The sequence below is a fragment of the Clostridium sp. AM46-21 genome, from assembly GCF_003480025.1.
GTDB classification, from domain to species: domain Bacteria; phylum Bacillota; class Clostridia; order Lachnospirales; family Lachnospiraceae; genus Coprococcus; species Coprococcus ammoniilyticus.
Genome location: NZ_QUIB01000013.1, coordinates 1 through 108709 on the forward strand (window position 1 = coordinate 1; position 108709 = coordinate 108709).

Annotated in this window: 92 protein-coding genes, 1 tRNA gene and 5 pseudogenes; 12 read left to right on the plus strand and 86 right to left on the minus strand. The window is 41.3% G+C overall.

All coding sequences use genetic code 11. The features are described 5' to 3' along the window. Positions 1 to 573: 573 nt before the first annotated feature. Positions 574 to 765 (plus strand): helix-turn-helix transcriptional regulator, encoded by a 192-nt coding sequence (locus DW959_RS09660; protein ID WP_279221003.1) that lies wholly within the window; start codon positions 574 to 576, stop codon positions 763 to 765. Between the two features lie 67 nt (positions 766 to 832). On the opposite strand, the gene DW959_RS09665 is transcribed toward DW959_RS09660, so the two are convergent. From DW959_RS09665 to DW959_RS09760, 20 genes are all read right to left on the minus strand, one after another. Next, positions 833 to 1393: an NUDIX hydrolase gene (locus DW959_RS09665; protein WP_118615990.1), complete on the minus strand. Its 561-nt coding sequence runs from the start codon at positions 1391 to 1393 to the stop codon at positions 833 to 835. Between the two features lie 94 nt (positions 1394 to 1487). After that, positions 1488 to 2222, minus strand: a complete 735-nt coding sequence (locus DW959_RS09670) for a GntR family transcriptional regulator (RefSeq protein WP_118615992.1) — start codon at positions 2220 to 2222, stop codon at positions 1488 to 1490. After that, positions 2212 to 2973, minus strand: a complete 762-nt coding sequence (locus tag DW959_RS09675) for a GntR family transcriptional regulator (protein WP_118484678.1) — start codon at positions 2971 to 2973, stop codon at positions 2212 to 2214. Before DW959_RS09675 ends, DW959_RS09670 begins: the two co-directional genes overlap by 11 nt. A 123-nt stretch (positions 2974 to 3096) precedes the next feature. Next, positions 3097 to 4716: a phosphoenolpyruvate--protein phosphotransferase gene (ptsP, locus tag DW959_RS09680; protein ID WP_021943615.1), complete on the minus strand. Its 1620-nt coding sequence runs from the start codon at positions 4714 to 4716 to the stop codon at positions 3097 to 3099. Positions 4717 to 4744: 28 nt separating this feature from the next. Then, positions 4745 to 5002: an HPr family phosphocarrier protein gene (locus DW959_RS09685; protein ID WP_117785315.1), complete on the minus strand. Its 258-nt coding sequence runs from the start codon at positions 5000 to 5002 to the stop codon at positions 4745 to 4747. A gap of 18 nt (positions 5003 to 5020) precedes the next feature. Next, positions 5021 to 6034, minus strand: coding sequence for an SIS domain-containing protein (locus tag DW959_RS09690; RefSeq protein ID WP_117822927.1), 1014 nt, complete (start codon positions 6032 to 6034; stop codon positions 5021 to 5023). A 27-nt stretch (positions 6035 to 6061) separates the two neighbouring features. After that, positions 6062 to 6493: a secondary thiamine-phosphate synthase enzyme YjbQ gene (locus DW959_RS09695; RefSeq protein WP_117822929.1), complete on the minus strand. Its 432-nt coding sequence runs from the start codon at positions 6491 to 6493 to the stop codon at positions 6062 to 6064. Further along, complete coding sequence (locus DW959_RS09700) at positions 6490 to 7350, minus strand: amidohydrolase family protein (protein ID WP_330599193.1); 861 nt, start codon at positions 7348 to 7350, stop codon at positions 6490 to 6492. Before DW959_RS09700 ends, DW959_RS09695 begins: the two co-directional genes overlap by 4 nt. A gap of 18 nt (positions 7351 to 7368) precedes the next feature. Beyond that, a complete protein-coding gene (locus DW959_RS09705; protein ID WP_117808702.1) occupies positions 7369 to 8199 on the minus strand; it encodes a PTS system mannose/fructose/sorbose family transporter subunit IID in 831 nt (276 codons plus the stop codon). Continuing rightward, positions 8189 to 8983: a PTS sugar transporter subunit IIC gene (locus DW959_RS09710; RefSeq protein WP_173783667.1), complete on the minus strand. Its 795-nt coding sequence runs from the start codon at positions 8981 to 8983 to the stop codon at positions 8189 to 8191. Before DW959_RS09710 ends, DW959_RS09705 begins: the two co-directional genes overlap by 11 nt. A gap of 22 nt (positions 8984 to 9005) precedes the next feature. Beyond that, positions 9006 to 9473, minus strand: a complete 468-nt coding sequence (locus DW959_RS09715; protein WP_008401131.1) for a PTS sugar transporter subunit IIB — start codon at positions 9471 to 9473, stop codon at positions 9006 to 9008. A 36-nt stretch (positions 9474 to 9509) separates the two neighbouring features. Beyond that, positions 9510 to 9920 carry a PTS mannose transporter subunit IIC gene (locus DW959_RS09720; RefSeq protein ID WP_118615996.1) on the minus strand — a complete coding sequence of 137 codons (411 nt, stop codon included), beginning with the start codon at positions 9918 to 9920 and terminating at the stop codon, positions 9510 to 9512. Next, a complete protein-coding gene (locus DW959_RS09725) occupies positions 9917 to 11044 on the minus strand; it encodes an SIS domain-containing protein (RefSeq protein WP_118615998.1) in 1128 nt (375 codons plus the stop codon). The genes DW959_RS09720 and DW959_RS09725 overlap by 4 nt, the downstream gene beginning before the upstream one ends. A gap of 210 nt (positions 11045 to 11254) precedes the next feature. Further along, complete coding sequence (locus tag DW959_RS09730) at positions 11255 to 12358, minus strand: GGDEF domain-containing protein (protein WP_117808706.1); 1104 nt, start codon at positions 12356 to 12358, stop codon at positions 11255 to 11257. 323 nt (positions 12359 to 12681) lie between these two features. Then, complete coding sequence (locus DW959_RS09735; RefSeq protein ID WP_117808707.1) at positions 12682 to 13251, minus strand: indolepyruvate oxidoreductase subunit beta; 570 nt, start codon at positions 13249 to 13251, stop codon at positions 12682 to 12684. After that, entirely contained in the window at positions 13251 to 14990 is a 1740-nt protein-coding gene (gene iorA / locus DW959_RS09740) for an indolepyruvate ferredoxin oxidoreductase subunit alpha (RefSeq protein WP_021943606.1), read from the minus strand. Before iorA ends, DW959_RS09735 begins: the two co-directional genes overlap by 1 nt. A 189-nt stretch (positions 14991 to 15179) precedes the next feature. After that, a complete protein-coding gene (locus DW959_RS09745; protein ID WP_243013964.1) occupies positions 15180 to 17015 on the minus strand; it encodes a VWA domain-containing protein in 1836 nt (611 codons plus the stop codon). 176 nt (positions 17016 to 17191) lie between these two features. Then, positions 17192 to 18007 (minus strand): hypothetical protein, encoded by an 816-nt coding sequence (locus tag DW959_RS09750; protein ID WP_118616000.1) that lies wholly within the window; start codon positions 18005 to 18007, stop codon positions 17192 to 17194. Further along, positions 18004 to 18522 (minus strand): RNA polymerase sigma factor, encoded by a 519-nt coding sequence (locus DW959_RS09755; protein WP_118616002.1) that lies wholly within the window; start codon positions 18520 to 18522, stop codon positions 18004 to 18006. Before DW959_RS09755 ends, DW959_RS09750 begins: the two co-directional genes overlap by 4 nt. 130 nt (positions 18523 to 18652) lie before the next feature. Next, positions 18653 to 19501 (minus strand): hypothetical protein, encoded by an 849-nt coding sequence (locus DW959_RS09760; RefSeq protein ID WP_118616004.1) that lies wholly within the window; start codon positions 19499 to 19501, stop codon positions 18653 to 18655. A 340-nt stretch (positions 19502 to 19841) separates the two neighbouring features. Between DW959_RS09760 and DW959_RS09765 the strand changes: the two genes are divergently transcribed. Then, positions 19842 to 20582 carry a GTP pyrophosphokinase family protein gene (locus DW959_RS09765; protein ID WP_330584342.1) on the plus strand — a complete coding sequence of 247 codons (741 nt, stop codon included), beginning with the start codon at positions 19842 to 19844 and terminating at the stop codon, positions 20580 to 20582. A gap of 69 nt (positions 20583 to 20651) precedes the next feature. Then, positions 20652 to 20725, plus strand: a tRNA-Arg gene (locus tag DW959_RS09770). A gap of 195 nt (positions 20726 to 20920) precedes the next feature. On the opposite strand, the gene DW959_RS09775 is transcribed toward DW959_RS09770, so the two are convergent. From DW959_RS09775 to DW959_RS09790, 4 genes and pseudogenes are all read right to left on the minus strand, one after another. Next, the gene (locus tag DW959_RS09775) at positions 20921 to 24733 is read right to left on the minus strand and encodes an EAL domain-containing protein (protein WP_118616006.1); all 3813 of its coding nucleotides are present in this window, start codon (positions 24731 to 24733) and stop codon (positions 20921 to 20923) included. A 237-nt stretch (positions 24734 to 24970) separates the two neighbouring features. Continuing rightward, positions 24971 to 26809 carry an ABC transporter ATP-binding protein gene (locus DW959_RS09780; protein ID WP_117808713.1) on the minus strand — a complete coding sequence of 613 codons (1839 nt, stop codon included), beginning with the start codon at positions 26807 to 26809 and terminating at the stop codon, positions 24971 to 24973. Between the two features lie 38 nt (positions 26810 to 26847). Continuing rightward, positions 26848 to 29007: pseudogene (locus DW959_RS09785) on the minus strand (ABC transporter ATP-binding protein); the annotation flags it as partial. 157 nt (positions 29008 to 29164) lie between these two features. After that, complete coding sequence (locus DW959_RS09790) at positions 29165 to 33661, minus strand: chitobiase/beta-hexosaminidase C-terminal domain-containing protein (RefSeq protein WP_118616008.1); 4497 nt, start codon at positions 33659 to 33661, stop codon at positions 29165 to 29167. A 420-nt stretch (positions 33662 to 34081) separates the two neighbouring features. Here DW959_RS09790 and DW959_RS09795 point away from each other — a divergent pair, with 420 nt between their 5' ends. Then, on the plus strand, positions 34082 to 34336 hold the full coding sequence (locus DW959_RS09795) for a helix-turn-helix transcriptional regulator (RefSeq protein WP_118616010.1): 255 nt from the start codon (positions 34082 to 34084) through the stop codon (positions 34334 to 34336). A gap of 74 nt (positions 34337 to 34410) precedes the next feature. Here DW959_RS09795 and DW959_RS09800 read toward each other — a convergent pair whose 3' ends face one another. From DW959_RS09800 to DW959_RS09865, 14 genes and pseudogenes are all read right to left on the minus strand, one after another. Further along, on the minus strand, positions 34411 to 35442 hold the full coding sequence (locus tag DW959_RS09800) for a branched-chain amino acid aminotransferase (RefSeq protein WP_117808716.1): 1032 nt from the start codon (positions 35440 to 35442) through the stop codon (positions 34411 to 34413). Positions 35443 to 35542: 100 nt separating this feature from the next. After that, on the minus strand, positions 35543 to 37336 hold the full coding sequence (locus DW959_RS09805) for a glycerophosphodiester phosphodiesterase family protein (RefSeq protein WP_117808717.1): 1794 nt from the start codon (positions 37334 to 37336) through the stop codon (positions 35543 to 35545). A 475-nt stretch (positions 37337 to 37811) separates the two neighbouring features. Beyond that, entirely contained in the window at positions 37812 to 39137 is a 1326-nt protein-coding gene (locus DW959_RS09810; protein WP_118616012.1) for a phenylacetate--CoA ligase, read from the minus strand. Between the two features lie 216 nt (positions 39138 to 39353). Further along, positions 39354 to 40045, minus strand: a pseudogene (gene rplA / locus DW959_RS09815) (50S ribosomal protein L1). A 59-nt stretch (positions 40046 to 40104) separates the two neighbouring features. After that, entirely contained in the window at positions 40105 to 40530 is a 426-nt protein-coding gene (gene rplK / locus DW959_RS09820; protein ID WP_117808718.1) for a 50S ribosomal protein L11, read from the minus strand. Between the two features lie 57 nt (positions 40531 to 40587). Next, on the minus strand, positions 40588 to 41112 hold the full coding sequence (gene nusG, locus DW959_RS09825) for a transcription termination/antitermination protein NusG (protein WP_008401095.1): 525 nt from the start codon (positions 41110 to 41112) through the stop codon (positions 40588 to 40590). 22 nt (positions 41113 to 41134) lie between these two features. Beyond that, complete coding sequence (gene secE / locus DW959_RS09830; protein WP_117808719.1) at positions 41135 to 41338, minus strand: preprotein translocase subunit SecE; 204 nt, start codon at positions 41336 to 41338, stop codon at positions 41135 to 41137. A 29-nt stretch (positions 41339 to 41367) separates the two neighbouring features. Beyond that, positions 41368 to 41517 (minus strand): 50S ribosomal protein L33, encoded by a 150-nt coding sequence (gene rpmG, locus DW959_RS09835; protein WP_008401093.1) that lies wholly within the window; start codon positions 41515 to 41517, stop codon positions 41368 to 41370. Positions 41518 to 41693: 176 nt separating this feature from the next. After that, the gene (locus tag DW959_RS09840; RefSeq protein ID WP_021943590.1) at positions 41694 to 41924 is read right to left on the minus strand and encodes a hypothetical protein; all 231 of its coding nucleotides are present in this window, start codon (positions 41922 to 41924) and stop codon (positions 41694 to 41696) included. 89 nt (positions 41925 to 42013) lie between these two features. Continuing rightward, entirely contained in the window at positions 42014 to 42490 is a 477-nt protein-coding gene (locus tag DW959_RS09845) for a small multi-drug export protein (protein WP_117808720.1), read from the minus strand. Continuing rightward, positions 42483 to 43301, minus strand: coding sequence for an enhanced serine sensitivity protein SseB (locus tag DW959_RS09850; protein ID WP_118616014.1), 819 nt, complete (start codon positions 43299 to 43301; stop codon positions 42483 to 42485). Before DW959_RS09850 ends, DW959_RS09845 begins: the two co-directional genes overlap by 8 nt. Before the next feature lie 2 nt (positions 43302 to 43303). After that, the gene (locus tag DW959_RS09855; protein ID WP_226801033.1) at positions 43304 to 44125 is read right to left on the minus strand and encodes a zinc ribbon domain-containing protein; all 822 of its coding nucleotides are present in this window, start codon (positions 44123 to 44125) and stop codon (positions 43304 to 43306) included. Between the two features lie 96 nt (positions 44126 to 44221). Continuing rightward, positions 44222 to 45504: pseudogene (locus DW959_RS09860) on the minus strand (O-acetylhomoserine aminocarboxypropyltransferase/cysteine synthase family protein). 201 nt (positions 45505 to 45705) lie between these two features. Beyond that, positions 45706 to 46170, minus strand: a complete 465-nt coding sequence (locus tag DW959_RS09865) for an HD domain-containing protein (protein ID WP_117785384.1) — start codon at positions 46168 to 46170, stop codon at positions 45706 to 45708. A 391-nt stretch (positions 46171 to 46561) separates the two neighbouring features. On the opposite strand from DW959_RS09865, the gene murI reads away from it, so the two are divergent. Continuing rightward, entirely contained in the window at positions 46562 to 47341 is a 780-nt protein-coding gene (gene murI / locus DW959_RS09870) for a glutamate racemase (protein WP_118616016.1), read from the plus strand. A gap of 281 nt (positions 47342 to 47622) precedes the next feature. Here the strand turns inward: murI and DW959_RS09875 are convergent, their stop codons facing one another. The 13 genes and pseudogenes from DW959_RS09875 to DW959_RS09930 all read right to left on the minus strand — a co-directional run bounded on the left by DW959_RS09875 (position 47623) and on the right by DW959_RS09930 (position 61810). Beyond that, complete coding sequence (locus tag DW959_RS09875; protein WP_182430075.1) at positions 47623 to 48789, minus strand: DUF3810 domain-containing protein; 1167 nt, start codon at positions 48787 to 48789, stop codon at positions 47623 to 47625. 249 nt (positions 48790 to 49038) lie between these two features. Further along, positions 49039 to 49260, minus strand: a complete 222-nt coding sequence (locus DW959_RS09880) for a phosphopantetheine-binding protein (protein WP_008401081.1) — start codon at positions 49258 to 49260, stop codon at positions 49039 to 49041. Positions 49261 to 49264: 4 nt separating this feature from the next. After that, positions 49265 to 50740 (minus strand): class I adenylate-forming enzyme family protein, encoded by a 1476-nt coding sequence (locus DW959_RS09885; RefSeq protein WP_118616020.1) that lies wholly within the window; start codon positions 50738 to 50740, stop codon positions 49265 to 49267. 10 nt (positions 50741 to 50750) lie between these two features. Further along, positions 50751 to 51056, minus strand: a complete 306-nt coding sequence (locus tag DW959_RS09890; protein ID WP_118616022.1) for a hypothetical protein — start codon at positions 51054 to 51056, stop codon at positions 50751 to 50753. Then, positions 51011 to 51856 (minus strand): hypothetical protein, encoded by an 846-nt coding sequence (locus tag DW959_RS09895; protein WP_118616024.1) that lies wholly within the window; start codon positions 51854 to 51856, stop codon positions 51011 to 51013. The genes DW959_RS09890 and DW959_RS09895 overlap by 46 nt, the downstream gene beginning before the upstream one ends. 16 nt (positions 51857 to 51872) lie before the next feature. Then, positions 51873 to 53414, minus strand: coding sequence for an MBOAT family O-acyltransferase (locus DW959_RS09900; RefSeq protein WP_226801032.1), 1542 nt, complete (start codon positions 53412 to 53414; stop codon positions 51873 to 51875). 102 nt (positions 53415 to 53516) lie between these two features. After that, entirely contained in the window at positions 53517 to 54938 is a 1422-nt protein-coding gene (locus DW959_RS09905) for an SLC13 family permease (protein WP_118616028.1), read from the minus strand. Between the two features lie 125 nt (positions 54939 to 55063). Beyond that, positions 55064 to 56152: a HAMP domain-containing sensor histidine kinase gene (locus tag DW959_RS09910; RefSeq protein WP_243023377.1), complete on the minus strand. Its 1089-nt coding sequence runs from the start codon at positions 56150 to 56152 to the stop codon at positions 55064 to 55066. Further along, entirely contained in the window at positions 56095 to 56451 is a 357-nt protein-coding gene (locus tag DW959_RS14620; protein ID WP_243023378.1) for a hypothetical protein, read from the minus strand. The genes DW959_RS09910 and DW959_RS14620 overlap by 58 nt, the downstream gene beginning before the upstream one ends. Continuing rightward, complete coding sequence (locus DW959_RS09915) at positions 56445 to 57113, minus strand: response regulator transcription factor (protein ID WP_021943577.1); 669 nt, start codon at positions 57111 to 57113, stop codon at positions 56445 to 56447. The genes DW959_RS14620 and DW959_RS09915 overlap by 7 nt, the downstream gene beginning before the upstream one ends. A gap of 148 nt (positions 57114 to 57261) precedes the next feature. Continuing rightward, positions 57262 to 59837, minus strand: a pseudogene (gene clpB, locus DW959_RS09920) (ATP-dependent chaperone ClpB). Between the two features lie 147 nt (positions 59838 to 59984). Next, complete coding sequence (locus DW959_RS09925) at positions 59985 to 61133, minus strand: HAMP domain-containing sensor histidine kinase (RefSeq protein ID WP_118616030.1); 1149 nt, start codon at positions 61131 to 61133, stop codon at positions 59985 to 59987. After that, positions 61130 to 61810 (minus strand): response regulator transcription factor, encoded by a 681-nt coding sequence (locus tag DW959_RS09930; RefSeq protein ID WP_117808733.1) that lies wholly within the window; start codon positions 61808 to 61810, stop codon positions 61130 to 61132. The genes DW959_RS09925 and DW959_RS09930 overlap by 4 nt, the downstream gene beginning before the upstream one ends. A 98-nt stretch (positions 61811 to 61908) precedes the next feature. On the opposite strand from DW959_RS09930, the gene DW959_RS09935 reads away from it, so the two are divergent. From DW959_RS09935 to DW959_RS09945, 3 genes are read left to right on the plus strand one after another with little or no spacing between them, the layout of a single operon-like run. After that, on the plus strand, positions 61909 to 62052 hold the full coding sequence (locus tag DW959_RS09935; RefSeq protein ID WP_117785383.1) for a CD1871A family CXXC motif-containing protein: 144 nt from the start codon (positions 61909 to 61911) through the stop codon (positions 62050 to 62052). Next, positions 62045 to 62950 (plus strand): 4Fe-4S binding protein, encoded by a 906-nt coding sequence (locus tag DW959_RS09940; protein ID WP_118483389.1) that lies wholly within the window; start codon positions 62045 to 62047, stop codon positions 62948 to 62950. Before DW959_RS09935 ends, DW959_RS09940 begins: the two co-directional genes overlap by 8 nt. Before the next feature lie 52 nt (positions 62951 to 63002). Continuing rightward, complete coding sequence (locus tag DW959_RS09945) at positions 63003 to 63902, plus strand: TlpA disulfide reductase family protein (RefSeq protein WP_118616032.1); 900 nt, start codon at positions 63003 to 63005, stop codon at positions 63900 to 63902. A 90-nt stretch (positions 63903 to 63992) separates the two neighbouring features. On the opposite strand, the gene DW959_RS09950 is transcribed toward DW959_RS09945, so the two are convergent. The 13 genes from DW959_RS09950 to DW959_RS09990 all read right to left on the minus strand — a co-directional run bounded on the left by DW959_RS09950 (position 63993) and on the right by DW959_RS09990 (position 79380). Further along, positions 63993 to 67847: an InlB B-repeat-containing protein gene (locus tag DW959_RS09950; protein WP_118616034.1), complete on the minus strand. Its 3855-nt coding sequence runs from the start codon at positions 67845 to 67847 to the stop codon at positions 63993 to 63995. Positions 67848 to 67928: 81 nt separating this feature from the next. Further along, entirely contained in the window at positions 67929 to 69800 is a 1872-nt protein-coding gene (locus DW959_RS09955; protein ID WP_173783658.1) for a leucine-rich repeat domain-containing protein, read from the minus strand. Between the two features lie 59 nt (positions 69801 to 69859). Further along, positions 69860 to 70510, minus strand: coding sequence for a TetR/AcrR family transcriptional regulator (locus DW959_RS09960; protein WP_118616038.1), 651 nt, complete (start codon positions 70508 to 70510; stop codon positions 69860 to 69862). 151 nt (positions 70511 to 70661) lie between these two features. Next, on the minus strand, positions 70662 to 72167 hold the full coding sequence (locus tag DW959_RS15115; protein WP_347475349.1) for an HAD-IC family P-type ATPase: 1506 nt from the start codon (positions 72165 to 72167) through the stop codon (positions 70662 to 70664). Next, positions 72131 to 72709 carry a hypothetical protein gene (locus DW959_RS15120; protein ID WP_347475352.1) on the minus strand — a complete coding sequence of 193 codons (579 nt, stop codon included), beginning with the start codon at positions 72707 to 72709 and terminating at the stop codon, positions 72131 to 72133. Before DW959_RS15120 ends, DW959_RS15115 begins: the two co-directional genes overlap by 37 nt. Next, positions 72703 to 73077 (minus strand): hydrolase, encoded by a 375-nt coding sequence (locus DW959_RS15125; protein WP_347475350.1) that lies wholly within the window; start codon positions 73075 to 73077, stop codon positions 72703 to 72705. The genes DW959_RS15120 and DW959_RS15125 overlap by 7 nt, the downstream gene beginning before the upstream one ends. A gap of 143 nt (positions 73078 to 73220) precedes the next feature. Beyond that, positions 73221 to 73364, minus strand: a complete 144-nt coding sequence (locus tag DW959_RS15130; protein WP_347475351.1) for a phosphatase PAP2 family protein — start codon at positions 73362 to 73364, stop codon at positions 73221 to 73223. Further along, the gene (locus tag DW959_RS09970; protein ID WP_347475353.1) at positions 73358 to 73747 is read right to left on the minus strand and encodes a phosphatase PAP2 family protein; all 390 of its coding nucleotides are present in this window, start codon (positions 73745 to 73747) and stop codon (positions 73358 to 73360) included. Before DW959_RS09970 ends, DW959_RS15130 begins: the two co-directional genes overlap by 7 nt. 117 nt (positions 73748 to 73864) lie before the next feature. Further along, positions 73865 to 74839, minus strand: a complete 975-nt coding sequence (locus tag DW959_RS09975) for a hypothetical protein (RefSeq protein ID WP_118616040.1) — start codon at positions 74837 to 74839, stop codon at positions 73865 to 73867. A gap of 218 nt (positions 74840 to 75057) precedes the next feature. Next, on the minus strand, positions 75058 to 75183 hold the full coding sequence (locus DW959_RS14890) for a hypothetical protein (protein WP_021943566.1): 126 nt from the start codon (positions 75181 to 75183) through the stop codon (positions 75058 to 75060). An 83-nt stretch (positions 75184 to 75266) separates the two neighbouring features. Further along, positions 75267 to 75731, minus strand: coding sequence for an Hsp20/alpha crystallin family protein (locus DW959_RS09980; RefSeq protein ID WP_021943565.1), 465 nt, complete (start codon positions 75729 to 75731; stop codon positions 75267 to 75269). Between the two features lie 346 nt (positions 75732 to 76077). Further along, the gene (locus DW959_RS09985) at positions 76078 to 77871 is read right to left on the minus strand and encodes an ammonium transporter (protein ID WP_182430076.1); all 1794 of its coding nucleotides are present in this window, start codon (positions 77869 to 77871) and stop codon (positions 76078 to 76080) included. Positions 77872 to 78207: 336 nt separating this feature from the next. Further along, positions 78208 to 79380, minus strand: a complete 1173-nt coding sequence (locus tag DW959_RS09990) for a sugar transporter (RefSeq protein ID WP_118616042.1) — start codon at positions 79378 to 79380, stop codon at positions 78208 to 78210. A gap of 475 nt (positions 79381 to 79855) precedes the next feature. On the opposite strand from DW959_RS09990, the pseudogene DW959_RS09995 reads away from it, so the two are divergent. Further along, positions 79856 to 81276, plus strand: a pseudogene (locus tag DW959_RS09995) (alanine/glycine:cation symporter family protein). Between the two features lie 609 nt (positions 81277 to 81885). Here the strand turns inward: DW959_RS09995 and DW959_RS10000 are convergent. The 17 genes from DW959_RS10000 to DW959_RS14635 all read right to left on the minus strand — a co-directional run bounded on the left by DW959_RS10000 (position 81886) and on the right by DW959_RS14635 (position 101053). After that, positions 81886 to 82824, minus strand: coding sequence for a D-2-hydroxyacid dehydrogenase (locus DW959_RS10000; RefSeq protein WP_118616062.1), 939 nt, complete (start codon positions 82822 to 82824; stop codon positions 81886 to 81888). A gap of 287 nt (positions 82825 to 83111) precedes the next feature. Continuing rightward, complete coding sequence (locus tag DW959_RS10005) at positions 83112 to 84698, minus strand: glycerophosphodiester phosphodiesterase family protein (protein WP_118616044.1); 1587 nt, start codon at positions 84696 to 84698, stop codon at positions 83112 to 83114. A gap of 17 nt (positions 84699 to 84715) precedes the next feature. Next, positions 84716 to 85105, minus strand: coding sequence for a glycerol-3-phosphate cytidylyltransferase (tagD, locus tag DW959_RS10010; RefSeq protein ID WP_021943559.1), 390 nt, complete (start codon positions 85103 to 85105; stop codon positions 84716 to 84718). 1 nt (position 85106) lies between these two features. Beyond that, positions 85107 to 87149, minus strand: a complete 2043-nt coding sequence (locus tag DW959_RS10015; protein WP_118616046.1) for a CDP-glycerol glycerophosphotransferase family protein — start codon at positions 87147 to 87149, stop codon at positions 85107 to 85109. Between the two features lie 120 nt (positions 87150 to 87269). Then, entirely contained in the window at positions 87270 to 89456 is a 2187-nt protein-coding gene (gene ppk1 / locus DW959_RS10020; protein ID WP_309295074.1) for a polyphosphate kinase 1, read from the minus strand. 70 nt (positions 89457 to 89526) lie between these two features. Continuing rightward, entirely contained in the window at positions 89527 to 90186 is a 660-nt protein-coding gene (locus DW959_RS10025) for an HD domain-containing protein (RefSeq protein WP_118616050.1), read from the minus strand. Positions 90187 to 90600: 414 nt separating this feature from the next. Then, complete coding sequence (locus DW959_RS10030; protein WP_347465503.1) at positions 90601 to 91938, minus strand: citrate/2-methylcitrate synthase; 1338 nt, start codon at positions 91936 to 91938, stop codon at positions 90601 to 90603. Then, the gene (locus DW959_RS10035; RefSeq protein ID WP_117808847.1) at positions 91916 to 92437 is read right to left on the minus strand and encodes a MarR family winged helix-turn-helix transcriptional regulator; all 522 of its coding nucleotides are present in this window, start codon (positions 92435 to 92437) and stop codon (positions 91916 to 91918) included. Before DW959_RS10035 ends, DW959_RS10030 begins: the two co-directional genes overlap by 23 nt. A 943-nt stretch (positions 92438 to 93380) precedes the next feature. Continuing rightward, a complete protein-coding gene (locus DW959_RS10040) occupies positions 93381 to 94319 on the minus strand; it encodes a transketolase family protein (protein WP_117822981.1) in 939 nt (312 codons plus the stop codon). Beyond that, a complete protein-coding gene (locus DW959_RS10045; protein ID WP_117808845.1) occupies positions 94307 to 95143 on the minus strand; it encodes a transketolase in 837 nt (278 codons plus the stop codon). Before DW959_RS10045 ends, DW959_RS10040 begins: the two co-directional genes overlap by 13 nt. A 30-nt stretch (positions 95144 to 95173) precedes the next feature. Further along, complete coding sequence (locus tag DW959_RS10050; protein WP_117808855.1) at positions 95174 to 95890, minus strand: NAD-dependent protein deacylase; 717 nt, start codon at positions 95888 to 95890, stop codon at positions 95174 to 95176. A 223-nt stretch (positions 95891 to 96113) separates the two neighbouring features. Next, positions 96114 to 97214, minus strand: coding sequence for a CdaR family protein (locus DW959_RS10055; protein WP_118616052.1), 1101 nt, complete (start codon positions 97212 to 97214; stop codon positions 96114 to 96116). After that, positions 97204 to 98148, minus strand: a complete 945-nt coding sequence (gene cdaA / locus DW959_RS10060; protein WP_118616054.1) for a diadenylate cyclase CdaA — start codon at positions 98146 to 98148, stop codon at positions 97204 to 97206. The genes DW959_RS10055 and cdaA overlap by 11 nt, the downstream gene beginning before the upstream one ends. Before the next feature lie 115 nt (positions 98149 to 98263). Then, positions 98264 to 99241 carry a hypothetical protein gene (locus DW959_RS10065; RefSeq protein ID WP_117808842.1) on the minus strand — a complete coding sequence of 326 codons (978 nt, stop codon included), beginning with the start codon at positions 99239 to 99241 and terminating at the stop codon, positions 98264 to 98266. Between the two features lie 169 nt (positions 99242 to 99410). Further along, positions 99411 to 99662, minus strand: coding sequence for a hypothetical protein (locus DW959_RS14625; RefSeq protein ID WP_243013720.1), 252 nt, complete (start codon positions 99660 to 99662; stop codon positions 99411 to 99413). 360 nt (positions 99663 to 100022) lie between these two features. Beyond that, positions 100023 to 100415 (minus strand): hypothetical protein, encoded by a 393-nt coding sequence (locus DW959_RS14630; protein ID WP_243015404.1) that lies wholly within the window; start codon positions 100413 to 100415, stop codon positions 100023 to 100025. Then, positions 100409 to 101053: a cellulase family glycosylhydrolase gene (locus tag DW959_RS14635; protein ID WP_243015405.1), complete on the minus strand. Its 645-nt coding sequence runs from the start codon at positions 101051 to 101053 to the stop codon at positions 100409 to 100411. Before DW959_RS14635 ends, DW959_RS14630 begins: the two co-directional genes overlap by 7 nt. 232 nt (positions 101054 to 101285) lie before the next feature. Here DW959_RS14635 and DW959_RS10080 point away from each other — a divergent pair, with 232 nt between their 5' ends. Further along, positions 101286 to 102029: an AraC family transcriptional regulator gene (locus DW959_RS10080; protein ID WP_173783654.1), complete on the plus strand. Its 744-nt coding sequence runs from the start codon at positions 101286 to 101288 to the stop codon at positions 102027 to 102029. On the opposite strand, the gene DW959_RS10085 is transcribed toward DW959_RS10080, so the two are convergent. Genes DW959_RS10085 through DW959_RS10095 form a run of 3 tightly spaced genes read right to left on the minus strand, consistent with a single transcriptional unit; the run spans position 102003 to position 103716 of the window. After that, positions 102003 to 102320, minus strand: coding sequence for a hypothetical protein (locus DW959_RS10085; protein WP_117822987.1), 318 nt, complete (start codon positions 102318 to 102320; stop codon positions 102003 to 102005). The genes DW959_RS10080 and DW959_RS10085 overlap by 27 nt on opposite strands. Further along, entirely contained in the window at positions 102304 to 103116 is an 813-nt protein-coding gene (locus DW959_RS10090) for an alpha-amylase family glycosyl hydrolase (RefSeq protein ID WP_118616056.1), read from the minus strand. The genes DW959_RS10085 and DW959_RS10090 overlap by 17 nt, the downstream gene beginning before the upstream one ends. 48 nt (positions 103117 to 103164) lie before the next feature. Next, the gene (locus DW959_RS10095) at positions 103165 to 103716 is read right to left on the minus strand and encodes a PTS sugar transporter subunit IIC (RefSeq protein ID WP_330584345.1); all 552 of its coding nucleotides are present in this window, start codon (positions 103714 to 103716) and stop codon (positions 103165 to 103167) included. Positions 103717 to 104398: 682 nt separating this feature from the next. Between DW959_RS10095 and DW959_RS10100 the strand changes: the two genes are divergently transcribed. After that, on the plus strand, positions 104399 to 105274 hold the full coding sequence (locus DW959_RS10100; protein WP_147353081.1) for a hypothetical protein: 876 nt from the start codon (positions 104399 to 104401) through the stop codon (positions 105272 to 105274). Positions 105275 to 106151: 877 nt separating this feature from the next. On the opposite strand, the gene DW959_RS10105 is transcribed toward DW959_RS10100, so the two are convergent. Further along, complete coding sequence (locus tag DW959_RS10105; protein WP_117808832.1) at positions 106152 to 106367, minus strand: AzlD domain-containing protein; 216 nt, start codon at positions 106365 to 106367, stop codon at positions 106152 to 106154. A 249-nt stretch (positions 106368 to 106616) separates the two neighbouring features. On the opposite strand from DW959_RS10105, the gene DW959_RS10110 reads away from it, so the two are divergent. Further along, the gene (locus DW959_RS10110; RefSeq protein WP_117808831.1) at positions 106617 to 107675 is read left to right on the plus strand and encodes a PD-(D/E)XK nuclease family transposase; all 1059 of its coding nucleotides are present in this window, start codon (positions 106617 to 106619) and stop codon (positions 107673 to 107675) included. 134 nt (positions 107676 to 107809) lie between these two features. Here the strand turns inward: DW959_RS10110 and DW959_RS14215 are convergent, their stop codons facing one another. Next, positions 107810 to 108601 carry a hypothetical protein gene (locus DW959_RS14215; RefSeq protein ID WP_173783652.1) on the minus strand — a complete coding sequence of 264 codons (792 nt, stop codon included), beginning with the start codon at positions 108599 to 108601 and terminating at the stop codon, positions 107810 to 107812. Positions 108602 to 108709 lie beyond the last annotated feature (108 nt).

A 108709-nucleotide genomic window follows, 5' to 3' on the forward strand; every position in this document is an offset into this window, starting at 1 on the left:
TACATATTTATATGTAAATCCTGATACTTCATTTACACTTTTTTCATACGTAACCTTTATATTATTTGAACTAATAGTCATAGTTACATAATCATCTATCTTTATAGTACCTAGATCCTCAACTTGCTTATTAAATGAAAATTTATATTTATCTGTTCGTAACATACTGGTAATTGTTGAATAATTTGTATATATGTATATTGTTCCCTCGCCCTGCAATTTTACAGTTCCATCATTCTGTGGTACACATCTTATCTGAATTGATCCATTACTATAATGAATATTACCGAAATGATGGCTATAACCATTATCGTTGCTTTTTTATTATATTTTTTCTGTTTTCACCACATTTCGGACAATATACAGCATTATCCATTACTTCTGCACCACATTTTTTACATATCACTTTTATTTCACCTCCGAATCAATCTGCTCTGTATCGTCTTCCAATGTTATATCTTCAATTTTAATCTCATAGTTTTCAGCTAACGCTTTTATTATCTTGTCCAACTGATCTGTTAAACCAGCATAGTCTATATTTAACTGTGTATAGTCTGAGCTAAATGTATATCGATTAATACTACTGTTAATAAATTAGCAACTAGAAGTGGCTTAACCCAAAGTACTGTTGAAAATATAATGTCTGGCAAAACAAAAAATCCTAAACTAAAAAATCTCCATAGACTAGCGATAGGTCTTGATATGACTGTTTCTGAATTATTAGATTTTCCTGAAATGAATAACACAGCGTTTGAAGATGAATAAATATAATAGCGAGGCAGTACATTTTATATATAAAAACATACTGCCTCGCTATTATATTTTTTATTCTCTATTCTCTGCTCCACACATAGCAGTATGCCTGTGTTCTCGCTGCAAATTTCGCTTTCTTAAGAAGTTCTCTGACTTCTGCCTTTGTATACCAGCCGGCTTCGATCTCTTCTAATGTAGAGGTACTCTTATGGAACTCTCCCCGTGCCTTTCCAACAACGCAGACATTTGTTTCATTTGAAAAACCGACCGCACTGTAGCTGGTTCCGATGAAATCATCGATCTCATATAATTCCAGCCCTGTCTCCTCACGAAGCTCACGCTTCGCACTCTCCTGCGGTGTCTCACCCGGATCGATCAGACCTGCCGGGAAGTTATATACCCATTCTCCCGGAGCAAGACGGAATTCCTTATCGATCAGGATCTTCTCGCCGGTCTCATCCGTAGCAATGATCACAACTGCATCTGCCATTTTGCCATGCAGTCCTTCAAAATCCGTAATGTCACCATTCCGGCTGATCATCTCATATACCTTCTTCTGATGATCCACTGTCTCATATGATATATCATAGCGGGTAATAAATTTACCTTCGCATTTCTTTTCTACTTTTTTGAATTGCATTTTCAAATAACACCTTTCGAGTACTAATATTATAAACCGAAGCCGGCATAACAAGATCCATATGATCCGTAACAGAAACGCTTATGTCTTTCCTTTAAGAAACCTCAACATCAAATCGGAATTTTGTATAAGCAGGATTCAGATAACTCATGGTAAACTCTACAATATTATAATCTGCATCCGCACCCTGATAATCGATCTTATAAATCGCAGTTCCACGTTCCACCTGCAGCAGCTCTGCGAGCCGTTCATTTGCCTCACATATGACCAGCTTCTGTCCAAAATGGCATGGCATATGTCCTTTTGCTTCCATATAATCATATAAAGACACTTTGGCGAAATCAAATTCATCCAGATCATCAAAATATTTTGCCGGTACATATGTATACTCCACTGCAAATGGTATATCACCCTCTGATCGTACCCGGTAAATTCCATATATCATCTCATCATCCGAAATTCCAAGCTTATATCCCAGATATTTACTTCCTGTGATCTCACCGGTCCCGAGAAGGCGGTTTTTTACCTCCATTCCACCCTTACGGAGCGTCGCTGTGATGCCGGTATTTCCTGCTTCATTTGAATTATCCAGATCGATCTTTTTCTTATCTCTTTGTGCAACATACGTTCCGGAACCCGGTTTACAAACCAGATATCCTTCTTCTACAAGCTTACTGACCGCACGTTTTACGGTCATACGGTTCACACCATAGGCTTCCGCCATTTTTCTCTCACTTGGTATTGCTTCACCCGGCAGATATTTTTTTTCATCTATTTTCTTGATAATAGAATCCTGTAATTGAATATATAATGGCATTCTATAATCCATGGAGCACCTCCTCCATCTTTTGCTTAATGACAGGATCTTCTTTTTCAAATGCGACCCATTCTTTATTGATCACCGATTGCAGATATTCCATAACCTCACCTTTCTCGTCATATGTGATTCCCTCTTTTTTTACAAGAGCAGTCAGCTTGTCAACATTCAAGGCTTTGGCTTCATTTTCATCAGCATATACAATTCCGACTGTTAATTCCTGTTTTTTGGGAATATGATGATATTCCTGAATCAAAATATCAAATAACGAATTATCTTCCAGATCAAACCGCATCAGCTTGGGAGCCTTGCTTTCCGGTATATATGAATATTCTATGGTGATCGGAACAGCCCTGTCTTCTTCTACGACCATACGGATACGGGTAATTTTGAATAACGGAGTTCCTAACGGAAGCTTAATACTTTTATTCAGTTCCTTATCTACTTCCACACGCTCAAACGCCAACAATCTGCTTCTTGTTTGTGCCCCCATCTTTTCCAGCTTTTCACTGAATGATCGGATTCGGTCAAGATTAGATATCATTCTTCTGTGGGCTATGTAGTTGCCGCTCCGTTCCCTGCATTCTATGATCCCTTCATCCTCTAATAATTTATATGCAGATCTGACGGTAGCTCTCTGTACCCCAAACTGTTCAGCCAGATCCCGTTCAGATGGGAGTTTTTCTCCTTCTTTCAGTTTATTTTTCATAAAGTAAAATTTTAATTCATACGCAATAAACTCATCTTTATTCATCAATTTCATGGCAAACTCCCTCCTGTACTTTATTAAGTATAGCAACTTTTCCAAACGCAAACAAGCAGGAAATGTCAGTTTATAAGACCAAAAACAGACCCGTACATGTGCGGATCTGTCTCTGTATACTTTTTATAACTCTCTTATTTTTTTCCTTAACGGAAGTATCATACCCGGTGCAACTGATAACTCATCAATGTTCATCTGTAAAAACCTTTCTGTCAGACTTAGATCGGCTGCAAGTTCACCGCATATTCCAATCCACTTTCCTTCTGCATGAGCATTCTCTGCTGCCATTTGGATCATAGATAACACCGCCGGATGGTGTGAATCATAGAAGGAATCCAGATTCCGGTTCTGGCGATCAATTGCCAGAGTGTACTGCGTCAGATCATTTGTTCCGACACTAAAGAAATCCACTTCCTTTGCCAGCTCTCTGCTGATCATAACCGCAGCCGGAGTCTCAATCATTATACCGGTTTCAATCTGATCGGAAAATGCTATTCCATCTGCACGAAGTCCGGTCTTCACCTCGTCCATTATCTCTTTAATACGACGAACCTCTGATACCGAAATGATCATCGGAAACATGATCGCAATTTGGCCATACGCGGATGCTCTGAAAATAGCTCTAAGCTGGGTCTTAAATAATTCGGGTCTGGTCAGACATATCCTGATCGCACGGAACCCCATTGCCGGATTATCCTCTTTTTCCAGATTAAAATATCCAACCTGTTTATCTGCTCCGATATCCAACGTACGGATGATCACCCTTTTTCCGGCCATCATTTCCGCTACCTGTCTATAAGCTGCAAACTGCTGTTCCTCTGTTGGATAAGTTTCATTTTCCAGATATAAGAATTCGCTTCTGAATAACCCGATACCACCGGCGTCATTTCGGAGTGCCGCTCCTACATCTGATACATTGGCAATATTGGCATAAAGGTTAATCTTCTGCCCGGATCTGGTTACATTTTCTTTGCCCTTCAATGTCTCCAGAAGCTCACGCTGTTCCTGTTCGACAGCTTGCTTTTTTCTCATGGCAACAAGGATTTCTTCATCCGGATCAATATAGATCTTTCCTTCCTGACCGTCTACGATTGCAAGTCTTCCGTCATATTTCGGTGTTAATGTATCACCGATTCCTATAACAGCCGGAATATTCATGGTTCTGGCAAGAATCGCTGTATGGGAATTTGCCGAGCCTTCCACTGTAATAAATGACAGCACCTTATCTTTATCAAGCTGAACAGTCTCGCTTGGTGCCAGATCATCTGCCGCGATGATTACCTGCTCTGTCATTTCAAATGAAGCATTCTGTTTTTTTGCAAACTGGGAAAGGAGCCTGTTCGATACATCCTTTACATCTGCTGCCCTTCCCTGCATATAGGCATCATCCATCGCTTCAAAGATTGCTGCATAATTATCAGATGTGACACCTATTGCATATTCAGCATTTACCTTTTGTGTATTTATAATATTCTCTACAGAATCATTATAATCCGGATCCTCAAGCATTAACTGATGTGCTTCAAAGATCATGGCATTTGCTTCTCCCACATCAGTAAGTGCCTTGTCATATAACTGCTGCAATTCAGAAAGTGCTTTTTCCTTTGCAGTCCGGAAGCGGCGTATTTCCGCCTCCGGATCATCGACATGACGTCGTTTTATCTGGATTTCGTCCCTTTTAAAGAATTGTATCTTCCCGATAGCAACTCCGCCAAATACACTTTTACCCTGTAATATTACCATATTGTCACCTCTTTAAAATCCGATCCTTTTACAGATGTTCCTGAACGAACGCTTTCAGGTTTGCTGCATCTTCTGCCTCGTTTTCACCTTCTACTTTTATCAGGATCTCCTGACCTTTTTTTGCTCCCAGACTCATAACTGCCATAACTCCTTTTGCGTTTACGGTTCTGGATCCAAATGTTACGGATACTGTGCTCTTACATTTTGCAGCAGCCATAACAAACTGTGAAGCCGGTCTGGCATGAAGTCCCTGCTCATCTGTAATTACATATGTGAATTCAACCATAATAACCGCCTGACCTTTTTAATATTCAAACTGACGATAGTAACGTCTGAATTCCAGACTATGTCCTGTATTCTGCTCATAATGAATAGCAAGTCGTTCTGTTAATATCGCGGTAATAATCATCGGAGAGCAGATTACACGGAACTCATCATCGATACCATCCAGAATGTAATCCTTGGTATCAATAATAACAGCTTTCTTTGTATGTTCTTTTACAAATCGTTCTACTCTTTCATCTAATGGTCGATATTCGTCCTCACCTTTTATTACAAATACCGGAACTCTGTCATCAACTAACTCCAATGGCCCATGGAAGAAATCAGCAGATGAAACAGTCTTTGTACGAACCCACTGCATCTCCTCTAAGATACACATTGTAAAGAGATAGGTCTCACCCCAAAGGACACCGGAGCCTGTAAACATTGTATATGGTTCATGTGCATATGTCTTTGCAATCTCGATCGCTCTTGGCTCAAATTTTTCTCTTGCCGCAAGGAGATCCTTAAACAGATTTTCCATCTGATCTGCCCATCTGTCATAATGTGGAAATTCTCCTCTGTTCTTTAAGATACGGAGCATTACAAAATAGTATAATAAGTAAGAATGCTCACAGTCACCACATGCATTATAAATCGGGTCTGTCAACAGATTTGCTAAAGGAGTTGTCTCATCCTTTGTAAATCCATATACATTGATTCCCTGATCCTTACAATATTTTACTGCCTTCAAGATCTCCATAGTATTGCCTGATGCAGAAGAGGTAAATACAAGAGTCTTATCTGTAATATGTTTTTTATTTTTTACCAGAAATTCACCTGCATTTTCAAGATAGATCGGAAGATCTGTATATTTCTTGGCTACTTCTACAACCGGATACCATTCTGCCCATGTTCCACCGATACCAAGCATACATACGCTGTCATATTCCTTTGCCGTGATCCGGTCAATCAATGCCTCAACCTCTCCTCTTAATGAGTATGTCTTTGCTCCGTCCTTTAAATATTTCTCTGCGTCAAATTTTTTTAATGCCATAGTTCTTTCCTCCTATTATTTTATTTTTTATTCTCCTATGATTGTTATATAAATTGTTCTATATTGCGGTCCATCATATTCACACAGATATATGTCCTGTGCACTTCCGCTTTTCAGCTTTCCATCTATAACCGGGAATACACAATGATTTCCGGTCAGATGGGCCTTTAAATGTCCGGTCGGATTGCCTGCCATCGCACCGTAGGAATCTAATAACCTCCCATGTGCATATTCTCCATCCTCAGGAACAAGTCTTTCCATCAGATGCCCAATATCATATTCCAGGCACTCCAGTCCTTCATTAACTGCAATTCCTGTTGTCGTATGTGCTGTTATAACATATACAACTCCATTTCTGATTTTGCTTTTTTCTACAACCTGCCTGATATCATCTGTAATTTTCACCAGACAGTTATATTCTTTTGTCAGCACCTCTATACTGCCATGTGTTACCATCATACCTCCAATCCCAGAAACTCAATCGCGTTCTGTCCAAATATCAGATCCTTGGTAGATTCTCTTATATCCATAGCTTCTATAGCCTTTTTCATTCTCCGCATCTCTAACCGCGGATCATCAGAGCCAAACATGATCTGATGTCTGAAGCTTCGATCGATCCAGTGCGGTCCCATATCCACTTCGAATACCTTGTGATAAAACTCCGGGGCTGTATCAAAATACAGGAATGCTGTATCCGCATAAACATTTCTGTATTTGAGCATCAGCATACAGGTTTCCTGCACCCATGGCCATCCGCAATGTGCAAGACAGATTCGAAGCTTTGGATGTCTGTATGCTGTTTCTTCAAACTCAACCGGCCTCGCATATTTAGATAAGGTATCCGGCTCTACCGACATTCCGCAATGAAACACGATCGGTTTATTATACTTCTCGCATATCTGATATATCGGCTCCATGTATTCATCTCCCGGATAGAACTTCTGCTTTGACGGATGAAGCTTCAGGCCTGCCAGATGATACTCTGCAAATGCTGTTTCAAGTATCTCTGTCGCATCCGGCCTGTGAGGATCTACACTGGCAAATCCGATAAAACGATCCGGATATGTTGCTGTCAATTCCTTTACCTGGTCATTTGTTCCTAGTATGCCTCCATATTCCGTAGTCAGATCCAGTGGAAGCAAAACCGCTTTATCCACTCCGGAACAATCCATCAAGGTTAACAGTGCATCAACCGGGATCTGATCCGTCTTGTATAAGCCATACATCTTTTTTGCAAATTCATTCTGATATTCCGTTTTGCATACCGGCTCTAAAAATGCAGGATGTACATGCATATCAATTACTATTTTTTTCACCTTACTACTACCTCCTTTTTAACCAAGGAAGCCAAAGAATGCTCCTGCTATTCCAAGTACAAGCATGATCAACATAATAAGCAACGGATTAACCTTCTTCTTCAATAACCAGTAAGTAACTCCAAATAGCAACAGCACCGGAAGGCCCGGGACAATGCCATTTAACAGATCCTGAATTGTACTTGCTTCTTCGCCGCTTCCAATCTGCGTTATAAAATTAATCGACGTCATATCCATCGTCATGCCGCCAACTACCATGATACCCATGATAGAGGCTACTTCCATAACTACCTTCATCAAACCGGATTCAACAATCTTTGCCATGGATTCACGACCCATTTTATATCCAAGGAATACTCCAAACCATCTGCAGAGATATGCCGGAATGTTAAAGATCAAAAGGAAGAGAATAGGTCCGAGAATGTTCCCCTGCAAGGCAAGTGAACATCCGATTCCTGTTGCGATTACCTTGATCGTGCCCCAGAACAGAGAATCGCCGATTCCTGCTATAGGTCCCATTAATGCTGTTTTTACTGCGCCAATCGAATCTGTATCAAAATCTGCATCCTGTGCATTTTCCTCTTCCATTGCGGCTGTGATACCCATCTGAAATGTTGCAAGATAATGGCTGGTCTGATATAACGTCAGATGACGCTTCATAGCAGCTGCCAGATCCTTCTTATCCGGATACAGTTTCTTTAAAACCGGATACATGGAAAAACAAAATCCTACATTTCCCATTCGTTCATAATTCCATGTATGTTCATATGTGATCTCTCTTAAAAACACCTTTGTGAGATCTTTTTTCGTAACTACCTTATCGTAGTCTGCATGTATCTTAGAACTCATCAAAATCACCTCCGTTATCTGCGGTTTCAACTACCGGTACCGCCCCCTGTTGCTTGTCTCCGAATATGCCAAATGTTACTCCGATTATCACAATAAGTACGGCAAAAATCGCAACTCCTGTTGTGGATATTCCAAGGTATGATACCAGGAAAAAGCCAAGGAAGAAAAATGGTGCAACCTTGCGATTCATCATCTGCTGTGCAAGCATTGCAAAACCAAGTGCAGGAAGCAGTGCTGCTGTTATATCCATACCGGACTGAACAAATTCAGGTATTTTACCAAGAAGTGCTGTTACTGCATCACTGCCAAAATAAAATGCAAGTGGGATGCAGACAATACCAAAAAGATTCTGAAGATATCCTGCGATCAGATAATCTCTGTTAAATGCCCGTATATTACCTTTTTCAGCATCACGGTCACATTTGTGGATCATAACAAGCATCAACGGCTGGCAGATACCGGTATTTGCCGCAAGCATTACGGTTGCGATCGGAATACCAAGTACTAAAGCTGTTTCCGCTCCGCCTCCTGACTGAATCGCAAGTGAAACACCGAGCACAGTGCCTGCGATCAGATCCGGCGGATTATATGCACCGATCGATACGGCTCCTACAAGTGCAAGTTCCATAGTTGCCCCCATAATAATACCGGCCGGAAGATTTCCCATTACCAGACCTACTAACGGTCCAAGAACGATCGGTCGCTGCAGGCAGCTTGTACCAAGCAGCCATTCTGAATAACCAAGCAGGCCGATCAGAAAAATAAGTATTGTTTTTAATATCATAATCTGTCCCTCCATTCATCCGTTAAAACAGCGATTTGCATTTAATTACTTTATCAGCCGGGATCATCTGAATAAATACATCAACGCCATCATCAACCATCTCTTTTACCAGAGCCAGCTCGGCTGCATCCATATATGCGCTTCTACCATATAATTTTGCATTTTCATGGTATGCAATGTTGCCGATATTTAATGTCTTTTCTCCTGTAGCTTCAATGATTGCTTTGGCTATTTCTACCGTTTCACAGATGATAAATAATTTATATTTATCAGTTACCCCGCTTTTCAATGCCTCTACAGCTTCCGCTGTATTTTTTACTACAACCTTTGTTCCGGATGGTTTCGCCATCTTTAGTGCGTTTAATCTCAGTGGATCATTTTTAACCGTGTCACTGACCAGAAGCAGGCAATCTGCCCCTAATGATGCTGTCCATGACACTGCTACCTGTCCATGTAAGAGACGATAATCAACACGAATTGATTTAATCATATAAACCTTCTCCTTTCTTTTCTGTCAATACACAGATTAAAAATCATCATCATCATACGTTGCATTTACTGTATTACAATAAACCATCATATCTTTAGCCTCTGCAACCGCACTTTCAATTACAGATGCCGTATCCTGATCCTCTGCACTCAACAGGATACCGATCACTGCAGCCAGATTCACACCGGCAACAACATGTATCCTTGGATCAGACAATAATGCGGATGCATTATTATTCACACTTCCGCCTAAAAGATCTGTCATTATCACAATCTCTGCCTCTGAATCCGCTTCAACAATTCTCTTTAATTCCGGAAGCGGATCCGGGCATTCATCTGTATAAGCATTGATACAGGTCAGATTTTCCTGTGCACCTGCCAGCATTTCAATCGTTGTCAACATTCCTTCGGCCATCTTTCCGTGTGTTGCTAAAACATATTTTCTCATCCGTTCTCCTCCCTTCTGCTCCTTTCAAGCTTTTCTTTCATAATCCTGTCATAGTCTTCTGTTTTTGGCGAAACAGCCTGTTCCATCCGGGAAAACAGCGGATGACAAGTAAAATTATTTTTTTCCTTTGTTACATGAGCCGCTATATATTGAAACAATGCAGCTGTATATAACGGTGTGATCTCTGCCGGAAGCCGGCATGGTATCCGAATCTGTCCATCTCGTTTATCGTGAACCTGATCCGTAATCATATAGCAGTGCTCCGTGATCAACAATGTTGCTTTATAAATATCATACAGTCGATCAGAGGTTTTACCACAATCTATAAAGAAAACCGAATAATCCGGAGTAAGCTGCATATCCGGTCCATGTATAAATTCTTCGCTTTCATAATATACCGTCGGAACTTTCAGAGTTTCCTGAAATTTCAACGCTCCCTCTCTGACCGTTGCCAGATTGGCTCCATCGCCGACCAGTATTGCTTTTTCCATACACAACAGATCCTGATATCGTTTTTGTACCAATTCTTTCGCCTGCATCAGGCAAAGCTCCTGCATTTCACAAGCATTCCGGATCTGGCTTACTGCAGTTTCATATTCCTGATCACTAATTTCTCTTTTTTGAAAACCTATCTCCAGTATCATAAGCATCAGGAACTCGATCAAAGTAGAATATCCAAGCGTTACATAATCAATGGTTTCATTTCCAACTCCATACTCCACAAGGTGATCCGTGTATCTGCTTGCACTGCCATTTTCATTCCCGGTTAACAAAACAAATGGTTGATGCTCTTTATCCAGCTCCTTCATAATTTCTATTATGTTTGTACTGCAGCCACTCTGGGATATTAAAATCGTAAACCGGTTCTTTTCTCTCTCCCGGTAAACATCCAGATATTCCACTGTACTTAATACACTGATATCGAATTTACTGTATTTTAAAAGAAACGGTCGAGCTGCATATGCTGCATTCAGGGACGATCCGGATGCGATCAGACATATATCTTCTTTGTCCTGATCCAGATACCAGTCGCATATCTTTTTGGTAAGAGACTTTCTCTTATCAAGATTATCTTTCATAATACGACCGGAAACCTGAATATAATATTCCATATCCTTCTTCATTTTCCATCTCCTTTTGTGGTTCTTTTTGTGAACCACTTTGTAAATATAATATACCACCTATCAACTGGTTTTGCAATACCAATTTTATATTTTTTTATACCAACTTGAAAATTCGCAAAAAAATAGAGAAACCGGTATACTTATAGTACCAATTTCTCTGTTTTTTTGATATCATTTTTTTAAATTACGGATTGCATCTTTTTAATTATCTTATTCACTTACAACCGTACGGTTACGTCCGGCTTCCTTCGCCTGATACAGCGAATTATCTGCCCGATTGAACCATGCCTTTGCACTCTCTCCTTTGGAATATTCCGCAACACCACAGCTACAGGTGATTCCACTGTTATTCATGAACTGGAAGTAGTAGCATCGGAATTCTGTTCTTACATCCTCTACGACATTGATCACCTTTGGCAGTTCAATGTTGCTGAACAATATAACAAATTCCTCTCCACCGTAACGGAATGCAAGACCATAGTCTTTTGATTTCTCCTTCAGCATCTTACAAAGAGCCTTGATAACCACATCACCATTGCTGTGTCCGTATGTATCATTTACATTCTTGAAATGGTCGATATCAAAGATCGCAATATATGCTTTCTCACCGGTCTCCTCGGTCTGCAGGATTTCTTTCTCCAGACTCTCCTCAAAGGAACGTCTGTTATATAATCCTGTCAGCGGATCTTTACGAAGCTCTGTCATAAGACTCATCTGACGAACTGTGAAATTGCCGATGGATTCCATCAGTTCCTTCGTATGCATATTCAGTAAGCACGTTACAAAGGTCAGTATAAATACCAATACAAATGATGTAACAACATATCCACTGAACCGCATCTGTGTCCAGTCATATAAATGATGCAGATGAATCTCATTGATGATAAGACTTGCCGATGCAAGAAGTGCGATCACGATCGTAATATTCTGATTCGCAAAGATAGCCGTGATCACGATAGCGATCGTTGGCATCAGCACCAGAATGATCGAATTGTAATGTTCAAATGCAGGTACTGCCAACACTGTAAACATCATCAGGGAAACCAGCCAGTCTGCACCATTATCGGTTAATTTATTCTTCTTTAAAGCGACCAGCGTTCCTGTCAATGCTGCTGCATATATCAGAAATGGCACTACAACATATAATGTAATATATGCTCCACCGGACATCCCGAGATCTGCCTTATCATTTCCTATATTCGTCATACACATGATCAATTCAACAACCATGAATATACACGCTAACGTCAGAAATACCTTCCATAACAACATCTGCCATTTTTTGCTGATATTAACAGTGATTGTATCGTTCATCACGAATTCTCCTTAAATAGCCCTCAGTTTTCCTTTCCCATGTGAAAACACTCACATAGATGATTTTACACTATATCCTCTGTATCGTCCACTCTTTTTTGTCAAAAATACCTAAAAAAACACATTTTACAGATGAAAACCTATACATAATGTAACATTTACCAATTTTGACGTTGGATTTTTCTCATTAATCAGGTTGATTTTCGTATCTTCCGGTTAAAGTAGTCAGCGACATTTACTATACAAACGCCAGCTGACACAAAGATACCTCCTGTCTTTTGAACAGGAGGCATCCTTGGTTTGATCTGTATCTATATTTTTTATTATAATGCATAACCAACTTCAAATGCTTTCAGATTCATCTCAACAGTCTTTGGAGGAACTGTTGCCTTGATGACCTCAACCCATTTGTCATGGTCAAAATCCATATGCTTTGCGGCAACACCGATTATGATCGTATTGAATACCTTTGGATTGCCCAGCTTCTTTGCCTCTGCCATCGCATCGATCGAGATCACCTTATGCTTCTCTGATAATGTCTCTAAGATGTGATCCGGATATTCTGCCTGACCGGTTACAACCGTGATCGGATCGATTCTCTGATCATTTGCAATAATTACGCCATCCTTCTTCAGAAAATGAGCATAACGCATAGCTTCCAGCTTCTCAAATGCGATCAGAACATCTGCATGACCTTCTTCTACAATCGGTTCCGCAACCTTCTCACCATATCTTACATATGTAACAACACTACCGCCTCTCTGGCTCATACCATGAACCTCGGAGAGCTTTACATCATAACCTGCTGCTGTCGTGATACCACCGAGGATACGGCTTGTAAGAAGAGTTCCCTGTCCACCGACACCAACTATCATAATATTCTTTACAGCCATTAGAATTCCTCCTTTTCGATCGCATCAAACTTACAACGCTTCATACACAGTCCGCAACCATTACACATGGTCTCATCGATCTGGATCGTTCCATCCGGCTGCTTGATAACTGCCGGACATCCCGGCTTTAAGCACATACCGCACTTCTTACATTTCTCCGGGATAGCTCTGCATACACCTGTTACCTTGGTTGTCTTTAAAAGAACACAAGGAGACTTGGTGATAATAACAGAGATCTCATCCTTTGCAACTTCCTCTTTGATCAGCTTCTTTAAACCGTCAATGTCAAATGCATTGATCTCATGTACACTGTCAATACCGATCGCCTTACACAATTTATAAATGTTGATCGCATATGTAGGTTCACCCTGCAAGGTCTTACCGGTCGCTGCATGATCCTGATGTCCTGTCATACCGGTTGTTGAGTTATCAAGGATGATAACGGTTCCTGTACCCTTGTTGTAAACCATGTTCATCAGAGAGTTTACACCTGTATGCATGAATGTGGAATCACCGATAACCGCAACCCAGTTCTTGATATAATCTTTTCCTTTTGCTTTTTCCATACCATGTAATGTAGAAATGGAAGATCCCATACATACGGTTGTATCAATTACGCTAAGCGGCGCAACTGCTCCCAGTGTATAGCATCCGATATCTCCTGCTGCATGGATCTTCAGTTCGTTTAATACTGAAAATACACTTCTATGCGGACATCCCGGACAAAGGATAGGTGGTCTAGGCGCAACCTTTGCAGGTTCTTCCTGCTCAACCTTCTCGCCGAGGATCTTCTCTCTTAACATATTTGCACTGTATTCACCCTGAACGGTCAGAAGCTCCTTACCTACTGCATCGATGCCCCAGGCTCTTACCTGTGTCTCGATATGAGGCTCTAACTCCTCAATAACATACAGCTTATCAACCTTTGCCGCAAAGTCTTCGATCAACTTTCTAGGAAGCGGATTTACCATACCAAGCTTTAATACGGAGGCATTTGGCATTGCTTCCTTTACGTACTGATATGGAATACCGCTGGTGATAACACCAACGCTGGTATCATTCATCTCTACACGATTGATCGGCATATCCGCACCGTCTGCTGCCATGTCCTTTAATCTCTGTTCTACAAATACATGACGAGGGATCGCATTACCCGGCATCATAACCATCTTCTTAATGTCTCTCTCGTATGGCTTATCCTCTACTTCTACTCTGTCATTTAATTCAACAACGCCCTGTGAATGTGCCAGTCTGGTTGTTGTACGGAGCATGATCGGAGTATCGTACTTCTCGCTGCATTCAAATGCATACTTTGTGAACTCCTTTGCTTCCATACTGTCAGATGGTTCAAACACCGGAATCATCGCTGTCCTTGCTACCAGTCTGGAATCCTGTTCATTCTGTGATGAATACATACCCGGATCATCGGCTGCTACTAAAACCATACCACCCTTTACACCGGTATATGCTGCTGTAAATAATGGATCTGAAGCTACGTTCACACCTACATGCTTCATTGACACGATTGAACGGACACCGGCAAATGATGCTCCGATCGCAACCTCTGTTGCAACTTTTTCATTTGGAGACCATTCTGCATATATCTCAGGATATTTTACAATATTCTCACTGATCTCTGTACTTGGAGTACCCGGATATGCTGCTGATACCTTTACACCGGCTTCATATGCGCCTCTGGCGATCGCTGCATTACCGAGCATTATCTTTTTTTCACCCATTCATTTTATCCTTCCTGTCTTTTCTCATATTTGCCTTTTGGCAACTCTAATGCTTTATTATACAAGAATTATCAATAAAAGGGAAGTGCTTCTATACGTTTAAAATAAAAAAGCATATATCAGAGAAAAAAAACACCTTTTATGGCTTATATTTATTATGAATTTCGAGTATAAATAACCGGTCGTCTGTTAATCGCACTGCCACATCTGTGCCTCAGGTTCACGTTGAGATAACTTCTCCGTCTTCCGCACCAGTTCAAGGAATTGGCTCCGGTATAACTGATCGTTGCTTGCCTGAGCCATGTCCCTTTCATTTATCTCAACCGTGATTCCTGCTTCCGCAAGTTCTTCCGCCATCTTATACGTCGCTGTTCCTTTATATGTGCTGTCCGTAAGCAGCATTCCATATGCCGCAACCGCCGATGCAAAGCTCAGGTCATGAGACATTCCCTTTTGACCGCTTTCTGCCTTTATAACGGCTGTTTCCAGTGTGCTCTTATCTCCATCCGGCTCTTTGTAACGGATATTCACGGTTGCCAGTTCGCCGGAATAATCTGTACTCTGCTTTTTCGATGTATATTTTGTCTCTGTCTCCGGCACGTCAAATTCCGAATCGACTGGAACCACCTCATAGAGTGCAGTCACCACATGACCGGCTCCGACCTCGCCGCCATCCACCATATCATCTGCAAAATCTTCTGCAGAAAGCGTCCGGTTCTCATATCCGATCTGCCGATAACCTTTCACCTGCTCCGGATTGAATTCAATCTGTAATTTGACATCCTTTGCAACCGTATATAAGGTTCCACCCATTTCATCAACCAGAACCTTCTTTGCTTCATAGACTGAATCCAGATACGAGTAATTACCGTTTCCGTGATCTGCCAATGCTTCTAACTTGTTATCTTTCAGATTATCAGAGCCAAATCCCAGAACACTCAAGAATATACCGCTGTCCTTCTCCTCAGTGATCAATCCTACCAGATCACTCTCGCTTGTCAGCCCGACATTCAGATCCCCGTCCGTCGCAAGGATCACCCGATTATTTCCGTCTTTTATAAACTGCTGCTCTGCGATCTCATATGCCGTGATCAGTCCCGCACTTCCATTTGTGCTGCCGGATGCTTCCAGCGAATCCAGTGCCTCGCATATCGTATAGGCCTCCGAACCTGCCACGCCATTTAAAACAATCGTATCTGAACCCGCATATGTAACAATACTGATCCTGTCATTTTCATCCAGATTCTCCGCCAGCATCTTAAATGCTTTCTGTGCCAGCGGCAGTTTATTTTCCTCATACATAGAACCGGATGTATCGATCAGGAATACCAGATTGGATGCTTTCTTCTCACTCATATCGATCGCGGCCGTATTCAGTCCTACCATCATCAGCTTTGTATCTTTATTCCATGGACAATCCGCATATTCCGTATATACTGCAAACTTCTTCCCAGCCTCCGGGTCTGATACATAGTCATAATCAAAATAATTGATCATTTCTTCGACCCGGACTGCTCCTGTCGGCGGCAGCGTTCCTTCTTCGATATAACTTCTGATATTGCTGTAGGATGCTGTATCACAGTCTGCCGCAAATGTTGAAAGCGGTGAATCTTTAGTAGACACAAACCGATGTTCTTCCTGATAGTCATACTCTCTGGTATCATAACCGGATTCTCCATATCCGATTTTTACATATTCAGAATTTGATGCACTATCCATTACCGAGTTATATGTATCGGCAGCCGAAACCACACTATCACAAGCCTCTTCTTCTATACATTCCGGCACAGCCATATTTTGCTGTGACTGTCCGGATTCCGCTATATTTTCTTCAAATTCCTCTTTTATGGCTTTCTGTCTGTATCTTTCTGCGATGCTCTCCCGCTCCGTACCCGACCGGCTTTCCGTTCCCTGTCGTTCTCCATGCGTGCCTCCTGTTTCTCTCCCACTTCCGCAGCCTGCAAGGCAGCCCGCCATCATGCAGGAGATTATAACCACACTTACCATCCGTCTGATTTTTCTCATAAAAAATACCCTCCTTATCTTAGTCACTATCCGATAGCTGCATAATTTCTGCTCTGATCACCTCTGACGTTAGCAATTGTCGAATGTAAAAACGAAATTTTACAGCTATCTGTTCTATTTATGACTAAGATACGGATGGGTATCCTCTTTTTATGGATTTTTTTCTTACAGATCAACTACTGTCTGTTTAAGATCCATGCCTGTCGTTCAGAATCATATCGGAGAAGTGTACCTGTTACTTCTTCCCCTACTGAAAATGTCTCTGCTTCTTCCGGCTGCAATACGATGTCCTGACCGGTTATTAATTCCCCGGATGCATCAGATACCTGCAAGAGTTTTGCGGCATATTTTTGTACCGCATCCGGCTCTGCTGTTACAATCTCTGTGATCTGAAGTGTAACTGCTATATTACTCATTTCCTGCCATGCATCCATATCAGCTGATTCCGACACCTGAAGATCTGTACATCCCGCATTTTCCTGTGCATCTGTCTGACTCTTTGTATGGCCTGCTTCCGCCTGAACATCGGACGAATCCCCACCGGCTCCATTCATCAGTATAGCTTCTGTTGTATTCTGTGTCGGTCTGTTGGCAGTTTCATTCTGTACTGTCTCCGGTATGGAATCCGCTGTTTCATCCACATAATCTTCCGCCCGATCGGATATATTTGAATTCTCTGCTGCATCCAGCCCATCATTTGAAACATCCGTTGTCCTGCCTGCATTTATTTCTTTCGAATGTCGCTTAGAATCAGACAGCAACGGTGTCGCGATCACTGCGGCCAGAAGAACCGCTGCGATCGCAAGAACCGGAATTACATATTTTACCTTTGAGGTTTTCTTTTGTTTTTCTTCTACATCCTTTGCTTCACGGTCAAGCCCTGCTTCGATCCGATCCCACAGATCCGGTGCATCTGCATCGATCCGGTTCAGATAAGCTTCTATGAATCTGTCTTCTTCCGTCTGTCTGTTCTTATTCTGTTCATCTCTCACAGCCTGCACCTCCTTAATTTTTGTATTGCCTGATTATAGATCCATGTGATCGTTCCGATCGGTCGCCCTTTCATTTCCGCGATCTCTTTAAATGTAAATCCTCCGACTACCTTCAGATCCAGAATCTCCTGCTCCTCCGGCTTTAACGTGGCAACTGCCTGCTTCAATGTCAGGCTCTCCACTACCTGACTCTCCATCGTCTTTCCTTCGTTTCGCTCCGGCATTTCATCCACCAGCATTTCACGATCGATCTTTCGTATCCGGTCGATCGCCATATTCTTTGCGATCGTCAAAAGCCATCTCTTATGACCGGTTCCCTTCTTATAACTGTCTGCGATCCGATAAAGCTTGATGAAGAACTCCGATGTAACATCCTCCGCTTCCTCTCTCTGCCGGATCGTATCATAGACCACCGCAAAGATCAGCTTCAGATATTCGTCATACACTGCCCGAAGGCTCTCCCTGTCTCCCTGTGCGATCGCAGACATATATTTTCCAAATTCTCTGTCTGTCATTTGTCTCTCCCTATAACCGCTATACGTTTTTACCCCTGTTTTTTATGGAATTTTTCCGATTTTCTATTACTGTTCATTCCACTTCAATTTGCTAATATTCTGTCCGGCTTCGTATAGACCCAATTCTCTATTATTCAAGAGGCTGTACTGCCAGCAATTCCATCACATACCCCTTCTTTCGCTCCTTCCATGCAAATGGCCAGAACAACCGCCGCTCCGCTTCAATCCGGATATCAAAATCCTTATGCATTCCGATGTCATGACGAAGCTGCAATGCTCCTTCAATTTCTTCAGGGACAAGATTCTCCCACTGATCCATAGCGGATTCATTTACAACTGCCCATTCTAACCCGAACACCATTAATTTCTCCGTCAGCATATAGATCACATCATTTGTCCGGGTAACCGCAGCTTCGTTTAATGCACGGATCGCATTCTCGATCATCTGCAATTCTTCCTCATCATAATTCTCCCGATACATATATAACAGGCCTGCAAATCTCGCATTCAACTGGCTGTGAAGTCCTACGCAGACGCTGTAGTCAAACCTTCGTCCAATCTCCGGCAATACCCTGTGGCTGTTGTCAAATGCAACCTGTTTCAAATGCTCGATCACGATCTCTGCTTCTTCCCCCTCTGCAAGCAATGCTTCAAACATTTCATAAGTCTCCAGCTCCACATTCCAGAATGGAAGATCCACGCAAATAGCATCTGTTGCCTCCAATCCATAGGTCTTACACGCCTGTGCAAGTCCCTCTGCATCCCGGTCGATCAAAACCAGCTTAAATCTCTCTGTAAGTCTTGCCAGATCGATGTCATTTGACCGTCCTGCTCCCCATATAGCAAGAACAGGCTTACACCCTCCTTCGGCCACACAATTTTCTTCTATAAAGTCTGTCAGCTTCTGTCGGTATCCCCGCCACTCTTTATAAGCATTCGGAAGAACCTCTGATGCAATCAGCCGATCCAAATATCTCATATAATTCACTTCTTTCTCGCATTATGCCGGTATGTGCAAGCACATCCGTTGCAATGCTCATTTTATCATGTCACCTGTCTATGTTTTTTTCGCATTATGCCGGCTTGTGCAAGCACATCCGTTGCAATGCTCATTTTATCATATCGCCTGTCGGCTCTATGTTTTTTTCGCATTATGCCGGCTTGTGCAAGCACATTCCGTCGCAATGCTCATTTTATCATGTTTTTATAGTATACTCTACCTTTAAAATGTAGTAGAATAATATGAACAATGATTTTTTGTCTATTCATGCAAAGTGATAAAATAAAGATTGCCTAAAACAGAAACGGAGATTATGAATATGTCTGCTAAAGATAATAATACAAATACAAATATATACAGAAGCTATATTGACGCTCTTCTATATCCGGAACAGAATCCTTTTATAGAAGACATGAAACGATTTGAGGAGCTTATGATGATGTACTCCTGTGCGATCAAGGAAGTTCAGACCAAGCTGGATGTATTAAATACAGATTTCAGCGTCCGCTATAACCGAAATCCAATTGAATTCATCCAGTCCCGAATCAAGAAACCGGTCAGCATCGCAACAAAGCTGTCGTCAAGAGGATGTCAGGTATCCGTGGAAAATATCGTATATAATTTGAATGATGTTGCGGGGCTTCGTGTTATCTGCTCCTTTATCGATGACATCTACGCCGTTGCAGAGAAGCTCATCAGTCAGAATGACATTACTCTGATTGAAGCAAAAGACTATATCAGCCATCCAAAGCCAAATGGTTACCGTAGTCTTCATCTGATCATAGAAGTTCCTGTCTTCTTTGCCGACCATACGAGAAATATGCGGGTAGAAGTTCAGATCCGTACCATCGCGATGGACTTCTGGGCAAGTCTTGACCACCAGCTCCGTTATAAAAAGGATGTCGCCGATCCCGAACTTATCTCCGGCCGCTTAAAACATTGTGCTGATGTTATCTCTCAAACAGACCTCGAAATGCAGGAGATTAAAAATATGATCTACGGAGATGGTGCTCAGCCACAGATCAAATTGTGTCTTGAAAAAAATACAGAAAATTTTTAAGAAAATCTTAGATTTTGTTTGACAAATTTATAGAACTGGTATAGAATACTATCTGTTGTTGAACAACGTGTGTATGTAGCTCAGCTGGATAGAGCACTTGGCTACGGACCAAGGTGTCGGGGGTTCGAATCCTCTCATGCACGTAAACTGAAACAGGTTTGCTTCAAAAAAGCAAACCTGTTTTTTTATTCCAACACCGTCACCTACGAACAGCCTTTTTATAATTCAAAAAGTCCCGGCAAACATTTCCTGACAAATGGAACTGCCTACAACGAAATCTTAATCGTCATTTGTAGTGAGGCACTTCCATCTGTCAGAAAAAGTCTGCCGGGAATTATTTATAACCTTGCCGCAAGAATCTGACGTTTGACCTCCTGTCCATTCAGGATAAACTCTGCACGACCGTTCTCCAGTTGTATATTCTTTTCAAGTGCTCCGATATCCGAATTGAACTCTGTAACGGCATTCGTTCCAACATCAGCATTGGAACAGTACAGCTTGGCAGACATGACCGAATTACCAAAGGCAACCGCTGACTTGCCCTGTACCACGCTTTTAACTGCTGCATATCCGATATAGATATTCGTTCTTCCTGCACGGCATCCGATGCCATAACATTCCTTTGCACGGATATTCGACGAGATATTTACATTTTCCAGACGAACCATACAGCTGTTACCGGCAATCGTTCCGATACCGGTTATGATATTACCTGCTCCCTGAAGCTTTGCCGATATATTCTCAAGCTTAATATCTGCATCACCATTTACAGATCCAATGATCGTACCGTTTGATATACCGGAATAAATATCCATGTCGCAGTATTCTATAAACAATTCGGAATCACCATTTACAGATCCGATACAGGCTCCTTCCTGACCTTTCATATCAAACTCATAATGCCCGCGTTTGATATTGATAACACCGCCAAGTCCGGAACCAATACCAATGCCCTTCATACCATTTGCATTAATGATGATTCCACCATCCTGATAGAAGTTGAGTTCGCCATGATACTCATCCAATGAATTACCAATGCCAAAGTATTTTCCCGAATTCAGATTGATCGTCAGATTACCGTCTCCTACAACCGTAAGCACTGAACTATCCGGAACTCTGATACCTCCTGTACGTAGTTCGTTTTCTCCGGCAATCTGAAGATTTACATTACACTTCTTACCGATATCAATACACGGAATTCCGCGTTCTCCCGCAAGACTGACATTCTCAAGTATGATGGTACCACGGAATCCATCTTCTACAGACATCAGTATATTCGGCTGGAAGCCGACAGAACCTTTGATTATGATCTTTTTATTGATTCCCCGTGCTTTCTTAACCTTAATGCTTGTATATTTATTAGCGGCAAGCTGAACCATGGAAACCGTATCATTATAATCCGTCTCATATTCTTTCTTATACATTCTGGCATTCAGACTCTGATTATATTGAACAATTTCATTCATCACACGTTCATCGATCGAACGCACAACATACGGCTGCGGCCTTGATGTATAATAACCCTGAATCAGATCAACGCCCAGCTTAATAACCTCCCGCAGCTCCTGCGTCAATTCAATTCCCTCTGCCAACGTCAGAATATCATTATCATGCGCAAATTCTATAATATCCTTTACAAAATGCTGTTTCTGGATATCTTTGTGTATATCTGTCATGAGCATACGATCGATTTTTACAAACCGAGGCATATACCGAAGCAGATTATTTACATTGGAATAACCGGAACCGTAATCATCAATAGCAGTTTCAATATTCATCTTTGCAAAGGAGTTCTTCAGCTCCTTTAACTGATCATCCCCCATCTCTGTTTCTTCTGTAAATTCAACAACAAGCTCTCCTGCGTGCTGTTCCATAATCTCTGTTAATTTCTTCTTATCCTTACCTGTCAGCTGATACCCCGGAATACTGTTAATAAATACTTTCTTGCCCTCAAAATCCTGAGAGTGTTCCTCTATGTAATCAACCACATTAAAAAATGTCGCTTTTTCTATATCATATAAACGATTCAGACGATCTGCACTTTCCAACATATCAAGCGGCGAAATCCTACGCTCTGTGTCTGCACGCATCAGGGCCTCATATGCATAAACATCTCCTGTTCTGGCATTGATAATTGGTTGGAAATGATAAACAAACCGGTTATTATCCAGAATAAATTCCATCAGATGGTCATCCGCTTTCTGTTTATCCGTCAGAACACCTGCCCTTTCCTCTTTTCCCTGCTCTATGGCTTTCTTATTGTTCTTCACATTGATAGTTTCATTGATCAGATGATCCAGGGCTTCCGAACCGGAGATCATATCGCAGCGGATACCCGTGCAGATTTCAAGCTCATATGCCTCTTTACGCAATTCATTATACTGCTTTATCTTATCCGACAGACGTTTGATAAACGCCTCTCCACATGTTTCATCGGATGCTTCAACCGGGAACGCAACAACAAATTCATCATTACTGATACGGGCACATATAGCATCATCATCCTGACTTTCCGATATCAGCTGTGCCAATTTCAAAATAGCAGCATCCCCTGCTTTTCTTCCATAGCTTGCATTGATATTCTTTAATTTATTAATATCAATCGCGATCACTGCTATTGATTTACCATCAAATGTCGCATTCTCGCAAAGTTCATTTCCCTTCTGTAAGAAGCCCTTATAATTATACAAACCGGTCATTGCATCACGAATCTGTGTTGCTTCCATCTGGCACAGCAACTCCCGCAGACCATTCTGACGATAAAATGCTTCCATACTCTGCATAATACTCTTTAACCAGTTTCTGTAAACCTCTGTAAACTGTGCTTCTATATCTGTAAAACCAATAACTGCATAACCAAAGCTTCGGTTATCAAAATACAATGGTGTAAAGAAAAATGTCTCCGGATATTCTCTTTGCTCAGATAGTTCCGGTATCATCTCTTTCATTTCAAATATATCATCAAAGCTGATACGATTGTCTGTGTGTTCACTCGGTCCACATTTTATGATACGATATATCTTATCCGTATAGCCGTTAGAGCGCAGTGCGTCCTCACTGGTCATAACCTCCGATGAATTCCAGTAATCATTCATGCATATACTAAGCGAATGGAATGGCCGCACCTGATATACATGCTGAAATATCGTATTGAAAAAACCTCTGTGATCCCGTTCAGATAACAAATCCTCCATAAACTTGTTATAATAAGAAGAGTATCCCGTCTTCGCATGATCCGTATTCCAGAAATTCTCTTTTTCATCAAAATGTTTTTCCGACTGTATTTTTCCTTCGCATCCGCAGCTTGTCCCCTGAAAGATCACAGATTCTGATTCAAATTCCGGTATCGGTTCTTTCTCAAAGGATGCATGGATATATTTCGCACAATATCTGCCGCATTCTCTGGCCGGAATATCAGCGGATGTTAACTTGCATTTCAGGTTTTTCCCTTCTTCGGTAGAATCGTAACCGATCACTGCTACCTGCTCCGGTACATGAATATGATTACTGAATAATTCCGCCGCTACCCCGATCGCCATACAGTCATTTGCACATGCGATCGCCTCCGGAAGTTTCTCTCTGGAATCCAATATCAGCTTCACAACCTCTTTGCCGGAATCATACCAGTAATTGCCATAATAAATATTATTCGGATCAACCGGAATTCCATGCTCCGTCAGACTGTCTCTATATGCCTGCTCTCTCTGTATAGAATGAACATGATTCTTCCACCCGTCTAAAAACATAATATCGGAATAATGATGAACCTCGATCAAATGATCGATCAATTTCTTATATGGTTTATAATGATTTATCTTTACAGTCGGGAAATAACGACTATCCTTATCTACGAAAAGAACAACCCCTGAGAATACCTCGTGAATTTTGTCTTCTAACCGGGTTGCTATATCAGTTGCCTGAATGGTATCCGGAAGAACAATGATCGCATCAAATGCATCCCATTGAATCAGATTATAAATATTCGAATCCCCAATCTGTCTATACAGCGTATCCTGAAATCTTAAGTACATGGAAAATACACATATATCATATCCATAGACATATGCCTCCTCCATTAATCCTTTCATAAACAGACTCTGTGAATTCTCTTCTGCCTGTGCGATAATAACTCCAATTTTTCTGCGCTCCATATATGCTCCCCTCTAAAATACAAAATCCTTTTTCAGTTTAGCATAATTAAGCAGAAAAGTATATAAAAATGACTAAAAAAAGTTTACACCGCGTTATTTTCTGTGCATTTTATACAATTTCGACATAGTATCACATAAAAAAATATTATTTGTCATATTATAAATAACAGTCCTGTAAAGAAAAACAGGACTGTTCTGTACTTGTTCATATTCTGTTTTTATATCTTATATACTGCACTAAGATACCTGTTCAAACTGTGAATTATATAGCTCTGCATAAAATCCGTTCTGTGCCATCAGTTCCTCATGGTTACCCTGTTCAATGATATCGCCATCCTTCATGACCAGGATGATATCTGCATTTTTGATCGTTGATAATCGGTGCGCAATAACAAAGCTTGTTCTGCCCTTCATCAGATTATCCATTGCACGCTGAATGCTGTGTTCTGTTCTGGTATCAACGGAAGAGGTCGCTTCATCCAGGATCAGAACCGGATTATTTGCAAGGATTGCTCTTGCAATCGTAAGAAGCTGTTTCTGTCCCTGTGAAATATTCGTCACTTCTTCATTTAACTCCATCTGATAACCACCCGGAAGTGCCGAGATAAATCGATGTGCATGAGCTGCCTTTGCTGCCGCAATTACTTCCTCATCCGTCGCATCCAGTCTTCCATAACGAATATTCTCCATGATCGTCCCCTTAAACAGCCATGTTTCCTGAAGAACCATACCGAGAGCATCACGAAGCTCTCTTCGATTATATTCTTTAACATTGTGACCATCTAACAGGATGGCTCCTTCATTTACATCATAGAACCGCATCAGCAGCTTAACCATAGTGGTCTTACCTGCTCCGGTCGGACCAACGATCGCTACCTGTTTGCCCGGGTCAACATGAACACTGAAATCATGAATAATGATCTTCTCAGGATCGTATCCGAACTTTACATGACGGAAATCTACTTCACCCTTTATATCCTCGACAGAAGCAGGATGCTCAACAACCTGAACCTCCTCTTCTTCCTCTAACAGTTCAAATACACGTTCCGCCGCTGCTGCCATCTGCTGCATCATATTTGTAACCTGTGCTACCTGCTGGATCGGCTGTGTAAAATTCTTTACATACTGGATAAATGCCTGAATATCACCGATCGTGATCGTGCCACGAATGGCAAGCGCCGCACCCGAAATAGCTACGCCTACATATCCGAGGTTGCCGACAAACATCATAACCGGCTGCATCAGACCGGAAAAGAACTGGGCTTTCCATGCGGATTTGTATAAGACTTCATTTGTCTCATGGAATTCCTTTAAGGTTGTTTCCTCTTTGTTAAATGCTTTGATTACCGTATGCCCGCCATAAACTTCTTCAACCTGTCCATTGATATGTCCGACATACTCCTGCTGCTGTTTGAAGAAACGCTGTGACTTCTTAATGATAATACCCATTAATGCCACACTGATCGGCAGGATAATAATTGCGATCATCGTCATAAGCGGGCTGATCGTAAGCATCATGATAAATACACCGATAACAGTCGATACCGAAGTAATAAGCTGTGTGATACTCTGATTTAATCCGTTTCCCATCGTATCAATATCATTTGTAATACGGGATAATACCTCACCATAGGTTCTGGATTCAAAATACTTAAGTGGCATACGGTTGATCTTCTCAGATACATCCTTACGCATCTTATAACATAACTTCTGGGTCACACCTGTCATGATGATACCCTGTGTAAAGTTAAATAATACACTTAACAGATACAGTCCCAGACAGAACAGGAGAATCTTACCGATATAGGTGAAATCGATTCCGCCGATTCCATTTATCTTCCGCATAATGCCTTCTGATAACGCTGTCGTTGCCTTACCAAGTACCTTCGGGCAGACAACATTGAATACTGTACTGAACACCGCAATGACCATGACCACGATCACTGCCGGCAGATATTTTCTTGAATAACGAACCAGCTTCGATATGGTTCCTTTAAAATCCTTTGCTTTCTCGCCGCCTCCCATTCCAGGAGGTCCCATATGTCGTCCACCACGTCTTGGTCTGTTTTCTTCCATGTCTGTTGCCTTCCTTTCCTGAGTTCTTACGCTATGCTCGCCGCAATCTCTTTTTCAGATAACTGCGAACGGGCGATCTGTTCATATACCGGACAATTCTCCATCAGTTCTTTGTGTGTACCCTTGCCTACGATCTTTCCCTCATCCAGTACCAGTATCTGGTCTGCATGCAAGATCGTGCTGACACGCTGGGCAACGATAAATACCGTACTGTCTGTCATGTCTTCACGAAGTGCTTTTCTGACTGCCACATCCGTCTTGAAATCAAGAGCGGAGAAGCTGTCATCAAATATATAGATCTTTGCATTCCGGGCTACTGCTCTGGCAATCGCCAGTCTCTGCTTCTGACCGCCGGAAACATTTGTACCACCCTGCGAAATGCTGCTGTCATACTGTTTATCCTTTTCCTCGATGAAATCTGTTGCCTGTGCGATCGCTGCCGCTTTCTTCATCTGTTCATCGCTTGCATCCTCTGCACCAAACCGGATATTAGATGCGATCGTGCCGGAGAACAGCACACCCTTCTGCGGCACATAACCGATATTCTCCCGAAGACTCTCAATTGATACATCCCGGATATCCGTTCCGTCGATCGTGATCTTACCACCTGTGACATCATAGAATCTTGGCATAAGCTGCACCAGGGAAGATTTACCACAGCCGGTACTTCCTATGATCGCTGTCGTCTCGCCCGGTCTTGCTTCAAAATCAAGATCTGTCAGAACATCTTCATCCGCTCCCGGATATGCGAAGCTTACATGTTCGTAACGGACAACACCCTTTACAGCTTCTAACTTCTTACAATCCGGCTTGTCACAGATCGTACTCTCTGTATCAATAACTTCCTTGATTCGGTCTGCTGCCACGCCTGCCCTTGGAAGCATAACGGATAACATACCGATCATTAAGAAGGACATAATGATCATCATCGTATAAGTAATAAACGCTGTCATGGATCCAACCTGAAGCTCACCCGAATCGATTCTGTGAGCCGCAACCCACTCGATCAGGATCGTAACCGCATACATAATAAACATCAGAACCGGCATCATAAATGTCATTACACGGTTTACAAATAATGATGTCTTTGTCAGATCCTTATTCGCCTTATCAAAACGTTCTTCTTCGAACTTCTCTCTGCCAAATGCCCGGATAACCGGAATACCGGTCAGGATCTCTCTGGACACAAGATTAACACGGTCAACCAGATCCTGCATGATCTTGAACTTTGGAAGTGCAATCGCCATTAACACTCCGAGAACAACCAGGATGCCTGCTACCGCAACTACGATCACCCATCCCATGCTGGCGCCGCTCTCTACAACCTTTATGATACCGCCAACTGCCAGAACCGGTGCATATAAAACCATACGGAGCAGCATAACCGTAACCATCTGGATCTGTTGAACGTCATTTGTCGAACGCGTGATCAGGGATGCAGTCGAGAACCGGTTGATCTCTGCATCCGAGAATGAAATAACCCGTTTGAAAATGCTTTCTCGCAGATCACAGCCCACACCTGCAGCTACTCTTGCGGCTACCAGACCGGTAAGTATCGCCGATGCAACCATTAACAATGTCATAAGAATCATCTCTACACCGACACGTTTCAGATAGGACATCTGGATATCCTTATAATTATAATCCATACTGTCATAACAGGTTCTTGTACAGGTAATGGCAGATGACATCATCATATCATCCCCCATACTGTCACGCATGGAATCGATCATCTGCTTCATCTGCGTTCCCATCTGACTCCACATCTCAGGCGGCAGCTCGTCCAATGTCATACCGCTTGCTGCAAGCATCTGCTTTAACTGATTATCTTCATCCGAATCCACCATCGTATATGGATAATAATACATCATCATCGGCTCCATACACGCCTGATCGATCTCATCTATATGATCCTTGCCGTCATCTGTCATATGGTATATGCCATCATCCGACTGCTCATAATACTTTTCCCACACCGTCACATCATCTTCATCCATAAACCCTTTAATAATGGTATACGCTTTTTCCGGGATCTGCAACGGACTACAATGATCAATGCCGTAATTCTGGATACCGGTATCGATCAGCTTCGACGTATAATCCGGCAATGCCAGATCACAATATGCCTGAACGATCAATAACAGAACAATGATCAGAACCGATTTCCAATATGGCTTCAAATTCTTAATTATCTGCATACTTTCACCTCTCTATAATTTTCGCATGTAGAGGTATTCTATCACTACATATATAAAAGTCAATTAAATTCCCATAAAAAATGAATGAAAAAAGACCCGTCTGCCAACTTGGACAGACGAGTCTCCTTGTATATTTAATACATAATATATTGGGGCTTTATTTTACTGTAATCTTCAGTTTCTTACGGGCACCATTCTGAGCAAGTGCATATACATAACATGTACCTTTCTTCTTACCCTTGATTCTGCCTCCCTGTGAAACAGTTGCGATCTTGCTATTTGTTGAGATCCAACGAACCTTCTCACAGTGAACTTTCAGTTTCTTATTCTTAGCCATCTTGACTGTTGCATCAAGATAAACGGATTTGCGCTTTTTAACTGTAACCTTTGAAACCGTCTTACCCTTTGTGTTCTTTACAGTAACACCGATCGGGTTGTTGTACTTGTATTTCTTTGTTGCAGTTATTGTATGTAACTGGAAGGACTTGCCGATCATTCTCTTTTCTATCTTTCCAGTCTTGGAATTTCTTACATTCTTATAAGCAATAACCTTAAATTTATAGAATGTATTCTTCTTGAACTTCTTACCGCCTGCAAGCTTTGTAAGTGTATAGCTAATGTTCTTCTTACCCTTTAACTTACTTGCAGAAACAGTCTTGATCTTCTTATATTTGTAAATCTTATTCTTCTTATTGCAATAGTTACCGTAGATGATGTATCCATCAGCCTCTTTCAGACGTTCCCAACGTAAGGTCACCTTGCTTGTTGTAGCAGAAGCTCTGCCTGTAAGCTGTCCCTTGGTATACTTGTCTACCTTGTCGCTTGAAATCCACTTATCGGCTTCTTTTGTACCTGGCTTTGGTCCCGGCTGTGTTACTTCTTCTTTACTAACGGTTACTTTTCCATCTGAAAGACGGATTACAACAAACTGTACTGCATCACTGTCTTCCATACCATTCTTAACTGCGATCGCTGTGATCGTAGTTGTGGAATTCTTCTTAATTGTAAGTGGCTTTGTATACTTTGTACCATACTTGGTTGTTGGGTAACTTCCATTTGTTGTATAGTAGATCGTTGCACCTGCTGTCTTTGTTGCAAGGGTAAATGTATTGTTATCCTTAGAACGTGTTCCTGTTGGTGCTGCAACTTGTTCCTTAACAGGATTTACAGGTGTAGACGGAATCAGTTTGCTTACTTCTGCTGATACCACATCACTGTTTAACTTACCCGGAAGAGATGCAATTGCCTTAATTGTCTTACCGGCAACAGAAGCTGCATCAATCGGGCCTGTATACTTCTTGCCATTCTTCTTGCTTGGTGTGCTTCCATCTGTTGTGTAGTAGATCGTTGCACCCTTTACTGCTGAAACAGTAATTGTCTTTTTGTCACTGCTTGCTGCGATCGTTGGCTTCTGGGTCTTCAGATCTGCTACCTTGACAGTTGCAATATCACTGTCCTTCATGTTATCTTTTACACCAATAACCTTAATCGTATCAATCGTCTTTCCATTCTTATCTGTTGCAGGAATTGACCCTGTATATTTGGTTCCGTTCTTCTTGCTTGGTGTTGATCCATCTGTTGTATAGTAAATATCTGCATCCTTCGGATCTGCTGTGATGATCAGTGATGTGCCATCATCGGAAACCTTAACGGATGGCTTACCAACCTGAGCTTCATCCCCTCCAAATGGTTTGCCAGGCTCCAATGATTCTACCGCATATTCCCGAACATCACTGTCTTTCATGTTAGCCTTAACACCAACCGCCTTTACTGTTTTAATCTGCTTACCATCTGCTCCTAGTACAGAAAATGGTCCTATATATTTCTTACCGTGTGTCTTGCTTGGAGTTGTTCCGTCTGTTGTATAATAGATATCTGCACCCTCTGTAGTTGTAGAAAGGATTACTGCACTCTTATCATCTGTCAGTTTTGCAGTTGGCTTATCAACCTGTTTGATTACGATCACTGGTGGATCCAGCTGCTCCTTCACTGTGAAGTACGCAATATAGCTGTCCTTCATTCCAGATTTTACAGCGATCATGGTAATCTTCTTTCCTACATTATCCTTAACTGACAATGCTCCTGTATACTTGGTTCCATTCTTGCTGCCTGGATCACTTCCATCTGTTGTGTAATAAATGGTTGCACCTGCTGTCTTTGTAGCAAGAGTAAATGTCTTCTTGTCCGATGACACTGTTACGGTCGGTGTTTCTACACGTTTCAGATTTTCATCGGATGTATTAACAGGCTTTGAAACAGATGTCGGCTCACTTGCATAATTTGTGTATAAACCTTCATCAATACCCACCGTTGTAAGATCATCCACATTGATTTTTTCTGCAACAATATAAACTTTATATTTGTCAAAAATATTTTCTGTTGTTATTCCAGCCTTGCCAATCTTGTTAACAACTGCTGCAAGATTAAGTTTTGTTGTGCCTGACAATGTAGCTGCTGCTACATCCTCCAGCTTTCCATATGCCAAGATATTTGCATTCTTTGCATTATAATTCTTATCTGTTACAAGATATGAAAGCTGATTTACACTCTTCTTATTGGTTCCACTGATCTTATACGGAATTGTAACCACATTACCGGACATGGAAGGAGTCTCTGTAACTGCTGTTGTCATTCCATCATCTAAAAGTGTCAGCTTATATTCTGCACCATAAGTTCCAGCCTTGCCTGCTACAAGATTCGTAAACAGAACTGCATCCTTGTTGATGTTCATAGCCGGTGATGTTCTACATTGAAAATCGTATACATTGTCCAATTGTCCATCTGATGTAACATAACTTCCCACTATATGATAATTAGGCGGAGTATAAGTACTTCTTAAATTATAACCGGTTCCCTTTACTCTCTGCATAGAAGCCTGGATCGTATCCGGATATCCATAGCTGGTATTCGTAGCCTCTCCCACACTCAATGCAAAAACCTTGGTATCCTTCAACTGTGTTTTATCTGATAATTTACCGGCAAGTCCTGCACCATCTGTTGCAGATACGCCTGTCTTTGTACTGGATGCAATTGTGCTCTTTTCTACCGATGTAAATGTCTCCAGGAAACCGGTACTGTCATCATTCATCCATTCATTCTTAAATACATTATTATTTGTATCTTCACTATTATATTTGTGGTTAATGGTTGAATCATATTCAAGCAGATAACTGTTGCCAGTATTAAAATCTGCTCCGGAATCTGTATCAAGTACACGGAACTTTAATGGTTCGCCCTTATAAGAACCAAACCAGACATAATTTCCTTTCCATTTTTCTGTTGGATCTGGCTTTGGATCCGGATCAATGATCGGACCGTCTGGATCTACATCTGGTTCATTTTCCGCTTTTGGAATAGATACCTGAACAGGCTTACTTGCATAATCTGTAAACAGGCTCTCATCAATATCAGATGTCGATGCTATATCCTTTCTTATTGTTTCAACAACCAGATAAATTTTATAATTGTTTACTAAACGATCAACGGTACAGCTATTTCCAATCTTCGCTGCTATAGATGCAAGATTTAATCTTACATCTCCTGCCATAGATGCTGTTGCTGCTTTTCCATATGCAAGCACTTTTACACCTGATGCATTATATGCTTTGTCTGTTACCAGATATGATATCTGATTTCCCGCTTCTCCTGCCACGGAATATGGCACTGTTACAACATTACCGGTTCGATCAACAGAACCTCCTACAGAAAGCTCCATTGACGGATCCAGTATTGTAAACTTATATGCTGCTCCATATTGACCGGCTGTACCGGATACCAGTGATGTAAATAATACATTATTTTTATTCAAGTTAAACGCCGGTGTAGATGCCAGTGGTCCCTGGAAGCAAAGTTCAACACCATCTTTTACCTGAACACCCATTGCACCTGAGCGTCCGGAATTCTTAGCAGTAGATCTTATAAAATATCCATACAGTGTTTTATTCACATTCTGTTCTCTCTGCTTTGCCTTGTTCGCTGTATCAGGATATCCATAATGTGTATTTCTGTATTCGGAAGCATCAAGCGCAAACACCTTGTCCTTATTTAACGGTGTATATATATATTCAGAACCGCCTGCAGCAAAATTTAAGCCGCCATCACTGCTGTTTTTTGATGCTTTTGTACTTGCCAGGATTCCATTCAATTCAACTGAAGAAAATTCATTTAAAAAATAAGGCATCTCTTTATTTGTAATGGAACAGGTCATTTTTTTATAACCGGTTTCATTCATCCATTTAACTAATGAACTGTCAGCATAGGAATACTGCTCTGTAGATGTCGTCTTACCTGCAAAAGTATAGGAGTATACCTGCGGTCCGACCACTTTATCTGTCTGAAGCAGCATACTGGAAGCACCAGTAGAAAATGAATACCGGCTTTCTGTATCTAATACACGATACTTGATCGGTTCCCCATCATACTTACCATAGTACACATAACTTCCCTTCCAGGAAGCTGTTGTACTCAACTTGTCACCATTATGAGATCCATATGGATTCCCAATTCCTGAAACGCCGATACCTAAAATCGTTTTTCCGGTTTCAGTTGTCGCAGCGTCAACTTTTGAAAGTGGGCTTATGACCGGCAATAAACTAATCGCCATTGCCGCACTTAGCGCCAATGCTGTTCCACGTTTGAAAAAATCCTTTTTCATAGTTTACCTCCATTCTTCATTCTGAACTGTTCATTCCTTTTTTTACAGTTCATTTTCCGGATACCATCCCTTATGGCATCCTTTTTCTTTGTTATTTATTTTGTGACATTTCACAATATAGAAGTATATATTGTCGTATATTAAATATCAAGATTAAAAGCAATTTTCAGGTCATTTTCGTATAAATGTATATAAAACATACGCATTTTATTGTTTTTAAGGGCATTTTTGTACCATATAGCTAATTACAAACTTAATATTTATGTAAATTTCCGTCTTTATCCAGCTTAATAATTAATCTGAAAACGGAAACCGAATATTTTCAAATGACATATATCGTATAACTAATATCATATGTAATATTACGTCTAATTTATATTTTATAAAAATTTACATAAAATACATAGTTGAGGTGATTATATGAGCAAACACGCTGAAGTGACTCATAATAATAAGCGATATATAGAATTGGGGTATAATATTTCGTATTATCGCAAGCATAAGGGATATACTCAGGAACAGCTTGCAGAAAAACTAGACATTTCAAGACAACATCTGGGAGCCGTCGAAGCCCCCAACATCGTCCGATCCATTTCGCTGGATCTGCTGTTTAATATTGCAGATGCGCTTGAAATAGATGTTCGTAAGCTTCTGGATTTTCATGGAAATGCCTAAAAAAAGATATGACGCAAATCCCACCAGAGAAATTTACGCCATATCTTTTTTCTTTATAGAAACTATTTTAATAATTAGTCTACTTTGATCTCTTTGATCCATCCTTCCGGAGCTTCGATTCTGCCCATCTGGATACCTGTTAATGTATCATAGAGCTTCTGGATAACCGGTCCCATCTTCTCCATTCCACTTGGGAAGCAGATTTCTTTGCCATGATCAACAATCTTACCTACCGGTGAGATAACGGCTGCTGTACCACACAGACCACACTCTGCAAAATCTTTTACCTCATCGAAGTATACTTCTCTGTGCTCTACTTTCAGTCCGAGGTACTTCTCAGCAACTACCATAAGTGAACGTCTTGTGATTGATGGAAGGATACTGTTTGACTTAGGGGTTACAACTGTTCCATCCTTTGTTACGAAGATGAAGTTTGCTCCACCTGTCTCTTCTACCTTTGTTCTGGTTGCTGCATCTAAGTACATGTTCTCATCATAACCTTCCTGATGAGCTGTAACAATTGCATGAAGGCTCATTGCATAGTTCAAACCAGCCTTGATATGACCCGTTCCATGAGGTGCTGCACGGTCAAAATCTGAAACCTTGATCGTAATTGGCTTTGCACCGCCCTTAAAGTAAGGACCTACTGGTGTACAGAACATTCTGAACTGATACTCATCTGCCGGCTTAACACCGATTACAGGATTTGAACCAAACATATATGGTCTGATGTAAAGAGTTGCACCTGAACCATAAGGTGGAACATAAGCAGCATTTGCTCTTACTGTCTCTTCTACTGCCTTTACAAATCTATCTTCCGGGAATGCAGGCATCTCAAGTCTCTTTGCTGAATCTGCCATTCTGCTTGCGTTCAGATCAGGACGGAAACATACGATTCTGCCATCTTCTGTTGTATATGCCTTTAATCCTTCAAATACTGTCTGGGCATACTGAAGAACACCTGCACACTCACTTAATACAATGTTTGCATCATCTGTTAATGTTCCTTCATCCCATGCACCATTCTTATAATTTGATACATATCTTTTATCCGTTTTGATATAACCAAAACCGATACTTGACCAGTCAATATTTTTCTTCTCCATAACTATTCATCCTTTCAGTTTCTATTTCGCAAAAAAATAATATTCATAGTTTCTGTTATAGCACATTCTTTTCTCAATTTCCATAGTATTGATAATTTTTTTACTGCTCAAATATATATTTTACCATATCTGATACGGCATTACTGTCCTTATGCTTTAAGGTTCTCTTTGCAAGCGGCACGCGATCCGTGATGATATTATCCACGCCAATTGCCATCATACGACGCATCTCGCTGCTGGTATTTACCGTCCATGCGCAGACCATAATACCTTTTTTATGTGCTCCGGTTACCACCTGCCTGGTCAGGTATCTGGCATCAATGCTTAACACATCCATTGCTTCATAATTTGTCCGGTTGCTGTATCCGAAGCTGTATATATAGCCCGTCACGATATCCGGATCATCTTTCTTGATCCGTACAAGAGACCGCTGCTTAAAGGATGTGACAATACATTGCTCTTCCATGTTATTCTCTTTGAGCATCTGCGCAACCTTTGCTTCCAGTTCCCCGTCGTTCCGAACCGTTTTCAATTCTATGTTCATCATGACCTTGCCTTTACAGGTATCGATTGCTTCCTGTAAGGTTGGAATCTTTGTTCCGGCATATTCATCCGAAAATTCTGCTCCGGCATCCAATTGCTGCAGCTCCTCATAAGTAGTATCACATACCAGCTTATCAACGCCTGTCGTCCGCTTAGTCGATGGGTCATGCATCAGCACAAGTACCCCATCTGAAGTCAGTCGTACATCCATCTCCACATAATCTGCTCCTTCTTCGATTGCCTTTTCAAATGCAGGGATCGTATTCTCCGGAGCTTCACTGCTGGAACCTCTGTGTGCAGTAATCAACGTTGCCCCAAGGGAAGCGTATGTCGGTGTCGTACCTGCAGACAAAAATCTGATATTCAAATATATTGCCAGCACACAGGCAACAGCAACCATACTGACCAGTACATAATGGGTCTGCTTGTTAAGATCAGCATTATCTACATAATACATAAGCATCTTTGGTCGTGCGAGCTGTAATGCTGCAGAAATGTTGAACATACCACAGATAAAAAGCAGCAGCCCTCCGACAACGATGTTTATACGATTATACACTTCATAAAACAGTATCAGAACATTGTCGCCATCAGATTTTGCCTTGATAACAAGAACACTTACCAGAATAAATACTGCATATAGTACCGCACAGAATAAAGCAATAAACAATTCCCATAACATCTGGAACATAAAATGATGAAATCTTTCCCGTCGTGTCAGCCGGGTCTGCTCTTTTGCTTTCGATGCATCGACATTTCCAAGGATCAGCAACCGGATATATGGAATCTTTACGGACATAACCCAGATACATATCAGATAGATCACTGCAAATCCGATCCAAAATGCTTTCTTTCCGGTTCCCCGAATACACAATTTCAACAGGTATTTTGTGACCGTATTATTATTTAACGCCATCAGAAACGGTGGCATGTATACTGCAAACGCAAATGGAAGCATGTAGAAAATACGCACAATTTTCCTTTTTCCAAAGAAACGGAAGAAATGCTTCTCGACCTGTACCAGATATTCAATCAAGCCATGTCTGCTGTGCCGGAGTGATGCATCAAACAATACAATATACATCGTAAGGTTCAACAACATGAACACCATGAGCAGCACAATAAGAAGCAATATATAAATAATAGATCCCGGCTTAATCAGGACATCCAGAAAGTTCTCTTTCGTGATCGAACTGTATCCGGACAATTTGATCGCCAGATAGAATCCACGAAATACAACCGGAACCAGAATAAACGACGAAACCAGTAGAAAAGCAAGCTGACATAGTACCACCCTTATTTTATTATGTGCCAGAAAATATCTGATCCGGAGCATATATTCCGCTTTCATATCTGTCTGCCTCCTGGTTGTCTGTTCAAAACAGGCATTGCAGAATATTCTATGCTTTCTGCAATTGCCTGTTTCATCTCATAGTCTATATTATAGGCACAACCGAAGCTATCTGCAAGCACTCTCTGTCACAATAATCTGACAACCGAACACATCCGGCTTCTGGCGATATATAAAAACCGGGGAAATGTTCTACACAATTAATCGTACTTACCGTAACGCACTATACAAAAAGGCACCCACAATAAATTTTAATATCTCAGGATATTATTTGCGCTATAACATGACATTCGCAAGGATTTCGTTATGAATTGCACATTGTCAGTAAATACGGGTGCCTGTCTGAGCCAAAGGCGAGTTGGCACAGGAGTATTTACGAATCCGACATGTGCAACGAATAGAAATCCCCGCGAGTCATTTATAGTGTAAATAATATTCAAGATATAAAATTTATCGTGGATGCCGCCACATTCGTTTAGAAGCCGGTGTTTCGGTTATCGGTAATACGCTTTGCCTTGCCCTCGGAACGAGCAATAGACTTCGGCGGAAGCAGTTCTACCTTGGCACTGATCAGCAGAGTCTGCTTGATCTGTGTCTTGATATATGCAGCCAGCTTCTCAAGCTTATCCGCATCGTTTATATCAACATCATCCTTTAATTCCACCTGAACAGTAAGCTTATCCTGTGAATTCACACGATCAACTACCAGCATATAATGTGCAGATGCTTCTTTCACACCCATCAGTACAGCTTCAATCTGACTTGGGAATACATTGACGCCACGAACAACAAGCATATCATCGGTACGTCCTGTGATACGGCTCATCTTAACTGTTGTTCTTCCACAAGCACATGTTCCGTGATGTAAAGTACAGATATCATGCGTTCTGTAACGGATCATAGGCGCACCTGTCTTGGTCAGTGTAGTAAATACCAGTTCACCCGGTGTATCATCCGGAAGCGGTTCTTCTGTTACCGGATCGATGATCTCTGCAAGCACATGATCTTCATTGATATGCATACCATGCTTTTCCATGCATTCAAATGCAACACCGGGACCACCAATCTCCGTAAGTCCATAGATATCGAGTGCATCAAAATCAAGCAGATCTTCCAGATGCTGTCTCATTTCTTCCGTCCATGGCTCTGCACCAAAGTAGCCGGATTTCAACTTTAATTCTTCCGGCTTGATTCCCATTTCACGGATGGTCTCTGCCAGATATGTTGCATAAGACGGTGTACAACAGAGCATCGTAGCACCAAGCTCTTTCATCATTATGATCTGTCTCTGTGTATTACCGGATGACATTGGAATTACTGTAGCCCCAATCTCTGTTGCACCCTGATGTGCCCCCAGTCCTCCGGTAAACAAACCATAACCATAAGCAATCTGAATGATATCATCCTTTGTACCGCCTGCAGCAGTCAGTGCTCTGGCAACCATCTCTGTCCATACCTCAATATCATTTTCCGTATATCCTGATACGATCGGCTTTCCGGTTGTTCCTGAAGAACCCTGAATACGTACAATATCTTTAAGATCTGCAGCAAATAGTCCATATGGGAAATTATCTCTCAAATCGGTTTTCTGCATAAATGGAAGCTTTACGATATCTTCAATTCCATTAATATCTTCCGGTTTTACTCCGGCTTCATCCATTCTCTTTCTGTAAGCAGGAACATTATTATATTCCAACTCTACGGTAGCTCTCAGTCTCTCTCCCTGAAGCTTTTTTCTTTCATCAAAATCCATACATTCCATTGCATCGTTATAGATGTAATGAATCTTCTTCTGTCTCATATGTGACTATCCTCCATGTCTGATCTTGGCTTTGCTTTTTCGCTTTTATGTTTTTCCACACTAAAGCGTTCATCCATAAAAATTTTAGCTGAGCAGCCTGTATATGTCAAGGAAGTTTTTACCTTCCCTTAAAGATTTTCCATATAGCACAAAACGACCACCACACAGGCGCGTCCTGCATGATGGTCGTTCTGTCAATATATTGGTATATAAGATTTACGCAAATCTTGTTGTGTTAATCTTAACACCAGGACCCATTGTTGAAGCAATTACAACGCTCTTAAGGTACTGTCCCTTAGCAGCTGATGGCTTTGCTTTTACAATAGCATCCATTAAGGTCTGGAAGTTTTCGTCTAACTGTTCCTCTGTAAAGGAAGCTTTTCCCACTGGCACATGGATAATATTGGCTTTATCAAGTCTGTACTCTATCTTACCAGCTTTGATATCATTAACTGCTTTTGTTACGTCCATTGTAACTGTACCAGCCTTAGGGTTTGGCATTAAGCCTTAGGTCCAAGTACACGACCAAGACGTCCAACAACACCCATCATATCAGGTGTAGCTACAACAACATCGAAATCTAACCATCCGTCTTTCTGGATCTTTGGAACTAACTCCTCACCACCTGCATAATCAGCACCTGCAGCAAGAGCTTCGTCTACCTTATCTCCCTTAGCAAATACGAGAACCTTAACTGTTTTACCTGTTCCATGAGGTAATACAACAGCACCACGTACCTGCTGATCTGCGTGACGTCCATCAACACCCAGTCTTAAGTGAGCTTCGATTGTCTCGTCAAATTTAGCTGTAGCCATTTTCTTTACCAAAGCAACTGCCTCTTCAAACTCGTAAACGGCTGTTTTGTCATAGAGCTTGCTTGCATCTATATATTTCTTACTCTTCTTCATTATAAACCTCCTGTGGTCTTATCGGGAGCGACCTCCCACCAAAATGTTTTTATTCTTAATTACTCTTCAACTGTAACGCCCATTGAACGAGCTGTTCCGGCGATCATGCTCATAGCAGCTTCAAGGCTTGCAGCATTTAAATCTTTCATCTTAAGTTCGGCAATTTCCTGAACCTTAGCCTTTGAGATAGTTGCAACCTTTGTCTTCTTTGAGTTAGCTGAACCGGATTTGATATTACAAGCCTTCTTGATCAGAAGTGCTGCAGGAGGAGTCTTAGTGATAAAGCTAAAGCTCTTATCCTGATAAACTGTAATAACAACAGGAATGATCATATCTCCTTCGTTAGCAGTTCTAGCATTGAATTCTTTTGTAAATGCAACGATATTAACACCATGCTGACCAAGAGCCGGTCCAACAGGTGGTGCAGGTGTTGCCTTTCCTGCAGGGATCTGTAATTTGATATATCCTTCTACTTTCTTCGCCATCTTAGCGCACCTCCAAAAATATTGTGGTAATAACGGGGGATACCCTTCCACTCACTCTTACAATTTCTTGATATCAGCGAATGCAATCTCTACAGATGTTGCACGGCCAAATATTTCTACATCGATGGTAATGGTCTGTTTACTTGGGTTAATTGCCTTAATACTACCCACGGTACCTTCCCAGGCACCTGCTGTAACCTCAACCATATCGCCTACTTCCGCATCGATCACGATTGTCTCCTTGTTGATTCCAAGGTACTTCATCTCATCATCTGATAACGGAACCGGTTTTGATCCTGGTCCTACGAATCCTGTAACACCTCTTGTATTACGGACTACATACCATGTGGCATCGTTCATAATCATATTGAGCAGAACATAGCCAGGGAACAGTTTTCTGGTAACAGCTTTCTGTACACCGTTCTTAACCTCAATGGATTCTTCTACGGGTACAGATACTTCTAATATCTGGTCCTGTAATTTTCTGTTTTCAATTGTTTTCTCAATATCAGCTTTAACCTTATTTTCATAACCTGAGTAGGTATGGACTACATACCATTTTGCGCTTTCTGCATCTGCCATATAATTCACCAACCTTTACTCATTATATTATGAAATTCAAGCCTATTTGTATAAGCCAGTCAACAACTGCAATAATAGCTCCGAGGATTACTGTTGAAACGATTACTACGGCTGACTGCTTAAGCAGGGTTGTTCTGTCAAGCCATGTGATTTTCTTGAATTCACCCTTTAGTTCCTGGGTCCAGCTTTTCTTGAGAGCTGTTGATTTTTCTTCACTTTTTGCCATTAAACCAATCCTCCTTCACTGGTCCGGAACTATTTTGTTTCCTTGTGTACTGTATGCTTCTTGCAGAATCTGCAGTACTTCTTTGTTTCCATTCTGTCTGGATGCGTTTTCTTATCCTTTGTCATATTGTAATTACGCTGTTTACAATCCTGACATGCCAATGTTATTTTAACGCGCACTTCCATCTACCTCCATTACTTATTTTAAGGCATAAAAAAAAAGACCTCTTTCATCGCACGTTTAACAATAACACAAGTATACAGTGCAAGTCAAGAAATCTTTTTCTGTTTTTAGACATATTCTCTATTTTTTAATTTTATAAAGAAATATGCCGCATTTATTGGATTGTCTGTATTTACCCCTTCAGATCCTTTAAGGTATGGAATAATTCCATATCCGATTCTGTCAGTTTTACATTTGTACAGATCTGCTTTCCCTCCGGATCCGTGATCTTTACTTCTATAATATAGTCTTCTTTGATCCCGCTTGCCATCGCAGCCTGTAAAAACATCGGAAACTTCGGATGATTGGATGCAAATTTCTCCCATGCGGATTTTATCTTAAAAATTGATGCCGGATTTACCATATCTATCTCCTTATACGCCTGCAAGTTTTGCAGCTTCTCTCGTCCTGCAGACATATCTCTTATTAAAATATTATTCCATATTTATGATATCAGAATAATGCTGCAATCGCGCCAAGCAGTCCGTAGCTTACAACTCCCACGATCAGTCCTGCAAGTACAACACCACCCATAACGGCAAGTGCACTCTTCTTCCAGTCAAGATCTAAGAAGCTGGCTGCCAGAGTACCCGTCCAGGCTCCTGTACCCGGAAGTGGAACCCCGACAAACAACATCAATGCGATATAGACTCCGCCGCCTGTTTTCTCAAGCAGCTTCTGTCCGCCTTTTTCGCCCTTCTGAATACACCATGTAAAAAATTTCCCTATATATTTCTTATCTTTCCCCCACATCAGAACCCGTCTGGCGAACCAGTAGATCACCGGAACCGGAAGCATGTTGCCGATCATACAGATGATCAGTGCACGAAATGTCGGTATTCCGAATACCGCTGCATATGGAATCGCACCTCGCAGTTCCACGATTGGAACCATAGATATCAGAAACATGATCAGATATTTTTTAAACATTATTATCTCCTACAATTTCTTTTTTATAGAATGGCTCTGTATTCTCTGTAACCTTTTTTCCAAGTCCGTTATCTGTTCCTGTAAGTGCGATTGGAATACCAAACGCAAGCGGTTTTATCTTTGGAAGAAGGGAATCAAATAAATCTTCTTCATCACCTTCAAAATCAATTGTGATCAGATACTCTTCATCTGAATTTTCTTTTTCCATCATCTGGATATAAGCTGCCTTTACATTTGGACGTTCAGTCAGGAATTTCTTTGCTTCATCCAACATATCAACCGGCATATATTTCGGACTTCTTAAACGGATCTTTGTATTTGCCGGAATTGTATGCTTCTTGATATTCGTATTCTTATGCTCCTCAAGCACACTCTTTCTGCTTTCATCCACTGTCTTTATAAGTGCATCCGGAACCTGCATACCAACTGTGTAGGGATCGATCACGATTCCCTGGATCTGACCATTGGAATTCAGAACCAGTGGGGCAACCTCTTTATAAGTAAGTGCCATCTTCTCAACTTCTACTTCCTTGATCGCATGCTCAAATTCTTCGTCATTTGTAAAACATGGGAAGAAGTTCTTTCCTGTATTATCTGTGATAACACGGAAATTTACTCTGAATTTTCCATCTCCCATGATCCTTCCCTGATCATCTTTTACCGGTTTTGGATCCAATGTTGCAGGCAGGATAAATCTCGCCTGTAACAGCTTCTCGATGAAATTCTTCAGATTCTGCTGATTGTTCTCTGCTTTAAATATTTCAATCGCCTCTAACAACGCTTCATTCTTTATCTTATTGCCATTTTCCATGCTTATTTTGCACCTTTCTCCTTTAAACTATCCTTATATTCTTTATATGCAGCTTCTGCTTTCTTACTTTCTTCGCTTCGCTTGGATGCTACCATCTCCGGCATAACATCGACCATTGGTTCCCCAATATACTCTGTCAGCTTCTTAAGGAATTCTCTTCCTCCTTTATAGGTTGCTACCGGAATTGCAACAACTCCCTGCGATGTCATCATTACATACCCTCTTACCACATGATAAAATGGTTTATGCTCATTCGCCTGCTCTCTGATATCTGCAATTGCATAACGCTTCCACCTTCCCGGTATCTTGCAGCAATACAGATATTCCTTATCCAGCTTTGCCGCTGATCCAACAATGCATCTGCACATCATACCGATCAATAATCCCAGAGCAATTGCTGCCAGAAGCAAAATCCTTCCGGTTCCCTTGAATACACTGTCAAATCCCAGAAGTGCTACAACAATAAATAATACGATAGCTGTACCAACAATAAATGCCAGATACCCAACTGTAGTGTATGCCTGATACTGTCCATTCTTATTTTTTTTGCATTTCGAATAATAACTGAACGGTGAATCAATAAGACCAAGGTCAGCTCCACACAACGGACAGTATTTCTGATTCAGTGTCGCATTTGCAGGAATTGACTTCCCACAGTGCGGGCAACGGAAAAACATCTGATTGATAATACCAGACAACAGCAGCATGATAACAAACAGTCCCCATCCGTATATGATCTTTCCAACAAATGTAAATATAAACAGTCCCAGAGTACCGATCATGGGCATAATTACAATACAACCCTTGGCAATTCTTAACTTCATTTCTTCCTCCATCCACAGCAGGATATTTCCTTTGCTATTTTCTATAACAGTTCTGCTGTGGCTATCTTCTTTCTATATTTCAGACCGGTTCAGATCCTAGATCTGCGCAAATGCCTGTTCCAGATCTGCGATCAGATCTTCCGCATCTTCCAGTCCACATGAATAACGGACAAGATCAGGATATACACCGCATGCTGTCAGTTCTTCATCATTCATCTGCCTGTGTGTTGCACTTGCCGGATGCAGACAACAGGTTCTCGCATCCGCTACATGTGTCTCAATCGAACCGAGTTTTAAGTGCTTCATGAATTCTTCCGCTGCTTTTCTTCCACCCTTTACACCGAGCTTACAACGCCACAGGAGCCGTTTGGCAGATATTTTTCTGCAAGTGCATGATATTTGTCATTTTCCAGCCCGCAGTAATTCACATAAGTAACCTTATCATTCTGTTCCAGATATTTTGCAACTGCGAGTGCATTCTCACAATGACGCTTTACTCTGACATGCAGACTCTCCAGTCCGAGATTCAGGATAAATGCACTCTGCGGAGACTGTACAGAACCGAAATCACGCATCAGCTGTGCAGTTGCCTTTGTGATAAATGCGCCCTCTTTTCCGAACTTCTCTGCATATGTAATTCCATGATAACTGTCATCCGGTGTGGTAAGTCCCGGGAATTTGTCTGCGTATTTCATCCAGTCGAACTTTCCGGCATCTACGATGCATCCACCGACAGCTGCTCCATGTCCGTCCATGTATTTGGTTGTGGAATGAGTTACGATATCTGCTCCCCATTCGATCGGACGACAGTTGATCGGAGTCGGGAATGTATTATCTACAATAAGCGGTACTCCCTGCTCATGCGCTACCTTTGCAAACTTCTCAATATCTAATACTGTCAGAGCCGGATTTGCAATAATCTCACCAAATAATGCCTTGGTATTCGGACGGAACGCTGCACGGATCTCATCTTCAGATGCGTCCGGATCAACAAATGTGAAATCGATTCCCATCTTCTTCATCGTTACCGCAAATAAGTTATAGGTTCCACCATAGATGGAATTTGATGCTACAACATGGTCACCACAATTTGCAATATTAAATACTGCATAGAAGTTTGCTGACTGACCGGAACCGGTAAGCATCGCCGCTGCACCGCCCTCTAACTGACAGATCTTCTTTGCGACCAGATCATTTGTCGGATTCTGAAGTCTGGAATAAAAATATCCATCTGCCTCCAGATCGAATAATTTACCCATATCTTCACTTGTTGCATATTTGAATGTTGTACTCTGATAGATTGGAACCTGACGTGGTTCTCCGTTTCCCGGTTCATAACCTCCCTGTACACATGTTGTATTAATCTTGTATTTACTCATTACATCCTCCTGATAACTATATCTTCTGTGTTTTATGATCTATTCCAAGTTTCTGTATTCATATCCATTATTATTTCCAGTATAAATACCTGTCTTTTCATGTACCATTTAGCACATCAATTCATTATATAAAATTTATCCCGTTCCTGCAAGCACATGTACTCCTACAAAAATTAAAAATCCGTTAAGATTTCCTTATTTTTACGAAAGTGCAAAAATCTCCTTACATAGCTTTCTTCCCGACTGTGTCCGGAAGATCTTCTCATAAGCAGACCGGACTGCTTTGATATGCTCTTTATCCTCATACAGGTTCACAAGGAAATCTGCCTCTACCAGTATCTGATAATCCATTCCGTCAATATTGGAATAGGTATGGTGATGTCCGACCAGATAACATACCCGCTCAATAAAGGCGGCATCATCTGTCAATGGAATAAGCAGTTTTTCTGCTTCCGGCGGGCCTTCCTTTTCCTGTGTCTTTCCTGTATTATATCCATATTTCTTTTCTGAGTTCTTTATGCCTATATCATGCACAAGTGCAGCGACTTCCAGGATCTCCAGTTCTTCTCCTGTGACTCCTTCCATCTCCCCAATCAACTTGGCAAAAGAATGAACCTTCAGAAAATGATGGATCCGTCTGGCATCTCCCGCATAATATTCGATCATCTTCTCTTTTACCCGAGATTTCAGCTCCCGGCTTGCAGGAATCGTATCTTCTACATTCTGCTGCAATCTCTCACTCTGCTCTGCTTCTGTACTCTGTTTCTGCTCGGTTTCCATTTCTTTCCTCCTGACTGTCTGCCGACCGTTTTAGTATATTTATTTAACCTGATCTATTTCTGTCTTATTTTCTTTTGTTTTTATCTGTACTCACATCCCCGATTATATATGGTTGCTACAGAATACGCAACTTTTTTCCTGTACGCCCTGTTTATCCAATATTTATGTCTTATCGTCTTCTGCAGATTGTTTTGTATTGTTTTCACTTATAGGTTGTCTTTTCTTTTCATATAGTAGTATAATTTTCAAGTGCAGGTTTTTTTAGGAGGTTTTACAAATGAAAGATAATTCCCGTCCAATCGGCGTATTTGATTCCGGTATTGGCGGTATCAGTGTTTTAAAAGAAATCGTTTCACTGATGCCGGAGGAAAATTATATATATTATGGTGATTCCGCGAATGCTCCATATGGCACACGCCAAATCACTGACATTCAGCATCTAAGCCGGAACTGTGTGGAATTCCTGCTTGAACATGGCGCGAAAGCGATTGTGATCGCATGCAATACTGCAACCAGTGCTGCTGCTGCCATGCTTCGTGCAGACTATCCGGACATCCCTGTGATCGGCATTGAGCCGGCATTAAAACCAGCCGTTCTCTGGAAGGAACATGACCGGATCGCAGTTATGGCTACCCCTATGACATTAAAACAGGATAAGTTTCTATCGCTTATGCATACATACGAAGACCGATCCGTAATCTACCGTGTACCATGTCCAAAGCTGGTTGGCTTTGTGGAAAACGGAGATCTGGACAGTCCGGAGCTTCATGATTATCTGCAGGAGGTTCTATCGCCTTATCTGGAAAAGGGAATCGATGCGATCGTGCTTGGCTGTACGCACTATCCGTTTGTGGAAAAAATGATCCGAACCGTTGTCGGTCCGGATATCAAGATTTTTGTCGGGAGCCACGGAACTGCCGTAGAACTGCGTCGCCGCCTGATTGCCGCAGGCTTAAAGTCAGAATCTGCCGAACAGGGTACAGTCGAGATTTATAACAGTTGTACGACCGATGGGAACGCACATGTTGCCCTCTGCAGGAAGCTGCTGGCATTATAATGTACCGTACGGAAGAAGCTGGAGGCTATCATTCATTTCGCAAATCACTTTCGTTCTATTTCGCAAAAAGATTAACAGGTATCCGGTTTTATATACCCTTTATTTCACAGAACGCTCGCGCTCTATTTTTCACGTAACGGTACTAACCTCACTGCCTTTAGCAGTTCGCTAAGGACCGACGTGAAAAAAGGTCTGTTACATAAAGGTATATAAAGCCGGATACCTGTTAATCTTTTTCTATGATCCTGTTAGAGATTGCCGAATTTTTATGAACATACCATTTAATACAACTCTTCATCGTAGTATCGTAATAACAATCCGGTTACGCGGTCATAGGCTGCGAAACCGTCTGAGACACCGTTCAGGTTCAGGCTTGTTTCAGTGAAGGTATTGGATGCCTGATTGACGGTATCCGTCGATAGAATGGCCTTATCCTCTACCTTTTCCCAAGTCTCCGGGAGCAGAAAGATGTCGTCGGAAAGCACCTGTTCGGAAATCCTCTCATTTGCCAGATATAGCTCCGCATCCTCCCCGATAGCCTCATAATAGGCATTATCTACATAGGACAATACACTCAGATACCCGGAATAAATAAAGAATGGATCTTCGCTGTCGATACAGGCAAGATAAGATATAAAGTTTGCCTCATCCTCATAGATATACCCATGCAGATGCGCCAGCTCATGGCAATAGGTTGCAGGATAATTTGTGATATACATATTTGTATTACAGTTTGCTTCCATCGAAAACGGGAAATAATACCCCGCCATATAACTCTGGCTCATCAGCCCGGAAAACATCATATGCTTGACATCCGGATAGTAGCCAGACAACCGTGGATACCGGCCGGACAGTTTCCGAAGAGCATTTCGTGCCTGTTCCTGCATATCTCCATCATATGTTATGTATCCGTTTTCATCCCGCTCTACTTTAGTGCTGTATTCGTTACACTGCTTTACGATATAATTGCGAAGTGCCTGCAATTCTTCTACCTTATACTGCCGTTCCTCTGTTTCCTCATTTACAGGAAGCGAGGAACAGTGATAATAGATCGTACAGTTTCCGGTCATAATAAGACAGATCGCAACCGTTATATATGCAATAACAAGGTCATAGATCCTGCAAAATCTCCGATATCCCTTATGCTTTCTTAAAAAGATCAACAGAATATTCAGGATCAGAAATGCAAGGATCAGCAGGATTGCCGTAACGATCATAAACTCCCCGATTGAAAAGGAAAACAGATTGCCAAATCTTGCAAATACTGCAACGATAACCGGATTCACATGTTCGGCATACCAGTCGCACCAGTTTTCCCATCCCGCCTTTTCACTGATCCACGGAGCAACCCACGCTGCTGCATTTATCACTATGACCAGAATTATCCCTATAAAAAGAAGGGGTCTGTGAATATGCCTTTTTTTCTTGTTCTTTTCTACCTTATTCATAATCTTATTCTTTCTGCCAGATAATGTATTTTCTGATATGCGTCCTGTCGGATTCTCATACATACAACATCCTTTTCTACCTGTTCAGTATATCATCCTGCTCTGCTTTTTACGACACACTTCACAGATTTATAACAAAAACGCCCTCAAAGTTTGACATCTTCTCTGTCTGACGGCAGACCTGTCATTCTTTGAGGGCATTCTGTTTCCTGTTATACTTTTTACTATTGGCACATATTTACGATAAAATTATTTCAGATCTTCTACCAGTTCGTACAAAGCTTCTGCGGAATTGAAATTATCAGATGTGATCTCATCACTTGGAATGATAACATCGTATTTGTCCGCAATCTCTGCAATGATCGTTATGATATCCAGAGATTCCAGTATTCCATCATCTACCAGTGCATCTTCATTTTCAAAATCAACATTCGGTTTGATCTTCTTTAACATTGCAATAAAATCATTCATAGTTTTATTCTCCTTTATTCTTTAATTCTGCTATCTTTTTTATTTCTTTTCGAAGAAGCGAGCCTTTAAATGTCTTCGGAACTTTCTCGATATAGAATATCTTCTGCGGTAACTTATAGCTTTCAACCTGTTGCTGCATATAGCTCTGGAATGCAGTTTCGTCAAATCCATCCTCTTGCACGATCAGCATAACCGGCAATTCTCCGGTGATCGGATCCTGAACGGAACTGTAAGCACAATCTGCCACACCCGGATACCGGATCGCAACAGTCTCGACCTCTGCCGGCGAGATCTTGCTTCCACCATAGTTGATAACATCATCTGCCCGTCCAACCAGAATAATACTGCCATCTTCATCCATATAGCCAAGATCATTTGTCATAACATATCCATCCACTACCGTTTTCGCAGTAAGCTCCGGATCATTGTAATAGCCCTCCATAACAATCGGACCACCCCAGGCCAGTAAAGCAGGCTGTTTCTCAGATCCATTCTCTATAATATTCCCTTCTTCATCTATAAACCGCACTAGAGAATTGACGGTCGGATATCCGATACAACCATTCTTATTCTGACGGCTGAATTCCAGAATACAGGAGCAGCCAGCTTCCGACGATCCATAAAAATTATAAAGTCTTGTACGTGGAAGATACCGGAGCAGCTTTTCCTTGTCCGTTTCCGGAAGCGGGGCTGATCCCACCTGTATATAATCGATCTGATCGGCATATCCTGCAATCCTGTCATCTGACAAATGAAAGATCATTCCAAGTGTTGCAGGAGAAATTGCCATCGATGTTGCATGGTACTGCTCAAGCATCTTCCAGAGATTTCCTATCATAGCCATACCATTCATCAGACAGACAGTTCCGCCACTTATCATATCCGACTGATACCGTCTTATACCAAAGGAATGATTGAGTGGCATCGGTATGATCTCCACATTTCCTGGTTTCATCTGTGTTCCCTTCATAACATTCCCAGCAATTGCCACATCATTCTTATGATGCATGACAACACCCTTTGAGCTGCCGGTCGTACCCGTTGTGAACAACAGCATCGAACGTGAATCTGCATTTGGAAGCGGAACATCCAGTTCTTCTGTATTCTCCATCTGTTCCATCAGCTTCTTCGGGGATAACCAGCGCAGTCCATCTGACTCTTTGTTTGAGATCAGCCATTCTGCATCCACCTTATCCCTGATTTCCTGCATGCGCTCAGGTGAAGTAGATCGCTCAACAGGAATCACAAGCGCCTGCATATACTGCAAGGCTGAAAACAAAACCATATATTCAATGTTCTGTGTGCATCGTAAAATAACATGTGCGTTCTTTTTTATACCATTCTGAAGCAGGACATTTGCCATCTTTCTGATTGCCGTCCAATACTCCGCATATGTCAGATGTTTTTTTAACTCACAGACAGCCAGCGTATCCGGTTGTGTCTCTGCATATTTTTTTATATAATGAAGCACGGTTTCCATATCGATCCTGTTATTTCTCCTTTTTCTTTGTAATCTTTTTTACATTTTTCTTCCATTTTTTCATAAATTTCCGGTCTTCCTCATCCCATACCTTACAGGCATCTTCCCAGCTTACCTTCTGATCCTCAGTCAGAGTTTCCTGCAACTGATACTTTTCCTTCAGATATGCTCCAAGAAAGCTTGTCACCTTTTTTGCTCCTGCTATATTCGTATGCTTTGGATTATAGAAATCCGTTTTAAAATCAATATCCATCTCATCAACATACTGATTTAGATCCAGGCAGTCATAGCCCTGTTTCTCACAATAGGCATCCACAGCCAGATGCTCCCGGATCTGACTCTCATCCGTACATACGGTGTCGCTATAAACAGCACCTTTTTTCCCAGTTCATTTGCCTTTTTCTCGATTGCATCCAGAGTATCCTTAGATGCCTGTGACAGTTCAAGACTCTGATCCGTTGTATAATCCGGTTTCTTGTTTTTGAGATTTGTGATCGTTGATTTTGGTCTTGCAAATTTATCATCACTGGACGGATTGTTCAGACGATTGATCATAAATTCCCGGTCAAATTCCATCAGGTTATTATGATATTTTAATATCTGAAACATCATTTCTGCTTTCTTCACAAAGCTTCCACCATGTATAGACTGAATTGCCTGCAACCTTGTTATGGATGGATTCATGCCGGATATAAGCAATTCAAACCAATAGTCCCGTTCTTCCTGGCTGTGATCATCATTTGTATTTCTGGCGATCATGGTTCTGACCTCGATAACAAACACGTCCACATTCTGACTTTTTACCGCTTCTTCCATAATATATGGTGCCATATTCAGATCCTGGATCGAGCTAGCCAGCATAGCCGAGGTAAAATCCTGTTCCTCATATGCCTGTGGCGGATTCCAATAACGGAATATCGCACTGGATCCGATCATCAATGCATTGACCGTATCCTTTTCTTCCGCGTAATACTCTGCCCATGCCTCTGCGTCACTCTCATCCGGTCTGGCAAACTGTCCGACCTTCGATATAGAATATAACAATATGACAAAAAACAGTAGGATTGAAATTACTTTTTTTATTATTGCCAAAACCTTTTTCTTTCCTGTTTTCATGTTTTGTTCTCCTACCCTAAAACTGTTCATAGATGAATGCGATATGACTGCCGGAACCATATACACCAAACGTCAATACACATAAAATTCCAACGATCAGAACCAGCCAGCGCAGCCAGAGATTCTGACGTAGCAGCCAGCTTCTGATATCCTCTTTGATCCCCATCTGTTCCCGGATCTCCTGTGCAACTGATACACATAACAGGATCAGACAACCAATCAGGATCAGTCCCCATTCCCGCTGGGACAGAGCAAATGTATTTATAATGTCATAAAATGTACCACGGTCAACCACACAGGAAGCTATCATATGGAAGGACGCACGGATTCCACTTCCCATAAAAATGATACGTCCGATCACGCACAATAAAAATGTCCGAAGCATCCGGAATATATTCCAGCTTATACAGTTTGTCCGTATATTCAGTTTCTCTGTTAATTTAGCGACCGGCTGCTCAAATAATGTCGATAAGCAGATCAGGATTCCGTGAAACAGTCCCCAGCCGATATAGTTCCACTTTGCCCCATGCCAGAGTCCGGTCAGAATCCATACGCACAGGATCGGTACACAAGAAGCAAATCCAGTTCCTATGGCATTTCCCAGATATTTCCGCACCTTGGTATTCCATTTCAACAGGATCTTTGAAGTCGATACCGGATAGAATACATATTCTCTGAAGAACGCTCCGAGTGAAATATGCCATCTTCTCCAGAACTCCGGCAACGTCTGAGAAAAATATGGCCGCCTGAAATTTTCTCCAAGCGTAATGCCAAAGCACTCCGACGCACCACGTACGATATCCATGCATCCGGAGAAATCACAGTAAATCTGGATGGAATACATAACCGCCGCCAGAAAGAAGATCATACCTTCATACTGATCAGAATGTTTAAATACTTCTGTCACAAATGGACTGATACGGTCTGCCATCACCATTTTCTTAAGTGCTCCCCACAGAATCAACCATGTACCTTTTATCACCGTATCATAATCAAACTTATGCTTTTCCCATAGTTGATGCGCAACCAGTTCATATCGCGCAATCGGTCCCTGCGTAATATGTGGAAAATATAATACATACGACAGATATTTCAGAAAATTCTTCTGTGCATGGATCCTTCCGTTATAGACATCAACCAGATAAGAGATCATCATAAAGGAATAAAAAGAAACTCCAAGCGGTGCAGGGAAATGCCAGTCCGGAATCCGCTGTATCGCTTCGTATGGAAGAAAACGTTTGATGTTCTCGATGGCAAATCCTGTCACCTTGAATACAATAAGCGCACCTATTACGATCAGCAATGCCAGCACCAGATATTTCTTTCGTTTCTTTTTCTGTGCTGTTTTTATCTTTCTTGCAGTTCTCTTATCTGCATCCAGAAGCAGCCGGTCCTGTTCCTCCAGATTTTTCTCCATCAACATTGTCAACGGATATACCAGAAATGCAGTTCCAACTACAATCAGCAGATCATCAATCCCACTATAAGCATAGAAGACCGCACTTGCGGCAAGGAGCACCCACCACTGGATTTTCTTTGGTACTATATAATATATCAAAACTGTAACTGCTAAGAATACTATAAATATGTATGATACGACAGACATGCCTTCTCTCCATTTCTTTCTCTTTGTTTCACGCCCGTTTCTGTATGGCTTTTTTTACACCGTACTGAATGTGCTCCAGTATTTTAACAGCAATGTGCAAATGATCGACATTACAAGAATAATGATAAGGGAAATCTTCCAGCCTTCCCGGAACATATACTTTGGTTCCAGTCCATATCCCACCGGAATCGCACGGATCGACGTTGGCAGCATATAAGACAGGTTCACACCAATGGATGCTACGTATATATACGGAATCGGATTCAGCCCACATCCCTGTGTGATTGAGATCACAAGTGGAATCGCAACCGCTGCCGTAGCTGTATTTGAGGTCACATCCGACAACAGTAGTGTTGCAGTCAGAATGATCAGGATCGTTACAAAACCACCCTTCATATCAAAGGAAGAAATCACTTCTCCAAGTGCTTTTGCAACACCTGTTGCATTGATCAGGCTTCCAAGTGCCAGACCTCCGGCAAATATATACATCAGATCCCAGACGATCTTTCCCTGCACCTGTTTCCAGACCATGATCCGTTTTCCCTCTTTATTTGTAAAAAGAAAGGCGATGATCGCACAGATGATAAATACATATGCAGGCTTTAATCCCGGCAATATATCCTGATAAAGCTGTCTGGTAAATGCCAGACCTGTTGCCACTACAAACAGCACAAGTGCGGATTTTTCTTCAAAGCTCATCTTTGGAAGCTTCCGGTACTGTTCCGCAAAATATTCACTGGAACCACCTAACAGATCTGTCTTCTTTACATCACGAAGAATAAATACTACATTGATCAGCATTAAAATCAGCATAACCGGAAGGAACCGGATAACCCAGGAGGAATACATATATTCTTTTCCGGTCAACTGCTGGATATATTCCACCGTTACCAGATTCATAGCCCCACCAAGTGGAGATGCCAGACCACCAAGTCCTGTCGCATAAGCGATCGTCAGCAGGATCTTCGATGCCGTCTTGCTGTTTTTCACGTCATCCATTCCAATATATTTCAGCATAGAAACTGCGATCGGCGTGATCGTTGCGCATACTACTGCATTCGGAAGCACCGCAGATAATACCATTGACAACGCAAACCAGAACACAAGCTGCATTCTAAGACTGTTTCCGATCAGACGCAGAAACGTGATTGCAATTCGTTTGTCCAGTCCTGTATTTTCCCATAATACTGTTATGATCGAAGCTCCAAGCAATAGCAGAATCGTTTCGTCCGCATAATTCGATATTATGGCCTTCATCTCCGCCATAGGAACTACTGCATTGATCGCAATCGGCAAAAACGCCGTTACTGCATAATCTACCGGACCTGTTACCCACCAGTATGCCATCCAGAGTACCGTTCCAACTGCTGCCCGTTCTGCAAATGTCGGCAGAACTGCATGCGGTAAAAGAAAGCATGCCAACAGGAATAGAACCGGTCCAAGTAACAAATGAATCAATCGTTTATAATTTCTCATATAATCCTCCAAGCAAGTCCTACTCGATATATTGTTCTTTCTACATAAAAAAAGAACCCTAATATCGGATTATAAAAATCCAATATTAAAGCTCTATTAAAAATTCGACATTCTTCTATTTATTTTTAAGGTTTTGGAATAAAAAATGTGAAAATACTTCCTTTATTCTTTGTACTTTCAACATAAATCCCTCCCCCATATAACTCAGCAATCTTCATTGCCTGTGAAAGTCCCAGACCAAAACCTTCCGCATTACGATCTTTTTCTTCCCGATAAAAGCTTTCAAATATTTTGGATATATTTTCTTTCTCTATTCCACAGCCTTCATCCTGAATACGAATATACGACTTTCCGTCTTTCTCTCCACAGGACACATAGATTTTAGTTCCTTCATTACTATACTTTACAGCATTTGAAAGCAAGTTATTTATAACAATATAGATAAGATTCATATTTGCATGTATGATCGTCGGCTGAAAGGAATATTCAAATGTAATCTGTTTCGTATCAATATATGCTATATCATCACATGCAGATTCAATTACATCCCGAACATCAATATCTTCCATACTGAATGTTGTCCCCTTTCTATCTATTGCAGTCATTTGAAGCAATTGATCAACCAGATTCTTCATACGGTTTGTCTGTCGCTCAAATACCTCTATACTTTTTATTGCTTCTTTATCCTGCTTCTTTTCTGCCACCTCTCTCGACACCTGGCATTGTGCATGCATAACAGCAATAGGCGTACGAAGTTCATGGGATACATTCGCATTAAATTCTTCCTGACGTTCCAACTCCTGCTGCACTCTCTGGTACAAATGATTATTTGCATCTGTTAACATCTGAAGTTCTTTAAAACATCCTTTGTATTCCAGACTATCCGTAAAATCCAGATTCTCCCCGCTCTTTTTTATCGATTCATTCAACTGTCTCATTGGTACAGCGATCAGATATCTTAATAAAAGGGCAAATAAAATAAAAAATACGCCAACAACTCCTATCACCAAATATGACTGATGCCACAGTCCGCGATAATTTTCTTTCACCGCCTGTTCCGACATCATAGCACATACCAGATAAAAACTGTCATCCTCCGTTCCATTCTTCCTTTTTCCTCGTCTGGTTGCTACGTAATAACGCTCTCCCTGAAAGGTTACTTTTGTAAGACTCTGTAATCCGATATCAAGCCCGGTTCTGGAATCATCCGGCATTCTGCCATCAAGAAAACTTCCGTCTCTTGACTGTAAAACACATATACATTTTCGTTATAAGTATCTTTCTCTTCCAGATCGTAAAAATCGCTTTTTATATACGGATTCTCATTCTCATCAAATCCTATATTTTTTTTTGCACGTTTCACTTCCTGCGCCAGTTCTGTATAAGCCAGATATTTAGTATCCTCTTTGATCAGATTCTTCTGCATCAACAAAAGACATATCGTTCCTGCTGCAATGATAAGTCCACAAACAATAACAGTAAAATTAATAAATGAGATTTTCCTTTTTAACATTCCAGTCTATAACCTACTCCCCGGATCGTATGTATCAGTTTTTCTTCAAAAGGATCATCGATTTTTCTGCGAAGATATCGAATATATACATCAACTACATTTGAATTGATATCATCATCAATGCTCCATATATTTGCACGGATCTGCTCTCTTGTGACAACAATGTTCCTGTTACGCACCAGATATTCCAGAATTGCATATTCCCGGACTGTAAGATCGACAGTCACACCATCCCGGACAACCCGGTGATTATTTGTATCAATCTGTAATGACCCATAATTCAAAATGCTGTCATTACTTATATGTACAGTACGAAGCATTACCCTTAACCTTGCGAGCAATTCCGAAAACTCAAACGGTTTTGTCATATAGTCACTGGCTCCTGCATCCAGTCCCCTGACAATATCCTGCGTTTCGGACTTTGCAGTCAAAAAAAGCACCGGAACCTGTATTCCTTCTGCCCGGATTGTTTTTAAAACCGACATACCATCTTTCTTCGGAATCATAATATCCATTATAGCTCCATCGTAACTTGCCGTCTCCAGATAATCAAGTGCTGCCTGCCCGTCAAAACAGGCATCTACATTGTATCCTTCTTTTGTCAGTTTATTACATATTATATGATTCAGATCCAATTCATCTTCAACAACCAAAATGCGCATGGACACAACCTCCCTATCTTAATATACAATGGCATACCATCATTAAAATAAGATTAAAGGGACTGACACCGAAAAATATTTTCAATGCCAATCCCTTTTATCATGCTTATTTTAGTTGTCACCAGGCATTTACTACCTGTTTATATTACTACTTCTCATTTCTCGCTGTCAATTTCTGACCGTCATAGTCAATGATGATCGCTGACTGGGTGGATACTTCACCTGCAAGGATCATACGGGCAACCAGTGTCTCAACATTCTTCTGAATAAAACGCTTCAATGGTCTTGCACCATAGACCGGATCATAGCCCTGATCGATGATCGCACTCTTAGCCTCATCCGTAAGCTTGATCGTGATCTCCTGTCCAGCCAGACGTTTGTTCAGATCCTTGACCATAAGATCAACGATACTGCCAATATTCTCTTTGCTTAATGACTTGAAGATGATCGTCTCATCGATACGGTTCAGGAACTCCGGACGGAAGTGCTGTTTCAGTTTGTTCATAACTGTCTCCCGTATCTCATCCGTGATCTCGCCACCGCCTTCTGCGATATCCACACCACCGATATTCGATGTCATGATGATGATCGTATTCTTAAAGTCTACCGTTCTGCCCTGTGAGTCCGTGATACGTCCATCATCCAATACCTGTAATAATACATTGAATACATCCGGGTGTGCCTTCTCTACTTCGTCGAACAAGACAACCGAATATGGTTCCTACGGACTGCCTCGGTAAGCTGTCCGCCTTCATCGTAGCCTACATATCCAGGAGGCGCTCCGATCAGTCTGGATACACTGTATTTCTCCATATATTCACTCATATCGATACGAACCATGTTCTGTTCATTATCAAATAAAGCTTCTGCCAGTGTCTTTGCAAGCTCTGTCTTACCTACACCGGTTGGTCCAAGGAACAGGAATGAGCCGATCGGCTTGCTTGGATCCTTGATTCCTGCTTTGGAACGGATAATCGCATCGCTGACATATTCAACAGCTTCATCCTGACCGACAACCCTCTTATGAAGTTCATCTGCAAGATTCAGTGTCTTACTCTTTTCACTCGCCGTCAGTTTGGCTACCGGAATACCGGTCCACTTGGATACAATCTCCGAAATTTCTTCTTCTGATACGACCTCATGTACCAGCTTTCGTTCTTTCTCCGATGCAGACTGCTCTGCCAGTTCCAGCTCTTTCTGAGCTGCCGGAAGTTTGCCATACTGCAATTCGGCTGCTTTGTTCAGATCGTAATTTCTCTGGGCAACCTGAATATCATTTTTGATCTTCTCGATCTCCTCTTTCAGGTTACGGATCTTCTCAACGCCTGCCTTTTCATTCTCCCATTTGGCTTTCAGGTTATTTGCTTTATCCTTTAATTCTGCAAGCTCTGACTGTATATCCGCCAGTCTCTGCTTGCTCAGGTGGTCTTCTTCTTTCTTCAGTGCGGCTTCCTCGATCTCAAGCTGCATGATCTTTCTTGTGATCTCATCGACTTCGGTCGGCATGGAATCCAGCTCCGTCTTGATCATCGCACAGGCTTCATCGACAAGGTCGATCGCTTTATCCGGAAGGAAACGATCTGTAATGTACCGATTGGAAAGTACCGCTGCACTTACCAATGCGCCATCCGAGATTTTAACTCCATGGAACACCTCATATCTTTCCTTGATACCACGAAGAATGGAGATCGTATCTTCTACCGTCGGCTCATCGATCTGTACCGGTTGGAAACGACGTTCCAGAGCGGCATCCTTTTCAATGTACTGTCTGTATTCGTCAAGTGTCGTCGCACCGATACAATGCAGTTCGCCACGGGCAAGCATAGGCTTTAACATATTGCCTGCATCCATTGCGCCATCTGTCTTACCGGCTCCAACGATCGTATGCAGCTCATCAATAAAGAGGATTATCTCACCTTCTGATTTCTTTACTTCATCCAGAACTGTCTTCAGACGTTCCTCAAATTCACCACGATACTTGGCACCGGCAACCAGCGCACCCATATCCAGTGCGAATATCTTCTTATTCTTCAAGCCTTCCGGCACATCACCTCTGACAATACGCTGTGCCAGACCTTCTGCAACCGCTGTCTTACCTACACCAGGTTCACCGATCAGAACCGGGTTATTCTTGGTCTTACGGGAAAGGATCCGGATCACGTTTCGTATCTCAGCATCTCGTCCGATAACCGGATCGATCTTCTGCTCTCTTGCCCGTTCCACCAGATCGTATCCGAACTTCTCCATTGCTTCATAGGAATCTTCCGGGTTCTCACTGTCTACCTTTTTATTTCCTCTGATATCTGCCAGAGCCTTTAAAAATGTGTTCCGATCGATCGCCCATGTTTTAAGCAATGGCTTCACATCGGAATCGGCTTTTTCGATCAGTCCAAGGAACAGATGCTCAACCGATACAAAGCTGTCTCCCATCTGCTTTGCTTCCTTTTCAGCCTGAATGAGCGCCTTTGAAAAATTATTTCCGGCATACAGATTTCCGCCACTTACTTTTGGCAGTGATGCAAGCTTATCTTCCACCCTATTTACCGCTGCTGTTACATCTATATCGAGTTTTTCAAAAATCTTCGAAATAAGGCTTTCGTCTATCTCAAGCAATCCTGCAAGTAAATGAATCTGTGCAAGCTCCTGATTATCATATTCCAGGGCTTTATCTTTCGCTTTTTCTATTACTTCAAGCGACTTTCTTGTATATTTGTCCATATCCATAATCATTTACCTCCTGACATATAAAAACTACTGTAATTCAAGATACACTTTCATTACAGTAGTTAACATAACATTTTTTGTTAGCACTGTCAAGAGGTGAGTGCTAATTATTTTTATTTTATTTTTTCACACACATTTCAGGAATGATCACTGGGTAAAACTCACATCAAAAATCGTACCTCCGGATGGATTAGACCGGACTGTAATTGTCCCATCATGCGCACTTACGATTTCATGAACAAGCGCAAGTCCAAGTCCGACACCACCAAGTTCCCGGCTTCTGGATTTGTCCACACGAAAGAACGGTTCAAACACACGCTGCCTGAGTTCCTCCGGGATTCCATTTCCGGTATCCTCTATTGACAGGTAAATATGTTTGTCCTTTTGATATGCGGTCACTGTAACCCGTCCCCCAGAATGATTATATTTTATAGCATTCTCAACAAGATTGTATACCATCCTGTAAATAAGGATATCACTTCCGATCATCCTTATATCCGCGCATTTTCCAATAAGTTTTATATTTTTTTCCTGTGCAAGCGGTTCCAGATCCACCAATACTTCATCAACAAGAGCATTGACCATTATTACATCGTCTCTCCCCACAGTTTGAAGCTCGCTCATATCCAGAAGGGTTTTTACCATTTTACCGAGTCTGTCATTCTGTTCCGTAACCATCTTTATCGTTTGCTCGGTATCTGCATCATTGCCCGGATGCGGATTGGAATTATATGAATCAAGCTGTATCTGCATTAAAGATAATGGGGTTCGAAGCTCATGTGCCGCATTTGCGGTAAATTGTCTCTGTATATCAAATGCATCCGAGAGACGTTCAAGCATCTTGTTATACGAAACACTCAGTTGGTTCAGTTCTTTAACATTGTTTTCTTCTATTCGTGAATCTGCCAGATTTTGTGCCTGTACCTCTTCAATCTTATCAGAAAACTTACCAATCGGCTTTAGGGCATGTCCACTGATAAAATACGTGGCCACACCACCCAGAAGCGCCAGCAAGGCTGAAATTATCAGGCTGTTTTTTTTGTAGTCTGCCTTGTTATTGTACACCTGAACGGAAAAATCATTTGCAAAATCATCCCAGTTATCCTCCGGAATGCTGATATATATTTCATCCGAAGAGCTTCCGTTATCATCTCCCCTGGCATCAACAGTCTCTTGCAGAGAATCAATATAGTACACACCATTTTTATAAATAAGCATAGTCAGACATCCACATATAAGCGCAATATATAATATAATTATACATGTAAGTCTCCACTGTAGCGATATTCTTTTCATCTGTCGGCCTCCTCTCGTATTTTATACCCTTCTCCCACCTTGTTCAAAATCGGATCATATCCGAGCACTGCCTTAAGCTTTCTTCTAAGCGAAGACATATGTACTCTGATTGCTCCACTAAAGCTGTCCACGGATGCATCCCAGACATGCTCCATCAATTCTTCCTGACTTACCGGTCTTCCCAGATTGAGAAGCAGATATTCTAAAATACCATTTTCTTTTCTTGTAAGGGAAACCTTTTCCCCTTTTGCATATGCCTCACGTTTTATCGTATCAAAGCTTATCCCGCCGCTTTCCAGACATACATCCTTCTGCACAAATTTTCTTCTTGTCAGACTTCTGATACGTGCTTCAAGTTCCTTTATATGAAATGGTTTTTCCATATAATCATTTGCACCTGCATCCAGTCCCTCAACCTTATCCGCGATCTGTCCTCTTGCAGATAATATAATAACCTTTGTCTCCTCATTTTCCCGTCTGAGTTCTCTTAAGATTTCCATTCCATCCATACCGGGCAGATTCAGATCCAAAACGATCAGATCATAATCCTCCGTAAGGATACATTCAAGAGCCTCTTCCCCATCATAACAGGTATCCACTTCATACCCAACACCATACAGGCTTTTCGCAACCATATCACATATTTGTTTCTCATCTTCAACTATTAATAATCTCAAAAATCTTTCACCTGTTTCTTAACAAAAATTTTACAACATCTATTGTATAATACCCAGGTCAGCTGGTCAACAAACACAATCAAGAAAGGAGCTGCAATATCTTGAAGTACAGGAAAATATCTCAGATCGTTTTACTCATCACAGGTATAGCAATGATCAGCTATGGTGTAGTCAGAGGTGAAGCGGCTGCCGTGCTCAGCAAAGCAATAAAATTATGTCTGGAGTGTGTAGGAATTGGATAAGAACAAATCAATATCAAAAAAAACAGCCAGAATACGCGGATGGATACAGGCAGCTGCCACGCTGCTTACTAATATTCACATCCCCAATTTATTTAAAGGCAAGATCTATCAGGGCAAAGCCAAAACAGTATGCGTACCGGGATTAAACTGTTACTCCTGTCCCGCTGCAACAGGAGCGTGTCCGATTGGGGCATTCCAAGCGGTTGTCGGCTCATTCAAATTTAAGTTTTCATACTACATAACCGGTTTTTTCATTTTGCTCGGTGTGATCCTCGGAAGATTTATATGTGGTTTTTTGTGCCCATTTGGATGGTTTCAGGATCTGCTTCATAAAATACCGGGGAAAAAATTTTCCACAGCCAGACTGAAACCGTTAAGATACCTGAAATATATCATCCTGATTGTTTTCGTTATACTTCTGCCGATGCTTGTAACGAACTCCATAGGAATGGGAGACCCGTTCTTCTGTAAGTATATTTGTCCACAAGGTGTTCTGGAGGGGGCTATACCACTTTCACTTGGAAATGCAGCTATACGCTCTGCACTTGGAAAACTGTTTTCTTTTAAGTGCCTTATTTTAATTACGGTTATTATACTGAGTATTTTGTTCTACAGGCCTTTCTGCAAATGGATTTGTCCTCTTGGAGCAATCTATTCATTATTTAACAAGGTCAGCCTTATGAATATCAAGGTTGAAAGCAGCAAATGTGTCGGATGCGGTAAGTGTTCAAAGGCATGCAAAATGGATGTAGATGTATGCAAAACACCAAATCATCCGGAATGCATACGATGCGGAGCATGTATAAAGGCCTGTCCAAAAGACGCGATCTGCTATCAGTTTATGGGGAGACCATGTTCCCAAAAGGGACATAAGCAATCTTCCAAAACCAACGTGTAACAATCAGCCACACTAATATTATCTAAATTATTATTTAAAGGAGCAATTATCTATGAAGACAAAAAAAACATTAATACCTATTATCACTCTCTGTGCAGCATTATCTCTCACGGCATGTAGCGGATCAGGATCGGCCACAACTGAGAGTTCACAAAAAAACCAGACAGAAGCCACCACTGAAGCTGCGGACAATTCCAACACGAAGCTGGATGATTTATATCAGCAGGAGAACCAGATTTTTGCAGATCATGCGGATGTATGGAACAAGGTATTTGGCATGATGAATAAAAGCAGCGCTGATCCAAGCGGAGATTATGCCGATTATCTGGCCGGCGCCGTGGAATCAAACAAGGAATCCTTTACAGATGATGAACTGAAAACACTTAACGATGATATTGAAACCATCAGACAGATTGAAAAGCAGATATCCGAAATCGAAAATAATAATACAGGATCAGAAAGCGCCGACCAGAACGACAGTTCCGAAGAAATCACACCTTTCAAGAGTTTCTCCGGTAAGGATTTCGATGGTAATTCTGTTGACGAAAGCCTGTTTTCCAATAATGCGGTAACGGTCGTTAATTTCTGGTTTACCGGCTGCAAACCTTGTGTCGCAGAATTATCCAAGCTTAATGAATTAAACGATGCCATCAAATCGATGGGAGGCGAGGTAGTAGGTATCAACACAGAGACCTTTGACGGAAACGAAGATGCTATCAAGGAGGCCGCAGCCATTCTTGACAGTCAGGGTGCCAAATACCGCAATATTTCCATTGACTCTGATTCAAACATAGGTAAATATGCCTCCGACATCATGGCATTTCCTACAACCATACTTGTCGATAGGAATGGTAATATCGTCGGAGATCCTATGCTCGGCGGTATCGATGACCAGAATAACTATGACACTCTTATGAAACAGATCCAATCAGTAATCGATGCTGATAAATAGAATAAATAATCAGATTCAGGGGCAGGATAAAAAGCAAACTTTTTATCCTGCCCCTGATTACATTCTTAATCATGCTCCTTTGTCTTAATCTTATTTTGTTATCTTGACTTTCTTTACTTTACTGTATTTACCATATACTTTCCTGCCTGTAGAATCCTTCTTATATGCACGGACCCGTACATAATAGGTCTTTCCTTTTTTCAGCTTCTTTATGGTCTTCGTTCTCTTCGTTGTATTGACAACCTTCTTGCCCTTGGTGAACTTAGAATTGGTCGCGTATGTGATCTGATATCCCTTTGCTCCGGATACCTTTGAATACTTCACAACCAGATTCCTGCCATTCGTATTCGTAACCTTAAGTCCGGTTGTCTTCTTCACCTTTATCTTCGACCACTTCGCATATACGGTATAATTCTTCTTTGAGCCTTTCTTGATCGAGGTTATCTTCTTCGTATAATTACTATTTGTATACCATCCCTTGAATGCATATCCCTTCCGGGTCGGTTTCTTTAATACAACCTTCTTCGCTGATGTATAGGTCTTCGGATTCTTCCTGTTATTCTTACCCTTATTTAACTTATAAGTAATCGTATATTTTTTCTGGCTTAACTTGCTGACCTGACGTTTCTCAACCTTCTTACATACAGAGCAGGTTCTGCTTTCTTCCCCTGCATTTGAGGTAGTCGGCTTCACTGTCACTGTCCATGCAGTCCAGGTATGACCCTTTGCTGCTATACTGACATTTGTCTGCACTGTCTTCCCACAGGTATCACAAACATAATGTCCACTTCCTGCCGCCGTACAGGTTGCTTTCTTATCTGTTACCAGACGCTTTGATACATGCTTGCAGATAAGCTGTGCCAGCTCTCTTCTCTCAACCGCTCCACATACAGAACAGGTTCTTGTTTCTTCTCCTGCCGTATCATAAGTAGCAGGTGTAACAACCTTCCATTCTCCACAGGTATGTTGATCCGCAAATTCAACCACGATCTTCTGTGGTTTTGTCACATTTTTGATCGTATACTTTCCATCTGCAAATTCTATCCTTGTGCCATTTGCAGATACAAGCACACACCGACCGGCTGCAGCCTTAACTGTAAAGGAATAGTCCTCGCCATAACTGATCGTTTCTCCCTCTTTCTCCGGAAGGATCGTATAATCATCCCCACCGGATGGGATCGTAACCTCATACCGGTTCGGGACCACATCTTCTGCTTTCACATCTATGATGTAGTCTTTTCCAATGTTCTTAATGGTATAGCATCTTCCATCTGTCTTAAGTGTCTCTGCCACTTCATCAGACAGTTTATAATAGTTACCATCAAATCCCCTCACCGCTTCGTATACATAGACAACCGCATGGGCATTGCTGTATCTATCTCTTGCCGATAATGTATAGTCTGAATCTTCAACTACGTCGCCACCTGTTTCTTCCAGATAGCCCTGCGCATTCTCTGTAAGTGTAACTCTGTAATACTCGATGCATCCGTCAGGTTTCGTATTTGTCGCTCTGTTCATCGAAAGCTTAAGATCCCGACCGGTTACATCCGATCCCTCTAATCTGACACCAGCGGTTTCACTCTCTGCCTTCCAGTTATTCTCATAATACTTTATGGCTGCTAACTGATATTCTGCCTCTTCTAATTTCTCGAACCGATAAGAGCCATCTTCTGCTGATGTCGTCTTTTTTGTATCACCGTTTCCTTTTAATTTAACTGTTACACCCGGTACAGGATTGCCTTCGGGATCGCGAACAGTTCCGGAGATCGCATAAGTCTCTATATTCTTTTCAAAGATTGCGGTGTAGGTCTCGCCCTCAAAAACACCGTTTACCGCAGTTGGATAGAGTCCGGTTATGGAATAGGACGGACTACCCTCCTTGCTGTCAACCCACTTCACGAAATGCCAGCCAAGATCTGCCACCGGAAGAACTCCCTTTGGTGTTCCGCTTACTGCCTTGATCGTCTCTGTCAATTCACCGGAACCGGTCTTGTCACCTACCCATTTTACTGTTCCATGCTCGCCGGCCTTGTAGGTAAATGTAACTTCTGTTTCCTTTGTTGTAATCTCTACCGTATGATTTGCTGAGATATCGGATATCGTATAATTGCCATCCTCATCCGGCTTCAGTGTCTTTCCATCCAAGCTTACCCCTTCTAATATGCATCCTGTATCCGGTGTTACTGTAAATACAACAGTCTCACCGGTCTCGGTGATAAGCTCTGTCACTTTCTTCTTATCAACGCTTGCCGATGCATAACTACCTTCCGTCAATTTAAATTCCAGAGTATACAGGTCATATGCTTCTGCATATACATCCTTATCTGTAGTTAATACATGCGTGAAATCATACAAGGTCGTATGTTCCTTATCTTCATACCAGTCGAATGTATGAATCGCATCATTCTTTCCTGTTACAGTCGGTGCCTGGGTCTCGGTAACTGCATGGTTGTAATTCGTATATCCATATCCTGCAAGATCTTTACCACCGGTCGTATAATGGAAGGTCATCTGCATAACGCTTCTGCTTGTTTCTTCCTCTGTTAAATCAAGATACGGATATCGTTCGATTTCTGCTCCGCTTATTATCTGTTTCCATACAAATAACTGCTTTCCTCCGGAAGCCTTCAGATCTTCATTGATACCATTCTGCAGTTTCCAGGCAGCCTTACCGGATTCAAAATCTTCCGCTGTCATAGCTTCATTATCAGTAAATGTCACCTTATGTCCCTTCAAATCCATGGAATATCCGTAAGCTTCCACATCAATATCTCCCACATAACAGCAGGCAGATACCACTGCATTTCCCAAATAAGATGAAACACAACCTGCAATAGGCGCTGCAAATGCATGCGGTTCATTATTCTGGAAGCTGGTTGCAACATTTGTTGTCTTTATATTCGTGGAATAATTATAGCAGTCTCTTATCAGAGCATTCTCTACCCCTCCTACAATTCCTCCGGTATGGGAACCACCTTCAACATCTCCTGTATTATAACAGCCGTAGATCGTACCCTTACTACATATTGCATAAGCAGCAATACCTCCGGCGCAACTGTCCGAAGCTGTAACAGCTCCTGTATTATAACAATAATAGATTCCATACTGTGACAGAGAAACCGGAACCAATTCCTCCGCTTCCGTAGAACCGCTTTCCGAATCATCTGAAGATCCGCCGGATGTATCTTCCCACCCCCCAATAGATGGATTTACGATTATTACATCACCGCCTTCTGCCACACCGGTTCCTGCTGCAATACCTCCGACATATGTTCCTGTAAGTGCTCCTTTATTATAGCAGTTAGCAACATATCCCTTGTTATCTCTTACAATACCGGCTGCCTGACCGGTTGATGTAATTGGCGCTTCATTATAACAGTTCAGGATCTTGCCCTTATTCCAATCACAAATTCCTCCCACATCTCCGCTAATGCGTCCTCCGGTATTATTGATTGCTCCACGATTGACACAGTTTTTTACAATGCCATAATTCATATCTACTATGCCAAAGCAATTTTCACGCTGTTTATCGATCCATTCTACATCTGCTGTATTCACACAGGCATCCATAATTCCATAATTCTTATATACAAAAACAGCACCGCCATGCCCACAATATTTTGTGCGCAGTCTTCCGGCTGTACAGTTCGTAACGGACCCATTATTGAAACCTGCAAATACTGCACATGCAGTTACATAAGACTTCTCTATCGTCAGATTCTTTAAAGCTCCCGATCTGCCGATATATCCGATCAGTCCGCCCTGATTATCATATCCCGGATTTTTCCGATACAAGCCCCGGATCGTCTTATGATTTCCGTCAAAAACTCCCTGATATATAATGTTATATTTCGTAAAATTAACATTATAAGATCCGAGAGATGGCCAGTTGATCACATTTGTCGTTTCATCTGTCCATACATCCCATTCACTTGTATCATTCATCTCAATATCATTGCAAAGAACGACATTCTCCGACAGATGTGCCGTAGCATCATCTCCGTTTCCATTTACATAATCAGCAAATCAGTATAACTGTCCGGCATTGCTTACTGCATAGTATCCTATGTAATTTTCGTCTAATCCAAATGCCTTACAATTCTCCGCCGTGACCTGCTCAGCCGGCTGATAGGAACCATCCACCGTTGCAAATCCATTTTCATCATAGGTCAAGCTCTTGCTGACTTCTCCACATGTACTACATTCTGCCGTATAGGTATATATGCCATCCTTTACACCGGTCAACTTCCAGCCCACCTTTTCCTCATGGAAAGTGATGTGATCTCTTGGCACACCAAAGGTCTCCGTCAGGCATCTGTAAATCTCAAATGAATGTACCATATAGTACATGCTCTTTAAACTATTCGCTATCGTCTCTTTTGATTTATCTCCATAATCTGTTAAAGTTAACTGCAAAGAATCCTTATCTTTGTGCGGAATCTCTACCATCGTTCGGTTCCATGAACCACAAAATACATTCATATTTAACTCTTTTAAAGAAAGAGGCAGCTTAATCTCACGTTGTTCTTTCAGATTTGTATTATTTTCTTTATATGTAGAAAATAAGCCTTCCGGCAAGGTATTCAAGGCACATCCGTCTTCAAATGTTATGTACTTGATTTTTGCATTTCCGCCACCATCCAATGAAGTCGCTGTAAAATCCGTCAAGCATTTTGGATATTCAAGGCTTCGCAGATTACTGATGCTAAATGCCCGGGTTCCAATGGTAGTCACGTTCTGCATATACGGCAGCTCGGTTATATATATATAACGGAACGCTTCATCTTTAATTGTCTTAACACTGTCCGGAATCCGAAGTGATGATACCTTTGAGCATCCCATGAAAGCCTGCTCTTCAATCATCTCTAACTGGCTAGGAAGTTGTATATCGGTAACATTCCCGCAATATGCAAATGCTGCTTTTCCAATTGATATCACGGAATCCGGAATTGCGATCTCCTGTAATCCGTCACAATCATAAAATGCACATATACCGATCGTTGTGACTGTACCAGGAATCACAAGCTTCTCCATCTGATCCAGATTTCGGAATGCTGATTCTCCGATCGTTGTAAGTCCTTCCGCTAATTCAACATCTTTCAAAGCGTAACAGGCATAAAAAGCTTCCTTTCCTATGCTTTCAACCTTTGAGCCTTTTTCGAACCGGATCGTCTCAAGATACTGTGAATTATAAAAGCACCTCTCCGGTATCGTTTCAATGGAAGCCGGAACCGTAAATTCTTTTAAAGACTTACAACCGTAAAGTAAATATTGAACATTCTTTCCAAATGAAGTAAGCTTGCATCCTTCCTCAAATGTAATCTTCTCCAGTGACTCATCCATATAGAACATGCCATGATTGAACGAACCTGAATTGAATTCTGTAACAGATGCCGGAATCGTGATCTCCTTCAGCTTCTTCTGTTGCTGCACCAGTGCTGTTGTTAATTTCTGCATCGTACTTGGAAGATAGATATATTCATACTGGAGATTTTCTGGTGGACTATATACATTAAAATATGTCAGTCCTTCTCCAACTTCTACCTGCACGATATTGTACTTGGCAAATACATCTTCATAATCTGAAAATAATCCAAACTGACCGGAATAGTTTGTATCTTCGCCTCCATATGTGATCGTTGCAATATACTTTTTTTCTTCTGTAGAAGCATAGATACGCCATATATTTTTATAGCTGTCTACCTGCTCTACCAATGCCTCTCCGGTCTTCTGATAATGATATCCGATTCCCTCATCGACTTCTACCTCTGCTGCATCCTCCGTCTGTGCATACGTTGTCATTGACCCATAAAGCGTTATGGGCGTCGCAATCGCAAGCATGGCAAGCATGGCGGCTGTCAGATAATGCTTTTTTCTCTTTGTTTTTAATTTACTCATATTTACCTCCCTTTCATTCATGCACGTATCCCTTATATCCCTAGTACCCCTGCATCCTGTTATACGGATGCTGTCGCATAGTTTATGATCATTTCCTTTAAACGTATCAACTCCGGCATATAATCCCTGTTATCCTCTGCGCCCCATATAAAGCCTCCCGCGTAGTAGGTACATGCTGCCATCATCGTATGTACGGTCACACGCATAAATTCATCCTCCGGTATATCCGTGCGAAGGGTATGATCTTCCTTTGCTTTCTCATACATCATATGCAATCGAGTATCAGCCGAATACACCGACGCATGAAGCTTCTCAAGCTGTTCCGGATCTACGCCCTCATGTGTGACGTAGTGATTAAAGTTATCATTGTACTGAAGCAGTTCCTTATGGTTCAGGTACATTTCAATATAACTGTCCAGCGTGAATATGAATCGTCCGACTGCCGGAATATCCTGAACCGATGAGATTGGTCTGTTCTGATCCAGCTCGTCCAGATATGCTTTCCACTGTGCCGCACAGACTGCAATTACAAGCTCTGTCTTATTCGAATAGCACCGGAATAAGGTCGCCCTGCCGATACCGACCGCCTCAGCGATCTCGCCCATACTTACCGCTTCAATCTTCTTTTCTACAAAGATGCGAAATGCAGTATTCAGGATCCGCTGTCGTCGTTCATTTTCTTTTGCTTTTTGTTTCTCTGATTTGTTCATTACCGTGTTCCTTTTTTGATACGTACTGTATCATTAATTTTATAAGAAATAAAATATAATGTCAATACTCATAAACACATCTTATATATAAGTCAAGGATTTTTTCTGACCTCAAAAAATCAGGCAGCCCTGCTTTGTGGGCTGCCTGTCTCTATTTAAGCTCCAGATATTTCTTAAGCTTTGGTTTTTTCTTTTTATAGTATTCCTGCAGCTTCTCCACCAACAGGGTGAGGTAGCGGAACAGGGATTCTGCCGCGAATCCGAATACCACCATAAGCAGTACGCAGATATTTGACAGATCGGTCAATGCAAATAACTTCTTCAGGAAAAATCCTGAGAATATAAATCCAATGATGTTCAGTCCGATCACACCATATTTCATCTTGTTTAACGGCTCACTGATCTTAAACAGGATCATAAAGCCAACAACGCAAAGCACCATTGTTGCGATCGTACCGATGCTTTCTTCCGGCAGGGCAAATACCTCACCGCAAATCACTAACGCGCCAACCGCAATTACGTCAGTAAGGCCACCCGGAAATGCTTTGAACATGACATTTGTAAGGAAATGTCCTTTGATCCGGTCTCTGTTCGGTTCAAGTGCAAGCAGAAATCCGGGAGCACCGATCGTAAACATACTGACCAATGAGATCTGCGCCGGTTCCAGCGGATAGGTGATCATAAAGATAACCGAGAACAGCGACATCAACAGTGAGAATATATTCTTAACAAGGAACAGGCTGGCGGAACGCTGTACATTATTTACAACCCGTCGTCCTTCGTATACCACATCCGGCATATGTGCAAAATCGGAATCCAGCAGAACGACCTGTGCTGCCTGTGTTGCAGCTTCACTACCGGATGCCATCGCCACGCTGCAGTCCGCATCCTTCATTGCAAGGATATCATTGACACCATCACCTGTCATCGCCACGGTATGCCCCTGCTTTTTAAGTGCCTGCACAAGCTTCTGCTTCTGCTTCGGTGTCACACGACCAAAAACCGTATATTCCCGTACGGCTTTTTTGATCTTTGCATCCGTATCAAGTGTCGTTGCATCCACATAGCTTTCTGCGTTGTCAATACCCGCCTGAACTGCGATCTGTGATACCGTCTTTGGGTTATCACCGGATATAACCTTGATCGCTACATCCTGACTCTTAAAGTATGCAAAAGTCTTTACCGCATTTTCACGAATCGGATTTGCCAGTGCCACAAAGCCAAGCGGTGTTACTCTGTCAGATAATCCATTTGCAATACTGCTTCCTTCATATCTTCCAAATAACAGCACACGATCTCCCTTTTCGGCATAAGGAAGGATCTCTTTCTCGATTGACGCATAATCATCCCGCATGATGAATTCCGGTGCACCAAGCAGATAGATGCCATCCGAAAATGTAATACTGCCGTATTTCAAACTGGATGAAAATGCCAGACGGTCAAGCGGTACTCTGTGTTTTCCGACACTACCGTCTGCCTCATCGGCATATTTCTTCAATGCCTCCATCGTAGCGTTATTATCCTGTGACGCTGCTGTATAATCAATCAGCAGCCCTTTTAATTCGTCCGTCGTCTTTAACGGATTCCGGCTATCCTTACTTAAGAACATATCCTTGACACTCATAACAGGCTCTGTGATCGTTCCGGTCTTATCCACACATACACATCGACACGTGCCAGTGTCTCGATACTTTTCATATCATGCAGCAGGACTTTTCGTTTTGCCAGATTCATCGTACTGAGTGCCAGTGCAATCGTAGTAAGAAGATATAAGCCCTCCGGGATCATACCAAGGATAGCTGCAACTGTCGAGGTTACACTCTTCCGGATCGAGTCATCATTTACGAAATGGCTCTGCCAGAACAGAATAATACCGATCGGTATAATGATGATACCAACCCATTTTACGATCAGGTTGATCGACCGGATCATCTCGGACTGTTCACCGCTTCCCATGGTCTTTGCTTCCATGCTGAGTTTTGAGATATAGGATTCATTTCCGACCTTTTCCAGTCTGGCATAACATTCACCGGACACCACAAAGCTGCCGGATAACAGAGAACTGCCGCTCGTCTTTTCTACCTCGTCTGCTTCACCGGTAAGGAGGGATTCATTTACCTGAATGCTGCCATCGATAACAACCGCATCTGCACAGATCTGCTTTCCGGCTGTCAGTAAAATGACATCATCCTTTACCAGTCTTCCGAATGGATCTGCTGTAAAACCCCATCTCTGACTACATCTGCATGAGGTGCATTTAAGAAATTCATTTTTTCCAGTGTCTTCTTCGCACGCAGCTCCTGTATGATACCGATCAATGTATTACCTATGATGATCGGTAAAAAGGTCAGGTTCCGAAAGGAACCAACAAGGATCAATAATACTGTGATAATAAGAAATATTAAGTTAAAGTATGTAAGTGTATTCGACAGAATGATCTCTTTCGTCGTTTTATCCGTCGATATATCGGTCTGATTCGTCAGCCCTTTTTCGATTCGTTTCTTTACTTCGTTTTCTGTCAGTCCCCGGATCGAAGGATTGATCTGATTTGCATGTGTATCGTCCATAAGATTTCCTCTCTGGTCTGTGTTATCAAAACTTTTACACCATTCTACTACATTCTTATGGAAAGAAAACGAAAATAATTGTTAAATTTTGTTAATTCTTTATTCGTCTTTATTCAGGTGATAACCAGCCCCCCATTTTCTTTCTATCCGTTCATTGAACCAAACTTCAGTTTCTTTCTTGTAATCAGATATGCTATTACACCACACAGAATTCCAACCAGAATGCCACCTAAGATATCGGTCGGGTAATGCACATACAGGTATAGTCTGGAAAATGCGATCAGCACCGCAAGCACCAGTGCCGGATACCGGAATTTCTCTTTTGCAAAAACAATGCAGTTACTGCTGCAAAGGAAGCTGCCGTATGACCGGATGGAAATGAATAATCTGTCGGCTTCTTCACTAACAGGGGAATCGCTGTATTTACATCAAAGGGTCTTGTCCTTGCTACCGCATTCTTCAATATGCCATTACAAAGTATAACGTCAAATACCAGTGCAAGTGCCATCAGGATTCCTGTCTTTCTATGTTTCTTACTGATCAACAGCACGATCGTAAGCACGATCCAGATGACCCCTGCATTTCCAAGTGTCGATACAAATGGCATCACTACATCAAGAAATGCATTTCTCATATGCTCCTGTATAAAATCCAAAATCGTTAATTCCATCTGATTCACCTTTTGTCCTCCTGCCTGTATGTAAATCGCAAACTATTTCTACCGGTCTGCTATGTCGCTTCACTTATGCAAGTGATTTTGTATGTCTTTCAGATAAGTATCACTTATTTATTTTCCCCGGAGGATCTTCACACCACGAACGACCATGAATATTCCTACGATCAACAATGCTGCCGACATTACAGTTGAGAACAATGAATTCATAACAGCCATAAGGCTTGCTGTCTGAATAAGCATGACAATAAAACTAAGCACGATAATGCTGTTTGCCAATATAAAACAACCTCCGACCACAATACATATGACTCCGGCATAAATATTCGCGCCTTTCCGAACTGCCGATCCAATCTTTCTTGCCTTCTCTCGCTGTGCAGGATCCATATCCATGCCGTTCATCATCCGGTCAAATTCCGGAGACAGTCCACTTCCATATCCTGCAGCATCATCATTTACCTGACTGGTATAGACCTTGTTTCCAGCATCTCCTGAAAATGGTGTGCCCGGAGTCCCCTGCTGCCATTGTGAATCCTGTCTGGTATCTGTAACCCATGGTGATGTTTTCTCGCTATTTTCTATTATTATGTCTGCGGGTTGGCTGCCATACACACCATATGGGCCGTTATATCCGGACTGACTGTTGTATCCGGACTGACTATTATATTCGCCATATTGACTGTTATATCCGGAAGTCTGAACGACATCATCGCTCTCTCCTTTTATAAAGTTACGAATTCCCTGTATCAGAAGCAGCACTCCTATACCACCGAAAAACAAAAGGAAAAGTCTCATAATGCCTAACCCTTTTGCCAAAAGACCTACAAAGCCAAAACTCATGAATACCAAAGTTCCCAGAATGCAACCCAGTAATTGTTTGACCCGATTGGATACACTTTCCATCGAATTAATAAACAATACGATTCCTGTCAATGCAAATATCAATCCGAATCCAAGTACAATCCCCCATGTTAAGATTCCTCCCTGATCATACAGGTTTGTTATGCCCCAGACTCCGAGGGCAAGCATCATCACACCAAAGCAAAAGAAAACAAATGCTCCTATTTTTGCTCCTTTTTGTTCCTGCATAAAACCACCTCCGTTTATAGAGTATCACAGAACTGTGTTTTTTTGCACTCCTCCATGTATATTTTTTCGATTTTGTCACCAAATGCCTTCGATGAAAATGCTTCCGATGATACTTCTGTTCCTATAAAGCAAAAAAATCCCCCGCACTTGTCTCCTGTAGTTCTTCGGGCTACAGGCAAATGCGGGGAACCTTTTCTTTATTTGTTGATTTATTCACTCTAATAAGTATGTTTCTTTGACTTTGGTGCTGCAGCTTCAACCTCCTGTGCATTATGATTAGCTGTTGCACATACCTTCTGAACTGCTTTCTTTTTCTTCAATGGATGCTTTGGATTCTTATCCATGATCTACACTCCCTTTCTTATATCTGTATACATATACATAAGGGGTCATGTTTTTTATTCGCACGGCTCGATATCAACACATTTTATTCGATGGCAATGAAGTTCTCCTTTTCGATTGCTTCCGGTGCTTTCTTTGGAAGGGTCAGACGAAGAATACCACTTTCATATTTTGCATGTATATCCTTCTGACTGATACCGTCACCAACATAGAAACTTCTGCTCATGCTGCCGGCATAACGTTCACGTCTGATATACTTACCGTTCTTCTTATCTTTCTCATCCTTATCCAGACCTTTTGCAGCGGAAATGGTGATGTAGCCATCTTCCAGTTTGACATTTACTTCATCCTTCTTAAATCCAGGAAGATCAATGTCTACTTCATAGCTATCATCTGTTTCACGGACATCCGTCTTCATCATGTTCTTAGCATGTTTGCCATACAACGGGCTTTTCTCCGGAAACATTTCCTTTTCAAATTCCTTACCGAATGGGAAATCATCCATCCAATCATCAAATAAACTTTCTCCAAAAATACTAGGTCTTAACATAAGTCATTACTCCTTTCAATTTCAAACCAGTGTCGGAAATCTCAGCTCCTTATGGAACCTTGAGGCACTTAGACTTTTGTATGTTTAGCACTGTCAGAGAAACTGAGGTGTCGAATTTGTATGTTATAAGTTCCGGGATTTTTTCTTTTATCTTCTTTCTTAATCCCTTTCCTTATCTTTAGCTATGTTATAGCACCGTTTATTAGCACTGTCAAGAGGCGAGTGCTAATTTTATGTGAAGATTTTGTGAACTATCTGATTTCTATTTCTACACTTAAAAGAAAAAGCCAGACCGGCACTCACCGGTCTGGCTCTTTCTTCTATATAATTATAGGTTATTTGTAATTTACTCTACATCCTGTAAAGCTGCAAAGTCTTCCTCACCGGTACGAACCTTAACAACCTTATTAACACTGTATACGAAGATCTTACCATCACCGATATGTCCGGTATACAGAGCCTTCTTAGCAGCTTCAATAACTGCACTGACAGGAATCTTGCTGACTACGACTTCTACCTTAACCTTTGGAAGAAGGGTTGCATCTAATTCAACACCACGGTACATCTCGCCGGCACCCTTCTGGATACCACAGCCCATAACCTGATTCATTGTCATACCAGTTACACCAAGATCATTCAATGCCTTCTTCAAAATCTCAAACCGTGCAAGCTTTGCAATGATAACTACCTTGTAGATACCACTTGGAGATGCTGTAACAGGAGCTTCCGCAACCTTAACTGCTGCATTCTTTAATGTATCCGAAGCCTTATCATAATCAGCTACACCAAGATCTGTGTTTTCATTTACATCCATTGTCATTGTATTTGATACATCAACGATACTGAAGCCAGCATATGCAGATGGAAGACCATGCTCGCATGAATCCAGACCAACAATTTCCTCTTCCTCTGATACACGAAGGCCGAAGATCTTCTTAATAAGAAGGAATGCAATTGTAATCGTAACTGCTGTCCAGAGGATGGTCGCGCCCATACCTACGAACTGAATACCGAGCTGCTTGAAACCACCGCCATAGAATAAACCTTTGGCTGCAATCTGGTTTGCACCATATGTTACGCCATCACCGATACCTCTTGCAAATGCAGGAGCTGTATCTGTAGCGAAAAGACCAACTGCGATTGTTCCCCAGATACCATTTAAGCAGTGAACTGCAACAGCACCTACAGGATCATCAATATGTAATTTGTAATCTAAGAGCCATACACCGAATACAACCAATACACCGGCAACAGCACCGATCACGATAGCACCGAAAGCATCACAGACATCACAAGGAGCTGTAATTGCTACCAGACCTGCAAGAGATGCATTCAGACACATTGAAACATCAGGCTTACCATATTTTACCCAGGTAATGATCATTGCTACAACTGTTGCAACAACAGGAGCAATTGTTGTTGTTACAAATATTGAACCAAGTTCTGAAACGGTTGTTGCTGCTGCACCATTGAATCCATACCAGCCAAGCCAGAGAATAAATACACCGAGACAACCGATCGGAAGGTTATGTCCAGGGAATGCATTTACTTTTTCAACCTTACCATCCTTGCCCTTTACAAACTTACCGATACGAGGTCCAAGGATTGCTGCACCGATCAATGCACAGATACCACCAACCATATGAATACAGTTAGAACCGGCAAAATCATGGAAGCCCATCTGAGCTAACCAGCCGCCGCCCCATGTCCAGTGTGCCTCAATCGGATAAATAACTGCTGAGATAATTGCTGAATATACACAATAAGAAATGAATTTTGTACGTTCTGCCATCGCACCGGATACGATTGTCGCTGTTGTTGCACAGAACACTAAGTTAAATACGAAGTTGGACCAGTCAAAATTTGCATAATCAGTAAATATGTCAAATCCCGGTTTACCGATCAAACCAACCATGTCTTCACCAAGTAAGAGTCCAAAACCAAGAAGGATAAATACAACTGTACCAATACAGAAGTCCATCAGGTTTTTCATCAGAATGTTTCCGGCATTCTTTGCTCTGGTAAATCCTGTCTCTACCATCGCAAATCCTGCCTGCATCCAGAATACCAATGCCGCTCCGATCAGGAACCAGACACCGTACACTTCACCAGAAATTGCATCTAAAATTTCACTTGTCATAGTTCTTACCTCCTAAAACTCAAAAATGCGATACATGGAGACTTATCCTTAACAGACGCCCCATGCATCGCATTTTACTTCATTTTTCCCCTCATCCGGTCCGCGCGTATAGCCGGATATCAGGTTTTTCTTTGTCCTGTACCGGGGAACTTATGCCTCCCGATAAAAGAAAAAGGCACTACGAATATTTCGTAGCGCCTTTGCTATGTCCATGAGTATAGCACCGGGGATTACTCATGTCAACGATAAATTTATATTTTTTTTAGAGATTATTAACCATGCCTTTTCCAACTGATCAGCACAGTTTATAGTTTCGCATTCTATACAAGTATTTATCTACTTTCTCTTCATCTGTGGGATCAGTATAAAGCTGCAATACAGGATTGCTATAACTGCCATGATCCCCCCTGCAAATCCGATATACCCCATCGATGCATGTGTACATACCAGTCCACCGATCCAGGTGCCACATCCAATTCCCAGATTATAGATTCCTGAGAACATCGACATGGCAACAGCGGAGGCTTCCTCCGGAACCGCTTTGATTGTCTCTGACTGGAAAGTAACGTTAAATGCCGTTACAGCCATACCCCACAGCATACAGATCAATATCATTGTCCACGTAAATTTCGATGCCGGTTTCAGGCAAAGCATGACAACAGCAATCAGTGTGATCGATGCACGGATAAAATGATATCTGTGTTTGTCATATACACAGGAGAACAGAAAACTTCCAAGAATTCCGGCCGCTCCAAACAACATTAAAGTTATAGTAACAAGGTTGTCCTTAAACATTGCAATCTGCTTCAAAAACGGCTCAATATAGCTGTAGCCTGTATAGTATGCACCCGCAACTAAGAACGACATTAATATGATCCCAAGCATAACCGGGTTCTTCAATATCGCCGGCAGTTCTTTCATCTTAAAGGATGTACCCCCTTCAACCTTCGGGAATACAAATGCCATATAGATAAGAACAAGAAATGCAACAACCGCAACACAGAAAAATGTCATTCTCCATCCTACATATAATCCAACGATCCTTCCAAGCGGAAGTCCAAATATCATCGCAATGGATGTACCGGTTACTACCATACTCATCGCAAACGACCTGAACTTCTCCGGCACGATCTTAACTGCTGCCGGTGATGCGATCGACCAGAAGACCGCATGTGCACAGGCAACTATGATCCTTGCCGCCATCAGCATCGCATATCCGGTTGCAACCGCTGATAATATCTGACCGATTCCAAATAATGCAATCGTTCCCAGCAGCAGCTTTCGGAAGCTGATCCTTGATGCAAGCAGCATGAGTGGCAGTGATAACAGCATAACCGCCCATGAATATGCTGAGATCAGCATCCCCGCTTTTGCCTCCGTGACCCGAAAATCATCTGCTATATCAGTCAGAAGACCGATTGGCATGAATTCCGATGTATTAAATATAAATGCCGCTACCGTCATTCCGATGAGCGGCAGCCATTCCCTGATAGTTAATTTCTGATTCATTCTGCAATTATATCCTTTCCTGTAAATTCCTGTATTTTTCTATTTATACATTTACTGTTTTGCAACGCAGTCCGCTAATATATATTCTGTACCATGCAACGCAGTCTGTTAATATGCCTCCGTATTATGCAACACATTTATATGAAACCGATCTTGTATTATATGGTATTTTTTCCTATGAACCGCATCTGATATTATCCGGCATTTTTATTTTTATAGTAATTTTATTATCGGATTTCCAACTCCGCAAGTCAAAAAAATAGTCTTCTTCTTGTAATTTTTGCTGTTTTTACCGCTGTTTTTTCACGAAATTAAGCAAATTCTGTTGCATTAGCGTAGAAAAGTATGTATTATATTAAAATATTGTGTTATTTTTATAAATATTTGATTTTTTCATACTATAATTTTTTATTTTATTCATATAATTTATCAGAATAACACATCACCACAATACAAAAATGAAAAGGAGAAAATCATGTGGGCAACTGTAAATGAAATCTTAACAAAAATCGATGATTTTGTGTGGGGTCCTCCACTTATGGTCCTTATTATGGTCGGTGGAATTCTTCTCACAATCCGGATGGGCGTTCTTCAGATCCGCAAACTGCCATTAGCACTCAAATGGATGATCAAAAACGAAGAAGAAGGCGAAGGCGAGGTTACTTCCTTTGGTGCACTGTGTACTGCTCTTTCCGCTACGATTGGAACCGGTAATATCGTTGGTGTAGCAACTGCGATCGGAGCCGGTGGACCGGGAGCATTATTCTGGATGGTACTTGCTGCATTCTTCGGAATGGCAACCAAATACGCAGAAGGTCTTCTGGCTGTCAAATATCGTGTCGTTGACAAGGACAACCATGCACTTGGCGGACCATTCTACTATATCGAAAAAGGTATGGGTTCAAAATGGAAATGGCTTGCAAAAATATTTGCTTTCTTTGGTATCTGTGTAGGTCTGTTCGGTATCGGAACCTTCTCTCAGGTAAATGGTATCTCTTCCGCTGTTAATTCATTCTTTGATCCTGACATGCAGTGGACGGTTAATATTCCGGGAATCGGTACTTATTCATGGACCGTTGTTATCGCTTCCCTGATCTTAAGTGTATGTGTTGCACTCGTTCTGATTGGCGGACTGAAGCGTATCGCAAGCGTATCCCAGATCATCGTTCCATTTATGGCTGTTATCTATGTTGTTATATGTGTGATGTTACTGATCTGCAACATCACTAAAATTCCTGAGGCTGTTGTTATCATTGTAAAGAGCGCTTTCAAGCCTTCTGCTGTTGCGGGTGGTATCGCCGGTTCATTTATCGTGCTATGCAGAAAGGTGTCGCGCGTGGTATCTTCTCAAATGAAGCCGGTCTTGGTTCTGCTCCTATCGCAGCAGCCGCTGCCCAGACAAAGGAACCGGTTCGTCAGGGACTTGTATCCATGACCGGTACTTTCATCGATACTATCATTATCTGTACAATGACAGGTCTTTCCATTGTTCTTACCGGTGCATGGAAAGTGGAAGGTTTACAGGGTGTTCAGGTTACCACATATGCTTTTAACGAGGGACTTCCGATTCCTGCAACGATATCAAGCTTCCTGTTAATGCTCTGTCTGGTATTCTTTGCATTTACGACGATCCTTGGATGGGATTATTATTCTGAGCGTTGTCTGGAATACTTATCCGGCGGCAAAAAGAAATCCATCATGATCTACAGATGGTTATACATTCTTGCTGTATTTATCGGACCTTACATGACAGTTTCTGCTGTATGGACGATCGCCGATATCTTCAACGGACTGATGGCTATTCCTAATATGATCGCCATCTTTGCTTTAAGCGGTGTGGTTGCAAGGGAAACGCGTGATTTCTTCAGCCGTCATAATAAGCAGCCTTTTGAATAAATTGTTAAAATAAAATAGAGGACCCTGAGATCTAATTCACATATTATTACGCAAGACACTTTCGTTCTATCTTCATGTAGCGGTACTAGGCTCCTGCTTTCGCAGATCGCTAAGGACCGACATTCAGATAGGCTTGCTTCATAATAGTGAATATATATCTCAGGGTCCTCTATTTTATTTTTCTGCACTATACTAATTCTTTCCCCCCGCTTCATATAGTTAATGGGTATCAAGTCACTTTGCAACACTTCATACCACATCTTATTTTATTTTTGGGGTATCTGCTTTTATTTTAATAATCTATACCCTTATCTCTACCTTACTTTCGGGTATTATAGCCCATAGTAAGCATCCATACCCTGAAATCATTTTATTTATGGGTATAAAATCATTTTATTTTACACTATACCCATCTTCTTAATAATTTCCGGGTATCAGATTAATCTCATAACATTTATACCCGTATATGCGTTCAGGCCAATGACAATTCCGGGTATCAGGTTAATCTCATAACATTTATACCCATATATGATTTCAGTTCAATGACGATTCCGGGTATCACATTCATCTTCCGCATATTAAGCTATCCAAACGTTTTTTGTATTAATGCTATCTCTTCTCAACAAAACCCTTTACATGGTCAAGGACGATCTGCATCAGGCGGGTACGGGCTTCGGTGCTTGCCCAGGCGATATGTGGCGTAATGAGCAGCTTATGGCTGTCCTTTATAGCAAGCAGCGGATTGTCCGGCTGTATCGGTTCCGTCCGAAGGACATCTAAACCTGCGGCTGCAATCGTGCCCTGCTTCAAGGCTTCTGCAAGATCTTCTTCTACTACGATCGGTCCACGTCCAAGGTTCAGGAAGATCGCGGATCGTTTCATCTTTGCAAATGCCACTTTATCCATCAGATTCCCGGTATATTCATTTAATGGCGCATGAACCGATATGACATCAGAAGTCCGAAGAAGTGTATCCAGATCAACCTGCTCATAACCCTCCTGTGCCGGTCTGCCAGATGCTGAATAATAGATCACATGGGCACCAAATGCCTTTGCTATATCTGCTACCTTCCTTCCGATCGCTCCAAGTCCGATGATGCCCCATGTCTTTCCGGCAAGCTCTGTAAACGGCTCGCCAAACCAGGTAAATACATCATTTTTCTGGTAAGAGCCATTCTTTACATAATCATCATAATACCGAAGCTTTTCAAGCAGATAAAAAAGCATGGCAAATGTATGCTGTGCAACGATCGTAGTGGAATATCCGGCTACATTTCTCCATTCAATTCCCCGTTTATCCAGATAGTTCTTATCCAGATTGTTTGTTCCGGTTGCCGCTACACAAACCAGCTTCAGATTCTGAGCCGTTCCAACCGTCTGCTCATTTACCGGGACTTTATTCACAATGATAACATCTGCATCCTTCGCCCGCTCCGGAACTTCTTCCGGCTGTGACATCTCATATGTTACAACTTCTCCCAAAGCCTCAAAGCCCGTCAAGTCAATGTCTTCTCCTATCGTCTTACGATCTAAAAATACTATCTTCATATTTATTTTTAATCCTTTCATCTATTTTTGTTATCCGACATTCCATTCACCTGCGTCTGCTGTCAGGGTGGATAGAAAACATAAAGTGTAATTTCCGTTATGATGCCTGCACTAGCTGCCGGCACAAAGCCCTTGTCTGAACCCGTAAGGGTAAGTTAGGGCGGCTGACGGCAAATAGGCGTGCGGGCAGAATAGGAAATGAAACGTGTTTTCTATCCCCCCTGACAGCAGGCACAGGCAAATAGAATAACTGATAAGCATATAAACTTATTTAAAATATGGGAGGATCAATCAAGATTCTCCCATACTGCTACCATAATTACTTTCATATTCTTCCTGACATCGAAATCCGGGAGCACATCTCCATCCTTGAAAATACATGCCTGAATACTCTTTCTGACCGTATAGTCCTTCGCTGCATGGAATAATCCATCCGTCGAATACCACAAATTTTTTCCTTCAATGGATATGCGCAGTTTCCATCCGGCAAATCGTTTTCCCGGTACTTCGTATCCGCATGTCCGCAGTGTCTGATCTCCGGTATGTTCCCAGATCGTCTTGTCCCTGTATTCCAGATTTCCACTCTTCAACCGGGTAAGTGTTCCTACATTCCCGGTTCCATCGACTGCCTCCGGATAGTGACTGACCGCTTCCTTATGGTTGCTGTTGTACCACACCATAAACGGATATCTGCCAAATGTTTCCTTCGTTGCTTCCAGTGCTTTTTCCGTTACAAAATCTGTACAGATCATATCCACACCAAGCTGGAGCAGATAATTAGCATAAACAGCATCATCTGAAACCGTATAACAAAATGCATACAGTCCGGCATCATGTACCTTACGGACATTTTCCTTTGTTACAAAATTCGTCCGCATTGCAACACTGCATATTCCATGATCCAGACAATAAGTGAGGATCGAATCCAGCTTATCGATATTTAATCCAACCAGATACATATAATTTGCAAAATGATATACGGAGTCGATCTGTTCATACATCGGCTGGCTGTATACCTGCATCAGCAGACGATCGAGCAGACCTTCATCCTGCCGGAAATCCTCCAGCATAGCGGCAACCCGTTTCTCGTTCCCTTTTTTTATATTATGGAAATCAATTTCAAATGTATAGGCAGGTTCATTCTTTACTTTTTCATAGAACTGTCTCGCGTCCATGATCGAATGTCCGTGGATCGGTATCTGCATTGCCTGTTCATATGTCATATGCGCAAATTCCGGCTTATATGAAACCCCGGTGCACTTACAATTATTCTCTGTCCAGCCATGACACAATACCAGACGGTCATCCTCCGTATAGGAAAGATCGATCTCAAACGACTGATAGCCTTCCTTTTTCCCATGTTCAAATGCCTCTGCCGTATTATGATAGGTTGTACCATCCATACCGCCAAATGCATGTGCCATCAGTTTTTTCGAGAATATCTCATATCCACAGTTTCTGCGGATTCCATGTTCATCCTCCCACTGTGCAACCAGATAGATCTCATCATCCGCAGCTTCATACAAAGATTCTACCGATGCTGCGATCGGTATCAACTGCTTGCAAACCGTGCCGTCATAAAAGGAATCGTGCCAGTTATGATCCGTTCCATACCATATCCAGCCTTCTTCTGTACGCTTTCTGGCATAATAACCGATGCACTTCAGATTGGAATTGGAAAATACTGTTTCAACAGTCAAATCCCCACCATCAGTATTTGAAACAAACTTTTTTTCTTTCCCGAAGCCCCCGTCCGGAAGCCAAAATGAACGGCGGACAAAACGTTCACCGTTCTGTCTGCCGCCATTTCCATCATAGATCAATGTATATTCTTTCTTTTCCTGTTCCCGTTTCCAAGGCAGATGAAACTTCATTTTCCGCTACCATCCTTTTATTTTCCAAGATCATCTTTAATCTGGGTGGTTGAAATGTCCGGTGTTCTTGGAAGATACACGACATCACAATAGTCTTTCAGAAAATCAAACTTCCCTTCCCAGTCATTTCCCATAACAAAGGTATCAATCTTAAATTCTTTGATATCTTCTGATTTCTGTTCCCAGCATTCCTCCGGAATGACAAGGTCAACATAACGGATCGCCTCTAATAACTGCTTTCTTTCCTCATAAGAAAAATAACATTTCTTATGCTTCTGATTCCAGTTAAATTCATCTGTTGAAAGTGCAACGATCAGATAGTCTCCCAATTCCTTTGCTCTCCGTAACAGATTGATATGTCCGTAATGCAGCAAATCAAAGGTTCCATATGTTATTACCTTTTTCATATTATTCTCCTTCTCTCATCACAGCAGCGTTGATCGCCTGTGTCAGATCTTTTGCATCCTTCATATAACAAACCGGACATGCATCCCCGATCATCTGACTGATATATGCATACTGCTCTTCATTCTTCACAAATACTGCCCTCATATAAGATGCACTTACCTGTAAGGCATCCTTCAGGAATGTATTATTATTTTCTGTGATCTCTTTGTACATAAGGTCACTGATAATCATTATTTTATTTGGCTGATCCATAAATGTCAATGCCAGAAGTTTTTCCGGATCTGTCACATCAAGCAATACTGCCAGATCAAAGGCAGCACGTCCCAGAAAACGCCTGACTGCTGCTGCATAATCATATTTCCATACGGACATTGCCTGTCCTATCGTAATCTTCCCACTTTCGTAAAGTTTCTTCGCTGTACGTCCCATCGCACTTGGAAAATAATCAGCGGTTGTTCCGATAACCGGAACTTTATTCAGCAACGGATATGCTGAATCCTTATTCTCATTGACCATATCCTGATTGCAGGAAATAAACAATTCCACCGTATCACTTCCGGCACAGTTTTCCGCTGTTTTTCTAAGCCACTGTGTCTCCGTACACTCGGACAGTGCATCTGAATAGATCATTACTTTCTTTTTCTTATTTTTCGGAATCGCTTCTACTTCAACTTCATCCTCGGTTCCCATGAATAAGCTGCAAAGCTTATGCGCATTCTCAACGGAATCGTAAGCGCAGAACTCCTGATATGCTGCTTCATCATCATAGGTCTTACCACGGTTGATCGCCGCAAGTACCTCTTCCGGTGTTACTGCCTTATCAAAAGGAAGCTCCATCAGATCCATATAAGTGCCACGTTTCTTACGATACAGTTCATAGTCAGCGCAATATAAAACGATCTGCCGGCGAAGTGCCAGATAATCATAGAATACACTGGAGTAATCCGTGATCAGTGCATCCGTCAATGCCAACAGCTTATAGCTGTCCACGGTCGGAGGGAACTGGCGGATTCTCTTAAACTGACTGTAATCCAGCGAATCACTGACTCTGTGATGCAGATTTACATACAGGATCTGATCCTCTCGGAGATTTGCATCCAGATAATCCAGAAGCTCCTTTGATTCCGCAACAACCTGATCGACCTTAAGATAATCCTTCCAGGTTGGCATGTAGGCATAAATGTGCTCCCCGTTCGGTGCAAGCATCTTGCGCAATTCTGTCTGGTCACTCTGCGCAGCTTCTAACATACCACCGGTTCTTGGATAACCGAGCTTTAAAACCTTGCCCGGCATCAGTTCTGCTACCTTATAGGATTCCAGCATATGTTTTTTTGTATAATCATTTGGATATAACAGATAGTCTGCATCAATGAAATTGCTCTGCTGAATGCCATTCTTATGTTTTCCTTTTGCATTCTTTGCAAGTCCCAGTTTTTTAAGCGGGGTTCCATGCCAGATATTAATGTACATCTGACCTTCTTTCTTCACCCATGCAGCCGTTAAATACACCTCAGTCAGAAGAAACTGTGCCGTTTCGATCAACTCCATATAGACAGAATCCGGAGTCACCGCCTCTGTACGGTTCCATCCGTTCTGTCTGATATAGGTCTTTACAATCTCTTCTGTATCTTTGGCTGTTTTGACATAGATATGAAAATCTTTAAATGCATCGTTATGATTTAATTCATTTAAAATATACTGCATACTGCCACGGACATTTTTTCCGAGTCCCATCAGCACAACCCGTCCCGGTACGATCTTACTGTCATAGTAATAATCGGTCACCGTACGCTTGCCGACCGGAATCTGATTCTCTTTCGCCCATGCTTCCATCTGCTGTAAACTGTTTTGCCGTTCCTGATACTCCGGTGTTCCTTCTCCGGTTACAGCATGATAATCCACCAGCCCATCTGATGATGGTTTCTTCCATATGTCTGTCTGAATTATGGAAGCCGGTTCTTTTTCCTGACCTGCATCTATATTCTGCGGCTTTTTTTCTTCCTTTACATGCCGCTTAAATAATCCTGTTATCGAAAGCTTCATATCGTGTTAAAACTCCTTATCTTTTTAACCTATTTTACCACTTATAGTATATCTATTTACAGGTAAACTTTCAATAACATTTTCCCCTGTGCCAGGTTCTATTTTCTGACTTTGTCTGAATTACACCGTCTGTTTCTTCTCCGTATCCATATCTTGCTTTCTTAAAAGCTGATGAAAAGCATCTCCGGCTTCCATATATGCTTCCTCGTAAAAATATTCCTGGGAATTTAAGACAGGTCCCACCATTGACAGTTTCTGATAACTGCCATCCGGCTGCTGCTCTCTGGCTTTCACATTATCGCGAAGCATCGTTGCAAACATCTTCCTGACTTTATTCTTCACCGTCTCATCATAAAGCGGCGCTGCGACCTCCACACGACGAAGTGTATTTCTCGTCATAAAATCAGCCGATGCGATATATACCTTATCCCTGTCATGCGTTCCGAAAATATAGATTCTGGAGTGTTCCAGGAAACGTCCTACAATACTTACAATATGAATATTATCGGTATCTCCCGGTATTCCACTTCTTAAGCAGTTAATGCCACGGATCACCATGTCGATCTTTACTCCGGCTCTGGATGCATCGATCAGCTTATCTATGATCTTCTTATCCGTCAGTGAATTGATCTTGATTCCGATATAGGCGGGCTTTCCTTCCTTTGCGATCTGAATCTCATTCTCGATCATGGCAAGAATCTTATTCTGGAGACATTTTGGTGCAACCAGCAGATGTTCCATATCTTCTACTACTGAACCAAGCAAAATCGCTTGAAATACCTTTGCTGCTTCTTCTCCAATTCTCTTATCTGCTGTGATCAACGACAGATCCGTATATAATCTGGAAGTCTTTTCGTTATAATTTCCGGTTCCGACCTGCGTAATATACTGAATCTCATCTCCAACCTTTCTGGTGATCAGACACAGCTTTGAATGAACCTTTAAGCCATCAATTCCATATACGACATGGCAGCCTGCATCCTCTAACGTACGGCTCCACTCAATATTATTTGCCTCGTCAAATCTCGCCTTTAATTCAACCAGTACATCGACCTGTTTGCCATTTTCAGCAGCTTCGGTCAGTGCCTCTACCACCTTGCTATTTCTTGCCAGACGGTAAAGTGTCATACGAATAGAGATAACCTCCGGATCACGGGCAGCATCCTGAAGCATCTGCAGAAATGGTTTAATGCTCTCATACGGATAGGATAATAAAACATCATGATCCAAAATCTGTGGTATGATATGTTCATTGCTCTTTAACATCGGAGATGGCTGCGGTACACGTCTCTGATAGACCAGATTTGCATCTTTTCTCAGAATATCCTCGATCTGGAACAGGAATGAAAGATCAAGCGGAGCCTGATTTAAGAATACATGTGGCTCTTCCATCTCTGCATACTCACATACCTGTTTTATCATATCTTCATTGATATCACGGGATAATTCCAGCCGTACCGGTGCAAGCTTTTTTCTGAGCTTTACGATCTGTGCCATCTTATCTCTGTAGTCAAGATCTTCATCATAGACTGCATTAAAATCAATATCCGCATTTCTCGTTACGCGGATCACAGATTTTTCCAGAACCTTATAGTCCTTATACACCTTTGGCAGGAAATGCAGGATCAGTTCCTCGACCAGCATATAGGTATCATCCTTCGTCGGAATCCGGATCAGTCTTGGAAATACAGAACTGCTGCATGGAATGATCCCTATTTTTTTCTTACCATTCCTTGTACCAAGAACAGCAAGCGCGTAGATCTCCTGTCCCTTCAAAAACGGAAATGGCTGCTTTCTTCCAACGATCATAACCGATAACAACGGTACGATCTCTTTCATGAAATATTCTTCCAGATATTTGCTCTCTGATTTTGCAAGTGCTTTAAAATCCGTCAGATGAACGCCCTCCTCACCAACCTCCTTCATAATGGAAGCATAGACGGCATCCTTTCTTTCGTTTAGTTCTGCAACTCGTTTTAAGATTGCCTCGATCTGCTCTCCCGCTGTCATATTTGTCTTGTTCTCCCGGAGTTTCTGGCTTAACAGCTTCTGATCCTCCAACGAACCGACACGCACCATAAAGAATTCATCCAGATTGCTCTGAAAGATAGACAAAAATGTCATCCGCTCGCACAATGGAACACTGGTGTCCTCGGCTTCTTCCAGCACTCGTTCATTGAATTTCAGCCATGATAATTCACGATTTTCATACAATCCGATATGATTCACCTTTTTTACCCGCTTTTCTTGCTGTATTTTCTCATTTGCCACTTCTGCATTTTTCAGATTCTTTTCTCCGTTATTCATTCTTTTTATCGCTCCTGTTATTTTCTCTTTTATGTACTGAAATATTCTTTGAATCGCCATACACCCCCTGTCAGATTACCCGTTGTTTATTGATCGTAAGCCAGAATTCCAGCCCAAGCACCTCGGCTGATTTCCTGCACAGGATCATACGTTGTAAAAAGATCTCAAAATAATCCATAACGGCACACATAGATTTATCGATCTTTAATTTCAGCTCAATATGTGAATCCCTGGTAATCTTCAGTTTGTTTTCTTTTACGGCATAGTTCACTCTGTCATGAATATCAAAGGATGAAATATCCGTATTTCTGACTCTCGAATTTCTCACATCACTTTTATCCGCGATCAGCAATGCTGCTGCAATCGGATTTACCGGAAATGCCGCCGACTCATCGTGATTGCCTATTGCTGTTATGATCGTCGCTGTATCCTCCGGATCTGCACCCATATCGTCCAATATTCGAAACGCCATGACCGCACCGGACTGCGCATGTCCTTCCCGGTTCACAACATTTCCAATATCATGCAGATACCCTGCAATACTCGCAAGCTCCGCTTCACGCTCGGAATAGCCAAGCGTCAGCAGTATCTCCCTTGCCGTCTCTGCTACACGTTCCACATGTGCAAATCCATGCTCTGTATATCCCATTGCATGTAAGGATTCGTCTGCCATCCTTATATATGTCTGAACCGCTTTGTTCTTTTTTACATCTTCAAATGTTACTTTCATACGTCATCTATCTCTCTTCTACTTCACTGTTCTTCAATTTACACCATCCCATTTTTTGCTGCTATCAACCACTTGAAATTTTTTTGTAAAATTATGGTAAAATCATTCATTTTCCATGTATTACCAGCATTCTCCAAATGATTCCCCATATTTTCAGCACTTTCGGGTCCCTCTAAAAAGCACCCGAAAATTTTACATTTCTTTCTAAGTATATGTGATCCGTTGCATTTCTATTTATGTAAAATGTATGTTTATGCAGATTCCTTCTGTATATTTTCTTCTGTATTATCTGATTTATTTTATAGTCGATACAGCGATCCATACATAAAAACAGACAGATTATAAGAACCTCAATGGGCTCTTATAACCTGTCTGTTCTCATGTTATAAACTACGCTTTGTTTTTGGCTTTTGTTTATATCTGGGGATTTTTCTCCATGATACTCATATATGCCGGACGCATGATCCGGTTATTCGTGATCAGCTCCTCGATCCTGTGTGCGCTCCATCCAACGATACGTGCAACTGCAAACATCGCTGTATAAAGCTCCATCGGGATTCCCAGCATGTCATATACAAATCCGCTGTAGAAATCCACATTTGGACTTACACCCTTGAAGATCTTGCGCTGCTTTGCGATCAGCTCCGGGGCAAGCTCCTCTATGTTCTCATACAACCTGAGATCTTTTTCCCTGCCCTTTTCATGAGCCAGCTTAACGACATAATCCTTGAACACCCGCTCTCTCGGATCTGACAAGGAATATACGGCATGTCCCATACCATAGATCAGTCCCTTATTGTCAAATGCTTCCTTGTTCAGGATCTTGCTTAAATATGCTTCTATCTCATCTTTATCTTCATAGTCTTTTATATGTCCGCGAATATTATCCATCATTTCCATAACCTTGATATTGGCACCACCATGCTTTGGTCCCTTTAAGGATGACATAGCAGCCGCCATTGTGGAATAGGTGTCCGAACCGGAGGACGTAACAACTCTTGTTGTAAAGGTTGAATTATTACCACCACCATGCTCCATATGAAGGATCAGTGCCGTATCAAGTACCTTTGCCTCTACCTTGGAATATTTCTTATCCGGACGAAGCAGCATGAGAATATTCTCAGCCGTTGACAGATTCTTTGCCGGACGATGGATGAACATACTGTCATTCTTTACATAATGATTATATGCATTATATCCATATACAGCCAGCATCGGAAATTCACTGATCAGCTGGATACACTGACGCAGAGAATTATTCACACCGGTATCCTTTGCATTCTTATCATAGGATGCAAGCGTCAGGATACTACGTGTCATGGAATTCATGATATCCTCTGTCGGCGCTTTCATGATAACATCTCTTGTAAAATTCGATGGCAGCGTACGAAGCCCACCGATGATCTTCTCAAATTCATGCTGTTCTTCTGCATTTGGCAGCTCACCCATCAACAGAAGATATGCCACCTTTTCAAACCCCAGTTCATCTTCTCCCAGACTTCCGATCAGATTCTCCACCCGATAACCCCTGTACCAGAGTTCTCCATCACAAGGTACTTTCTTGCCATTCTGCACCTTAGAGGATACAATCTTTGAAATATTCGTCAGACCGGTCAATACACCAACTCCGCGGTCATCGCGAAGTCCGCGATTTACTCCATATTCATCATATAATCTTGGTGCGATATAATCATTTTTCTCGCATATCTTTTCCTGTATTGCCACATACTCATTCATTTTCATCAGACTCATCATCGTTCTTCACCACCTGCATTTCTTCAATCTCACTCTCCATAACCGTATCCAGCTCCTTCATCAGGATCAACAGATTGATCATATTCTCTTTGCCGAATTTGTTAATTACATTTCCGTAAAAGTCCTTAATGATCGTTTCCTGCTCATGAAGCTGTTTCGCACCGGCATCCGTGATCGTTACATAAGTGCCGTCCGTACCATTTCCATCATGTGACCATTTGACATAGCCGCAATCTCTGAGATCCCTTACCGTCTTTGATGTCCTGCGAATGCTCATCTGCATCCGGACGGACAGATCAGTCAGATATGCCTTGCCGCCATAAATAGCAGAATCCCCGCTGATCGCCTCTATACTTTGCAGCGCGACATATTCCGCAACACTTAATTTAGAAAATAAATGCCGTACGGAGTCCCTGCTCATCATGTATTTTCTGTAGGTAAATTCATTCGATAATTTCGTAATATCAATTTCCTGTTCGACTTTCTGTTCCTGCATAAACAACCTCCCTTTCCGGTACACATATAAAAGCCCCTGTTATCACTCCAACGTATATTGTTTCACTGAATTGTACACAATAACAAGTATAAGTGTCCCTTTGCTCTGTCAACTCTCTGTCCCTATGTAGTTTTATTTCCTGATCTTTTTATAGATTTTTCGTATCTGTTCCAAACATGAACGGAACAATGAATGAAAAGATTTTATTGAAATAATAGATTTAAATATACTCTACTTGATATGATAAATGAAACTTCCGGCTTCTGTCAACCGACTTTATCCTTATTTAAGAACTGCGCCGAAAATTTTAGAATTATGATAGAGAGGGATGGCGGCAGACAGGAATCCATGTAAGATACACATATATAGTTTTATTTGCAAGTAGCTGCCCTTAATGAATTAAAAATGAATAAGAATATACATATTATTCCGTAAGACGCTTCCACTCGTATCCTCGTGCAGCGGTACATAAAGTTGCAAAAGACGCAACTTAAGTACCGGCCTCGGATAAGGCTTACTCCATAATAGTATATCTCTCATCCATTTTATTCATTAATGGGCAGCTCAATATAATCTATACTCTACATATGTGTATCTCATTTTATTGCCCTGTCTGCCGCCATACCCTCTATCTATAAAAAGCAGCGTTATAAAGGCACTTAGATACAAAAATAAAGATACATTATCATCATGCAGCAAGCACGTTCGGACACGAATACTTAAAGTACAAATGGAAAATAGCATTACTATTATGTAGCAAGCCTTTTCCAACGCCGGTTCTTAGTGAGTCGCCATAGGCGAGGAACTTAGTACCGTTGCGTTGGAATAGAGTGCAAACGACTTGCGTAATAATATGTAATGTATTTTCCATTTTGTTTCAAAGGCTCCCGAACGTGACTTGCGTAATAATAAATAATGTATCTTTATTTTTGTTACATAGCCTTTATAATGCTGCTTTGATCTGCTTATAGATGCCCTCTGCGTCGAGTTCATACTTATGAAGCAGGTCCTTTGCCGGGCCGGACTCACCGAAGGTATCGCGAACACCGATCCTTGTTACCTTAACCGGATTCTTCTCTGCCAGACATTCCATAACCGCTGAACCGAGTCCACCGATGATCGAATGCTCCTCTACCGTGAACACTCTGCCGGTTGCCTGTGCTGCCTTTACGACAAGTTCCTCGTCAAGCGGTTTGATCGTGTGGATATTGATCACCTGTGCATCGATACCGTCCTCTGCCAAAAACTTCGCAGCTTCTAAGCTCTCAGATACCGGAAGTCCGGTTGCTATGATCGTGATATCCTTTCCAGGCCGTAATTCTACGCCCTTGCCGATCTCAAACTTGTAGGTTATCTCATCATTAATGACCGGTACTGCCAGTCTTCCAAATCTCATATAGACAGGTCCTACATATTCATATGCTGCCTTTACGGCTGCTCTTGCTTCTACATCATCACATGGATTGATAACCACCATGCCAGGGATCTCTCTCATCAGTGCAAGATCTTCATTACACTGGTGGGTTGCTCCGTCTTCTCCTACGGAGATACCTGCGTGAGTTGCTCCGATCTTTACATTCAGATGTGGGTATCCGATACTGTTTCTTACCTGCTCAAAAGCTCTGCCTGCCGCAAACATCGCAAAGGAGCTCATAAACGGCACATATCCACAGGTTGACATTCCGGCTGCGATGCCTGCCATATTACATTCTGCGATACCACAGTCTACATGGCGTTCCGGAAATGCTTTCTTGAAGATTCCGGTCTTTGTTGCTGCTGCAAGGTCTGCATCCAGTACGATCAGGTTCTCATGTTCTTTTCCAAGCTCAACCAATGCATTACCATAGCTGTCTCTTGTTGCGATCTTCTTTACTTCTGACATAACACGTCACCTGCCTTTTCCAGTTCTTCCATTGCAATCGCATACTCCTCGTCATTCGGAGCTTTACCATGCCATCCCACATTGTTCTCCATGAAGGATACTCCCTTACCTTTTACGGTATGGGCGATGATCGCTGTCGGCATTCCCTTGGTTGCCTTTGCTTCCTTGAATGCTGCATCGATCTGATCAAAATCATTTCCGTCGATATTAATTACATGGAAATTAAATGCTTCAAACTTCTTATCGATCGGATATGGGGAACATACATCCTCAACGGTTCCGTCGATCTGAAGGTTATTATTATCTACGATCACTACAAGGTTATCCAGCTTTCTGTGACCTGCAAACATAGCAGCCTCCCAGATCTGTCCCTCCTGGATCTCTCCGTCTCCGCACAGGCAGTAGGTTCTGTATTCCTTACCGGACATCTTTGCTGCAAGTGCCATACCGACTGCTGCAGAAAGTCCCTGTCCGAGAGAACCGGATGACATGTCCACACCAGGAATGTGCTTCATATCCGGGTGTCCCTGTAAATAAGAACCGATATGACGCAGGGTCAGAAGATCCTCAACCGGGAAAAATCCTCTCTCAGCAAGGGCTGAATAGTAACCCGGTGCTGTATGTCCTTTGGATAATACAAAACGGTCTCTGTTCTCATCCTTTGGATTCTTCGGATCCACATGTAATTCCTCAAAATAAAGATAAGTAAAAATGTCTGCTGCTGAAAGTGATCCGCCCGGATGTCCTGCTTTTGCAGAATGTACGGAGGAAACAATTCCCTTACGGATGTCAACAGCCTTTTTTTGAAGGTCTAGTTTGTTCATGTCTTTCTCCATTTCGTTTTATTTTCATTTTTATAATTGTCCCAGCACTTTTCCGATCTTGTCAGCGATCAGAAGATCTGCCTGACTGTCCGTCTGTGTCGGCGACATATTAATAACTACCAGGTGTTTTCCTCTGAAATACCGAATCAGTCCGGCGGCAGGATAAACAACCAACGAGGTTCCGCCAATGATCAATGTATCTGCCTCCGAAATATACCGGATCGCATTCTCAATGTCGTCATTGTTCAGACCCTCTTCATATAATACTACATCCGGCTTAATTATTCCACCACAACTGCATTTTGGTACACCATCTGATTGAATAATATAATCCAGATCATAGAATTTGTGACATTTTGTGCAATAATTTCTATGGATCGAACCATGCAGCTCAATCACATTCTTACTTCCTGCCATCTGATGCAGGCCGTCAATATTCTGTGTTACGATCACTGCAAGTTTCCCCTGCGCTTCCAGTTCTGCAAGTTTTTTATGTGCCATATTCGGCTTTGCATCTTGATAGATCATCTTATCCTTATAGAAACGGTAAAACTCTTCCGGGTCACGCATATAGAAGCTGTGACTGATGATCGTTTCAGGTGGATATTTGTATTTCTGATTATACAATCCATCCACACTGCGGAAATCCGGAATCCCGCTCTCTGTAGAAACACCCGCTCCACCAAAGAAAACCATACGTTCCGAACCTGCAACAATTTCTTTTAACTTTGCAATTTTCTCATTCATTTGTTCCATATATCAGTCTCCCTTCTGCATAATACAGGATCAGGCAATAGCGCAACCTTCCTATTGTAGTTCTACTATTGCCTGTCCTTGCTGTGTCACGGCATTGCCGTAACTTCTATATCCACTTTACAGGTACTGTCCACTGTGTATGTATCGCTGTCTTTTATCGACAGCTCAACCGTATTTGCACCAATGGATAATGTTTCCGCATCAATCGTTATCTTCAGATCCTTCGCTGTAAGCTTGGCAACCTCATCAGAAAGCCTGATATCACAACTGTATTTCCCTCCGGAAACTGAACAGCATAATCATAGTCCGTCCGTTTATTCTCAATCGTAATATCATTGGCTGATATCGTCATTGTTCTGCTGATATTCCGTTCAATCGCTACATGGACGCTGATGCTTGTATTCTCATCTGCCAGAACAACTCCATCAGGCAAATACTTGGATATCTCGATCGTACTTTCCAGATCTTCACTGCATCCGGATACATCGATATCATCTACTGTTATCTCCATGAGATTCTGCAGCACATCTGCCGGTCCTCCAACTGTTATTTCATTCGGCACATATTCTACGTTCACTACTTTATAATTATCTGCCGGAACACCGGTTGTGTCCAGCTTTACTGCTACCGTTTTCGTCTTATAAACCGGTATAGTTACAGACACTCCGGTCACCTTGCTTTCCAGCTTCTTACCGGATACCGCGTCACCATTTGCATCATAGAAGATTGGTGTGCAGGTTGCTGTTACATCTGAAGTCCGTCCGGATACGTCCACCTGTACCTCTGCCTTCTCAATCCGTTCGATCACGCTTGCTGCTCCCTTTACCGTTATCAGATTCGGCGTAGATACCGGAATACCGGTCGTATATCCTTCTGCCGTTTCACCCTTTGTCGTAACCGTTACCGGCAGGGATGCCGTCTGTTCCTCCTCCAGTTCTACCTGGAGTACATTATCTACGATCGTAATGCTGATATTGTTATTTACAGACGATGAATTCGCTGTCACCGTAATATTTACAGCATTTGTGATCGACAATTTTGACATATCCGCAACTGCTGTAAAATCAGAAGCTCCAAGTGCATTTACAACTGAACGTCTGCCCTTTACGATGATGTCCACTGTTTCACCGGACACAATATCATACAACTGATTCTTGTCCGTAATCGCATCTGTATTGATCAGGGTAACCGGTATATCTCTGATCTGCCGTGTGGTTGAATAATCATCCACATTTAAAACTGTGACCCAGACAACAAATCCAAGGATCAATGATAAGAGTTTCCATCCCCAGTTACTGAATAATTTATCTTTCATTGCCGTCAGCCTCCTTTCTCTTATCAGAAGACTTTCCACTTTTTACATTACCTGAACTGGTCTTTTTCTCAGTACTCTTCTTTTTGCGTTTGCCATCCCTCTGCCGGCGTTCATCCTTTTTCTTTCCATCCTCCTGATTTAACAGTTCCAGATGGTTCCGGATACTTTCTGTATCCAGGTTTCGATACAGCTCGCCACCCTTTGCGATCGAGATCGAGCCGGTCTCCTCTGATACGATCAGTGTTACACTATCGGACACCTCACTGATACCTACACCTGCACGATGTCTGGTTCCCAACTCCTTGTTGATAGAGAGATTGGCTGACAATGGAAGATAACAGGTTGCTGCAACCACTCTGTTATTTCTGAGGATGACTGCACCATCATGAAGCGGTGTATTATGCTCAAATATATTAAGCAGAAGCTGGTTCGTTACAACCGCATCAACAGGGATTCCCGTATCAATATATTCACCCAGTGCGACCTTGTCTTCAATAACGATCAATGCACCTGTCCGGTTCGCTGATAAAACAGTTACTGTCTTGATCAGCTCATAAATCGTTTTGTCACTCAACTTTCTTTCATCTGCATCTTCATGCATGATATAATCAAAAAATTTCTTTCGTCCAAGTGTTTCCAGACCTCGCCGGAACTCCGGCTGGAATAAAATGATAACTGCCAGAATACCTATGCTGAACACATTTTTCAATATATACAGAATCGTATTAAACTGGAACAGGGATGCCAGAATCGTAAATAACAGGATTAGAACAATACCCTTTAACAGTGTCCATGCACGATTGCTCTTAAACCACATCAGTATCTTATAAATCACATATGAAAGGATCAGGATCTCAATAATGTCACTGATATCCGGTGTGGTAATGTAAAACCAGTCAAAATATGTTCTCATAAATGCCAGGATCTTATCCATTCGATATCTCTCCTTTCTGAATATTCCGGATATACAAAGGCTGTATCAGCCTTCCTATATGGTGGGATAAAGATATGACCTGACAAAAACGTCAGGTCATATGCAAGAATTCATTTTACCTCGTAACACCACTTACTGAATCTTCATCAGCGATATTCTGTGATACTGTATTGATCTTTTTTACGTTCTTCTGCTGTTTCGTCATAACGATCTTTGGAACAGCTTTTACATAATAATAATATTCCTCATCTTCAAACTGTGTATTCTCCACTCTTGAATAATCCACAACTGTTTTGAAGAACTGCGCTACAACCGCAATAATCACTGCACAGATCGAACCCAGCAGAATCTCTCCAATCGAGATGCTTGCATTGAGTACAACATTTCCAACCAGGAATAAGATAATCTCAAACAGACCACCAACAATAATTGCCGCATACCATGAATATTCAACCGATAATCTGTATATCACATGCGTAATAATAAGAACAACTGCAAATACAACAATCGTAAGCAGAAGATCTTTATTATCAATCAAATGCTGGAATATATATTTATAACTTTCAAGCATATTTTCTGTATCTGTTGTCTTACTCAGTTCTGCAAGATAATTGGATGCATCTAATGAAAAATAATAGAAGACAGCACCAAAAGCTAACGGAACGATCGCGATCGGTCCTACAAACATACCTGCAAGAATCGGAAGCACATACTGCATTTTAATAATGAAAAATAATGGGGCATACATGACCACCCATGTTGCTTTCGGGAAAAACCGGATATACAGGCAATACATGATAATAAATAAAACAATAAATGATATGCCTGTTTCTTTATTGCCCGAAAAATAATTCATAAATGCAACAACTCCACCAATTGCATAAGTAAGACTTTCCGGAATAAATGCACATACAACAGCAAGAAGAAAAATAACCAGTCCGCTGGATATCGTTTCATTATGTCCGCCTGTAATATGTACAATGGACCAGAACATCAGCAATGCGAGAATGAACCGGATAGCCGGTGCTACGATCCTATCGTATTTACTGCAAAAATTCTTAATTCCATCTCTGAATGTCAAAAGTGATGCCATGTTTACTTCCTCCTCTTCTTCCCTTTGGTTTTGTCCTCTTTCTCATAGAAAGCAATCAGCTTCTTCAGATCCTGATTGTACTTTATGATATGAGGCTTTGCCTTGGTGTATCTATAGGAGTATAGAAACCATGCAAGAACCATAAATACTACGCAAACAACCGCATATACTATAAGAAGTTATATGCCAGACCGAACAAATCTATATCTACAAGCTCCGTGATCAGTTTGCCCATATTGTAATAAATATAGGCCGCTACCACGATCACAAATAATATCGTTGTCGATACCAGGGTCTTCAGACAGTTGTATTTTACATAGTCTGATTTGAAATATCTGCCTTTTTCCAGATCTTCTTTTCCTGTAGATTGTTCGTACATGGCAAGTCTGGTCATCAATCTGACCTTTTCTTCGTTTACCATCTTGTTTTCTCCTACTTCTTTTCTTTCTACAAAAATCAGCTTTTGTTATTATAATCCATACGAAAAGAATAAGCAAGCATGCGCCGGAAAAAGTTTCTTAAATAGAATTAACGCCTTGATTAAAAGAATGCCATATACCGGGTAAGGCAGATAGAGATGGTGGGGTGGTTGAGACTTGCTTCATTTCCAAGAAGGGTACACATGCCCGATCCGCTCATGCTCTTGTGCAAACTCGCCCTCCGGGCTCAGACATGCACCCGCATTCGCTGGCAATGTGACCTTTCTATTCGGAAATTATGCAAATGTCTCAACCACCCCACCATCTCTATCTGCTTTACCCGGGTATATGGATAAACAGCCTTAAAAATATTTCTTGAGTTCAGCAAATACCGGTTTCAGACGATCAGCGCGAAGGTCGAAGTCCATCTCCTTGTATGACCATGCCGCACGGCCGATACCATATTTTGCAAATACTTCATGGATGGCTTTATACCATAATACAGTGTTTGCCGGATCTGCGTTTTCGATCACACCATATTCACCACAATAAAGTGCTACATTTCGCTCCTTTGCAACAGCGATCGCATCGGCAAACAGGTCTTCAAAATATGCTGAATCAAGATTGCCCTTATAATCAAGGATCGACAGCGTTCCCGCAAGTTTTGCAGGCAGGTGTGCTTTTGCATATGCACAAAAATCTTCCATGCTGCCTTTGAATTCCATATGATAATCCGCCGGCATATCATCTACCACTGTGCGCCCTGATGTGTAAAAAGAAGAGGGTCATAGCTGTGGAAATTATATATGATATGTTCATCCATCGGCATCGGAATATCTCTGACTGCCTGCACGCTGTTATGCCAGTAACCACCGATCAGAATATCAGTTGCCGGTGCATATGCACGGATACGTTCGACACACTTTGGTGCGATCTCTGCCCATACGGCACCATCTTCTTTATCTACTACCTCATTTAATAATTCAAATGCAACTTTATCTCCATATCCGCCAAAGCGCTTTGCAAATTCTTCCCATAATCTGTAGAAGCGTTCCTGAAGAGCTTCGTTTCCAAAAAATCCACTCTGTTTTTCTCCCGGATCAAAAGAATAACCGGCGGTCTTATGCAGGTCAAGAATCATATTGAAACCATATTTATGTCCGAGTTCCAGTGCACGTTTGATCCGTGCAAAACCTTCTTCCTTATACTGTCCGTCTTCTGTCTCTACCAGATTATAATCCACCGGCAGTCTGAGATGATCCAGTCCCCAGCTTGTAAGCTCTTTAAAATCATCTTCCGTAATAAAATTATTGAATCTGTCCTCGGAATAATCACATTGGGAAAACCAGCCTCCCAGATTAACACCCTTCTGATACCCTTTCCATGTCTTCATATGCATGATCTCCTTTTCATTTAGCAAATAATAAATTTGTAATTGTTATTTTCTGAATTTATGATACTATAAATGCATATGTAGGGAATATAATATATCCGATTTTTATATCGCATAGCTGACCTCATTGTTCTGATTGTATTTTTAGAGATGGACAATCCGTTCATTTGATAAAATAATGCCTATATGCAAATATTTTTATAGCTGTATATTATATGAAAGGAGTATTTCCATGAATAAAGAATTACAGAAACTGTTATTAGCGCAGCAGGAGGAACAGTCTTATCACCTGCCGATGGAGGCAGAGTATTCATTTTACCGGCGGATCGCAAATGGGGATATGGAGCTGCTGAAGCTAAATATGAATGCAGATACCATGGAAGGCATGGGAAAGCTGTCTTCATCCCCACTGCAGAACAAAAAGTACCATCTGGTCATTCTGACTGCCATGATCACACGTTTCTGTATCGAGGCCGGGTTGGATCCGGAACAGGCCTATACTTTAAGTGATATGCATATCCGAAAAATCGACGCATGTCTGACACCGGAACAACTGAATCCGCGAAAAGGAGCTGTTGTGAAGGATTTTGTACTTGCCATGCACGAGCTTCATAACAGTCCCGGACTGTCTTATCATGTCATGCAGGCCGTCTCCTACATCAACAACCATATCACAGAACCGATCCGGGTATCGGATGTCGCCGATGCAGTGAAGCTCCACCCGGACTATATGACCCGTCTGTTCAAAAAAGATATGAACTGCAGTCTCTCACAATATATCATAAAAGAAAAATGCAGGACGGCTCGCTACATGCTGTTAAACAGCCAGGCGAGCTGTACAGAAATCAGTTCATTTCTGTATTTTGCGTCCTGCAGTCATTTTGTAAATTGTTTTAAAAAAGAATATGGCCTGACACCGAATGCCTACCGCAAACAGATGGGTGGTCTGTCAAATGAGCGAAGCGATGCGTTCTAATACAACAGCAACGCCGTCTTCATTATTTGACAGAGTCTCATTCATGGGAATACCAAGCATCACCGCAAGTGTCTGAAGTCCTGCTGCTTTAGTTGCATCTGACCGGTTAAATTCAAGGTTATCACAGCCACCATCTACAGCATGGACACCCGGCCTTGTATTCAGATATTCTCTGGTTTCATCCCAACCGATCAGAATGCCATCCTCAGAGGAAGAAAAGAGAATGGCTCCTTTCTGAACATCGCGGGATTCTTTTCTAACATATCCTGCCAGATCATCCACCAGATGCATAATAGATATCTAACGCTTCCAGATCTCTGTATTCGCTGATCTCTGTGAAATCTGCATTTGTCATACCGAGTTCTTCACCTTCATATACATAAGGAGTTCCCTGCATCATATGAAGACAGGTTCCAAGCATCTTGGCTGAGATCACACGGTATTTCTCAGAATCATTTCCGAATCTGGAAACGGCTCTTGCCTGATCGTGGTTACTCCAGTACAGACTGTTCCAGCCGTCATTTTCATACATCTTATCCTGCCATTCGGTCATGACACGTTTCAGAACATCAAAATCGGATAAGACTTTCCTATTCATCTCATGTAAAAATTCATGCACTCTCGGACCGTTTGCACAGCCTGCATAATAGCTTCCATACTGCTTGTTCTGGATGACCGGGCCATCCGGGAAAGACTGATCCTTTGAAATCAGGAAAATAACATTCATACGGAATCCATCAACACCCTTTTCAAACCAGAATCGCATCATCTCATATACAGAATTACGAACCTCAGGATTCTCCCAGTTCAGATCCGGCTGCTCTTTTGCGAAACAGTGCAGATAATACTGGTCAACTTCTTCTACATATTCCCATGCAGGGTCGCCGAAGGATGATCCCCAGTTATTTGGAAGCTCATCACCGTTTCTGTCTTTCCAGATATAGTAATCATGATATTTATTGTCTCTGGATTTCTTTGCCTCTTTAAACCATTCATGCTGATCGGATGTATGATTTACAACCAGATCTAGTAGGATCTTCAAGCCCAGTTCATGTGCTCTTGCAAGCAGGGGTTCAAAATCTGCCATTGTTCCAAGGCTTGGATCTATATCTTTGTATCTGCGATATCATATCCGTTATCCACCTGTGGAGATACTCATCGAAATCATCTCCCTCTGCTTCATATGTTCCTGCTCCGGCAACTGCTGTAGCTGCAGGGGCATTTGCTTTTTCAGTTCACTTGTGAAATACCAAAATGCTGCTGCAAATCCTACGATCGCAATACCGAGCACCGGTACGGAAAGGTATGCGGAAAGGACAAATCCGATCAGCACGAATGGAAGAAATTTCTTGATCGGCATGTAACGCATCAGCATACCGATACCGACAACAGGAAGGATACCTGCTGCGATGGAAAGACCATCCGTTACCCATTCCGGAATTACCTTTAAAATGAAGTTGACTACATTTGCACCAAAGATTACAACAATAAGCGTCGGAAGTGCTGTCTGTAAGGAACAGAGCAGCGGCCCGCACCATGCAAGGCGGTTCATGCTCTTCCATTTGCCTGCATTGTTATCATTCTGCATACGATGAGCAACAAAGTTGTCATCAATAAATATATATTTTGTACCAGGTCCACTTCCTATTTTTCTCAAAATATCATTCTGAATCATTTTATCTAGCAACTTACATGCACCTGCTCGTGTTTTATATTCACACAGTTCCATTGCCTGTTGTGTTGAAATACTATCATGGTTTTTAAGATAATGCATTACTCGTTGCTCTTTATTCATATTGCGTATTTCATCTGCTTCTGTTGCTGCACATGGAGAAAAAGCAAAAAAAACAAGCAGAACTTGCCGGCAGAGAATCAGGTTATACACTGACTTGGAATGACAATAAAGGACGATTTATCTGTAAAAAAAACGGCTCCAAATTGAATAATGGCTGGAGTTTCGATTCATCGAAAAGAATCGCCTATTGCACCGGAAAAATGGTTATTTGTATGCCAAAATCAAAGACGGCAAATACTACACATATACTGCTAACAATAAAAAAACATCTTCAAAAGTATTCAAAAACAAGAAAAATACCATCATTCGGCTACATAAGAAAAATTTCTATGTAGGGGCTAACGGTCTTATTAACCTAAACAAAGGCTGGAAATTAAATAATAACGGATTATATACTTACTATGTTAAAAAAAACGGTACTGTTTCTGTAAAAATAACAAATGGTAAATTTAGAGTCTGGAACGGAAATAACACTAGATGGGATAAGAAAGATTTAAAGAAATATAAGGGAAAAATTTATACCTATAATGAAAAATCTTTTTTCGTGAATACGAACGGAAACATTTCAAGAGCAATGGGTTGGCAGGGGTCTTATTTCATCGACAATGATGGATGTGTAAAGTATTATGATGACGGAAGCACTTCTTACCGGATCACAAAAAATGGTGACATCAAGGCGTTGAAAGATGGCTGGAACGATGATGTTTATGTAAAAAATGGAAAGATACAGCGGTCAACAATCGTTAAATCAAGTGGCTGCAATTATTTTGTAGATAAAAATGGTAGCAGACAGGATTTTAAAGTGAAGAATAATCAGATTGTAAGGCCCGATAATAGTATGGCGGTTTCATCCGGGATCTATGCTGCAGCCGGAAAAAAATATCCGGTTGATAACAAGGGGAAGATCCAGAAAAACAGCACTGTGTTTATCAAGAATAAGGCTTATGAAACTGTGAGTGACGGATCTTTGTCTAAACAGCCGGCGAATCATGTTCATTTATGGAAGGCGGGTTCTGTAACAGAACAGATTGATCATAAAGCCAAGACAAAGGAAGTTCAGATCCCGGTCAAAGAGTGGGACAAAGAAGTGTGGTCAGAGGATATAAAATATATTTGCAAAAAGTGTGGGAAGTATTACGATACACCAGAGGAATGGAATAAGCACTCCAGCGAAACCAATCATGGAAATTATGAACCTGCCAAGGTCCTCCTTGATACCATCCATCATCCAACCGCAGATGAACCAAAGTATGAAAATACGACTGTTATAACGGAGAAAGCCTGGTCTGAATATTATCAGGATTATACCTGTCGGGTTTGTGGAGAAAAAATGAAAGAAAGAAATATACGAGGGAACCCTACAAAGGGAGAATATAATGGATTATTGATTCCGAGCAAGAGTGGATATATAATCAATGCGTATGGAGAAAAAAATGAGCGTTTCTGCTAATATGGCTTATCCTGCTAGTATATATAATGGAAAACAGATAACAAGCGAACAATCATTATCAAAATACGGATTTTGTTATCTTGGAGAAGAAAGTAAATCAGACAATATCCTTCTCCCAGATACTTACCTGCAGTTGCTTAAAGACCATAATATTCAGTAAACTATTTACTAGATAATAAGAAATAGAAAAACTAACTTGACAAATTCTTAATTAAGGTATTATCCTAAAGATACCCTAATCCGTATGCTACAAGTATACGAAATCCTTGGTCAAGAATCCAGAAAAGAGCAAGGAATCAAACAAACGGGGCGGAATCCTCAATTTCCGCCTCGTTCTTTATCTATTTATGTAAATATTCCACTATTGGAAAATAAAATCATTAGAAAAATTTGAATTGCAGGATTCATAAGCAATAATATATCATTAATAATTATAAAAAATTATTACAATATAATATTAAATAATTAATAATAAACGCATTGACAGTCTGACTTCACTAGATAAGATATGGTAAAGAAAGATGGATCAGGAGATTGGGTTCATTGACATTACTATCTGGATATTTTATAATAAATATGTTAATAAATTCATTTGATCCTATTATAGGATGGGCGGAGAGTATATCTTTCCGCCTTTTTTTTACCAAAGTTAAAGCCCGAATCAAATACCGTAATCTTTTGGTTTTCAATATCCCGTAAATGGGGAAAGTGAGATAGGGAGAAAATTGGAGTAAAAAATCATTATTTATAATATTAAATGATTAATAATAATGCATTGTGTCAAGTATAAGTATACTCCCCTACAAACCAACGCATAGGCACATAAATTTATATATTTCTTAACCAGCAACGAATTGACTGTCCAAAATACAAATGTTTATAATAAAGTATGTCCTTTGAATACCACCCTGGTACGCATTCCTCGCGACCGGGGTGTTGTTATTTTATTAACGACGCGGACTGCGGCTGCGATCAGCTTCTTATAGCCGCCGCTTAAAAATTCGGTTGGCATTTTCTTCAGGCAGTATACGGCCAGCACTGCCATGATGGCTGCCGGGAGGATCCGTCCGAGATACCGGATCTTCTCATAGATCTGTTTTCTCTTTTATATTAATTTAGAATATATATTCTACTGGCACTTTACCGAAAACCATAAGTAAAATTTTGAGATTTTTTCAAAATATTTACCGGAAAAATATTTACAGATTGTCTTTATAAGCATCCACTTACCAAAAGTTACATCAAACCATACAAGTTATTACATCAACGGTTTTTATACCATTATTTCTGGTATGGTGGTTTTGTTGACAAATCAGGTACCGGAAATTGAGAGGAATAACCAATGTATAATCATACGGAAGGCAACAATAATGTCACACCTACCACTCCATGTAAATCCACGTCAGTAGATATTCGTCAAATTTTCCCAATTCGGAAAAAAGATGACTTTCTAAAAGATTTGCAAAAAGATGTCAATACCTTTAGCAAATATCTGGATTTGAACAATGAATGGCGAAATCGATTTGAAGATTTTATGGAAGGAAATAAATCTCTTCCTTTAACCTATGATCCATTCTTTAAAGCAATGTTTAACCCTGATATCTATCCTGGACGACTATCTCATTTGCTTAGCAGCATCATAGGAATTAATGTTACAGTTCAAAGCGTTCTATCGCAGGAAAACCGTTTACTGCCAACTTCACCATTATTAATTATGGATATCATCGTACAGTTGGAAGATGGCTCTATTGCAAATGTGGAGATTCAGAAAATACATTATGCATTTTCAGGCGAGCGCATGTCTTGTTATTCGTCCGATCTTCTTCTCCGTCAATATACACGAGTCAAGGGAGAAAAAGGAGATCAATTCACCTATCACGATATCAAGACTGTATATACGATCGTCATGTTTGAAGACAGTCCACCTGAATGCAAATCTTCTGATATTTTTATACATCATGGAAAAACAATTTTTAATACAGGCATTGATCTTCATCTCTTACAGGAATACTATGTTATCGCCCTTGACGTATTTAAGAATAACAAGTATGCTAAAGAAAAGACAGAACTTAATGCATGGTTATCTCTGCTAACAGCTAATTCTATAGATGACCTTGCTACACTAATATCCGACTATCCCTGGATGGAAAAGATCTGTTGGGATATGTCCGAATACTTATATCGTCCAAAGGAGGTTATCGGTATGTATTCACAAGCCTTAGCAAAAGCAGATGAAAATACTGTTAATTTTATGATTGAACAGATGAAGAAAGCGTTGGAAGAAAAAGATGCTGCTTTGTCTGAAAAAGACGCTGCTTTGTCTGAAAAAGACGCCGCTTTGTCTGAAAAGGACGCCGAAATTGCTACATTACAGGCTAAGCTTGCTGCACTAGAACACTAACGCATAAGTCGCGTTTTTAAATTTTCTGTTTTAATAAATTTGTAATCATTACATGGCTTAAAGTGTCAGATTAAATTGAATTTTTTATCTGACACTTTCATGCCAGCTTTTTATACAAATATGCACATCAAATCCTATGCTTTTTCTACGACAATTAATCTTGAATCTCTCAATTTCATTCCATATGACCACTTTGTCTTTTCCAATATCCCGGCGAAACAAAGATAATACTTTGCTGCATCCTTTTTTTCTATCGGAACATCTGCCAAATCATTTATCAAATAATTATATACATATGGCGATATAATTATTTCACAAATTTGTTTTTTATTATTCGGACTAAGCACCTTCAGATAATACATTTTCACTTCATTTTTATTTTTGGGGATATATTTAACAATATACAAATAACATTGACCGTAATAAATTTTCTGTTCATCCAAATCAATTTCCAGATTCCCACAATTAAAATTTTTGTGTGGTAAATATTTATTTTTTCCTTCTTTTCCTGTTATGTCACAAAAATTTCTTCTCGTTCCATTTCCTTTATAATCAATATTTTTTCTATTGTTTATTTTAGTTCTTTCCTTTTTTAACATTTTATTTATACAGCTCACTAAGCGATTATTTATGTCATCGTTATTTAAATCACTATAAAAACTACATACCTCTTTTTTTGTTGCTTTATCATATCGATACGAACAATCGGCGGTATGCTTTTCCATATTCGATCCAGAAACCTTAAAATATCTTAATTTGTTGCCATGCGCAACTGTCAGTGGTGCTGATTTACATAATGGACAAAATATGTGCCCATCATATGTTCTCATCGCCGCATTCTTATTTTCATCATATAAGTTCCAATAGGTATCTGCGGGGTAATTTCTGTCATTTTCAAAATAAAATTCTTCGTATTTTGTTTTCATTTGCTTTCTTCCTTTTCTTAATTATTTTTAAATCTCTAGAGATTCCATATATATTCTACTGTTGATTTGATTTAAATTATAAGGAGAAAATTAATTTTTTTGATTTTT

Coding starts and splice junctions, on each gene's coding strand:
- DW959_RS09665 (WP_118615990.1), bottom strand. CDS start 1,393: ATGCAATTCAAAAAAGTAGAAAAGAAATGCGAAGGTAAATTTATTACC.
- DW959_RS09670 (WP_118615992.1), bottom strand. CDS start 2,222: ATGGATTATAGAATGCCATTATATATTCAATTACAGGATTCTATTATC.
- DW959_RS09675 (WP_118484678.1), bottom strand. CDS start 2,973: ATGAAATTGATGAATAAAGATGAGTTTATTGCGTATGAATTAAAATTT.
- ptsP (WP_021943615.1), bottom strand. CDS start 4,716: ATGGTAATATTACAGGGTAAAAGTGTATTTGGCGGAGTTGCTATCGGG.
- DW959_RS09685 (WP_117785315.1), bottom strand. CDS start 5,002: ATGGTTGAATTCACATATGTAATTACAGATGAGCAGGGACTTCATGCC.
- DW959_RS09690 (WP_117822927.1), bottom strand. CDS start 6,034: ATGGCATTAAAAAAATTTGACGCAGAGAAATATTTAAAGGACGGAGCA.
- DW959_RS09695 (WP_117822929.1), bottom strand. CDS start 6,493: ATGATGGTAACACATGGCAGTATAGAGGTGCTGACAAAAGAATATAAC.
- DW959_RS09705 (WP_117808702.1), bottom strand. CDS start 8,199: ATGAGTTCTAAGATACATGCAGACTACGATAAGGTAGTTACGAAAAAA.
- DW959_RS09710 (WP_173783667.1), bottom strand. CDS start 8,983: ATGATATTAAAAACAATACTTATTTTTCTGATCGGCCTGCTTGGTTAT.
- DW959_RS09715 (WP_008401131.1), bottom strand. CDS start 9,473: ATGATTAAATCAATTCGTGTTGATTATCGTCTCTTACATGGACAGGTA.
- DW959_RS09720 (WP_118615996.1), bottom strand. CDS start 9,920: ATGAGAAAATATGTTTTAGCAACACACGGAAAGATGGCCGAAGGAATG.
- DW959_RS09725 (WP_118615998.1), bottom strand. CDS start 11,044: ATGAAGAAGGATATGGAATATTATATTCAGGTTTCCGGTCGTATTATG.
- DW959_RS09730 (WP_117808706.1), bottom strand. CDS start 12,358: ATGAACGATACAATCACTGTTAATATCAGCAAAAAATGGCAGATGTTG.
- DW959_RS09735 (WP_117808707.1), bottom strand. CDS start 13,251: ATGGCTGTAAAGAATATTATGATAGTTGGTGTCGGTGGACAGGGAACT.
- iorA (WP_021943606.1), bottom strand. CDS start 14,990: ATGGGTGAAAAAAAGATAATGCTCGGTAATGCAGCGATCGCCAGAGGC.
- DW959_RS09745 (WP_243013964.1), bottom strand. CDS start 17,015: ATGAGAAAAATCAGACGGATGGTAAGTGTGGTTATAATCTCCTGCATG.
- DW959_RS09755 (WP_118616002.1), bottom strand. CDS start 18,522: ATGACAGACAGAGAATTTGGAAAATATATGTCTGCGATCGCACAGGGA.
- DW959_RS09760 (WP_118616004.1), bottom strand. CDS start 19,501: ATGAGATATTTGGATCGGCTGATTGCATCAGAGGTTCTTCCGAATGCT.
- DW959_RS09765 (WP_330584342.1), top strand. CDS start 19,842: ATGTCTGCTAAAGATAATAATACAAATACAAATATATACAGAAGCTAT.
- DW959_RS09775 (WP_118616006.1), bottom strand. CDS start 24,733: ATGGAGCGCAGAAAAATTGGAGTTATTATCGCACAGGCAGAAGAGAAT.
- DW959_RS09780 (WP_117808713.1), bottom strand. CDS start 26,809: ATGGAAGAAAACAGACCAAGACGTGGTGGACGACATATGGGACCTCCT.
- DW959_RS09790 (WP_118616008.1), bottom strand. CDS start 33,661: ATGAAAAAGGATTTTTTCAAACGTGGAACAGCATTGGCGCTAAGTGCG.
- DW959_RS09795 (WP_118616010.1), top strand. CDS start 34,082: ATGAGCAAACACGCTGAAGTGACTCATAATAATAAGCGATATATAGAA.
- DW959_RS09800 (WP_117808716.1), bottom strand. CDS start 35,442: ATGGAGAAGAAAAATATTGACTGGTCAAGTATCGGTTTTGGTTATATC.
- DW959_RS09805 (WP_117808717.1), bottom strand. CDS start 37,336: ATGAAAGCGGAATATATGCTCCGGATCAGATATTTTCTGGCACATAAT.
- DW959_RS09810 (WP_118616012.1), bottom strand. CDS start 39,137: ATGAGACAGAAGAAGATTCATTACATCTATAACGATGCAATGGAATGT.
- rplK (WP_117808718.1), bottom strand. CDS start 40,530: ATGGCGAAGAAAGTAGAAGGATATATCAAATTACAGATCCCTGCAGGA.
- nusG (WP_008401095.1), bottom strand. CDS start 41,112: ATGGCAGATGCAGAAAGCGCAAAATGGTATGTAGTCCATACCTACTCA.
- secE (WP_117808719.1), bottom strand. CDS start 41,338: ATGGCAAAAAGTGAAGAAAAATCAACAGCTCTCAAGAAAAGCTGGACC.
- DW959_RS09840 (WP_021943590.1), bottom strand. CDS start 41,924: ATGGTAAATCCGGCATCAATTTTTAAGATAAAATCCGCATGGGAGAAA.
- DW959_RS09845 (WP_117808720.1), bottom strand. CDS start 42,490: ATGTTTAAAAAATATCTGATCATGTTTCTGATATCTATGGTTCCAATC.
- DW959_RS09850 (WP_118616014.1), bottom strand. CDS start 43,301: ATGGAAAATGGCAATAAGATAAAGAATGAAGCGTTGTTAGAGGCGATT.
- DW959_RS09855 (WP_226801033.1), bottom strand. CDS start 44,125: ATGAAGTTAAGAATTGCCAAGGGTTGTATTGTAATTATGCCCATGATC.
- DW959_RS09865 (WP_117785384.1), bottom strand. CDS start 46,170: ATGATCGAATATTATGCGGGAGATGCCAGACGGATCCATCATTTTCTG.
- murI (WP_118616016.1), top strand. CDS start 46,562: ATGAAAGATAATTCCCGTCCAATCGGCGTATTTGATTCCGGTATTGGC.
- DW959_RS09875 (WP_182430075.1), bottom strand. CDS start 48,789: ATGAATAAGGTAGAAAAGAACAAGAAAAAAAGGCATATTCACAGACCC.
- DW959_RS09880 (WP_008401081.1), bottom strand. CDS start 49,260: ATGAATGATTTTATTGCAATGTTAAAGAAGATCAAACCGAATGTTGAT.
- DW959_RS09885 (WP_118616020.1), bottom strand. CDS start 50,740: ATGGAAACCGTGCTTCATTATATAAAAAAATATGCAGAGACACAACCG.
- DW959_RS09895 (WP_118616024.1), bottom strand. CDS start 51,856: ATGAAAACAGGAAAGAAAAAGGTTTTGGCAATAATAAAAAAAGTAATT.
- DW959_RS09905 (WP_118616028.1), bottom strand. CDS start 54,938: ATGAGAAATTATAAACGATTGATTCATTTGTTACTTGGACCGGTTCTA.
- DW959_RS09910 (WP_243023377.1), bottom strand. CDS start 56,152: ATGCCGGATGATTCCAGAACCGGGCTTGATATCGGATTACAGAGTCTT.
- DW959_RS14620 (WP_243023378.1), bottom strand. CDS start 56,451: ATGTTAAAAAGGAAAATCTCATTTATTAATTTTACTGTTATTGTTTGT.
- DW959_RS09915 (WP_021943577.1), bottom strand. CDS start 57,113: ATGCGCATTTTGGTTGTTGAAGATGAATTGGATCTGAATCATATAATA.
- DW959_RS09925 (WP_118616030.1), bottom strand. CDS start 61,133: ATGAAAAGAATATCGCTACAGTGGAGACTTACATGTATAATTATATTA.
- DW959_RS09945 (WP_118616032.1), top strand. CDS start 63,003: ATGAAGACAAAAAAAACATTAATACCTATTATCACTCTCTGTGCAGCA.
- DW959_RS09950 (WP_118616034.1), bottom strand. CDS start 67,847: ATGAATGATACAAGTGAATGGGATGTATGGACAGATGAAACGACAAAT.
- DW959_RS09955 (WP_173783658.1), bottom strand. CDS start 69,800: ATGAGTAAATTAAAAACAAAGAGAAAAAAGCATTATCTGACAGCCGCC.
- DW959_RS09960 (WP_118616038.1), bottom strand. CDS start 70,510: ATGAACAAATCAGAGAAACAAAAAGCAAAAGAAAATGAACGACGACAG.
- DW959_RS15125 (WP_347475350.1), bottom strand. CDS start 73,077: ATGGACGATACACATGCAAATCAGATCAATCCTTCGATCCGGGGACTG.
- DW959_RS09970 (WP_347475353.1), bottom strand. CDS start 73,747: ATGGAATTAACGATTTTGGATTTTATACAGGAGCATATGAGAAATGCA.
- DW959_RS09975 (WP_118616040.1), bottom strand. CDS start 74,839: ATGCAGGAACAAAAAGGAGCAAAAATAGGAGCATTTGTTTTCTTTTGC.
- DW959_RS14890 (WP_021943566.1), bottom strand. CDS start 75,183: ATGGATAAGAATCCAAAGCATCCATTGAAGAAAAAGAAAGCAGTTCAG.
- DW959_RS09980 (WP_021943565.1), bottom strand. CDS start 75,731: ATGTTAAGACCTAGTATTTTTGGAGAAAGTTTATTTGATGATTGGATG.
- DW959_RS09985 (WP_182430076.1), bottom strand. CDS start 77,871: ATGACAAGTGAAATTTTAGATGCAATTTCTGGTGAAGTGTACGGTGTC.
- DW959_RS09990 (WP_118616042.1), bottom strand. CDS start 79,380: ATGAATCAGAAATTAACTATCAGGGAATGGCTGCCGCTCATCGGAATG.
- DW959_RS10000 (WP_118616062.1), bottom strand. CDS start 82,824: ATGAAGATAGTATTTTTAGATCGTAAGACGATAGGAGAAGACATTGAC.
- DW959_RS10005 (WP_118616044.1), bottom strand. CDS start 84,698: ATGAAGTTTCATCTGCCTTGGAAACGGGAACAGGAAAAGAAAGAATAT.
- tagD (WP_021943559.1), bottom strand. CDS start 85,105: ATGAAAAAGGTAATAACATATGGAACCTTTGATTTGCTGCATTACGGA.
- DW959_RS10015 (WP_118616046.1), bottom strand. CDS start 87,149: ATGAAGCTTTCGATAACAGGATTATTTAAGCGGCATGTAAAGGAAGAA.
- ppk1 (WP_309295074.1), bottom strand. CDS start 89,456: ATGAATAACGGAGAAAAGAATCTGAAAAATGCAGAAGTGGCAAATGAG.
- DW959_RS10025 (WP_118616050.1), bottom strand. CDS start 90,186: ATGAAAGTAACATTTGAAGATGTAAAAAAGAACAAAGCGGTTCAGACA.
- DW959_RS10030 (WP_347465503.1), bottom strand. CDS start 91,938: ATGAGTCTGATGAAAATGAATGAGTATGTGGCAATACAGGAAAAGATA.
- DW959_RS10035 (WP_117808847.1), bottom strand. CDS start 92,437: ATGCAGGAACAGAAAGTCGAACAGGAAATTGATATTACGAAATTATCG.
- DW959_RS10040 (WP_117822981.1), bottom strand. CDS start 94,319: ATGTCAGAAGTAAAGAAGATCGCAACAAGAGACAGCTATGGTAATGCA.
- DW959_RS10045 (WP_117808845.1), bottom strand. CDS start 95,143: ATGAACAAACTAGACCTTCAAAAAAAGGCTGTTGACATCCGTAAGGGA.
- DW959_RS10050 (WP_117808855.1), bottom strand. CDS start 95,890: ATGAATGAGAAAATTGCAAAGTTAAAAGAAATTGTTGCAGGTTCGGAA.
- DW959_RS10055 (WP_118616052.1), bottom strand. CDS start 97,214: ATGAAAGATAAATTATTCAGTAACTGGGGATGGAAACTCTTATCATTG.
- cdaA (WP_118616054.1), bottom strand. CDS start 98,148: ATGGATAAGATCCTGGCATTTATGAGAACATATTTTGACTGGTTTTAC.
- DW959_RS10065 (WP_117808842.1), bottom strand. CDS start 99,241: ATGGCATCACTTTTGACATTCAGAGATGGAATTAAGAATTTTTGCAGT.
- DW959_RS14625 (WP_243013720.1), bottom strand. CDS start 99,662: ATGGTAAACGAAGAAAAGGTCAGATTGATGACCAGACTTGCCATGTAC.
- DW959_RS14635 (WP_243015405.1), bottom strand. CDS start 101,053: ATGAAGACATGGAAAGGGTATCAGAAGGGTGTTAATCTGGGAGGCTGG.
- DW959_RS10080 (WP_173783654.1), top strand. CDS start 101,286: ATGAATAAAGAATTACAGAAACTGTTATTAGCGCAGCAGGAGGAACAG.
- DW959_RS10085 (WP_117822987.1), bottom strand. CDS start 102,320: ATGCATCTGGTGGATGATCTGGCAGGATATGTTAGAAAAGAATCCCGC.
- DW959_RS10090 (WP_118616056.1), bottom strand. CDS start 103,116: ATGGCAGATTTTGAACCCCTGCTTGCAAGAGCACATGAACTGGGCTTG.
- DW959_RS10100 (WP_147353081.1), top strand. CDS start 104,399: ATGGGTTGGCAGGGGTCTTATTTCATCGACAATGATGGATGTGTAAAG.
- DW959_RS10110 (WP_117808831.1), top strand. CDS start 106,617: ATGTATAATCATACGGAAGGCAACAATAATGTCACACCTACCACTCCA.
- DW959_RS14215 (WP_173783652.1), bottom strand. CDS start 108,601: ATGAAAACAAAATACGAAGAATTTTATTTTGAAAATGACAGAAATTAC.